The sequence below is a fragment of the Kitasatospora sp. NPDC101108 genome (genome assembly GCF_055584725.1).
Window position 1 is genome coordinate 1 of sequence record NZ_JBVJLM010000013.1, and the last position, 113241, is coordinate 113241.

A 113241-nucleotide genomic window follows, 5' to 3' on the forward strand; every position below is an offset into this window, starting at 1 on the left:
GTTGAGTTCTCAAGGAACGGACGCTTCCTTCGGACCGCCTTCCAGCGGGCCCTCCGGGCGCTTCGTTCTTTCGTGTTCCCAGCTTATCAGATGTTTTCCGCTCCGTTTTCCGGGGCTTCGTCATCCAACTCGCCGGTGTCTTCCGGTGCTTGACGCCCCGTCCGACGTTCCAAACTCTAGCCGATCCCCGCTCCGAAAAGCGAATCCGGCCGAGTCCAGCCGCAATCCGATAAAACGCCCACGCCGAATAAGCACCGAGCCGCAACGCGAAAAGCGAAACAGCCGGTGAGAACCGGAGGTGGTGTTTCAGAGGATTGGCCGCCCCGGGACCGTCCGCGCCGATGCGTGTCCGGTGCTCCCTGCCGAGCGACTAGTAAACACTACCCCTCTGCGGGGCCTGAGGCAAACCGGTTCCGGGGACCGTCCGGGTGCAGAGCGCCCGGCCCTGCTTCACGTACTCGCCGTTGGGGTGGTCGTTGGCGGTGACCCAGTGCAGGGCGGTGGCCTCGTCGCGGCCGCCGTCGCGGTGGCGGCGGAGCAGGCGTTCGTGGCGGACGGTGTCCTCGGTGTCGACGTACCAGAGTTCGCGCAGCAGCCGGCGGGCGTCCGGCCAGGGCGTCTCGGCGGAGGCGAGGTAGTTGCCCTCGGTGATGACCAGCCGGGTGTGCGGGCGGACGACGTGGCGCGCGGCGACCGGCTCGTCCAGGGTGCGGTCGAAGTCGGGGACGTAGATGTCCTGGAAGCGGTCGGCGGCGACGCGGCGCAGCAGGGCGACGTAGCCGTGGGCGTCGAAGGTGGCCGGGGCGCCCTTGCGGTGGGTCAGACCGAGACGGTCGAGCTGGGCGGCCGAGAGGTGGAAGCCGTCGAGCGGGAGGTAGGCGGCCGTGCCGGGGCCTTCGACGCGTTCGACCTCGGCGACGAGGTGGCGGGCCAGGGTGGACTTGCCGGCTCCGGGCGGGCCGGCAAGTCCGAGGATCGTACGGGCGTTGCTGCCCGGGCCACGGAGGAGTCCGAGGGCAAGGGCGGTGAGGCGGTCCTCGTTCATGGCGGCACCCTACTCACTCGCCCCGGCCCGACGGCCGGCTCAGACGACCCGAGGGGTCGGGGCGGGAGCGGGGACGAGGCCGGGCAGGTCCAGGGTCAGGGTGCCGGCGTCGGCGTCGAGCAAGGCCGGGACGCCGAGCGGAACGGTGAGGGTGGACGGGCAGTGGCCGAAGCCCAGCTCCCAGATCACAGGCACACCGAGCCCGCCGAGGCGGTCGAGCATCACGTCCCGGATCCGTTCCGGCCGGCCGCAGCCCTCCCAGGAGCCGAGGGCTATTCCGGCCACGCCGTCGAGGGCGCCGGAGCGCAGGAACTGGGTGAGCAGGCGGTCGAGCTGGTACGGGTGCTCGTTCACGTCTTCGAGGATCAGGATGCTGCCCGCGAAGGAGGGGCGGGCGGCGGGCGTGCCGCGCTCTGCAGCCAGGACGTGGACGCAGCCTCCGGCGGTGATCCCGTGGGCGCGGCCGGGGACGAGGGCGGTGGCGGTGTGCGAGGTGAGGACGGTGGTGGCGGCGGGCTCGAAGAGGGTCCGGCGCAGGTGTTCGGCGGTGGGGCCGTCGTCCACGAAGGACGAGCCGGAGGCGAGCGGGCCGTACAGGGTGGCGAGGCCGAGGCGCTGGGCGAAGGCCTCGTGCAGGGAGCTGACGTCGCTGAAGCCGATGAAGGGCTTGGGCCGGGCGGCGCGCATCGCGGTCCAGTCGAGCAGGTCGACGATGCGGTGGACGCCGTAGCCGCCACGGGCGCATATGACGGCGTCGACGGTGGGGTCGAGCCAGGCGCCCTGGAGGTCGGCGGCGCGGTCGGCGTCGGTGCCGGCCAGGTAGCCGAGGGTGGGGTGGGTGTCGAGGACGTGCGGGGCGACGGTGACGCGCAGGCCCCAGGAGCGAAGGATCGCGCAGCCGGCGGTGAGGCGCTCGGGGTCGATCGGGCCGCTGGGGGCGACGACGGCGATGTGGTCGCCGGGGCGCAGCTGCGGCGGGCGGGTCAGTCCCTGGCCGGGCGTGGTGGGTTGTTGTTCCATGGACCGGGCCTTTCGGGGGATGGGCGGGCGGCGGGCGGCCTCGGGCTGTGGTCGAGGCCGCCCGGTGACGATATGCCCGCGGGTCGACCGGCCGATGTCCCCGGGTGGGCGGACCCCAGGAGGGCCCGGGCGGGTTGAGCGCCCTTCAGATCGCTCCCATCACCTCCCGCACCTCGGCGAGGGTGGCGTCGGCGATGGCGTTGGCCCGCTCGGCGCCGGCGTGCAGCACCTGCCGCAGGTGGCCGCGGTCGGCGGCGAGTTCGGCGCGCCGTGCGCGCAGCGGGCGGAAGTACTCGTTGACGGACTCGGTGACGGTGCGCTTGAGGGCGGCCGCACCTCCGTCGCCGATCTCCTCGGCGATCGCCTCCGGGGCGCGGTCCTGGCAGAGCGCAGCGAGCAGGACGAGGCCGGAGACCTCGGGGCGGCCGGTCGGGTCGTAGGTGATGCGGCGGTCGGCGTCGGTCTTGGCGCCGCGGATGACCCGTGCGGTCTCGTCCTCGTCGGCTCCGAGGGCCACGGCGTTGCCGCGGCTCTTGCTCATCTTTCCGCCGTCGGTGCCGAGCAGCATCGGGGCGTCGGAGAGCAGCGCCCGGGGGCGGGGGAAGACACCGCTGCCGTCGGCGTGCGGGTAGCGCTCGTTGAAGCGGCGGGCGACGGTGCGGGCGACCTCCAGGTGGGGCAGCTGGTCCTGGCCGACCGGGACGAGGTCGGCCTTGCAGAAGAGGATGTCGGCGGCCTGGTGCACGGGGTAGGTGAACATCAGTCCGTTGACGGCAGCCTGGCTGGAGTGGGCGATCTCGTCCTTGACGGTGGGGTTGCGGCTCAGTTCGGCGACGCTCACCAGGCTGAGGAAGGGCAGCAGCAGTTGGTTGAGGGCGGGAACGGCACTGTGCGCGAAGACCGTGGCCCGCTCGGGGTCGAGGCCGGCCGCGAGGTAGTCGAGGACGAGGTTCTCGGTGTGTTCGGCGAGCCGGTCGGCGAGGTCGCGGTCGGTGATGACCTGGTAGTCGGCGACCAGGACGAACATCTCGACGCCCCGGTCCTGGAGCCGGACCCGGTTCTGCAGGGTGCCGAAGTAGTGGCCGAGGTGAAGCGGGCCGGTGGGGCGGTCCCCGGTGAGGACGCGGTGGGTGCCCGGGTCGGTGCTCAGATCGGCGGCCGTCAGGACGGCGGCGGTCGGTTCGTCGGTGGTGGTCGGTGTGACGATGGTGGTCGGTGTGACGGTGGCGTGGGCGGTGGCGGTCATCGGGTTTCTCCCTCGGTACGGCGGTGGTGGCGGCCGTCCGGGGCGCGGGCCCGTCCCGTGGGGAAACGCAACAGGGCCGTCCATCCCGGACGGCCCTGGTCAGGCAGGTGTGGTGGCCGTCCTAGGACGGCCACCAGCACAGGCCCACGAAGCGCTTCATGGCTCCAACCATAGCGTCAGTCCTCCATCACCAGGGCGGGGTTTCCCTGCGCAGCGTCTGTCCGCAGAAGAACTCCGGCCGTGCCGGGCCCCGGAAGGCCGGAAAGCAGGCGAGACAGGTTTGCCTCACCTAACCTTGACTTCCGGCGCCGATGCTCTCGGCCGTCGGTCCCGACTCGTGAAGGAGCGTCGCGTGGCCCCCGACTCCGACGGCCAGACCCCCACCGCCCGCGCTGCCGACCACGCCGACCATGCCGACCGCCGCCGCTTCCTCACGGCCGGCGTGGCCGGAGCCGCCGTGCTCGGGCTGGGCGGACTGCTCACCGCCTGCGGCAGCTCCGGCGGAGGCGGGAACGGGGGCGGTGGCGGTGCCGGGGGCGGAGGCGGTACGGGCGGCAGCGGCTCGAAGCCGGGTGGCGGCTCCTCCCCCGACCAGAAGTCGGTCAAGCCGGGCGGCGGCGACTACGCCACCGTGATCGAGAAGATGAAGGGCTTCGGCACCGACGCCGCCCCCGGTGTCTACCCGCGCACCGTCAGGCACGCCATGGGTGAGACCGTCATCCCCGCCCGGCCCACCCGGGTCGTGGTGCTGGACACCGGCGAGCTCGACAACGTCGTCTCGCTCGGCATCCAGCCGGTCGGCGTCGTCCACACCGACGCTTCCAAGTCCCTGCCCGCCTACCTCAAGGACAAGGCGGGCACCCCGGCCGCCGCCGGCACCATCAACAGCCTCAACCTGGAGGCGATCGCCGCGCTCAAGCCCGACCTGATCCTCGGCAGCCAACTGCGCGCCCAGGACCAGTACGCCCAGCTGTCGAAGATCGCGCCGACCGTCTTCTCACTGCGCCCCGGCTACCCCTGGAAGCAGAACTTCCTGCTCAACGCCAGCCCCTTCGGTCTGCAGGCCGAGGCCGAGGCGCAGCTCGACGCGTACCAGGCGGCCGCCGCCGCCATCGGCGCCGGGCTCGGCGACAGGCGGCCCACCATCACGCCGCTGCGCTTCATGCCCGGCCGGACCCGGCTGTACGCCGAGCTGTCCTTCATCGGCACCGTCCTCACCGACGTGCCGCTGTCGCAGCCGAAGGTCGAACAGGTCAAGGAACTCGCGGTGGAGGTCAGTCCGGAGCAGATCGACAAGGCGGACGCCGACTGGATCTTCTACGGCGTGTACGGCAGCCCCAGTTCGACCAACCAGGACGCGGTGCTCGGTGGCGCGCTCTGGAAAACGCTCGGTGCGGTCAAGTCCGGTCAGGCCCGGCCGGTTTCGGACGAGACCTGGTTCCTGGGGCTCGGCGTCACGGCGGCCAACGCGGTACTCACCGACCTCAAGGGCTTCGTGGCGCCCAGGGGTTGAGCCGACACGCCGGGCAGAGGGCTCCGTCGGCCTCCCGTAGCGGGCGTGGTGAACCGACCGTACTCGCGGGCACACGCCCGGGAATGGCGCTTGGAGCTGGTCGCGCGGTGCGGGAGGATCATCGGGACCGTCCCCCGAAGGGCCCGCCGATGACCTCGCTCCACCCCAGCTCCACCGACCCCGCCGTGCCCGGCCCGTCCGACCGGGTCGCGTCGGCCGGGTCGGCCTTGTCAGTTGACCCGACCGGCCCGTCCGACCCGGCGGCTCCAGGAAGGCCGGTCTGCTCGATCGCGGTGGTGGCCGAGGGCGGCCCGGCCGGACCGGCCGGCGCCCCCGCCCGCCAGGACACGGTGCCGCAGCCGCGCACCCCGGAGGACGTCGAGGCGCAGCTCCGCCGTGCTCCGGCGGACGGCGGTGCGGCCGTGCACGACGGTGCGACGGTGCACGACGGTGCGACCGTGCAGAGCAGTGCGGCGGTGGACCGGCTCCGGGCGGCGTTCGCCGACCGGCTGCGGGCCGCGCGCGCCGAAGGACGCTCGCTCGCCGAGCTGGCCGCGGCGTGCCGCCGGTCGGTGGAGGAGGTGCGGGCGCTGCTCGGCGAGGCCGGGGAGGAAGACGGGGACGACGCCGCCGGTGTCCTCTTCGACGGGGCCGGGCCGGGGTTCGTCCGGCTCCAGCAGCCGGCGGCGCCGTCCGAGGGCACCCGGCCTGCGCCGGTGCCGCGTTCGGCGAGCGAGCCGTCTCGTCAACCGCAGCGCGAATCGGCGCAATCGGTGCGTGAACCGCAGCGCGAATCTGCGCGCGAGGGGGTGCGGGGCCTGAGCTCGCGGCGCCCGTCCCCCTCCCGCCGACTGCGCCGGATGCACCCCCGGGCCGACCGGGCCGGGCAGGAGGCGACCGCACGGGAGACGGCCGCCGCCGACCCGACCGGGGTGGAGCCGCGCGGTGCGGGGCCGTCGGGTGAACCGGCCGGTGCAACGAGGGGGGTCGCCGACCAGGCGCTTCCCGCGGCCGGTGCGGAGGCCTGGCCCGGTGCGGAGGCCTGGGCCCTGGTGGTCGGCGGGGCCGATGAGGCCCGGGCCGTCCCGCCGCTCGGCATCCTGATCGGGGGGAGCCCGGTCCAGCCGGAGGCCGTCGGCCGCCCGGAGGAGCGGACGCCGGTCCGGGTGGCGGCGGAGCCGGTCCGGGTCGGGCGCGGGACCAGCCTGGTGGTGCTGCCGTCGTGGCGTCCCGCCATCGCCGTCTCGGTGTCGACCGAGCAGCTGGTCGAAGAGACCGGCCTCGCCGTCGAGCAGCTGACCGGCGCCCGGCTGACGGTGCGGATGAACCCCTGGGCGCTGCACGACCGGGAGTTGGACCTGCACGGCTGGGAACTTGGCCCGACCGGCCCGACCGGTCCGACCGGGCGGGCACGGCGCGGCGGACGAGGCTAGGCCCGTCCGGCGCCAGACCCGTCAGAGGGCGTTCGGTATGTAGCCGAGGTCGACGGGCACCGGCGGGCGTCCGTCGACCGCCCAGCCCATGCGGACCGTGTCCAGCAACTCCGGGAGACTGGGCGGCCAGAGCGCGTCGGCGTTCTCGTCGGCGAGTTCGGCCGGGGTCCACCAGCGCCAGTCGAGGATCCGGTCCTCGGCGTGCACCGCGCTGACGTCGCCGACCGGACCGCGGTGCGGTCCGGTGGTCAGGTAGATGTGCTCGTGCTGGCGGACCGGGGTGCCGTGCCAGGTGAAGTCGTGTTCCCAGGTGCACAGCAGCGGGCCGGGTTCGAGGTCGGTCCAGCCGGTCTCCTCCCACAGTTCGCGCCTGGCACCGAGCTGAGGGGTCTCGCCCGGTTCCAGCCCGCCACCGGGCATGGTCCAGTGGACGCCGACCTCGTCGTTGTCCGAACGGAGCAGGAACACCGAGCCGTTCCGGTCCAGGACCACCGTGCGGGCGGCCCGGCGGGGAACTCGTTTGCGCGGTCGCAGCAGTCTTCGCATCGGGACACTCTGGCAGCGCCCGACCGGGGCGTCGACCGGATTCCCGGGCCGGCCCCCGGATTGAGCCGCTTCCGGGCCCCCGGCCTGCGTCGATCCGCAGTCGCGGGCCGCCCGCTGGCCGTACCCTGACCGCCATGCCCGTACCCTCGATCCTCTTCCCCGTAGATCCGCTCAACCCCCGTCGACCCGATCCGCACTTCGCCTGGGAGGCCAGGCTGGTACGGGAGTTGGGCGGTGAACACCTCCTCGTCGACCACGACGCGCTGCTCGCCGGGCGCGCCGAGGAGGCGGTCCGGCGGGTGCCCCTGGGCACCGGACCGGTCTGGTACCGGGGCTGGATGCTCCCCTCCGCCCGGTACGCCGAGTTCGCCACCGCGCTCGCCGCCCGCGGCGGCAACCTGCTGACCAGCCCGCCCGGCTATGCTGCGGCGCACGAACTGCCCGGCTGGTACGGGGTGTTCGAGGGGGCCACCCCGGCCAGCGTCTGGATCCCGACCGCCGGGGCGGTGCCGCCCACGCGGGCGGAACTGGCGGAGGCCGTGATCCGGCTCGGCGGGAGCGGACCGGCGATCGTCAAGGACTACGTGAAGTCGCGCAAGCACGAGTGGCACGAGGCCTGCTACGTACCGGAGTTGGCTGACCTGGCGGCCGTCGGCCGGGTGGTCGGGCGGTTCGTCGAGCTGCAGGGCGATTTCCTGGCCGGCGGGGTGGTGCTGCGCCGGTACGAGGAGTTCGAGCGGGCGGACGGGCCTGACGGGCCTGGCAGGCCTGGCAGGCCGGACGGGCCTGCCGAGGAGCGCGGCGATGCCGTGGCCGGCGCGGCCGGCGCGGGCGGTGCGGACGGTGCGGACGGTGCGGGCGATGTGGGCGGCCCCGGTGTCGTGGGCGGCGAGCGACGGGCGGTGGAGGCACGGGTGTGGTGGCTGGACGGCCGGCCGGTCCTGGTCGGGCCGCACCCGGACGCCCCGCACGTCCACGTCGAGCCCGACCTCACCGACGTGTCCGCACTGGTACGAAGACTCGGCTGCCGCTTCGTCACCACCGACCTCGCCAGCCGGGCCGACGGGTCCGGCTGGCGGGTGGTGGAGGTCGGGGACGGCCAGGTGAGCGACCTGCCGCGCGGCATCGACGCCTCGGGGCTGCTGGCCTCGCTGATCGCCGCCTGACGGTCCGACCGGCGGGTCGGCCGGCGGGGCGGGGGGCGGTCCGTCGTTCGACGGTCCACCCGCCGACCCGGCGGACCCTGCCCGGAACCGGGCGGCTACCCCGCGGCGACCGTCTCGGCCGGTGCGGGGTGGCCGTCCGCGATGAACGCCTGCCAGAGCCGGGTGTACGTACCGCCCAGGGCGAGCAGTTCGGCGTGGGTGCCGTCCTCGACCACCCGGCCGTGGTCCAGCACGACCACCCGGTCGGCACGTTCGGCGGTGGTCAGGCGGTGGGCGATGACCAGGGTGGTGCGGCCGCCGCTCAGCCGGTCGGCGGCCTGGTTGACCGCGGCCTCGGTGGCCAGGTCGAGCGCCGCGGTGGCCTCGTCCAGCAGCAGGATGTCCGGGTCGACCAGTTCGGCCCGGGCCAGTGCGATCAACTGGCGCTGGCCCGCCGAAAGGTTTCTCCCGCGGCCCGCGACCTCGTGGTCGTAGCCGCCCGACAGCCGGACGATCATGTCGTGCGCCCCGACCGCCCGGGCCGCAGCCTCCACCTCGGCCGCCGAGGCGTCCGGCCGGCCGTACGCGATCGCCTCGCGGACCGTGCCCGCGAACAGGTACGCCTCCTGGGGCACCACACCGAGGCGGTGGCGGTACTGGGCCAGGTCGTAGCGGGTGAGGTCCACGCCGTCCACCCGGACGGTGCCCTCGGTGGCGTCGTAGAACCGGGCGACCAGCTTGACCAGCGTCGACTTGCCCGCGCCGGTCTCACCGACCAGCGCCACCGTCTGACCGGCGGGTATCCGCAGGTCGATGCCGCTCAGCACGTCCGGGGCACCGTCCGCACCGCCGTTGTAGGCGAAGCCGACGCCCTCGAAGCTGATCTCGCCGCGCAGCGCCCCGGTCACCGGGACCGGCTCGGCCGCCTCCGCGGTGGTGGTCGGGGTGCGCAGCAGTTCGCGGATGCGGCCGAGGCCGACCGAGGCCTGCTGGTAGCCGTCGAACACCTGGGAGAGCTGGTTCACCGGGGCGAAGAACAGATCGATGTAGAGCAGGTACGCGACCAGCGCGCCCACCGTCAGCGTCCCCGCGTCGACCCGGGAGGCGCCGACGATCAGCACCAGCGCGGCCGCCACGCTGGAGAGGAACTGGACGAACGGGAAGTACAGCGAGATGTAGAGCTGGGCGCGGACCCGGGCCTCGCGGTAGGCGATCCCGCGCGCCACGAAGCGGTCGGTGTTGGTGTCCAGACGGCGGAAGGCCTGGACGATCCGCATGCCGGCCACGTTCTCCTGCAGGTCGGCGTTGACCGTGCTGATCAGGTCCCGGGAGCGCTCGTACTGGTCCTTGGACTTCTTCCGGAACACCAGGGTCGCGATCACCAGCAGCGGCAGCACGGCGAAGACCACCAGCGCCAGGCCGGCGTCGATGATCAGCAGGGCCACGAAGATCCCGGCGAAGGTCAGCAGGCTGACCACGGCGGTGACCATGCCGGTCTGCAGGAAGGAGGTCAGCGAGTCCAGGTCGGTGGTCATCCGGGTCATGATCCGGCCGGTCAGCTCGCGCTCGTAGTAGTCCAGACCGAGCCGGTTGAGGTGGGCGAAGATCTTGAGCCGGAGGGTGTACAGCACGCGCTCACCGGTACGGCCGCTGACCCGGTTCTCGGCGCTCTGCACCAGCCAGTCCAGCAGGACGACGACCAGCGCGGCGATCGAAGCCACCGCGACGCCGGACATCAGGCCCTTGCGGACGCCCTCGTCGATGCCGTGCCGGATCAGTACCGGAAGCACCAGCCCGGCGCCCGCGTCCAGGGTGACCAGCAGGAGGGCGATCAGCAGTGGTCCGCGGAAGGGGCGCAGCAGGCGGCCGAGGCTGAAGTCGGGGTCACCGGCCTCGGCCTCGGCGCGGGGCACGGCGGGGGCGTCGGTGGCCGGCGGGAGGTCGGCGACCTTGGCCAGCAGGTCGGGGTCGGCGGTGCGGGCCGCCTTGGCGAGGGCGGGGGTGGGGAGCTCGGGGGTGCTCTGCCCGGGCTGTCCGTCTCGGGCGGGCTGTCCGTCTCGGGCGGGCTGTCCGTCTCGGGCGGGCTGGTCGCCTGACGCGGGCTGATCACCTTGCGCGGACTGTTGAGCAGATTGTGGCGCGGAGTGGGATGCGGATCGGGGCGCGGGCTGCGGCGCGGGCTGCTCGGCCGGCGGGCTCTGCGGCTCGGAGGTCCGGCCGGCCTCGGGGTCGGTGATCAGGGCCCGGTACTGGGGACATCGGGCTTCGAGTTCCTCGTGCGTGCCGAGGTCAAGCAGCCGGCCGCGGTCCAGGACGGCGATCCGGTCGGCGAGCTGGAGGGTCGAGCGGCGGTGGGCGATCAGCAGGGTGGTGCGGCCGGTCATCACGGAGCGCAGCGCGTCGTGGATCTCCGCCTCCACCTGCGGGTCGACGGCCGAGGTGGCGTCGTCCAGGAGCAGGATCCGGGGGTCGGTGAGGATCGCCCGCGCCAAGGCGATGCGCTGGCGCTGACCGCCGGACAGGGTCAGGCCCTGCTCGCCGACCTTCGTCTCGTAGCCGTCCGGCAGCGCGCGGACGAACTCGTCCGCCTGGGCGGCGCGCGCGGCGGCGACGATCTGCTCGTCGGTGGCGTCCGGGCGGCCGTAGGCGATGTTGGTGCGGACCGACTCGGAGAAGAGGAAGCTCTCCTCGGGAACGATGCCGACCGCCGCGCGGACCGAGTCCAGGGTGAGGTCGCGCAGGTCGTGACCGTAGAGGCGGACGGTGCCGGCCGCCGGGTCGTAGAAGCGTGGCACCAGCTGGGCCACCGTCGACTTGCCGGATCCGGACGCGCCGACGAGAGCGAGGGTCTCGCCCGGGGCCAGCTTCAGGCTGAGGCCGTGCAGGACCGGGGCGGGGTGCTCGGGGTCGTAGCGGAACTCGACCTGGTCGAACTCCAGGGCGACGTCGGGGGTGCGGGGACCGACCGAGCCGCCGCTCGGGGCGTCGGCGACGGTGCCACTCGGAGCATCGGCGACGGCGCCGCCGTCCTGGGTGAGGTCCAGGCTGAGGGCGTCCGGACGCTCCTGGACCAGCGGGCGCTCGTCGATCAGCTGCAGGACACGCTCGACGCCCGCCCGGGCCTGCTGGCCGACCGTGATCACCATGGTCAGCATCCGCACCGGACCGGTCATCTGGGCGACGTAGGTGGAGAAGGCGACGAAGGTCCCGAGCGAGACCCGCCCGTCGACGGCCAGCCAGCCGCCGAAGGCCAGCACGGCGACCTGGGCGAGGGCCGGGATCGCCTGCATCGCCGGGTTGTAGCGGGCGTTCAGGCGTATCGACCGGAGCCGGGCGGCGAACAGGTTGTGGGAGGCACGCTCCAGCTTGTCCTGCTCCTGCGCCTCCTGGCCGAAGCCCTTGACCACCCGGACGCCGCCGATCGCACCGTCCACCACGCCCGCGACGGCGGCGGCCTCCTGCTGGGCGGCCCAGGTGGCCGGGAACAGGCGCTTGCGGCTGAGCACGCTGACCCACCACAGCGCCGGGGCCATGACCAGGGCGATCAGGGTCAACGGCGCGGACAGCCAGACCATCACGCCGATCGACATCACGAACATCAGCAGGTAGCCGGTCATCATCGGCAGCATCGAGAGCAGGCCGTTGATCAGCTGGAGGTCGGAGGTCGCGCGCCCGACCACCTGCCCGGTGTCCAGGCGGTCCTGGCGGTGGCCGTCCAGTCGGCCGAGCGAGCGGAACAGGTCGCTGCGCATGTCGTGCTGGACGTCGAGGGCGAGCTGGCCGCCGTAGTAGCGACGGACCTGGGTGCTGCCGAAGACCACGACGGCGGCGAGTAGCAGCACCACGGCCCACGGGGTCAGCGAGCGGGTGTGGGCGACGATGACGTCGTCGATGATCAGCTTGGTGACCAGCGGCACCAGCGCGGTGACGGCCATGCCGAGCAGCGAGGCGCCGAAGGCGAGCAGCAGGCTGCGGCGTGACCGCCAGCTGTAGCCGATCAGGCGGCGCAGCCAGCCGTCGGCCTCGGCCTTCTCGGCCGGCGCCGCGGTCGTGGTCGGCGTCGCGGTCGCGGTCGGCGTCGCGGTCGCGGCCTGCTTCGCCTTCGCGGTCGGCTCCGCGCTTTCGGCCGGCTCCGCGTTCTCGGCCGGCTTCGCGTTCTCGTTCTGCTCGGGGCGCGCGTCAGTGGCCTGCGGGCTCTCGCCGAGGCCCTCCGGGTCGGGGCCGGGGGCCGGTGAGCCGCTCGGGGATTGCTCCACCATGGATCCGTGAGTCTCGGGCATATTTAGGGATGCTAACCATTTCGTCGGGTGGCCGCCATGGCTTTTCCGGCCGTGCGGGGCGGTCGGGCTGGTTCCGGGGCGGCCCGGATCGTCCGGTCCGGCGGATGGGGCAACAGCCCGCCGCCTGCGGTGATTCCCAGTCGAACACAGCTATGACTCGGCGGCCCGCCCCTCCAAGGGTCGCCGAACGCTTGCCGCATGCCCAACGGCCCGGGGGCGGGCCGACGCCGTCCTTTTGGCCTAGGGCCGACGACGGGCCGGGCCGGGCGCCCGAAGGAGTCCCCAGCGATCGAGGCACTGCCCGTGGTCGAGGCACTCCCCGCGATCGGGGCACTCCCAGCGCTGGGGGCCCCGGCGATTGGAGCGCTCGACACTCCCGGCGATCGACCTCAAGCGGAGTCCGCAGCAGCCGGGTCGGCGGCTGCGGGGTCGGTGGCTGCGGAGCCGGTGACCGCAGAGTCGGTGACCGCGGAGCCAGCGGCCGCGGAGTCGGCGGCGGCCGCGAAGGCGCCGTGGGCGAGGGTGTGCAGCAGCGCGGCCATGCCGTCGCGCTGAAGTCCGGCGCGCTCACCCTGAGCCGGGTTCGGGCCCAGGCTGTGCGGGGTCGAGTTGATCAGGCCGAAGACCGCGTGCACGGCGGCCCGGGCCATCGGCTCGGCCGCGGGGGCGGCGAGCGACGGGTGGGCCTGCCGGACCACGTCCACCCACAGCTCGACGTAGCCGCGCTGGAGCCGGCGGACCGTGCGCCGGTCCTCCTCCTTGAGGTTCAGCAGCTCGCGGTCGTGCAGGGTGATCAGGTCGCGGTCGTTCAGGGCGAAGTCGACGTGGCCGCTGATCAGCGCGTCCAGCGCGGCGGCCGGACCGTCACCGCCGCCCGCCCGGCGGCGCCCCTCCTCCAGCAGGCGCTCACTGATGCCGATCAGCAGGTCGGCCAGCATCGCGTCCTTGCCGGCGAAATGACGGTACAGACCGGGGCCGCTGATGCCGACGGCCTTGCCGATCTCGTCCACGCCCACACCGAGGAAGCCCCGGGCGGCGAACAGTCGCGCGGCCTCCCGGCGGATCTGGTCACGGCGTGGGAGCGCGGAGGCTGCGGGGACGTTCGGCATGCTGCCCATCGTAGACAGTCGGGTTATCGGCCGTTAACCTGGGCGCGTAAGTTAACGTTAATTAACGTGGGCACACGGGCGAACCGCACTCGGCCCCGCCCACCTGCTGCCGAGGGCAAGGGAGCTCTTGGGAATGGTCATCTCAACCACCGGCGCACCCACCGGTGCCCGGCTCAACGCAGTGACCGGCACGGCGACGGCATCCGGTGCCGCAGCGCCGGCAGCGGCCGCTCCGGCGCCCCGGCTCGGCACCTCCGCCGACCCGGGCTCCGCGGCCTACCGGGCCAACACCGAAGCCCACCAGGCGCTGGTCGCCGAACTGCGCGCCAAGCTCGACGCCGCCGCCCTCGGCGGGGGTGCCAAGGCTCGCGCCCGGCACACGTCGCGCGGCAAGCTCCTCCCCCGCGACCGGGTGGACACCCTGCTCGACCCGGCCTCGCCGTTCCTGGAGCTGGCCCCGCTGGCCGCCGACGGGATGTACGACGGGGCGGCGCCCGCGGCCGGGGTGATCGCCGGCATCGGCCGGGTCGCCGGACGCGAGGTGGTGGTGGTCGCCAACGACGCCACCGTCAAGGGCGGCACCTACTACCCCATGACGGTGAAGAAGCACCTGCGCGCCCAGGAGGTCGCGCTGGAGAACCGCCTCCCCTGCATCTACCTGGTGGACTCCGGCGGCGCCTTCCTCCCGATGCAGGACGAGGTCTTCCCGGACCGCGACCACTTCGGCCGGATCTTCTACAACCAGGCCCGGCTCTCGGCCGCGGGCATCCCGCAGATCGCCGCTGTGCTGGGCTCCTGCACGGCCGGCGGCGCGTACGTCCCCGCGATGAGCGACCAGGCGGTGATCGTCCGCAACCAGGGCACGATCTTCCTGGGCGGGCCGCCGCTGGTGAAGGCCGCCACCGGCGAGGTGGTCACCGCCGAGGAACTGGGCGGCGGTGAGCTGCACTCCCGCACCTCGGGCGTGACGGACCACCTGGCCGAGGACGACACCCACGCCCTCTCCATCGTCCGCACCATCGTGTCCGAGCTCGGCCCGCGTGCGGCCAAGCCGTGGCCGCTCACCCCGGTCGAGCCGCCGACCGTCGACCCGGCCGGCCTGTACGGCGCCGTCCCGGTCGACCCGCGCACGCCCTACGACGTGCGCGAGGTGATCGCCCGGCTGGTCGACGGCAGCCGCTTCGCCGAGTTCAAGGCCGAGTACGGCGCGACCCTGGTCACCGGCTTCGCCCGGATCCACGGCCACCCCGTCGGCATCGTCGCCAACAACGGCGTGCTGTTCTCCGAGTCGGCCGTCAAGGGCGCCCACTTCATCGAGTTGTGCGACCAGCGCGGCATCCCCCTCCTCTTCCTGCAGAACATCACCGGTTTCATGGTCGGTCGGCAGTACGAGGCGGGCGGCATCGCCAAGCACGGCGCCAAGATGGTCAACGCCGTCGCCTGCACCCGGGTCCCGAAGCTGACCGTGGTGATCGGCGGCTCGTACGGAGCCGGCAACTACTCGATGTGCGGCCGGGCCTACTCACCTCGCTTCCTGTGGATGTGGCCGGGCGCCAAGATCTCCGTCATGGGCGGCGAGCAGGCGGCCTCCGTGCTGGCCACCGTCCGCCGCGACCAGTTGGAGGCGCACGGCGAGGAGTGGCCGACCGAGGCGGAGGAGGAGTTCAAGCGCCCGGTCCGCGAGCAGTACGAGCGGCAGGGCAACGCCTACTACGCCACCGCACGGCTCTGGGACGACGGCGTGATCGACCCGATGGACACCCGCACCGTCGTCGGCCTCGCCCTCACCGCCTGCGCCAACGCCCCGCTGGCACCGCCCGCTCCGTACGGCGTCTTCCGCATGTGACGCCGCACGCCGGTCGTGCCGACCGTCACCGGCTCCACCCCGTGACAGCGCCGGCGGGGCTCGCTCCGTGACCCCTTTCTTCCGGGTGTGACTCCCGGGGTGCCGGTCCGAGGACCGGGCCGGCACCCCGACCGCCCACCGCCACCGCCTTCTTACGGCTCCCCTCTCTTACGGCTCCCCTCGACCCGGAGGAACGCCTCCCATGTTCGACACAGTTCTGGTCGCCAACCGCGGCGAGATCGCGCTGCGGGTGATCCGCACCCTGCGGCGGCTCGGTGTCCGCTCGGTCGCCGTGTTCAGCGACGCGGACGCCGACGCACCCCACGTCCGCGAGGCCGACGTCGCGGTCCGCCTCGGCCCGGCCGACCGCAGCGACAGCTCGGCCGCCGAGACCTACCTGCGCACCGACCAGATCCTGGCCGCCGCCCGCCGCACCGGCGCCCAGGCCGTCCACCCCGGCTACGGCTTCCTCGCCGAGAACCCCGGCTTCGCCCGCGCCTGCGCCGACGCGGGCCTCGTCTTCATCGGACCACCTCCCGGTGCCGTCGAGCTGATGGGTGACAAGATCAACGCCAAGGAGGCCGTACGGGCCGCCGGCGTCCCGGTGGTCCCCGGCAGCCAGGCCACCTCGCCCACCGACGAGGAACTCGTCGCCGCCGCCGACGAGATCGGCTACCCCGTTCTGCTCAAGCCCTCCGCCGGTGGCGGCGGCAAGGGCATGCGCCTGGTGCGGGACCCCGCCGACCTGCGCACCGAGATCGGCGCCGCCCGCCGCGTCGCCCGGACCGCCTTCGGCGACGACACCCTGCTGCTGGAGCGCTGGGTCGACCGGCCGCGCCACATCGAGGTGCAGGTGCTCGCCGACGCCCATGGCACCACCGTCCACCTCGGCGAGCGCGAGTGCAGCCTCCAACGCCGCCACCAGAAACTGATCGAAGAGGCTCCCTCCGTTCTCCTCAATGCCGAGACCCGCGCCGCGATGGGCGCCGCGGCCGTCCGCGCCGCGGAGTCCTGCGGCTACACCGGGGCCGGCACCGTGGAGTTCATCGTCCCCGGCATCGACCCGGACGCCCCCGCCTCCGCTTCCGAGGGCGTGCGGGACTTCTTCTTCATGGAGATGAACACCCGCCTCCAGGTCGAGCACCCCGTCACCGAACTCGCCGTCGCCGTCGGTCCGGAGGCGGCCCGTCTGGACCTGGTCGAGTGGCAGCTGCGCGTCGCCGCGGGCGAGCCGCTCTCCTTCACCCAGTCCGACATCTCCTTCCTGGGCCACGCCATCGAGGCCCGCATCTGTGCCGAGGACCCGGAACGGGACTTCCTCCCCACCGGCGGTCGCATCCTCACCCTGGACGAGCCCCGGGGCGAGGGCATCCGCGTCGACTCCGGGGTCGCCCCCGGAACCGTCGTCACCAGCGCCTACGACCCCATGCTCGCCAAGGTCATCGCGTACGGGCCCGACCGCCCGACCGCGCTGCGCCGGCTCCGCGCCGCGCTGGCGGACACCCGCATCCTGGGTGTCACCACCAACACCGGCTTCCTGCGCCGACTGCTCGCCCACCCCGACGTCGTCGCCGGCCGACTGGACACCGGCCTGGTGGAACAGACGGCCCAGCAGCAGCCGGCCCTGCTCGTCGCGCCCCACTCCCCGTCGAACGCGGCAGCATCGAACGCGGCGCCGTCGACGGCGCCCGCCACGGCCGGTGCCACGGACTACGCGACACCCGTTGACGGGACCGAAGCCCCGACGACGGAAGCCCCGACGACCGAACCCCCGTCACCGGCCCACCTCCTCTACTTCGCGGCCGCGTTGGCACGGCACCTGGAACTCACCCCGGCCGCCGAGCCCGGCGGCTGGACCGACCCGTTCTCCTCCCCCTCCGGCTGGCGCCTCGGCGGCACCCCCGCCTGGACCACCCACCGACTCCGTACCCCCGGCCAGGATCCGGTCTCGGTGCGCATTCGTCCGATCACTGCGGGCAACGTAACCGAGGCCACTGACAATTCCCCCGAACCCACCCGCGAGGTGGAGATCCGGCTGGATGCCGGGCCCGTGCACCGGGCCCGCGCGACCCTGGCGGCGGACCGGCTGCACCTGACCGTCGACGGCCTGCGGACCGCCTTCGCGCTGGCCACCGACGCCGCCCCCGGCCTCGCAGCCGGTCCGGTGACCTGGCTCGGCATCGAGGGCGACGCCTGGCCGATGCACTCCTACGACCCGGTGGTCGAGAGCGCTGCCGGCGCCGCGGCCCACCACGGCGCCCTGACCGCCCCGATGCCGGGAACGGTCACGGTCGTCAAGACCACGGCGGGCGAGACGGTCCGCAAGGGCCAGCCCCTGCTCGTGCTGGAGGCCATGAAGATGGAACACGTGATCGCCGCGCCGCACGATGGCGTGGTGGCCGAGCTGCGGGCCACCGCCGGCGCCGCTGTCGCGATGGAGGACCTGCTGGTCGTGGTCACCCCGGCCGAGGAGGCCGCCGAGCCCGCGGAGGTGCGGTCGTGACGCCCCAGGAGAGCACCGTCCGGACGACCGGCGCCGAGGAGGGTGCCGTCCGCGAGCCCGACGCCCTCGACCTCGGGCTGCCCGCCCCGGTCCGCGCCCCCGGCCTGCCCGAGGAGGTCCGGATCCACGAGGTCGGGCCGCGCGACGGCCTGCAGAACGAGGGCGCCCTGGTGCCCGTCGAGGTCAAGGCCGAGTTCATCGGCCGACTCGCCGCCGTCGGCCTGCGGACCGTCGAGGCGACCAGCTTCGTTCACCCGAAATGGGTACCCCAGCTCGCCGACGCCGAGGAGCTGATGCCCCGGCTCGCCGACCTGCCGGAACGCCACCCCGGACTGCGGCTGCCGGTGCTGGTGCCCAACGAGCGCGGCCTCGACCGCGCGCTCGCCCACCACGCCACCGACATCGCGGTGTTCGCCAGCGCCACCGAGACCTTCGCCCGGCGCAACCTCAACCGCTCGGCGGACGAGGCCATGGAGATGTTCCGCCCGGTCGTCACCCGGGCCGCCGAGGCCGGGGTCGCGGTGCGCGGCTACCTGTCGATGTGCTTCGGCGACCCCTGGGAGGGGCCCGTCCCGGTCGACCAGGTGGTCCGGTACGGCGTCCAGCTGCTGGAGATGGGCTGTGCCGAGCTGAGCCTCGGCGACACCGTCGGCGTGGCCACTCCCGGCCAGGTCGGCGACCTGCTGGCCGGCTTCGCCCGGGCCGGCGTGCCGGTCGGCAGGCTCGCCGTGCACTTCCACGACACCTACGGCCAGGCGCTCAGCAACACCCTGGCGGCGCTGCGCGAGGGCGTCACCACGGTGGACGCGTCGGCGGGCGGCCTGGGCGGCTGCCCGTACGCGAAGAGCGCCACCGGAAACCTGGCCACCGAGGACCTGGTGTGGATGCTGCACGGGCTCGGCATCCGGACCGGCGTGGACCTGCGCGCGCTGGTCGCGACCAGCGGCTGGATGGCCGAGCGCCTCGGCCGCCCCAGCCCCTCCCGCACCGTCCAGGCGCTGCTCGGCGCCCCCCGGGGCTGACCGGCTCCGCCCCGACCCACCGGCGTCGGCCGCCCGTTCGGTCCGGCCGGCGCCGCGCACCGCGTTCATCCGTCAACCACACCGTGCGACCGTCACACCCTCGGACGGACGCCGGTCATCCCGTTCATGCCCGCGGCCACCCCGGCCGGGCACCAGGAGGATCAGATGCTCGACCACCGGCTCAGCAGCGAGTACGAGGAACTGCGGCGCACCGTCGCCGAGTTCGCCCAGGACGTGGTGGCGCCGAAGATCGGCGAGTTCTACGAGCGGGAGGAGTTCCCGTACGAGATCGTCAGCGAGATGGGGCGGATGGGCCTGTTCGGCCTGCCCTTCCCGGAGGAGTACGGCGGCATGGGCGGCGACTACTTCGCCCTCGGCCTCGCCCTGGAGGAACTCGCCCGCGTGGACTCCTCGGTGGCGATCACCCTGGAGGCCGCCGTCTCGCTCGGCGCGATGCCGATCTACCGGTTCGGCACGGAGGAGCAGAAGCGGGAGTGGCTGCCCAGGCTGACCTCCGGCGAACTCCTCGGCGCCTTCGGTCTCACCGAGCCGGAGGGCGGCTCGGACGCCGGCGCCACCCGCACCACCGCGCGCTACGACGAGACCACCGACGAGTGGGTCATCAACGGGACGAAGTGCTTCATCACCAACTCCGGCACCGACATCACCGGACTGGTCACCGTCACCGCGCTCACCGAACCGATCGCTCGTTCGAGTGAAGAGGGCGAATTCCGCTCGCCCGTGCGGGAGATCTCGTCCATCATCGTGCCCACCGGGACCCCGGGGTTCCAGGTCTCGAAGAAGTACTCGAAGGTCGGGTGGAACGCATCCGACACCCGCGAACTGTCCTTTACCGACTGCCGCGTTCCCGCGGCCAACCTGCTGGGCGAGCGTGGCCGAGGCTACGCCCAGTTCCTGCGGATCCTCGACGAGGGCCGCATCGCGATCGCGGCCCTGGCCACCGGCCTGGCCCAGGGCTGCGTCGACGAGTCCGTCAAGTACGCCGGCACCCGGCGGGCCTTCGGCCGGCCGATCGGTGCCAACCAGGCCATCCAGTTCAAGCTTGCCGACATGGAGCTGCGCGCCCACACCTCCCGCCTGGCCTGGCGGGACGCCGCTTCCCGGCTGCTGCACGGCGAACCGTTCAAGAAGGAGGCCGCGATCGCGAAGCTGTACTCGTCCGAGGCCGCCGTCGACAACGCCCGCGAGGCGACCCAGATCCACGGCGGGTACGGATTCATGAACGAATTCCCGGTCGCCCGTTTCTGGCGCGACTGCAAGATTCTCGAAATCGGGGAGGGCACGTCCGAAGTCCAGCGCATGCTCATCGCCCGGGAACTCGGCGTCACGTCGTGACGGTCACTTCCTGACGGTCACCTCCTGAGCCGGGCCCACCGGGCCAACTCACCGATCCGCGGCCGAGGTTGCGGAGCGGAGACCTCAAGGGATCACGATCACCGGGCGGTTGGCCCGTCGCGCCAGCCGCCCGGAGACCGAGCCGAAGATCTTGCCGAGCAGGCCGTGGGTCGTGCCGACGACGATCGCGTCGGCGGCGTACTCGCGGCCGACCTCCTCGATCTCGTGGCAGATGTCACCGCCGCGCTCGATCAGGACCCACGGCACCCCCGCGAGGAAGTCCGCGCAGGCGAGTTCCAGTCCGAGGACCTCCGTCCGGTGGTCCGGGAGGTCGACGAAGACAGGAGGTTCACAGCCCGCCCAGACCGTGGCGGGGAGCCGGTTGGCGACGTGCACGATCACCAGGCCGCACTGCGACCGGCGGGCCATGCCCACCGCGTAGGCGAGGGCGCGCTCGCTCGACAGCGATCCGTCGAAGCCGACCACGACGCCGTGCTGGAACACCGGGTCGAGGGAGTGCCCGGGCGTCTCCTCCGCCGACGGCTCGGTGTGCCCGCCGACCGAGCCGGAGGCCGTGTCCGGACGCTCGGCGCCGGGGCCGGGACGGCCGCCCGTCACCGGAGGCTCCGCGGGGCCCGCCTGGTGCCCGTCACGCCGCTGGCGGGGCCCTGGGCGGTCGCGCCGGGAGAGGCTGCCGCGACGGAGGCCGCGCAGAGCACGCGCGAAGTCACCGGTTCTGGGGTTCGTGCGGGCGCCATCTCCTTCGGGCCGTGGGCCCGCGTTGCCGGACGCATCCGGTTCGACCGGTCGGGAGGACTCAAAACCAGCCATGGCTCACGGCTCTTCGAGGGAGAGGGGCCGACAGGAGAGGACAACGCTGCCCGGGCAGCAGGCCCGCCCACGGGATGACGTCGGTCTGCGCCGCGCAGCACCGTATGTGACCTGTTCCTTTCAGAGTACGACGGGCGCGGGGCCCAGCCCAGCGGCGAAGCCCCGGAGCGACGTTGTTCCCGCTAACGAGGGATGCGCACGCCGTGGCAGTGCGCCCTGTCCGCAGGCAGTCGCGCCCCCTCCAGAACGGAGGTTCTAAGGAGCTTGACTGAGCGCGCCGGGCGGCGCAACAGGCCCACGGGACACCGTGACCGGACTGTCATGGATCGGCGACGATCGTTTGCGGGACGTCGCGAACCGTCACGCCCCGCGAGCCCCGACCTGCACTTCCGTCCCTCCGGTCCCACGCCGCCGATCCTGCGTCGGGCCCTTTCAGCCACTTCCCACGGCTTCGCGACGCGCTCTGGCATTTGCCAGGTGCATAGGAGTGGCCGCTGGCACCATGCTCGGCATGCCCCTGCTCCTGTTCGACCTCGACAACACGTTGCTTCCCCGGGACGCCGCCTTCCGGGCCTGGGCGCAGGACTTCCTGTCCGAACACCACCTACCGCCCGGCGACCTCGACTGGTTCGTCACCCTCGACGGCGGCGGCTACGTGCCGCGCAGCACCGTACTGTCCGCCGTCCGGCGCCGCTACGGTCTGGACGCCTCGGTCGACTTCCTGCTGGCGCACTTCCGCCGCGGCATCAACGCGCACATCCACTGCCCACCCCGCCACATCGAGGCGCTGCGGACGGCCCGGGCGGCCGGGTGGACCCTCGGGATCGTCTCCAACGGCGGCACCCGACCACAGTTGGAGAAGATCCGGCGCACCGGACTGGGGCCACTGGTCGACGGCTGGGTGATCTCGGAAGAGGCCGACTGCGTCAAGCCGGACCCACTGATCTTCGAGATAGCCGCCCGACGGTGCGGCATCCGACCGGTCGGGGACTGGGCGGCGCACACCTGGATGGTCGGGGACCACGCGCCCGCCGACATCGCCGGGGCCGAACTGACCGGGCTGCGCAGCGTCTGGCTCCACCACGGCCGGCCGTGGGCGGAGAGCGGCTACCGGCCGACGCTGAAAGCTGCCGGCCTGCCGGAGGCCGTCGGCCTGGTGCTGGCCGCGCGCAACGCGCCCTCGGCCCGCCCCGGCGTCCGGCCGGGGGCCCTTCCGGCGGTGCTCCCGGGGGCCGTGACGGCGGTCCGGTCGGGGGCGCTCCCGGCAGTCAGCCCGGCGGTCCGCGCGGGCGCGACGGGTCGGCCGCAGGTGGCGGGAGCACCGGTGCGCGCGACGGCGCCGCTCGGCGTGCGGTCCGGCGTACGTCCGGCGGCGGCCGCCCCGGAGGGCCCGAATGCGCCCGTTGCCCTGACCGCCGGTGCGGTGGCCGCCTCGGCTTCCGGAGCGGGGTTCGGTGTCCGAAACCGATCAGGCGAGTTTGCCGCGATCGCCGACGGCCTCCCGGCCGCAGGGGCGCGCAGGGAAGCGGGGGCCAGGGCGGGCGGCGACCTGCGCCCGGGCGACGCGGCGGGCCCGGGCGTGGACAGCGAACCGGCGGTCGCGCCGGCGCCGCCAACGCCCCTGCACACAGCGGCCGGTGGGGCCGGTGGGGCCGCCGGTGTTGACGGGACCGACGGGACCGGACCTGCCAGGACCGTCTTCGTCACGGCACCGATTACCGCGACACCACTCGCCTCGACACCCCTCGCTGCGACACCCCTCGGCGGGACGCCACTCGCCGCGGCACCGCTCGCCGCAGCGGTCGCCCAGTAGCACCCGGGACCGCTGGCCGCCCCGGGCGACGGCCTGCGGCCCCGGGCACGCCTCCGCTGGTCAGCCGCCCAGTGCGGTGCGACTCCACCAGCAGGTGGGGCCCTGCCCGGTGAACCCGAGCTGGCGGTAGAGCGGTTCGCCGGCCGAGGTGGCGACCAGGGTGGCCGGGCGGTCCGGGTGGGCGTGGGCCAGAGCGGTCCGCAGCACGGCGCGGGCCACTCCCCGTCCGCGCTGGTCGGGCAGGGTGGCGACCCAGTACACCCCGGTGGCGACCCCGTCGTCGTAGGTGAGGCAGGCGCCCGCCGGTGCGCCGTCGACCCGGGCGGCCCAGGCCCGGCAGCCGGGTTGGCGCAGCAGTTGTTCGGGGAGGGCGTCGCCGCGGGTCCAGGGCTGCCGGGCGGGCAGCGGGAAGCCGTCCACGATGATCCGCTCGACCAGCGCGAAGGTGTCGCCGTCCGACGCCTCATCTACCGTCAGGGTGCCGCCACCGCGCGCCGGTGAGACGGCGGGAAGCTCGGCGGCGGGCCCGGCGGGGAGCCCGGCGGACACGCCCTCGACCGGTCCGGGCTCCCGGGCCATCACCGGCATGATCGGAATCCGGACGGCGCCGAAGCGGGTCAGGTCGAGCCCCCCGTACGGGTCCTCCAGGGCGAAGCTGATGGTCTCCCATGCGGTCATCAGCTCGGCCAACTGCTTTTCCACGTCGGCTGGTTCGGCGTAAGGCCGGGTGACCAGGAAGCGTTGGGAGTCGTCCGGTGTGCGGGCGCAGCGGACCGCGGTGAGGCCCGGTCGGACATCGGACTGCCAGCCGTGCGCGCGGGCTTGGGCGAGCCAGAAGGCGGCGGCGTTGTCGTTGGCCTGTTCGAGCCGGCTGTTGGTGTTCACAGCAGGACCGTAGCCCGGCCCCGGGGATGCCGGTCCGTGGGCCCCGACGCTGGCCGAATGAAGCCTGGGAGGCGCACGGCCGGCGCTCGTGCGCCCTCCCGTGCACCGCCGATTTTCGGTCAATTTCGCGCCGTTCCCTCCAGCTTGGGCAAATCCGCAGTCCAGACCCATAGGCCGGGCGCCCGGAAGCCGGACGCCCCAGGAGCCGTCCCGCGACAACCAGCCACCGTTGCACCGGCCCTCTTCCCAGAAGGGTCGACGGGTGCCACGCTTCGTGATCGAATGCATCACGCCAAATTGCCATGTCGACATAGCGTCGGATGGTGAACTTGTCACAACGGCAACGGTCCACCCGATAGATTTTGATCTTGGCCAGCAGTGCCGCACCACCCACACCACACCACCGAGGGGGCTTGAGCGCCTTGAGCAGGGTGAGCAGGAGCGACGCGGGTCCTGACAGCGGCCAGGCGCCGACCGGCACCGTCAGCCGGTCCGCGAGAAGCACCGGCACCTCCGCGATCGCCGCCACCACCCGCATCTCCGGCACCCCGAGCGCCTCGGGCCCCGCCCCGCACTCCTCCTATCCGGCCGCACCGTCCGCCGCCCCCGGCCATGCCCAGGGCGACCACGGCGGCCCCGTGCACGGCGGTCCGACGGCGTACGGCCCGACGGCCCACGGAGCGGCGCAGTCACCCCAGGGCGGGCACTCGAACCACCCCGGACAGCCCGTCAGCCGAGGCTCCGTCAGCCCGGCCCAGAGCCACGGCGGCGCGGTCCAGCCCTACGGCAGCGACCACCAGGGGCACCCGGGACAGCAGGGGCATCAGGGCTCCGCGGGCCACTCGGGACATCCGGGCTACCCCGGCTACCCCGCCGCCGGCACGGCCCCGGGGCTGAACGGCGCCGGCCCCGGCCCGCTCGGCGGCCTCGCCCTGGGCACCGCCCCCGGCCACGGCCCGCTGGGCCACGGCGGCCCGGGCGGCAGCGGCTCCCCGTCCGCCCTGTCGACGGCCGGTGCCCCGCGCAAGCTGTCCGGCCGGCGCCGCCGGGAGACGGTCGCGGTCCTGATCTTCGGCGGAGCGCCGATCTTCGAGAGCTCCATCCCGCTCTCGGTCTTCGGCGTGGACCGCCAGGACGCCGGGGTCCCCCGCTACCGGCTGCTGGTCTGCGCCGGCGAGGAGGGCCCGCTGGCCACCACCGGCGGCCTGACCCTCTCCGCGCCGTACGGCCTGGAGGCCCTCGCCCGGGCCGGCACGATCGTCGTACCGGCCTGGCGCTCGATCTCCCAGCCGCCGCCGGTCGAGGCGATCACCGCCCTGCGCAAGGCCCACCACGAGGGCGCGCGGATCATCGGACTGTGCACCGGCGCCTTCGTGCTCGCCGCGGCCGGCCTGCTGGACGGCCGCCCGGCGACCACCCACTGGATGTACGCGCCCACCCTGGCCAAGCGCTACCCCCGGGTCCACGTCGACCCGCGCGAGCTCTTCGTGGACGACGGCGACGTGCTCACCTCGGCCGGGACGGCCGCCGGGATCGACCTGTGCCTGCACGTGGTGCGCAGCGACCACGGCGCCGAGGCGGCCAACGCGCTGGCCCGCCGCCTGGTGGTGCCCAGCCGCCGCAGCGGTGGCGGACAGGCCCAGTACATCGATCAGTCTTTACCGGAGGAGATCGGCAACGACCCGCTGGCCGAGGTGGTCACCTGGGCGCTGGAGAACCTCAACCAGCAGTTCGACGTCGAGGTGCTGGCGGCGCGTGCCTACATGAGCCGGCGCACCTTCGACCGCCGCTTCCGCACGCTCACCGGCAGTGCCCCGCTGCAGTGGCTGATCACCCAGCGGGTGCTCCAGGCGCAGCGGCTGCTGGAGACCTCGGAGCTGTCGGTGGACGACGTGGCGCGCCGGTGCGGGTTCCGTTCGCCGGTCGCGCTGCGCGGGCACTTCCGCCGCCAGCTCGGGGTCTCCCCGGCCGCGTACCGGACCAGCTACCGGGCACGCCGCCCCGGGCAGCAGTCGCCGACCCCGGCCGGGGCGCACGGCGGCGAGCTCCGGCTGCCCGGCGCCCTGCCGCACCCGGCGGCCGCCGCGGCCGCCTCGGCGGCGGGTGGCGGGCCGTACGGCGGCGCGGGTCACGGCGGTCCGCAGGCGCACCCGTTCCCGGCCGGTCCGGGGGCGCAGGTGCCGGTCGGCCAGCCGGGCCACGGACAGCCGGTCGGGCACGGGCAGCCGGTGCCGCACGGGCAGGCCGGTCCGTACGGCCCGGGGCAGGCCGGGACGCCGGCCGCCCAGGGCTTCCACGCCCGCGCGGGCCAGCCGTACCCGCACCAGCAGGCCGCGCAGCAGCCGCACCCCGGGCAGCAGGGTGCGTCGCGCGGTCCGGTGCGGTCGCCACTGGTTCCGCCGCAGGGCGGTCCGGGTGCGGGGCGTCCGCCGCGCACCGCCGAGCACGCGGCGGCCGAGGACGGCCACCCCCAGCCGGGGGCGCGCGGTCAGGGCCAGGGGCACCGCAGCACGGTCGAGCGCCCCGGCGACGAGCCGGGTGCGGCCGGGCGGGCGCACGGCGCTCCGTCCGGCCGGGTGCCGTCCGGGGCCGCCGGGCAGTCGGCGGCCGGGACGGGTGAGCTCCGCGGCCGGCAGGCGCGGGCGCCGCAGGTCCGCGCGCCGGGTGCCAGGGCCGCCGCGGCGGACGGCGGACGGGCGGCGCGCGAGGTCCGTACCGGACGGGACGGCCACGCGGTCCGCACCGGCCGCGAGGGCGAGCATCCGGACGGCCACGGCGAGCACGACGGGGCGGAGGAGCACCAGGCCGAGGCCTGCGCTCCGGCACCCCGCTCGGCTCCACCGGTCCCCGCGGCGCGTGATCGCGCCGTAGGGTGAGTTGCGTGAATGACCGTTTGGTATGGATCGACTGTGAAATGACCGGCCTCGACCTCGACCGGGACGCCCTGGTCGAGGTCGCGGTGCTGGTGACGGACTCCGAGCTGAACATCCTCGGCGAGGGCGTGGACGTCATCATCCGCCCGCCCGTGGAGGCTCTGGCGAACATGCCGGAGGTGGTGCGCGCGATGCACACCTCCTCCGGCCTGCTGGAGGAGCTGGAGCAGGGCGTGACCCTGGCCGAGGCCGAGGAGCGGGTCCTCGCGTACGTACGCGAGCACGTGCCGGAGGCCGGGAAGACACCGCTGTGCGGCAACTCGGTGGCCACCGACCGCGGCTTCCTGGCCCGGGACATGCCGGCCCTGGAGAAGCACCTGCACTACCGGATCGTGGACGTCTCCTCGATCAAGGAGCTGGCCCGCCGCTGGTACCCGAAGGCGTACTACAACAGCCCGCCGAAGGGCGGGAACCACCGGGCGCTCGCCGACATCCGCGAGAGCATCGACGAACTGCGGTACTACCGCGAGGCGGTGTTCGTTCCGCAGCCCGGACCGGACGCCGACACCGCGCGTGCCATCGCCGAGAAGTACCGGGCTGTGGCCGACTGATCCGGGGGTCGCGGGTCCTCCGCGGGGTCGGAGGGGGTGCCCTCGTTCGCCGGAACGAAACCCTGGCGCGAGCACCCTCTCGGATCCTGTAGAGTTCTTCCTGTCGGAACGGGAACGCGAGAGCGGGAACGGACCGGACAGATGGTGGGTGTAGCTCAGTTGGTAGAGCACCTGGTTGTGGTCCAGGTGGTCGCGGGTTCGAGTCCCGTCACTCACCCCAGAGCCCGAGGGGCCGATCTCTTCAAGAGATCGGCCCCTCGGGCATTTTCGCGTTGCCTCAGTTGTGCGCGGCGGCCCGGGTTTTCCGGCCGGCCCCTGCCACAACAAGCTACCGGCTAGTAACATCGTCGCCATGACCACTCCTTCGATCGGCCAGATGCTCGACGCCACCGTGCCGATGGCGCACACCCTCAAGCTCGAGTACCTGGAGACCACCCCGGAGCGCGCCGTGCTCCGGCTGCCCGACCAGCCCGCGTACCACAACCACGTCGGCGGCCCGCACGCCGGCGCGATGTTCACCCTCGCCGAGTCCGCCAGCGGCTGCATCGTGCTCGCCGCCTTCGGGGAGCAGCTGTCCCGGGCCGTGCCGCTCGCCGTGAACGCCGAGATCGCCTACAAGAAGCTGGCCATGGGCGAGGTCACCGCCACCGCCGTGCTCGGCCGCCCGGCCGCCGAGGTCGTCGCCGAGCTGGACGCCGGCGGCCGCCCCGAGTTCCCGGTCACCGTCGAGATCACCCGCGCCGACGGCGCCGTCACCGGTGTGATGACGGTCACCTGGACCCTGCGTCCCAACTCCTGACCGCCGCACGGTCGGTGGCCCCGGGAGCACCGCCCCGGGGCCACTCGCGCGATGACTGTCCGTGACGGCGGGCGTGACCTCGGCGCCCTTGCGCTCGTTCTCAACTCACGTGCGAGCCAATCATGCGACCGAGCCCCAGGAACCCGTCCCCCGCGGCGTCGCCGGTGCCCGCCGGGCGGTCGCCCGATGGCTGCCCCGCACCCTCGCCTTCGGCGGGGCCCTGCTCGCACAGCTCTGGGGTGTCGGCGCCCCGAGTGCCCACGCGGCCCCCGCCGAACCGCCATCCAGGCAGCCCGGACCCGCCGTCCGCCGCGTCCTGCACGACGCACCCGCGCTCGACGGCCCGTCAGCCGCCCGCCCCGTCGTACCGGCGCAGCGGGGCGGCGCCGAGGACGGCCGCTCCCCCGGGCCCGCCGGGGAGCTGACCGCCGGCGGACCGGCCGACGGGACCACCGCCGCGGTCGGCGACGTCCTCCAGGAACGCATCCGGGTCGACGGGCTCCCGCTGCCCGGTCAGGGGTCGGCCGTCCCCGACGCCTTCGCCCTCGCCTCCGGCCTGCTCCGCACCGCCCCCGCCCAGGACCGCCCCACCGGGACCCGCGCCTCCCGCGAGGGCGAACCCGCCACGCTGCCGACCGCCCCCCGCCCGCGCTCCGGCTCGGTCGACCAGGCCCGGCCGGCCCCGCCCGAGGCGGCCGGGGCTCCCTCGGTCCGGGAAGCCGCGGCCCATGAGGGGGCCGGCCCGGCGGAAGCCGCGGGCGCCGCCGGGGCACCCCAAGGGGCCGTCGCCCCGGCCGTACCGGCCCGCGAGGGGACGCCCGAGGCACTCGCGCTCGCCGACGCGGCGTCCGTGACGGCCGAGGAGGACGACGCGGCCACCGTGACCGCGGTGCTCGCCCCCATCGCCGCCGGGCTGCTGCTCACCGGCGCGGCGATGTGCAAGCACCGGGGGCTGCCGCGCGGGCACTGAGCGGCCCGGATGCGGACCCGGGCGGGTCCCTGCCGTGCGGACACGAATTCGACGGGCGGGAGTCCCACCGACGGGAGTCCCGCGGTCGCGAGTTCGACGGTCGCGAGTCCCAAGTCCCCGACTCCCAAGTCCCCGAGCCCCAGTCCCCGAGTCCCACGGGCGGGAGCCCGGGGACGGCCTCAGGCGTCGGACGCCAGTTCCAGCACCAGTTGCGGGAGTTCCCGCCCCGGTACGGAGCCGGACGGAGTGCTGCCGATGCGGGTGGCGCCCATCGCCAGGTAGAAGGGCTCCGCGTTCGGGTCGGAGTCGATGGTGAAGCGGTGCAGGCCGGCGGCCCGGGCCTGCTCCCTGACATGCTCGAACAGCGCCCGGCCGATGCCGCCGCCGATCCGGTCGGGTTCGACGAAGAGCATGGCCAGCTCCCCGGACGGCGGGGCGACGGTCAACACGGCGAAGCCCAGCACTCGGCCGCCGTCCTCGGCCACCGACGTCGACGCCCGTTCGACGGCGGCGGCGTCCACCGTCAGCTCCTCACGGCAGGCGGCCATGAAGGCCTCGTCGTAGCCCCAGTACGCCTTGGCCCGCAAGGCGATGCCGGTGAGCAGTCCGGCCTCGTCCGGGCGGGCCGGTCGGATGTGCATGCCGTCCCCTCACGTCGACAGTCGGACGCCCGTGGGCCATTGTGTGCCAGAACTCGGTCGTCTGCCAACGGTTTTACGGCCGACGGGGCAGTGCGCACCGCGACGCGCCACCGTCAGCCGAAGGCACCCGCCGTCAGCCGAAGACACCCGCCGTCAGCGGAAGACTCCCGGCGGCGGCGCCGGGGAGGGGGCCGCCGTGGCGTCGGTGGCCGGGCCGGCGCCGGCGGTGAAGTCGCCGAGGGCGCGGCCGTGTTCGACCCGGCCGTGGGAGGAGTCGGAGGCGACCCGGCGGCTGAGCTCTGCGATCGGGAGCGGGGTGTGGGCGGCGGCCAGGACGAGGTTGCCGAAGCGCTTGCCGCGCAGCACGGCGGGGTCGGCGGTCAGGCACAGTTCGGGGAAGACCGCGCCGAGGGTGGCGACCTGGGAGCGGGCGAAGGGCAGGGCGCCGCCGTCGGCGATGTTGGCGGCGTACCAGCCGCCGGGCGCGAGGGCGCGGGCCGCGAGGGTGGTGAACTCGACCGTGGTGCAGTGGGCCGGGGTGCGGGCTCCGGAGAAGACGTCGGTGATGACCAGGTCGACGCTGCCCTCGGGGGTGCGTTCCAGCACGCTGCGGGCGTCCGCGCCGCGCACCTTGATCTGCCAGCCGCGCTCCAACGGGAGTTCGGTGCGGACGAGTTCGGTCAGCGCGGTGTCGATCTCGGCGACCTGCTGGCGGGAGCGCGGCCGGGTGGCGGCCACGTAGCGGGCCAGGGTGAGGGCGCCGCCGCCCAGGTGCAGGACGGTCAGCGGGCGCCCGGGCGGGGCGACCAGGTCGATCAGGTGGCCGAGCCGGCGCTGGTACTCGAAGCCCAGGTGGGTGGGGTCGGCGAGGTCGACCAGGGACTGCGGGGCGCCGTCGATCAGCAGCGACCAGGCATGCGGGCGGTCGCGGTCGGGGCGCAGTTCGGCCAGCCCGGAGCCGACCGGGCGGGTGAGCGGCCCCTGGGCGTGGCTGCGGCCGTCCGACCCGGTGGTGAGCGCCGGTTCAGGGCTGCGCGCCGCCCTGTTGCTTCGTCCCATGTCGGCCATTATCGCCGCCGGCGGGGCGCACCCCCAGGTCAGGGGCGTGCCACGGGGATCCGGCCGGGGGCTCGGGGGCCCGGCCGGGTCCGCGCGGCACGCCCGCTAGAACGGTCCGAGGCCGCCCGCGGTGAGCGTGCAGGCGGCCTCGCAGAGGGCGGAGCGGAGCACCCAGGCGTCGGTGGGGCGGGCGGCCCGGCCGGCGCCGGACGGCGGGATCACCCAGCGCGGGTCGGTGGCGGCGGGTACCAGGGCGCCGGCCGTACAGGAACTGCCGGGCAGGTGCCAGGTCTCCCAGGTGCCGGCCGGGACGAGGAAGGCGACGGTGCTGCCGTTGCGGCTCTGCAGCACGGCCCCGCAGGCGCGGCGCAGCCGCAGGATGTCGACGGCCTCCAGTCCGTGCCGCAGGGCGACCGTCACGGTGTCGCGGTCGGTGACGAGGGTGTCCTCGGCCGGGGCGGCGTACTTCCGGTGCGGGCCGCCGCAGGAGCCGCGGCCGCCCTCGGCCGGGCCCCGGCCGGGGAACCGCTCGTCGGCCGGATCGGGCAGCAGGGCCGGGGATGCGGCGGCCAACACGCTCCCGACGACGGGTCGGTGCTGCGGCAGTCCGGTGGCCATCACGGGCCCTCCTGTACCTCGTCGGGTCGGAAGCACTGCCGCCGGGGTGGGGGCCGCGGGGCGGGGGACGGGCCGGGGGGACGGCCTGGGCTTCCACGTATCAGGACAACGCCACGGGAACGCCGAAGGCCACGGGGCGCCTTACAGCAAGGCATGGCATTTCATGGCGGATATCCGGCAACAACGCCCGGTTCGCCCCGGATTGCCAGCCAATGTCCCACGAACCCAATGTGGCCGGTCGGTGACTCCGAGTACTCTCGGCGCCATGGCAGCCACCCCACCGGCCGAGCCGAACCGACCGTCCCCCAACACCGTGATGCGCGCACTGCGCGGCGACCGCTCACCCGGCGAGTTCGCCATGGCCGTCCGCCGGGCCGCCCGCGAGATCGGCGAGCACGTGTCCTGCGACGCCCGCTACATCGGACGGGTCGAGTCCGGTGAGATCCGCTGCCCCAACTACGCCTACGAGCGGGTCTTCCGGCACATGTGGCCGGACCGCACGCTCACCGACCTCGGCTTCGCCCCCCGCACCGCCGTCCGCCGCCGCTCGGCGGACGGCGCCGGGCCGGCCGCGGCCGGGGTTGCACCGCCCGCTCCCCCGCTCCACCCGCCGTTCCCGCCCCTGCCCGCCCCGCGCTCACCACTCTCCACCCAACTCCCGTACGCTGCCTCGCCGTACGCGGATCCAACCGTTCCGGACGGGCCGTCGTGGCCGATGGCCGGCGCGGTGCCCCGGGGGCCCGATGGATCGCCCTATCTCGACGAGGAGAACGACGACGTGCGTCGCCGTACGTTCCTGGCCGGCGGCTCGACCGCGCTGGCCACCGTGATCGGCATCGACCGGCCGGCGGTCGCCGCCCCGGTCGCCGGTGCCGGATTCGGACCGGCCCCCCGCCGATCCGCCCTTCCCGGTGCGGAGTTCACCGCGTCCCCGCTGCTCGGCGCCGGGCCGGTGGTGCCCGGTCGACCGGGGCCGGTTCCGCCACCGCGCAAGGTCGGTGCCGCCGAGGTGTTCGGCGTGGAACAGGCCGTCCGGGACATCAGACTGGCCGACGACGCACACGGCGCGGACGCCCTGTACGAACTCGCGGGGCAGTCACTGCGAAGCGCCTACCAGCTGCTCAACGAGGGCGAGTACAGCGCCGAGACGGAGCGCCGGCTGCAGGCCGGGGCCGGTGAACTGGCCATCTCCGTAGGATGGTTGGCACACGACTCGAACCGGCTCGGGGACGCCCGCTCGTTCTACGCGGAGGCGCTCGCCACCGCCCGGATGGCCGGGGACTCCGCGCTGGAGGCGCACGTCTTCTGCAACAGCGCCTTCCTCGCCCGGGACGCCGGGCGCCCGCGCGAGGCGCTGCGCGCCGCGCAGGCCGGGCAGTGCGCCGCCCGGGAGCTGGACTCCGCCAGGCTGCTCGCCCTGCTGGCCATGCGCGAGGCCGGCGCCTGGGCCGTGCTGCGGGACCGCTCCGCCTGCGAGCGCGCCATCGGCCGGGCGTACTCACTGTTCGACCGGGGTCCGTCCGAGACCGACCCGGAGTGGATGTCCTTCTTCGGCGAGGCCGAGATCGCCGGGCTGCAGTCGCAGTGCTGGTCCGCACTGGAGGACTGGGACCGCGCCAGCGACCAGGCCGCGCTGGCCATAGCGCTGCAGGAGCCGCACTTCGTGCGCAACCGGGTGCTGTACACCGCCGAGCTGGCCCACGACCGGCTCGGTCGGGGGGACCTGGCGGGCGCGGCGCACCACGGCTCGGCCGCCGTGGCGCTGTTCGGCGAGGTGCGCTCGGCCCGGATCCGCAGCATGCTGGCGGACACCGCGGCACGGTTGCGCCCGCACGCCGCGGTGCCCGAGGTCCGCCGGTTCCTGATCGGGTACGAGCGGGCCGCGGCCGCCTGAGCGGCCGACACCGCCCGGGTCAGTGGCCCGACTTGAGCCCGTCGAGGTGGGAGAGGTCGTTCCAGATCTCCACCGCCGGGGCGCCGTACTCCCAGGACAGCACGCACAGCGCCGCCGTGCCGAGCTTGAACCGCTGGGCGAACTCGGGCGGCAGGCCCAGCCAGCGGGCGGCCAGGATGCGCAGCAGGTGGCCGTGCGCGAACAGCACGACGTCCCGGTCGGCGCAGTGCATGACGGTGGTGTCCGTCTCCGGCACGCCGTGCTGCTCGTTGAGGTCGGCGAGGAGGGCGTCGACCCGGGCGGCCACCTCGGAGAGCTTCTCGCCACCGGGCACACCGTCGCGCCAGATCAGCCAGCCGGGGTGGTCGGTGGCCCGGATGTCGGCGCCGGTGCGACCCTCGTACCGGCCGTAGTCCCATTCCATGAGCTCCGGGCGCTCGACGGCGCGGTCGCCGAAGCCGGCCAGTGCGCAGGTCTCCTTGGCGCGGCCGAGCGGGCTGGTGTAGACGAGCGCGTCCGGCAGTCCGTTCCACGGCGCCTCGGCGAGCCGGGCGCCGAGCGCCCGGGCCATCGCGCGGCCGTCCTCGGTCAGCGGGATGTCGGTGCGGCCGGTGTGCTGGCCGGAGGCCGACCACTCGGTCTCGCCGTGGCGGACCAACACGATTCGGGCGGGCATGGAGAGCTCCTCGCAACAGGGCGGTCAACGGTCGGTCTCACCCTTGAGCACCGGGCCTCCATGATCCCCCACCGCAGCGGCGGCCACGACGCGGGCCCTGGTAGCGGTCGGAAGCGGGCGCTACCGGCCGCCGCCCGGGCCGGTCCGCACCGCGTTGTCGGACCCGGATGCGACACTGGGCCGCACCATGAACGTCTCGACGAACGTCCCGCCCGGCGGGTCCGCTGAGCCGCTCGCCCAGCGGCTCGCCGAGCTGCGCGGACCGGCCCCGCAGCGCAGTCTGAACGCCCGCTCGCTCGCCGCACTGGCCGCCAACCCGGGCTGCCACCGCCGCGCCGTGCTGGACGCGGCCGGGGTGGACAAGACCCTGCTGGCCGCCCGGCTCGGCCGCCCCGCCCCCTTCGGCCAGTCCCCGTTCGCGATCGCCCGCGGCCTGGTCTTCGAGTCCCGGCTGAAGGCGGACGGCTACGCCGCCCTGCTGGAACCCCTCCGCGCCCACCTCGGCGTGCCCGCGGACGAGCGCGCCCCACTGCTGGTGCCCGACCTGCTGCACCGCTCCGGCCCGGCCGTCCGCGCCGACCGGACGGCCGAGGCGCTGGCCCGCGCCGCCGCCGACCCGGACTCCTGGACGCTGCTGGACCACCCGATGCTGCGGCTCGCCGTGGCCGGCAGCACCGCCTTTCTGGAGCCGGACGCCCTGGTGGTGCACGGCGGGCGGTGCACGGTGGTCGAGATCAAGTCCTTCCCGGTGCTGGACGGCAGCGCGGACCCGGCCAAGGTCGGCGCCGCCGCCCGGCAGGCCGCGGTGTACGTGCTGGCGCTCCAGCACGCCGCCGCCACGGCCGCCGGACTGCCGCTCGCCGACGACCCGTACACCGAGCAGCAGCTGCCGGGCAGCCCCCGCACCAGCGTGCTGCTGGTCTGCCCGAAGGACTTCGGCAACCGGCCGACCGCCGTCGCCGTCGACGTCCGCCGCGAGCTGGCCACCACCCGCCGCCAGCTGAGCCGGATGACCGGCATCGGCCGGCTGCTGGCGGCGCTGCCGCCGGGCACCGACTTCGACCTGGCCGCCGACGAGGACGGCGCCCCGGCCCGCAGCACCGAGCAGCTGACCGCCTCGGTCGAGGCGGTGCCCGCCGCCTACAGCCCGGACTGCCTCTCCACCTGCGAACTCGGCTTCCACTGCCGCGCCCGAGCCCGCTGCGACGACCGGGTCGAGCAGCTCGGCCGCGGCATGCGCGGCGAGCTGGGCAGCATCCGCACCGTCGCCGAGGCACTGGCCGCCGCCTCCGGCACGAGCAGCCCGGGCCCGGACGACGCGGACGACGCCGACGGCATCGACGACGCGGACGGCACCGACGGCGCACAGGAGGCGGCCGAGCGCCTGGCCTACGCGGCGGCCCTGCGAGCGGAGGCGCTGGGTACGAAGCGGCTGGGTGCGGGCGCATGAGCGAGCGGAGCGAGCGAATCGTCGAGCGGTGCGCGTGGGCGAATGCCCCTGCCGAGCGAAGCGAGGCGGGCGCATGAGTTTGCTGACCACCCTCGCCCGGTTGGAGGCCGTCCGCAGCGGGCGGGCCGAGCCGCTGGCCACCGTCCGGCACCGGCACCTCTCCGAGCGCCCGATGGTGCTCGTCCCGCTGACCGCCGCCGGTGAGTCGGGCGCGCCGCTGGCCGTCATGCTGGGCACCGACCGGGACGCGCCCCGGCTGCACCTGGTGCCCCAGCCGCTCAACCGCACCCTGCGGTTCGACTTCCTGGCCGAGCTGGCCGCCGATCTGCTCCCCTACCTGGAGTCCTTCGGCACCGAGGTCGAGCAGATCGAGGGCTCCGAGAAGGACCCGGAGACCGGCGAGAAGACCCAGGTGTTCCGTGAGCTGTGCACCGACGCGCCGCAGCTGATCGTGCCCAACGGCGCGGGCGTGCACCACCTCGCCCTGATCGGCCGGTCGACCCGCTTCCGCCGCACCGTCGAGGACGCCGAGCCGGGCCCCCACCCGGCGCCGCTACGGGTACCGCTGCTCGGTCGCTGGCTGACCCACCTCACCGACCGCGCCCAGGTGCCCGGTTCCAGCCTGCTGCTGCCGATGACCGGCCTGCTCGCCCGGCACTGGGCCACCGGCCAGAGCCACCTGGAGGACCAGCACCTGGCGGCCCGGCTGGCCTGGCACGACCCGCCGCCGGGGCTGACCGGCGCCCGGGCCGCCGAGCTGGCCGAGTCCGAGCGCGACGAGCACGGGCAGCTGGTGCACCCGCCGGCCGGTCCGGCCACCGACCCGGCTTTCGACACGGGGGTGCTCGCCCCGGCGATCGCCCGCTACGACGCGGCCGTCAACGCCGTGCAGCACAGCACCGAACAGGGCGACGAGGCCGCCGCCGGGCGCGCCCGGGCCGCCGTCCGTTCGGCCGTCGAACATCTGGAGCAGGTGCTGCGGGCCGTCCTGCTGCCCACCTGGCGGGACGTCTGGCAGGGCCTGGACCTGCTGCGCGCTCTGCCCCCGGCCGGGCACCTGGAGGAGCGCTGGACCGGCGACCGCTGGTCCTACACCGGCCACCGGGACCGCCTGGCGGCCGGCGAGCCGCCGCAGCCCCGGCAGGACGACGCCGTCACCGCGGCCCGCAAGCTCGCCCAGCGCGAGCGCGAGCAGGCCCGGCTGGACGTCCAGGAGGCGCTGGACGACCCGCTGGCGATGGCCGAACACCGGTTGTCCGGCGAGGCGTTCAGCGGGGTGGTGACCGAGGTGGTGCTGGAGTACGACACCACCGGCCGCTCGCCCAAGCCCCGCCCGCTGGTCACCCTGCGCACCGCCGACCGCCCGCACGCCGACCTCGGCCGGGAAGCGCACCGGGTGCACGGGCCGTCCGCGCAGAAGGCGCGGATCGTGGCGGTCGACCCGGTCGAGGGCACCGTCACCCTGCGGGTGCTGTCCGGCATGGGCCGCAAGAAGGAGCCCGAGCCGGGCAGCCTGCCCGAGCCCGGCGAGCCGGTCACCTTCACCCTGTTCGAGTTGACGGTCCGCCAGTCCGCACCGCTGCCGGAACCGGACGACACCCCGTGGACCCACGGCGGCCCGCCCGGCACCGCGCCCGCCGCCGGCCCGTCCGCCACCGCCGCCGTTGCCACCGAGGATTGGGAATGATGAGCGAGCAGCCCCCGGGCGCGGCGGCCGACGCCGCCGTGGCCCGCATCCTGGCGGCCACCGTCCACCCGTCGGCCGGTGCGCCGCGCGGCGTGGTGGTGGACTCCCCGCCCGGTGCCGGGAAGTCGACCCTGGTGGTGCGGGCCGCCCGCGAGCTGGTGGCGGCCGGCGAGCGGCTGATGATCGTCGCCCAGACCAACGGCCAGGTCGACGACCTGGTCGGCCGACTGGCCGAGAAGGCACCGGAGCTGACGATCGGCCGCCTGCACGCGGCGGACTCCCGGCCCGGGCCGGAGGTGCTGCGGCACGCCAACGTCACACCCTCCGACAAGGTCGCCGACCTGGTCGAGCAGGATGTGGTGATCTCCACCTCCGCCAAGTGGCAGTGGGTCCGGACCGAGGCGCCGTGGCGGCACGCGATCGTCGACGAGGCGTACCAGATGCGCTCGGACGCCCTGCTCGCGGTGGCCCGGCTGTTCGAGCGGGCGCTGTTCGTCGGCGACCCGGGCCAGCTGGACCCGTTCACCGTGGTCGGCACCGAGCAGTGGGCGGGCCTGTCCTACGACCCGTCCAGCAGCGCCGTGGTCACCATGCTGGCGCACAACCCGCAGATCGAGCCGCACCGGCTGCCGGTCTCCTGGCGGCTGCCGGCCAGCGCGGCGCCGCTGATCTCGCGGGCGTTCTACCCGTACACGCCGTTCCGCTCCGGCACCGGCCCGGAGGACCGCCGGCTGACCCCGGCCGTCCGCCCGGACGGTTCGGCGCTGGACGCGGTGATCGACCGGGCGGCCGAGCACGGCTGGGCGCTGCTGGAGCTGCCCGCCCGGCACACCGTACGGACCGACCCGCAGGCGGTGGCGGCCGTCGCGGCCACCGTCCGGCGGCTGCTGGAGCGCGGGCTGACCGCCCGGTCCGAGCAGGGCGAGGCCCCGCTCACCGCGGACCGGATCGCGGTCGGAACGGCGCACCGGGACCAGGCGGCGGCCGTCCGGGCGGCCCTGCTCAAGGTGGGTGTACCGGTGGACGGCACGACCGGGCCGGCCGTCACGGTGGACACCGCCAACCGGCTGCAGGGCCGGGAGTACGACGTCACCGTGGTGCTGCACCCGCTCTCCGGGCGCCCCGACGCGACGGCCTTCCACCTGGAGACCGGCCGGCTGTGCGTGCTCGCCTCCCGGCACCGGCACGCCTGCATCGTGGTCGCCCGGGCCGGGATCGCCGAGCTGCTGGACGAACACCCCTCCACCGAGCCGGTGCAGTTGGGCGTCCCGGTGGCCTTCCCGGACGGCTGGGAGGCCAACCACCAGGTCCTCCAGCACCTGAGCGGCCACCGGGTGCACCTGCGCTAGCGGTCAGTCCTCGGTCTCGCACACCGCGAAGGCGACCACGGACCCGTGTTCGGCCTGGGCGCTCCAGCCGGTCGCGTCGGCGGTCGGCCCGCTGGCGCGCACCGGTCCGGTCGCGTCGGGCTGGAGCCGGTAGCCGCCGCCGGTCAGGTGGGTGCCGGCCGGGCAGGTCGCGGTCGAGACGCCGCCCGGGCCGCTCGGCGACCCGGTGACGACCTTGGCGGTCTCGGCGGCGGAGGCGGGCGCGGCCGCTGCCGTCGAGGTCAGGACGGCGGCGGCCAGCAGGAGGCCGGTGGACAGTGCGCGCATGGGGTGCTCCCGGTTCGGTGAGGACTGACGGACGACTGCTGCACCCGGCACAACCGGTTCGCATGCGACTCGGAAGCGCGGCGCCCGGAGCACTCCTCGGGCGCGCGCCGGGGAATAGCGCCCGCACGCGCACCGTTCCGCTACCGGCCGCCGCCGCGAGACAATGGACGACGGCCACAACCGGGCGGTGCGGCCCGGAGCAGCCCGCCCGCCTTCCCTCACCCGAGACCCCGGAGGTGTCCGTCCATGCCCGACTCCCCCGCCGAGACGCCCGAGCCCACCAGGCGCCAGCGCCCCGCGCAGCTCCTGTTCGAGCCGCAGGCCGCCGAACCGGAGCCGGAACGATTCTTCGACCTGGAGTCGATCGACGACCCCGCGGAGCTGCTGCGCCGCTCCACCGAACTGGCCCTGGCCTTCCGGGCCGCCGCCGAGCGGGCCACCGACTTCCAGGCCGTCGCCGCCGCCCAGCTCGCGGACCCGCGCCGGTTCGACGCGCTCTCGAACACCGAGATCGCCGAGCGGGCGGACTGGACCCCGGACTACGCCGCCAAGATGATCGAGTACGGCCGCGGCCTGCTCCAGCCGCGCCGGCACGAGGACTGACCGCGCCGCGGGGAGCGGCCTCTGGCATATGCCAGCGGCGGAGGGTACGCGATCGCCCACCGGCCTGTCCGGCGAACCCCGCTTTCCGCCCCACCGGGACGGCGCACGGCGCAGGCTGCTGCATGTGGACACCTGGACGCAACAGTCGGTGGAGTACGTCTCCGTGGCCGGAGAGGCCTGGCTCGCCTCTGCGAGCGAGTACCCGCGCAGCATGCGCGCCCTCTGGGAGGCCCGCCCGTGGGCACCCTCGGTGCTGCCCTGCGGGCGGGCCTTCGACGTGATCAGCATGCCGTCCCTGTTCGGCCGCCGGGTGCTGGACGAACTGTGGGCCTCCGGCCCCGGCTGCGGCCCGGTCGCGGGCTACCTGGGCCGCATCCTGCTGTTCGTCCAGCCCGGCGCGGCGCCCCGGCTGCGCCGGCTGCTGGCCTGGGAGGAGTGGGCCCGGGCCGTGCCGCCACTGCTCTGCCACGGCCGCGGCGACGCGGTGACGGTGCCGCCGCTGCAGCGGATGGTGCACGGCCCGGACTCCCCCGGCCGCGGCTCGGGCCGCTGGATCGTCGCCCCGGAGGAACGCGAGCCCTGGCTGCCCGGGGCCTCGGTGGTGCTCTGGGCCTGCGTGCGGGCGGCGCGCGAGCCCGGCGCGGGCGTCCCGGCCGAGCCGGTCGTCGTGACGGGCGGGTGAACGGGGGGCGACCGGTATTCGATTTTGGCTCGGCCGCGGGCCGCTGCTAGAGTCTTCTCTGTCAGCAGGCGCCGCTAGCTCAGTTGGTTAGAGCAGCTGACTCTTAATCAGCGGGTCCGGGGTTCGAGTCCCTGGCGGCGCACAGACAGCCGGAAGGCCCTTCGCGAGAGCGAAGGGCCTTCCGGCGTTTCCGCCCGACCGCGTTTCCGCCCGACCGCGTTTCCGCCCGACCGCGCTCGCGTCCGGAACGGACCGGGCCGCCCGCCGGAGCGAACGGCCCGGTCGGCGCTCAGCGGCCGCGCAGCGAGCGGTAGCGGGCGACCAGCTCGGCGGTGGAGCTGTCCAGCTGCTCGCCGCCCTCGCCGGTGAGCAGCACCGGCTCGATCCGCTTGGCGAGCACCTTGCCCAGCTCGACGCCCCACTGGTCGAAGGAGTCGATGTTCCAGACCGCGCCCTGGACGAACACCTTGTGCTCGTACAGCGCGACCAGCTGGCCCAGCACCGAGGGGGTGAGCTCGGCGGCAAGGATGGTGGTGGTCGGGTGGTTGCCCTTGAAGGTCTTGTGCGGGACGAGCTCGGCCGGCACGCCCTCGGCGGCGACCTCCTCCGGGGTCTTGCCGAAGGCCAGCGCCTGGGTCTGGGCGAAGAAGTTGGCCAGCAGCAGGTCGTGCTGGGCGACCAGGCCGGGGAGCAGGTCGGCGACCGGCTTGGCGAAGCCGATGAAGTCGGCCGGGATCACCTTGGTGCCCTGGTGCAGCAGCTGGTAGTAGGCGTGCTGGCCGTTGGTGCCGGGGGTGCCCCAGACCACCGGACCGGTCTGCCAGCCGACCGGCGTGCCGTCGCGGGTCACCGACTTGCCGTTGGACTCCATGTCCAGCTGCTGGAGGTAGGCGGTGAACTTGGACAGGTAGTGCGAGTAGGGCAGCACCGCGTGCGCCTGGGCGTCGAAGAACGCGCCGTACCAGACGCCCAGCAGGCCGAGCAGCAGCGGGACGTTCCGCTCCGGCGGGGCGGTGCGGAAGTGCTCGTCGACCAGGTGGAAGCCGTCCAGCATCTCGCGGAAGGCGTCCGGGCCGATGGCGATCATCAGCGAGAGGCCGATCGCCGAGTCGTAGGAGTAGCGGCCGCCGACCCAGTCCCAGAACTCGAACATGTTGGCGGTGTCGATCCCGAAGTCCTGCACGCCCTGGGCGTTGGTGGACAGCGCGACGAAGTGCTTGGCCACCGCCTCGGTGCCGGCGCCCAGGCCGTCGAGCAGCCAGGACCGCGCGGAGACCGCGTTGGTGATGGTCTCGATGGTGGTGAAGGTCTTCGAGGCGACGATGAACAGCGTCTCGGCCGGGTCGAGGTCGCGGACCGCCTCGTGCAGGTCTGCGCCGTCCACGTTGGACACGAAGCGGACGTCCAGGTCGCGCTTGCTGTACGGGCGGAGCACCTCGTAGGCCATCGCCGGGCCGAGGTCCGAGCCGCCGATGCCGATGTTGACCACGGTGCGGATCGGCTTGCCGGTGTGGCCCTTCCACTCTCCGCTGCGGACCCGGTCGGCGAAGGCGGCCATCTTGTCCAGGACGGCGTGCACGCCGGGGACGACGTTGACGCCGTCGACCTCGATCACGGCGTCGCGCGGGGCGCGCAGCGCGGTGTGCAGGACGGCGCGCCGCTCGGTGATGTTGATCTTCTCGCCGCGGAACATGGCGTCCCGCAGCTCGGCGACGCCGGTGGCGGCGGCGAGGTCGCGCAGCAGCTCCAGCGTCTCGTCGGTGACCAGGTGCTTGGCGTAGTCCACGTACAGGTCGCCGACCTGCAGGGTGTGGGTGCGGCCACGCTCGGGGTCGGCGGCGAACAGCTCGCGCAGGTGGGTCTCGCCCAGCTCCGCCCGGTGCTTGGCCAGGGCGGCCCACTGCGGGGTGCGGTCGAGCGGGGTGCGGGCGTCGGCGCGGGTCTCCGACATCGGTGGGTCCTCGATTCATCTGAGTGCAGAAACCGGCAGGGCCAGGCGTGAGGCCGGTCGTCATCGAGCGGCTTCGCGAGGTCGTGGCGGTACTGGTGGTGCGCCGACTCCGTTGACGGCCTGCCCGGGTTCAGCCTATGCAACCCCGGAGGGGGTCGCGCACATTCCGAGCGGCGCGCGCGGACTGCCCGTCACTTCCGCCTGCTCGTCACTGCGGCGTTTCCGCCGCTTCCGCCTGCTCGTCACTTCGGCGTTCCCGTCACTTCCGTTCCGAGCGCAGGTCCAGCCCGCGCAGCACGTGGTCGACCAGTTCCGGGTCGGCGCCGAGCTCGCTGCGGGCGATGAGCATCTCGCGCCGGGAGGCGGCGATCATCTCCTGCTCGACCTCCGCCGCGGTCCGCCACTGGGCGAGCCGCTGCTTCGCCTCGGCGGCCTCCTCCTCGGCGTAGTTCTCCGGGCAGAGCCGGGCCAGCCGGTCGTGCTGACGGTCCCGCAGGCGGTCGGCGACCTCGGCGGGCAGCCGGTCCTGCTCCTCCAGTTCGCCGAGCCGCTTGAGCCCGGCCTTGGCGGCCCGCCACCAGAGTTCGCGCACGGCCTGCTCGTGCCGGTCCTGGTCGATGTCCAGCTGGAGGCGCTTGGCCAGCCAGGGCAGGGTCAGGCCCTGGACCAGCAGGGTGAACAGCACCACGCTGAAGGCGATGAAGACCAGCCGGCCGCGCTCCGGGAAGTCCGCGCCGGAGTGCAGGGTGAGCGGGACGGCGAGGGCCAGGGCGACGGTGGCCACGCCGCGCATGCCGGACCACCAGAGGATCACGCTCTCCTTCCAGCTGAACGGGGTGTCCTCCTCGTCGTCCTTGCGCAGCTTCTTCGACAGCCAGCCGGCCGGCAGCAGCCAGAGCAGCCGGACCAGCACCACGACCGCGATGACCACGGCGGCGTCGCCGAGGAAGCCGGTCCAGCCGCGGCCGGCCTCCTTGAGCACGGTGGCCAGCTCCAGGCCGATCAGGCCGAAGGCGACGCCGGTGATCAGGATCTCGACCACCTCCCAGAAGGCGTTGCCGACCAGCCGGTAGGAGACGGCGTCGGCGTCGGCGGCCCGCTCGGCGAGGTACAGCGCGCAGATCACCACCGCGAGCACGCCGGAGCCGTGGATCTCCTCGGCGACGGTGTAGGCGGCGAAGGGCACCAGCAGGTTGAGCGCCACCTGCTGGGTCGGGTCGTCCAGGCGTTCGGCGAGCCGGGCGTTCATCCAGCCGAGCCCGACGCCGACGACCACGGCGACCACCGCGGACAGCACGAAGCGCAGGGCGGCGTGGCCGACCGAGAAGTCGCCGCTGAACATCGCCTCGATGGCCAGCGAGTAGATGACGATCGCGGTGACGTCGTTGAACAGGCCCTCGCTCTCCAGGATCGCCACCAGCCGCCGGGGCAGCCCGATACTGCCGGCCACCGCGACGGCGGCCACCGGGTCGGGCGGGGAGACCAGCGCGCCGACCGCGATCGCGGCAGCCAGCGGCAGGGCGGGCAGCAGCCAGTGCACGGTGCCGGCCACGGCGATCGTGGTGACCACCACCAGGGCGACGGCCAGCAGCAGGATCGAGCGGGCGTTGGCCTTGAAGTAGCGGACGGAGGAACGCCGGGCGACGGCGAAGATCAGCGGCGGCAGGACCAGCGGGAGGATCAGCTGGGGCTCGATCTTGACGTCCGGGATCAGCGGGACGAGCGCCATGACGATGCCGAGCAAGGTCATCAGGACCGGTTGCGGCACGCCGGTCCTGCGGGCGAGTGGCATGGTCACCACGGAGGCGAGCAGCACCAGGAAGAACAGGGGCAGCTGGCCCACGGGGAGATTCCTCTCGACGGCGGATCGACGGCGGAGCCGATGGTGGAGCCGGCGGTGGGGCCGGCGACGGTCGGCTGAGCGCCGCCCAGGATAAATCTGACAATGCGCCCATAAGTGAAGACGCGCCGAACGGGCACTTGACCTCAAGCGCACTTCAGGTTCGAGGATCGGGAGCGTTCTAACGGCGAAGCAGCCGCACGGCCGGGAGCGGCCGGGCGGCGGGAGGAGCACCCCATGAAGGCGGTCACCGTACCGAGGCCCGGCGGTCCGGAGGTCCTGCGGGTCACCGAGGTGCCGGACCCCGAGCCCGGCCCGGGCGAGGTCCGGGTGCGGGTGTACGCCGCCGGGGTGCAGCCGGTGGACCTCGCGATCCGGGAGGGCTTCCGTCCGCCGGGGGTGACGGCCGAGCCGCCGTTCGTCCTCGGCAACGAGTTCGCCGGGGTGGTGGACCGGCTCGGGCCGGGTGTCGACGCGTGGCGGGTCGGCGACGAGGTGCTGGGCTTCCGGGTGCTGGGGTGCCAGGCCGAGCTGGTCACGGTGGACGCCGCCCAGCTGGTGGCCAAGCCCGCCGGGATGCCCTGGGAGCAGGCCGGCGCGCTCTCCGCCTCCGGCCAGACCGCCCACGTGGCGCTCACCCTGCTCGGGGTCGGCCCCGGCGACACCGTGCTGGTGCACGGCGCCGCCGGCGGGGTCGGCACCGTCGCCGTCCAGCTCGCCCGGGCCCGGGGCGCCACCGTGATCGGCACCGCGAGCGAGCGCAACCACGGCTACCTGCGGGAGCTGGGCGCCGTCCCGGTCACGTACGGCGAGGGCCTGGTCGAGCGGGTCCGGGCGGTCGCCCCGCAGGGGGTGGACGCGGCCTTCGACGCGGCCGGGCGGGGCGCACTGGCGGCCTCCGTCGAACTGGTCGCCGACCGGGACCGGATCGGCACCGTGGTCGACTACCCGGAGGCCGAGCGGCTGGGCGTCCGGGGGCTGCGGGGGCCGCGCACGGCCCAGCGGCTGGCCGAGCTGGTGCGACTGTGGGAGGCGGGCGGCCTGCGGCTGGAGGTCGCCGAGGCGCTGCCGCTGGAGAAGGCCGAGGAGGCGCACCGGCTGGTCGGGACCGGCCACGTCCGGGGCAAGGTGGTGCTCACCGCCTGAGCCCGCCGGGGCCGCCCGGGCCGATTGGGTGTTTCGGCCGCTGACCAGGTAATGTTCTCCACGTCAGCAGGCGCCGCTAGCTCAGTTGGTTAGAGCAGCTGACTCTTAATCAGCGGGTCCGGGGTTCGAGTCCCTGGCGGCGCACAGACAGCCGAGAGGCCCTTCGCGAGAGCGAGGGGCCTCTCGGCGTTCCGGCGTTCCGGCGTTCCGGCGTTCCCCGGTCACGCGGTGGCAGAAAAGGTGGGAAACAGGTCATTGCTGCCACCCGGGCCCGCTGACAGGCTGGCCGCATGAGAGCGCGCAGCGTGGTCGTCGTCCTCTACGACGGCGTGCAGAGCCTGGACGTCACCGGCCCGATGGAGGTGTTCGCGGGGGCGGGCGCGGCCGCCCGGCAGCCGGGTGCGTACGAGGTGACCACGGCCTCGCCCGGCGGCCGGCCGGTGCGCAGCTGCAGCGGGCTGCGGCTGCTGCCGGACGCGGACCTGGCCGGGGTCGGCCCGGTGCACACCCTGCTGGTTCCCGGCGGAGTCCCGTCGGAGGACCGGGAGGGCGTCCTGGTCGGACGGATCCGGGAGCTGGCCGAGCGGGCCGAGCGGGTGGTGTCGGTGTGCACCGGGGCCTTCCTGCTCGCCGAGGCCGGGCTGCTGTCCGGCCGTCGGGTGACCACCCACTGGGCGTTCTGCGAGGAGCTGGCCCGGCGGTTCCCGGACGTGACCGTCGACCCGGATCCGATCCACGTGCGGGACGGGAACGTCGCCACCTCGGCCGGGGTCACCGCCGGGATCGACCTGGCGCTGGCCCTGGTCGAGGAGGACTTCGGCCGGGAGGCCGCGCTGCTGATCGCCCGTCACCTGGTGGTCTTCCTGCGCCGGCCGGGCAACCAGGCCCAGTTCAGCACCCAGCTGGCCGCCCAGGTGGCGGCCCGGCAGCCGCTGCGCGAGGTCCAGCGGTGGATCGCCGAGCACCCGGAGGCCGACCTGTCGGTCGAGGCGCTGGCCCACCGGTCGGCGCTGTCGCCGCGGCACTTCGCCCGGGCCTTCGCCGCCGAGGTGGGGGTGCCCCCGGGCCGGTACGTGGACGGGGTCCGGCTGGAGGCCGCCCGGCGGCTGCTGGAGGACACCGACGACGGCATCGAGGAGATCGCCCGCTCCTGCGGCTACGGCACCCCGGAGGCGATGCGGCGCGCCTTCGTCCGGTCCCTGGCCGCCCCGCCCGCCGAGTACCGACGCCGCTTCCGTTCCGTACCCGCTGGAGGTCACTGATGCTCATCGCCGTCCTGCTCTACCCCGACTTCACCACCCTGGACGCGGTCGGCCCGTACGAGGTGCTGTCCCGGATCCCGGGTGCCGAGGTGGTGTTCACCGCCGCCGGGCGCGGGCCGGTCCGCAACGACCTGACCAGCCTGGCGATCACCGCGGACGCCGCCTTGGACGAGGTGGACTCGGCCGATCTGCTGCTGGTGCCTGGCGGGCCCGGCACCGAGGCGCAGCTGACCGACGCGGCGGTGCTCGACTGGGTGCGCCGGATCGACGCGACCACCACCTGGACCACCTCGGTCTGCTCCGGCTCGCTGCTGCTGGGCGCCGCCGGGCTGCTCCAGGGCCGCCGGGCCACCAGCCACTGGGGCGTGCTGGACCAACTGCCCCGGTTCGGCGCCGAGCCGACCGGCACCGAGCGGATCGTGGTCGACGGCAAGTACGCCACCGCGGCCGGGGTCTCGGCCGGGATCGACCTCGCGCTGACGCTGACCGGCCTGATCGCCGGGGACGAGACCGCGCAGGCGATCCAGCTGCTCATCGAGTACGACCCCCAGCCGCCGTACGCCGCCGGTTCGCTGACGAAGGCCTCCCCCGAGGTGGTCGCGGGCGCGCACCGGCTGCTTCAGGGCTGACGGCGCACCGCCGGGAAGCCGTGGCGGCGGGCGGCGAGGGCCACCGCGAGGACGGGCAGCAACAGGGCGAGCACCGTCCACGGCAGGGCGCCGGTGCCGAGGCGGCCGAGCACCAGGCCGCCGACCAGCCCACCGCCGGCCATCGCGGCGTTCCACAGGGTGACCAGCATCGCCTGGGCGGCGTCCGCCCGTTCGCCGCCCGCGTCGCCGACGGCGGTCTGCAACAGGGTGGGCACGCCGCCCCAGCCCAGGCCCCAGAGCAGGGCGGCGGGGTACACCAGCGGCGCGCCGTGCGACCCGAGGCCGAGCAGGGCCGCGGTCACCGCGACCAGCAGTGCGCCGCCGATCGTCAACTGCCGCAGGCGGCGGTGGATGTGGGCGCCGACGAACCAGATGCCCGCGAGCGAGGCCAGTCCGAAGACGAGCAGCACGGAGTCGGCGGAGCCGCCGAGGCCCGCCCGGTCGAGGAAGGGCGTGACGTAGGTGAACAGGATGGTGTGGGCGAGCACGAACAGCACCGTCACGGCGAGCACCGGCAGCACCCCGGGGACGCCGAGCGCGCCGCGCACCGGGGCGCGCCGGCCCTCCGGCCGTCCCGGTTGCTCGGGAAGCAGGGCCGCGATCCAGCCGATCACTCCGAGCGCCAGTGCCGTCATGGCCAGGAAGGGCACCCACCAGGCGAGCACCCGGCCGAGGAAGGTGCCGATCGGCACTCCCAGGGACAGCGCCACCGGCACGCCCGCCATCGCCACCGCCATGGCCCGGCCCTGCTGCTCGGCCGGCACCAACCGGCGCGCGTACCCGGCCAGCAGCGCCCAGCCCAGGCCGGCCGCGACGCCCGCGAGGAAGCGGGCGGCCAGGGTGAGCGGGTAGCTGGTGGAGGCCGCGGTGACGGTGTTGGCCAGTGCGAAGCCGGCCATCGCGGTGAGCAGCAGCCGCTTGCGGCCCCAGCCCACGGTGGCGGCGGTGAGCGGGATCGCGGTGGCGGCGGTGCCGATCGCGTAGACGGTGACGGTCTGCCCGGTGGCGGACTCGCCGACGCCGAGGGCGCCGCTCATCCCGGTCAGGACGCCGGCCGGCAGCGTCTCGGTGAGCGCGGTGACGAAGACGGCGGTGGCCAGGGCGAGCAGGGCCGGGAGCGGAAGGGGCTTGCGGGGTACCGGGGTCGTGAGCTGTGTGGTCGCCATGGGGACCATGCTTGGACCTCACACGGGTGTCAGGTTCAAGCACGGCCCCCGGCGGCCGGGTCAGCGGCGGAAGTAGCCGTCGAAGTTCTTGGAGAACTCCCGCCCGCCGAACCGGTCCCAGTTGATGGACCAGGTCATCAGCCCGGCCAGGTTCGGCTGGGCCCCCGAACGCGGCACGTACGTCCCGCAGTTGGCCAGCTTGGTGAGGCAGTCCAGCGCCTTGTCCACCTCGGCCGGGGCGACGTAGCCGTTGCCCGCGTTGGTGGTGGCCGGCATGCCGATGGCGACCTTCGAGGCGGGCAGCGGCGGGAACACGTTGTTGGCGTTGCCCGCCACCGGGAAGCCCTTGAGCAGCAGGTCGGTCATCGCGACGTGGAAGTCGGCGCCTCCCATCGAGTGGTACTGGTTGTCCAGGCCCATGACGGAGCCGGAGTTGTAGTCCTGGACGTGCAGCAGGGTGAGGTCGTCGCGCAGCGCGTGGATGACCGGCAGGTACGCCCCGGCGCGCGGGTCCTGGCCGCCCCAGGGGCCGGATCCGTAGTACTGGTAGCCGAGTTGGACGAAGAAGGTCTCGGGCGCCATGGTCAGCACGAAGCCCGGGCCGTACTTGGTCTTGAGCGTCTTCAGTGCCGAGATCAGGTTGACGACGACCGCGCTCTTCGGGTTCTTGAAGTCGGTGTCACCGGTGTCGAGGGACAGCGAGTGGCCCTCGAAGTCGATGTCCAGGCCGTCCAGGCCCCACTTGTCGATGATCGCCGAGACCGAGCTGACGAAGGTGTCCCGGGCGGCGGTGGTGGTCAGCTGCACCTGGCCGTTCTGACCGCCGATCGAGATCAGCACCTTCTTGCCCTGGGCGCGCTTGGCGGCGATGGCGGCCTTGAAGTCGGCGTCGGACTCGACGGTCGGGCAGTCGGTGGCCGAGCAGCGGTTGAAGCGGATGTCGCCGGAGGTCGGGGAGGTGGGCTCGCCGAAGGAGAGGTCGATGATGTCCCAGGAGTCGGGGACGTCGGCCATCCGGGTGTATCCGGCGCCGTTGGCGAAGCTGGCGTGGAGGTAGCCGACCAGGGTGTGGCTGCCGGAGGGGGTGCCGGTCGGGGTCCCCGTGGGGGTCCCCGCCGGGGTGCCGGTGGGCGTGGACGTCGGGGTGCCGGTCGGGCTGCCGGTCGGTGCCGGCGTGGACGTCGGGGTCGGGGTCGGGGTCGGACTGGGGCCGCCCGGGCCGTCCAGCGAGACGTCGTCCGCGTAGTACGTGCCCTGCCCGTACCAGCCGTGGGTGTAGACGGTCGCGCTGGTCTGGGTGGCGCCGGTGGTGAAGCTGACGCTGAGCTTCTGGTAGGCGCCGCCGGTGCCGGGGGTCCAGGTGCTCGGGCCGCCGCCGTCGACGCCCAGGTAGACGTACGAGCCGTTGACCCAGGCGCTGAGGGTGTAGGTGGTGCCGGGGGCGACGGCGACGGTCTGGGCGCACTGGGCGGTGTCGCCCGCGGTGGCCGCGGCGGCGAGCGCGTAGCCGCCGCCGTGCACCGGGCCGGTGACGACGCTGCCGGAGCCGCCGGAGCAGTTCCAGGGGCCGAGCGAGCCGGACTCGAAGCCGCCGTTGAGCAGGAACTCCCCGGCCGAGGCGGCCGGCGCCAGGCCCAGGGTGACGCCGACCAGGGTGGCGGCGGCGACGGCGGAGGCGGTGCCGGCGGCGAGCGCGGCACGGCGGCGGGGCCGGGGCCGGAGCGCCCGGAGGCGAGGGGGCGGGTAACCGGTTCTGGGCATATGGGTGCTCCTGCGGTGGCGCGGTCGTGGGGGACGTCCGAGGGCACGCCGGAGCACGCGCCAGTGGGGGGAACGGCCCGGCCTGGCACCCAAGTTGGACTAGACCACTGAAGTGGATCGGCCAGTGCGCTGTCAATGGTCCAGACCGGTTCCCGGCTTCTCCGGTTGCCAGGGGTGACACCCCGTCGAAGGATGGAGGGGTGACCCCGCCCGGCTACCTCCGCCACCCCCACCTGCACGGCGGCCTGCTCACCTTCACCGCCGAGGACGACGTCTGGCTCGCCCCGCTGGACCCCGACGACGCCACCACCGGCCGGGCCTGGCGGGTCGGCTGCGACCGTACCCGGGTGAGCCACCCCCGGTTCTCCCCCGACGGCACCACCCTCGCCTGGACCAGCTGGCTCGGCCTGAACCCCGAGGTGTGGACCGCCCCGGTCGAGGGCGGCGAGGCCCGCCGGCTCAGCTACTGGGGCAGCCAGGACACCCGGGTACGCGGCTGGCTGCCGGACGGCGAGGTGCTGGCCGTCACCTCCTACCACGAGCCCTTCGGCCACTACACCTGGGCGCACGCCCTGCCCCCCGACGGCTCCCCCGGCCGCCGGATGCCCTGGGGCCCGGTCGGCGACGCCCAGATGAGCCGGCAGCGGACCGTCCTGCTCACCGGCTCCGCCCCGCACGAGCCCGCCGCCTGGAAGCGCTACCGCGGCGGTGCGATCGGCCGGCTCTGGGTGGACGGCGAACTGGTCCTGCCCGAGCACACCGGCCACCTCGCCTCGCCCATGCCGGTCGGCGACCGGGTCGCCTTCCTCTCGGACCACGAGGGCATCGGCAACGTCTACTCCTGCCGCCCCGACGGCACCGACCTGCGCCGGCACACCGACCACGCGTCCTACTACGCCCGCGAAGCCGCCACCGACGGCACCCGGATCGTCTACCAGCACGCCGGCGACCTCTGGCTGCTCGACGACCTGGACGCCCCCGCCCCCCGCCGGCTGCACGTCCCGCTCGGCGGCGCCCGGGCCGGCCGCCGCCCGTTCCAGGTCAGCGCCGCCTCCCAGGTCAAGGACCTCGCCTGCGACCGGACCGGCCGGACCGGGGTGATCACCGTGCGCGGCAGCCAGTACTGGCTCACCCACAAGGACGGCCCGGCCCGCGTGCTCGCCGACACCCCCGGCGTGCGGACCCGGCTGCCGGTGGTGCTCGGGCACACCGGCGAGGCGGCCTGGATCACCGACGCCCGGGGCGCCGACGCGATCGAGGTGATGCCGCTGCCGGGGCACGACGCCCCCTCCGAGGTCACCGGCGGCACCCGGCACCGGCACCGGGTGCTCGCCGCCGGGGAACTCGGCCGGGTCCTGGAGCTCACCGCCTCCCCCGACGGCACCCGGCTCGCCGCCGCCACCTCGGACGGCCGGCTGCTGCTGGTCTCCGCCGACGACGGCGAGGTCCGCGAGCTCGCCGCCTCCGAGCACGGGCCAGTCGCCAGCGCCCGGTTCTCCCCGGACTCGCACTGGATCGCCTGGTCCCAGCCGGCCGCCGGCCGGTCCCTGCGCCGGATCCGGCTCACCCGCACCGACGCACCCGCACCGATCACCGACGTCACCGACGGCCGCTTCGAGGACGAGCAGCCGGTGTTCACCCGGGACGGCCGCTACCTGGCCTTCCTGTCCTGGCGCGGCTTCGACCCGGTCCACGACGTGCACACCGGCGACCTCTCCTTCCCGGTCGGCTGCCGTCCGTACCTCGTCCCGCTCACCGCCGACACGCCCTCCCCGTTCGCCGCGCCCGCCGAGGACGGCGCCCCGCGCGGGGACGGCGGCGGCGACGGCACCGTCCGGGTCGATCCCCAGGGCATCGGCGACCGGCTGCTGCAGTTCCCGGTGATCGCCTCCAAGTACTCGGCCACCGACGCGGTGCGCGGCGGGCTGCTCTGGCTGCGCTGGCCGATCTCCGGCACCCTCGGGCAGACCTTCGCCAGCCCCGAGGACACCTCCGGCCGCCCCTCGCTGGAGTACTTCGACCTGGCCCGGGGCAGCCGCACCACGCTGGTGGACAAGCTGGACGGCTACGCGGTCTCCGGGGACGGCGGCTCGATCGCGGTCTACTCGGCCGGCACCCTGCGGGTGATCCCGGTCGGCGCCCCCTCCGCCGGGACCGCCGTCGACCTGCGCCGGATCACCCACACCGTGCACCCGGCCGCCGAGTGGCGGCAGGCGTACCACGAGGCGGCCCGGATCGTCCGGGACCAGTTCTGGGACGAGCGGATGTCCGGCCTGGACTGGCCCGCGCTGGTCGCCCAGTACGAACCGCTGCTGGAACGGATCTGCTCACCCGACGACTTCGCCGACCTGCTGCGCGAACTCCTCGGCGAGCTCGGCACCTCGCACGCCTACGTCACCCCGTCCCGGCGCGCCGAGGGCCCCACCCTCGCCCAGCAGCCGCTCGGCCTGCTCGCCGCCAACGCCCACCGCTCCCCCGACGGCCGCTGGCTGGTCGACCGGATCCTGCCCGGCGAGTCCTCCGACCCGCGAGCCCGCGCCCCGCTCGCCGCCCAGGGCGTCCGGGACGGCGACGAACTGCTGGAGGTCGGCGGCCGCCCGGTGGACCCGGTGCGCGGACCGCTGCCACTGCTGGCCGGCACCGGCGGCACGACCGTCGAACTGGCCCTGCGCAGCGGCCCGGACGGCCCGGTGCGGCGGATCACCGTGACCCCGCTGACCGACGAACGGGCCGTCCGCTACCAGGACTGGGTGACCAAACGCCGTTCCCTGGTCCGGGAGTTCAGCGACGGCCGGTGCGGCTACCTGCACATCCCGGACCTCGGCGGCTCCGGCTGGGCGCAGTTCAACCGGGACCTGCGGCGCGAGCTCGACAAGCCCGCGCTGGTGCTGGACGTGCGCGGCAACGCCGGCGGCAACGTCTCCGAACTGGTCCTGGAGAAGCTCACCCGGCACGTCCTCGCCTGGGACTTCACCCGTGACCGCCGGCCCGTCCGCTGGCCCCGGCACGCGCTGCGCGGCCCGCTGGTGGCACTCGCCGACGAGGCCACCAGCTCGGACGGCGACGTGATCATCGCGGCGATCAAGCTGCTCGGCCTCGGCCCGGTGATCGGCAACCGCACCTGGGGCGGCGTGGTCGGCATGACCGGGCGGCACACCCTGGGCGACGGCACCCAGATCTCGGTGCCGAAGAACGCCTCCTGGTTCAGCGGCGGGCTCGGCTGGTCGGTGGAGAACCGGGGTGTCGAGCCGGACGTGCACGTGCTGCGCACCCCGCAGGACTGGGCCCGGGGGCGCCACCCGGAGCTGGTCACCGCCGTCCAGCTGGCCCTGGAGCTGCTGGAGGACGTGCCCGCGGCGGCGCCCCCGCCGGAGTCCACACCCCGGCCGGACCTGCGGCGCCCGCCGCTGCCGCCGCGGGCACGGTGACGCGCGGGGGGCGCACGGCGGGCGCCGGCCCCGGACATCGGTCCCGGAGACCGGTCCCGGACGTCAGTCCCAGGGGTCGCCCTCGGCGGTCATGTTCTCGGCGGCGCGCCGGTCGGCCTCCTCCTGGGCGCGCCGCTCCTCGGTCTGCCGGGAGCGCTCGACGTCGTCACCGAACGCGTCGGCCGCCTCGTCGTGGGCGAGGGCGGCGCGCTGGGCGGCACCGTCCCCCGTGACCCCGTGCTGCGGCGGCCGGTGGAACAACCTGTCCAAGATGCCCATAGCTCCTCCTTGTACGAACGGAATGCCCTTGCGGACGGACCGACGGATTTTCCGGGCTGCCCCCACTCTCACACCGGCCGCGGACGGCTGCACCTTGAGCCTTTGGTCCCGGTGGATGGCGTCGAAGGGCCGTGGCCCGGCGCGCCCCGCGGGCGCAAGGTGGGCGGTGAAGGGAACGCGTCGGAGGACCTGGTCGGGTCGCCCGACCGGCGGAAGGTGGGCGGTGTGAGGAACTCGACCGAGGAACTGCACGACGGGCCGCGCCGACGGGTCGGCCCGCTGGCCGCACTGGACGGGCGGCTGCCCCGCGCCCATGACCTGCTGCTGATGCAGTGCCCCGGCTCGCTGCGCCCGCTGACCGGTGGCGCGCTGCCGGACTGGGCCCGGACGGTCCTGCGGGCGCACCCGTGGGTGACGGTCGGCCGGGCGCCCTCGGCGGACGGCACCCCGGTGGACGTTCCCCGGCCCCGGCGCTGCACCCGCGACCCGGAGGCGGCGCCCGAGCACTGGATCCCGGTGACCGTCCGCGGCCCGCGCCCCGGGCAGCGGCTGGACGCCCTGGCCCCGTGGGCGGCGGTGGCCCGCACCCTGCGGCCCGAGCAGCTGGCCGAACGGCGGGCGCGGCTGGCCCCCGACCGGATCACCGGCATCCCGGCGCTGGCCCTGCTCCCCGAGGCCGGCCGGCTGGTCGCGGACCACCGCCTCGCCTGGGGCCCGATCGGCGCGGTCGGCTACGAACTCGGCACCGGGATCCCGGTCGCCGGGCCGCTCAGCCCGCTGCGGCTGGTGCTGCGCGCCCCGCACCCGGTCAGCCGGCGCGACGCGCTGCAGCTGCGCCGGGCACTGAGCAAGCTGCCGGTGCCGGTGCAGGCCGAGCTGGAGACCCGCTACGGCGCGGTCCAGCTGGCCGAGTACGCGGCGGGGGTGCACACCTTCACCCTGCTGACGCCGTACGGGCCCCGCGAGGTCCACGATCCGTGGTTCCCGGGGGGCCCGTACGGCTGAGCGGGGCCGGCCGCCGCCGTCGACGGGCGCGGGTGAGCGGGCTCAGCCGCTGACGCTGGGTGCGCCCGTCTCCAGGTGGCCGGTGAAGCGCTGGGTCCAGCTGCTGTCGACGTCCACCGTGACGGTGAAGTCGTACCAGCCGTTGTTGTACGCGACCGCGTTGAAGAAGTCGCTGGTGCTGCCGCCGGCAGGCACCCGGTAGGTCCAGGGGCCGTCCGTCCGGTAGTTGTTGGAGGTGATGGTGAAGGTGATCGGGGTGGTGCCGGAGTTGGCCATCCTGAAGTAGACCGCCAGCTTGCCGCTGCCCGGCTCGACCGCGTAGGAGGCGGTGACGGCGGCGTTCTTCCCCGGCTGGGTGAGGTCGCCGGTGAAGCGGCGCAGGAAGCGGTTCGGGCTGACCACGGTCAGGTCGTACTTGCCGTTGCCGAAGCCGTTGGTCCCGCAGTTGAAGAAGTCGGTGACCGGGCTGCCGGAAGGGACGGTGTACTGCCAGGGGCCGCCGCTGCGGTAGGCGTTGGCGTAGGCGGCGAAGTGCGCGGCCCGGGCGGCGCCGTCGTTGGACATCTTCACCCAGACGTGCATGACGCCGCCGGCGTCGGCGTCCCAGTGGTCCAGGTTGGCGTTGGGCTGGTACGGCAGGGCGCGGGCCGGCCGGGTGCCGGGCTCCTGGGCGGGGAGCGCGTTGTCGGCCGGCGAGGGGTTGGGCAGCGGGCCGCAGGTGGACAGGCCGATGGTCCGGGAGGTGTCGGGCAGCGCGGGCATGCCGTACACCGGGTTGGCGAAGTCGAAGACCGAGGTGAGGTCGCCGCAGACCTGGCGGCGCCAGGCGCTGATGTTGGGACTGGTGGCCGGCTTGCCGAGGGCGGCGGTCCACACCTCCAGGAAGCGCAGCACCGAGGTGTGGTCGAAGGTCTCGGAGTTGACCCAGCCGCCGCGGCTCCACGGGGAGACGGCGATCAGCGGGACGCGGAAGCCGAGGCCGATGTTGGTCGAGTTGTAGAACTCGCCGGCGGTGCCGGCGGGCGCGGCCGGCGGCGGGACGTGGTCGAAGAAGCCGTCGTTCTCGTCGTAGTTGATCAGCAGGACGCTGGAGTTGAACACGTTGGGGTCCGCGTTCAGGGCGTCCATCACCAGGTGGACGAAGTGCGCGCCGTCCTCGGGGGTGGCGTAGGGGTGCTCGGAGGACTGCTGGTCGGCGACGATCCAGGAGACCTGCGGCAGGGTGCCGTTCAGCACGTCGGCCCTGATCGCGGCGGCGATGTCGTCCGGGGTGCGGCCGGTGACGGCGGGGACGGAGCCCATGCCCTTGACGGCGAGCGGGCTGCCGGCCGCGGCGCCGGTGAACTGGCTGAAGTAGGCGAGGGCGTTGTCGCCGAAGTTGTCGTTGGCGTTCTGGTAGACCTTCCAGCTGACGCCGGCCTTCTCCAGCGCCTCGGCGTAGGTCTGCCAGCGCAGGTTGGACTCGGAGCCGCCGTCGTAGGCCGGGCCGCCCGCGGTGCCGGCGGGGTCGATCGTCCCGCTCCAGTGGTAGGTGCGGTTGGGACCGGTCGCGCTCAGCACCGAGCAGTGGTAGGCGTCGCAGACGGTCCAGTTGTCGGCCAGCGCGTAGTGGAACGGGATGTCGGCGCGCTGCAGGTAGCCGAGGGTGCGGACGGTGCCCTTGGCGGACACCCAGGAGTCCATTTTGCCGCCGTTCCAGGCCTTGTGCTGGTCGGACCAGGCGTGCGAGAGGTCGCCGTTGCACTGCGCCTGGGTCTCCGCGGAGCCGCTCGCGCCCGAGGGGTTGAAGGCCCAGGGGTACTGCCGGGCGAACAGGCCGTTCGGCTGGTTGAAGACGCTGTAGCCGCCGGAGAGCTGGATGGTGGCCCTGTCGGCGAAGCCGCGCACGCCCTTGAGGGTGCCGAAGTAGTGGTCGAAGCTGCGGTTCTCCTGCATCAGGATCACCACGTGCTGCACGTCGGTAATGGTGCCGGTGGTGCTGAGCGCGGTGGTGGAGGCGGTCGCGGCGGCCGCGGACCCCGCGGCGCCGGTGCCGGCCGCCGCGAGACCGGCCGCGGCCGCTCCGGACAGCGTGACGAACTTCCTTCGACTCAACTCGGCCATCAGCCCGGCCCGTCCCTTCGCTGGCGATGTTGTGTACACAAGTCGGAGCTCATCGATCGCGGAGCAGTCTCCACCTCGGCCGGAGCGGGCCACCAGACGTGTGCAGCAGGATTGTCGGACTGTTCGGCCGGGTGTCACCGAGCGACACGGGGCTGAACACCCGACGGATCCGCCGGGGAGGGACGGTGCAGGCTCAGCGGTCCTTCACCTCGATACCCAGCGCATGGGCGAACTGCGGTGCCAGTTCCAGCAGTTGGGTCGAGCTGATGACGGCTCCGCGCAGGCCCTGGTGGCCGTCCGCCAGGCCGAGCCGGGTGGCTCCGCGCAGGTCGGTCGCGCTCAGCACGGCCCCGCGCAGCCGGACCTCCTCCAGCGTCGAGCCGGGGAAGGACACCCCGGTCAGCTTGGCCTCGCCGAAGTCCACGTCGCGCAGCAGGCAGTCCTCGAACACGACGTCCCGCAGCACGGCCGCCCGCAGGTTGACGGCCTCCAGCTTGCAGCCGCGGAACACCACCCGGCGCAGCGCGGAGCCGTACCCGGCGACCCCGGCCAGCACGCCGCCGACGAAGGCGCTGTCCTGCCACTCGGTGTCGCTCAGGTCGCAGGCCACCCAGCGGCCGGCCTGCACCCAGACCTCGTTGAACCGGGCCTGGCGCAGCTTGACCCCGCTGAGCGCGACCCCGGTGAAGGCGCACTCCAGGAAGACCGCGCCGGCGCCCGACTCGTCGGTGTGCCCGTCGCCGTCGAAGTGCGCGGTGTCGTACCGGGCGTCGCTGCGCAGCGAGCCCGTGTGGGGGCGCAGCAGTTCGGCGTACGGGAGGTCGGCGAGCTGTTCGGGGACGGGGCGGGGCATGGCGGCGGCACCTCACGGGTCGGGGGCGAGCGGGTCGGGGCGAGCGGGTCGGGCTGACGGGTCTCGTCCGCATGCTCGCACGTACCACCGACAGGGCCCCGGCCCGGCGCGCCCCGGCCCGGCCGCTGCGGACGCGGCCGGGCCGGGGCGTTCGGCGGTGGCGGGTGGCGGGTCAGCCGCGCGCCCAGAGCGAGTTGACCCGGCTGCGCTCGGTGGCGTTCGGGTACGGGTTGGTGCAGGACGTGCCGGGTCCGCCGCCCGACATCAGCTCGCTGCACGGGCCGGAGTAGTGGTCCGGGAGGCCGAGCACGTGCCCGGTCTCGTGGGCCGTCACCCGGACCGAGTTGTACTGCCGGTTCTGCTGGTAGTCGAGGAAGACGTAGCCGTGCCCGTGCCCGTCGGTGCTGGCGTAGGAGCCGCGGCTGTCGTTGCCCTCGTAGTAGCGGAAGTCGGCGGCCGAGCCGGACCGGAGCTGGACGTTGCTGACCGAACTGTTCCAGATCCGGGCGGCGTTGGCGATCTGGGTGCGGAAGGACGGGGCGGAGCTGGCGTCGTAGGTGACCACGACGGTGGCCAGGCCCGGGTTGGCGGCCTGCTTGGCCTTGGCCGAGGCCATCACGGCCTGGAAGAACGCCTGGTTGTCCGCGGCCTCCTGCGCCGAACCGGCGTACGTCGAGGCGGTGTAGCCCTGCACGGCCGGGGCCGCCGGGGCGGCGGCCGCCGCGGTGGTGGGCAGCACGGCGAGGCCGGCCGCGAGGGCGAGACCGAGGGTCGCGGACAGCACGGATCGCTTCATGTGGGGGCTCCTGAAGGGGTCCTGGAAGTGGGGGCTTCCGGTCCCTGGCGCCATGGCCGGGTTGGGGGCCGGCCTCGGGGGGACACCTGGTGACCGGGTGTCCCCAGAGCTTCGGGCAGCCCGGCGGCGGTGCGGATGATGTCAACCCGCGATAGCCCGGTGCAATGCCCCCCGGAACCCCCGGATTTGAGCCGTCTTTTACTCGTCTTGACTCGAACATGCCCCTGGCATTCCGTTCCGGGGGCGGCTAGGCTCCCCGTCGGGGAAGTACCCGAGCGGCGTCCCGCCCGTTTCCGGCCGGGCGGGCCGCCGCACCCGATCCGCCCTACGGGCAGGTCAGTTAGCCGCCGCCACGCCGTTCGCCCAGAGCGCGTCGACCTGTGCGCTCTCGTTGGCGTCGGGGTGCGCGTTGGTGCAGGACGGGCCGGGGCCGTGGCCCGACATCAGTTCGCTGCACGGGCCGGAGTAGTCGTCGGGCAGGCCGAGCACGTGCCCGGTCTCATGGGCGACGATCCGGAGCGAGGAGTACTCCTGGGCCTGCTGGTGGTCGATGACGATGTAGCCGTGCCCGTGTCCGTCGGTGCTGGCGTACGAGCCGCCGCCGTCGCCCTCGGTGTACGAGAAGTCGCCGGTGCCGCTGGTCTCCCGGAGCTGGACGTTGTGCACCGAGCTGTTCCAGATCTGCGCGGCGTCGGCGATGTCGCCGCTGAAGGAGGGCGCGTTGGTGGTGTCGTAGGTGACGGTGACGGTCCGCAGCCAGGGGTCGGCGGCCTGCCTGGCCCTGACCGAGGCCGTCACGGCCCGGAAGAAGGCCTGGTCGTTCGCGGCCTCCTCCTGCGAACCGGCGTACGCCGGGCCGGCGTCGGCCCGGACGGCGTGGGTCTGCGCGGAGGGCACCGCCGGGGCGGCGGGCGCGGCGACGGCGGTGGCGGGCAGGGCCATGAGGACGGCGGCGAGACCCAGGCCCAGGGTCGCGGACAGCACGGATCGCTTCATGCGGGGCTCCGATTCGCGGTGCGCCGGCCGGCCGGGACCGGTGGGGGCCGGCTCCGGCGGCGGTGGCGCGCGTGGGGGCCGCCCCGGCCAGGCCGGGGCGGTGTGGTGCCCCCGAGCTTCGACCCGCCCGGGCCCGTCGCGGATGATGTCAACCGGCGATAGCCCGGCCGCATACGGCGGCGGTCCCCCGGCCGCGTGCCCGCCGCGACCGCCCGGGCGTGCCGTCGGCGTGCCCGCGATCTTCTGTCATGTCCTTGGCGAGGCGGTGCGCCGACGTCTATGCTCCCGTCGTGGAGCTCGACGTGAGACACCTCCGGGTGCTGTGCGCGATCGCCGACACGGGCAGCCTCCGCAAGGCCGCGCTCCAGCTCGGCATGACCCAGCCCTCCCTCACCACCCAGCTGCACCGCATCGAACGGGCCATCGGCGGAACCCTGTTCACCCGCGAGCAGACCGGCAGCCGGCCCACCGCGCTCGGCCACTCCGTGCTGTCCCGGGCCCGGCCGGTGATCAGCGAGATGGCCGCCCTGGTCGCGGCCGCCCGCCAGGAGGCCCGGGACACCACCGGGCCCGGCCGCCAGCGCCGGCTGCGGATCGGCAGCGTCGGCAGCCGGGCGGTCGCCGCCTGGCTGCGCCGGGTGCACGAGCGGCTGCCGGACACCGACACCACCATCCACGTCGACATCTCCGCCAACGCGCTGCTGCGGATGGTCGCCGCCGACCAGCTGGACGTGGCCTTCGTGCACGAGTGCGAGGGCTTCCCGCTGCGGGTGCCCCCGGACGCCGAACACCGGGTGCTGATGGCCCGCGAGCCGCAGTTCGTCGCGCTCGCCGCCGGCCACCCGGCCGCCGCCCGGCCGGTCGTCCACCTGGCCGACCTCGCCGAGGACACCTGGATGGTCGATCCGACCGCCGACCACGAGTACGCCGCGATGCGCCGGGTGTTCAGCGAGGCCGGGCTCAACCCCCGGGTGGTGCAGGTGCGGGACAACGCCACCGCCGCCGAGCTGGTCGCCTCCGGCGAGGCCGTCCGCCCCTGCCAGCCGACCTCACTGCCCGGGCCCGGCACGGTGGTCCGCCCGGTGCACGGGGACCCGCTGACCGTCCGGCTGCTGTTCACCTGGCGCCCCCGGGTGCTCAGCCAGCCCGCCCTGGACGCGCTGTACGGCGAACTGCGCGCCGCCTACCTGGATCTGGCCAAGGTCAACCCGGCCTACCTGGACTGGTTGGCCCGGCACGAACCGGTGCTGCTGGAGCGGGTTCAGGCCTGCTGAGCCCCGGCGTCCCGGCTGTCCCGGCCGTCCCGGCCCGCCCGGCCCGCCCGGCTCTCCCGGCCGTGGATCACCACCCCCACCGCGACCATCAGCGCGCAGACCAGGCCCGCCGCGAGCACCCCGGAGCCGCCCAGCGCGGTGCAGGCCAGCACCAGCACCGCCCCGGTCGGGGCCACCGACTGGGCGGCCGGGCCGCGCTTGGTGTGCCGGGAGTGCAGGTACCAGACGGTGAAAAGGTAGACCGCGGTCGGCACGGTGACCGTCGCGGTGGCGGCCGTCCCGGAGATCCCCGCCTTGTGCACGGCCGACTCCACCGCCACCTCCATCCCGGCGCCGATCGCCGCCGCCGAGCCGAACACCAGGTAGTGCCCGTAGCCCCAGGCGAAGGCCTGCCGGTTGGAGCGCAGGTGCTCGTGGACGGGCCGGGCGAAGTAGATCCACCAGGCCGCGAAGCAGATCAGCAGCCCGCCGGCCGCCACCGGCACCAGCCGGCCCAGCTCCTCGTGCTCGTCCACCGCCGACTGCACCGCGACCGTCGCGGCGGCCACCGTCTCACCGAGCACGATCAGGGTGAACAGCCCGTACCGCTCGGCGATGTGGTGCGGGTGCCAGGCGGTCTGCATCCGCAGTTCGGCGACCACCGGGACGGCCAGCTCGCACAGCACGCCGATCGGGACGACCACCGGCCGGGCGGCGTCCGGCACCAGCAGTACCAGTACCCAGCCGACCTGGCAGAGCGTGATCCCCACCGCGTAGCGCAGCGCGACCCGGCGCGCCCCGCCCTGTTCGGCGGCCGCCGCGCGCAGCCACTGGGTGACCATCGCCAGGCGCATCACCACGTAGCCGGTGATCGTCAGCGTCAGGTCCTGGGTGGCGAACAGCCGCGGCACCCCGGCGGCGAGGATCAGCACGCCGGCGATCTGCACCAGCGTGGTCACCCGGTACGGCACGTCGTCGCAGTCGTACGCGGAGGCGAACCAGGTGAAGTTCATCCAGGCCCACCAGATGGCGAAGAAGGCGATCGCGTAACCGCGCAGGCCCTCCCCGTAGTGCCCGGCCGCGAGGGAGTGGGCGAGTTCCCGGCCGGCCTGGCCGACCGCGACCACGAAGCAGAGGTCGAAGAAGAGTTCCAGCGGGGTGGCGACCCGGTGCGGTTCGTGGCGGTCGCGCGGGACCATCCGGCGCACCGGGGGCGGGTCGACGTGCTGCGCTCGGGACGCGGCCGCGGCGGCGGGGTCGCTGGTCATCGGTGCTGCTCCGGGGATCGGGGAGGGGACGGAGGCGAGGACGGGGCCCGGGAAGGGGCTCGCCGTCCCGCATCCTGGCAGCGGTCCGGTCCCGGCGCACGCACCGGCGCGAGGCGTGCGCCGCGCGGACACCGGTGCGCGCACCGGTGCGGCAACTCCGTTCGATCCCGGGCCCGATGCCCCCCTATGTCCCCTTTTCTCCTTGCCGTCAGCGAGAGTTGACGCTCCGGTGCGCGAAGTGGGTGACAGCGCGGCGGGTTTCCGGGCGCGCCCCGCGCGCTGCACCACGGCCGACCGCGACGCCCCGCTAGATTCTTCCCCGGTTGGAAGCGAGCGCGGGCCCCTGGGGCCCCACGACACGGGCGGCCTGCGGGCAACGCGGAAGGTCAAGGCCGGTGGCAGGACAGCGGGGGCGGCGTAGTCGGCCCACCCGTGTCCGCACCACCGGCCTCGTGATCACCGCGCTGCTCGCCAGCGCCTGCCGTGCGGTCGCCCTCGCCGCCTCGGCGGCCCGGGTTACTTCTCCCAGCCGATCTTGGCGTAGTCCGTGCTCCCCAGGCCGAACGCGCCCTCGTTGGCCAGGCCCTTGCGGGTCGCCACCACGACCGGCCGCTGGTAGAGCTCGACGGTGTGGCCGAGCTCCCAGATCTTCGCGTCCGCCTGGTTGTAGAGCTTCGCGGCCTCCACCGGGTCGAGCGTGCCGGCCGCCTTCTTCAGCAGCGCGTCGATCTCGGGCGTGCCGAGCTTCGAGTAGTTGCCGAAGACGTTGTCACCGACCGGCAGACGGAAGTTGCTGAGCGAGGTCGACAGCGGGAACGAGTCGGTGTTCCGCCAACTGGCGATCTCGAACTTGCCCGGGTTCACGTACTTGGTGAAGAAGTCGTTGGCGGGGACCTTGTCCAGGTCGACCTTCACCCCGGCGGCCAGCCACATCGCCGCCGCGGCCGTCGCCAGGTCCAACTGCGCCTGCGGGGTGGCGTCGTTGATCACCCAGTGCAGCTCCAGCTGCTGCCCGTCCTTGGTGCGCGGCTGACCGCTCCCCGCGTCCTTCCATCCCGCGTCGTCGAGCAGCTTCTTGGCCGCGGCCAGGTCGAACTTCGCCCACTCACCGGAGTTGTCCTGGTAGCCGGTCTGGTTGGGCATGAAGATGTGGTTGCCGAGCGGCTTGAACTCCACCGGCACGCCGTTGTTCGCGATCTTGATCAACGAGGACCGGTCGAGCGCCTTCCCCAGCGCCTGGCGGACCTTCTGGTCCGCCAGGGCCCCGCCCTGGCCGAACGAGATGTGCACGTCGTCCCACGGACTGGCGGCCCGGATGACGGCCTCCTTGGCGCCCTTGAGCTGCCCGTACGCGGCGGCGGTGCCCGCCGTGGCGAGGTCGATCTCGTTGTTGAGGAACGCCTGCGTCGTCGCCGACTGGGACATCACCCGGAAGGTGATCCGGTCGAGTTTGGCCTTCGTCCCCCACCATGCCGGGTCCGGGACCAGGGTCAGGGTCTGCGCGGTCTTGTCCGCCGTCCCGATCTTCAGCGCCCCCGCCGTGATCGGGATCTTCTCCACCCAGCCCTGGTTGAAGTCCTGGGCCGTAGCGATGCCGGCCGCCGGGATCAGCGGGCGGAACAGGTTCTGCCAGTCCGCGTACGGCTCGGAGAAGGTCACCTTGACCTCGGTCGGGTCCGCGCCCTGCTCGACGGAGGAGATCAGCTCGTAGCCGGAGGAGTCGGCGATGTTGTAGCCGTCCTTCTTGCCGTTGCTGGCCTCCCAGTCCGCCTTGAAGTCCAGGTAGCTCAGCGGCTTGCCGTCCGACCACTTCGCCTTGGGGTTGAGCTTGTAGGTGACCACCTGCGGGGAGGTCGAGGTGATCTTCGCCTCCTGGAGGTAGTCGGCGACGGGCTGGAAGTTCCCGGAGGCGTCGGTGGTGAAGAGGGCGGGCTCCAGCGCGCGCATGATCTCGACCGCGTCGCCGTACCGGCCGTCCACCTGGAACGGGTTCCACTGGGTGATCCACTGGTACAGCGGCAGGCGCACCTCCCCGCCGTCCTTGACCTGGTCCAGCGGCTTGGCGTTGATGTCCTGGGAGTCCTGTCTCGGCGGCTCGCTCTTGGCCACGTCACCCGCCGAACCGCCCCCGCCCGAGGTGCACGCGGTGACCGCGAGCGCGACGGCGACGGCGAGGGCGGTCGCCCGGCCGAGACGGCGGGCCGTGGTGGAAGCGTCCATGAGGGTCCCCCTGGTGAGGTCTGGCGAACGGGAGTTGGGGCGCAGCAGGCATGACTTGGCTTGAGCATGGGCACTCAATCCGGCACCGAGCCAGAGGAACGTAACAGCGGATCAGATCCGCCACCAGGGGGAGGAGCGCACACCTGATCCAAAAGTCACGGGCCGCAACGCTGCCGCAACACCCCTGCCGTGACCGGGTGCTTCACTCTGACCTGCGCTTTCCCTAACTCGCCCGTTCCGCCCGCCGATTGACGCCCCCGACCGGGCCCCGACCGAAGGCCACCACCCGATGCCCACCAGACGCGTCGGCCCCGCCCCCACCCCGGGCGGCCGTTGATGCTCCGCTACCTCACCAAGCGGCTCGGCTACTACGCGGTGCTGCTGATCGCCGCCGTCTTCCTGGCGTACGCGATCTCTGCGACCGCCCTCCAGCCCCGCACCTACTTCGACGCCAAGGTCCCGCGCCCGTCGGCCGAGTCGGTCGAGCACCAGCTCACCGCACTCAACCTGAACGACCGGACCCCGGTGCTGGTGCGCTTCGGCCACTGGACCGGCGGGCTGCTCCACGGCGACCTCGGGCGGACCATCCACGACACCCCGGTCTCCGACGACTTCGGCCGCCGGGTCTGGGTCTCGCTGCGGCTGATGCTGCTGGGCAGCCTGCTGGGCATGGTCCTCGGTGTCGCCGGCGGGGCGTGGAGCGCGGTGCGCCAGTACCGGATCTCCGACCGGCTGCTCACCGTGCTGTCCTTCGTGCTGCTCTCCACCCCGGTCTTCCTCGTCGCGCTGTTCCTCAAGAACGGCGCGATCGCCGCGAAGGACGCGGCCGGCCACGAGGTCGTCCCGTTCACCGGCTACGAGACCCCCGGACTGACCGGCGGCCTCGGCACCCACCTCGCCGACTGGGCGCTGCACCTGCTGCTGCCCACCGTCTCGCTGGCCCTCGGCGGCCTCGCCACCTACAGCCGCTACCAGCGCGGCACCATGCTCGACGTGCTCGGCTCCGACTACCTGCGCACCGCCGAGGCCAAGGGCCTCACCCGCCGCCGGGCCCTGCTCAAGCACGGGCTGCGCACCGCCGTGATCCCGATGTCGACCATGTTCGCGTACAGCTTCCTGGCCATCTTCACCGGCGCGATCTTCACGGAGACGATCTTCGGCTGGCACGGCATGGGCGAGTGGCTGATCCAGTCGATCAACGAACAGGACGTCAACTCGGTGGTGGCGATCAACCTGTTCACCGCCGTCGTCGTGCTCGCCTCCGGCTTCCTGGCCGACACCCTGCACGCCGCCCTCGACCCGCGCGTGCGGTCCTGACCGGAGGAGACCGAGATGACCGCCCTCTCCGTGGAACCCGCCGAACCCTCCGGACCCGTCGGACCCTCCGGTCCCGCCGGTCCCGCCGAGTCGCCCGGGTCCGTCCCCGCCCGGGCGACCGGCCGCGGACGCCTCGTCCTCGCCCGGCTGCTCGCCGCCCGCGGCGCCCTGGTCGGCGCGGTCGTCGTCCTGCTGCTGTTCGCGCTCGCCTTCGGAGGCCCGTATCTGACGCCCTGGGACTACGCCGCCCCCGACTTCACCGCGCTGCACCAGCCACCCTCCGCCGAGCACTGGTTCGGCACCAACGGAATCGGCCAGGACGTGTTCGCGCAGACCGTCCGCGGCCTGCAGAAGTCCCTGGTCATCGGCCTGCTGGTGGCACTGTTCTCCACCGTGCTGGCCTCCGTGGTGGGAGCCTGCGCCGGCTACTTCGGCGGCTGGGCCGACCGGGCGCTAATGTTCCTGGTCGACCTGCTGCTGGTCTTCCCCAGCTTCCTGATCATCACCATCGTCTCGTCGCGGCTGAAGAGCGCCGGCTGGATCGCCTTCGTGCTGCTGCTCGCCCTGTTCAACTGGATGATCACCGCGCGGGTGGTCCGCTCGATGACCCTCTCCCTCCGCGAGCGCGAATTCGTGCGCGCCGCACAGTTCATGGGGGTGCGGCCGCTGCGGATCATCAGCCGGCACATCCTTCCGAACGTCGCCTCCTTCCTCATCATCGACGCCACCATCGCGGTCGGCGGCGCGGTGATGAGCGAGACCGCGCTCTCCTACTTCGGCTTCGGGGTCAAGGCGCCGGACGTCTCGCTCGGCACCCTGCTCGCCGCCGGGACCAGCGAGGCCCCGGTGTTCCCGTGGATGTTCTACTTCGCGGCCGGCCTGCTGGTGCTGTTCGTGCTCGCCGTCAACCTGGTCGGGGACGGGCTGCGCGACGCCCTCGACCCGACCGCCGGGGACGCTCCCCGTCGGTCCTCCCGCTCTCGCCGTCCGTGGAGGATGCAGAAGTGACCACCGCCGTCGAGACCCCGCTGCTCGCCGTCCGGGACCTGCGGGTGGACTTCGCCGGCCCGCACGGCCCGGTGCCCGCCGTGCGCGGGGTGGACCTCACCCTGCGGCGCGGCGAGACCCTCGGCATCGTCGGCGAGTCCGGCTCCGGAAAGTCCGTCACCGCGCTGTCCGTGCTCGGGCTGCTGCCGGGCACCGCCCGGGTCGGCGGCTCGGTGCGGCTCGACGGCCGGGAGCTGGTCGGCCTGCCCGGCAAGGAGCTCGCCGCGATCCGCGGCCGCAGGGTCGCCATGGTCTTCCAGGACCCGCTGTCCGCCTTCACCCCGGTCTACCGGATCGGCGACCAGATCGCCGAGGCGGTCCGGGTCCACCAGCCGGTCGACCGGGCCACCGCCCGCCGACGGGCCGCCGAACTGCTCGACCTGGTCGGCATTCCGGCCCCCGACCGGGCGCTGGACAGCTTCCCGCACGAGTTCTCCGGCGGCATGCGCCAGCGCGCGATGATCGCCATGGCCATCGCCAACGAGCCCGACATCCTGCTCGCCGACGAGCCCACGACCGCCCTGGACGTCACCATCCAGGCCCAGGTACTCGACGTGCTGCGCACCGCCCGGGAGGAGACCGGCGCCGCCCTCGTCCTGGTCAGCCACGACCTCGGGGTGATCGCCGGGGCGGCCGACCGGGTCGCCGTGATGTACGCGGGCCGGGTGGTCGAGACCGCCGGGGTGGACGAGCTGTTCGCGGCCCCGCGCCACCCGTACACGCTCGGCCTGATCGGCGCGCTCCCCCGGCTTGACGGGCGCGGCGGGCCGCTCGTACCCGTCCCCGGCGCCCCGGCGCCGATGGCCGAACTGCCGCCCGGCTGCCCGTTCGCCGCGCGCTGCCCGCTGGCGGAGGAGCGCTGCTCGGCGGCGGAGCCCGCGTTGAACGGGGACGACGGGCACCGGGCCGCCTGCGTGCGCTCGGCGGAGCTGGCCGAACGGCGGCCCGCGCCGAGCGAGGTGTACCCCGTTCCGGGGCTGCCGCCCGGGCCGTCCGTCGGGGACCGCGCCGAGCGGAGGCCGGTGCTGTCGGTGAGCGGGCTCGGAAAAACGTTTCCGCTGCTCAAGGGCACGGTGTTCAAGCGCAAGGTCGGCGAGGTCTACGCGGTGGACGGCGTCGAGCTGGACCTGCGGGAGGGCGAGACCCTCGGCCTGGTCGGGGAGTCCGGCTCGGGCAAGTCCACCACCCTGTTCGAACTGCTGAAGCTGGGAGCCCCCGAGACCGGCCGGATCGAACTGCTCGGCCACGACACCGCCCGGCTCACCCGCGCCGAGGCCCAGCGGCTCCGGGCCGAGCTGCAGATCGTGTTCCAGGACCCGATGGCCAGCCTCGACCCGCGGATGCCGGTGGGCGACATCGTCGCCGAACCCCTGCGCGCCCAGCGCGCCCCGCGCGAGGAGATCGCCCGCCGGGTGCCTGAACTGCTGCGGCAGGTCGGCCTCGACCCGGAGCACGCCGCCCGCTACCCGCACCAGTTCTCCGGCGGGCAGCGCCAGCGCATCTCCATCGCCCGGGCGCTCGCCGTCCGCCCGAAGCTGCTGGTCCTGGACGAACCGGTCTCCGCCCTGGACGTCTCGATCCAGGCCGGCGTGCTCAACCTGCTGCAACGGCTCAAGGCCGAACTCGGCCTGTCCTACCTGTTCGTCTCCCACGACCTCTCGGTGATCCGGCACCTCGCCGACCGGGTCAGCGTGATGTACCTCGGCCGGACGGTCGAGCAGGGCGAGGTCTCCGCCGTCTTCGACCACCCCCGCCACCCCTACACCCGGGCCCTGCTCTCCGCCGTCCCGCTGCCCGACCCGGCCGCGGAGCGCGCCCGCGACCGCATCCTGCTGGCCGGGGACCCGCCCTCCCCCACCGAGCGCCGCACCGGCTGCGCCTTCCGCACCCGCTGCCCGCTCTACGCCGGGCTCCGGGACGCGACGGCCCTGGAGCGGTGCGAGCGGGAGCGTCCGACACTCGACGGCTCCGACGCGGTGGACCAGCAGGCGGCCTGCCACCACGCGCAGTGACCACGGTGGGTGTTCGGCCGAATACGATTCGGCGGATCGGGCCGGTGGCGTGTACTGTCTTCCACGTCAGCAAGCGCCGCTAGCTCAGTTGGTTAGAGCAGCTGACTCTTAATCAGCGGGTCCGGGGTTCGAGTCCCTGGCGGCGCACATGGCAAGGCCTCAGGCCGTCCACTCCGGTGGGCGGCCTGAGGCGTTTCCGGAGCGGGCAGGCTTTCCCGCCATGACCTTCTCCGACACCCGCCCACCGGCCGAGGAACTGCTGCCGCTCTGCGCCGACCCGGCATGTCCCCCCGGCCGTGAACCGGGCCGCGGCCCGGCGCAGAGGGGCGATGAGCGGTTGAGGGCCGGGCCGAGCCGGGCCGGGGGTCGCACCCGCTGCGGGCCTCAGGCGTTCCGGGCCTCATCCGTCCCGGGCCTCAGCCGGTGTCGAGGACGGCGGAGGCCACCGCGTCCGGACGGTCGAACATCACCAGGTGCCCGGCCGGGGCCGTGGTCCGGTAGTCGGCCCCGAGCAGCACCGCCAGTTCCCGCTGCCGGGCCAGCCAGGACTCGGTGCGGCCGGTCCGGCAGCCGTCGTCGGCGGCCAGCACGGTGACCGGCAGTCCCTCGGGCAGCGGCCGGGTGCGCCGCAGCTCGTCCAGCTCGGCGGCCACGTCCAGGTAGCGGCCGTTCTCCCGCAGCAGGGCGCGCAGAGCCCGGCCGGTGCGGTAGCAGTGCCGGACCAGTGGCGCCGGGGCGAGGTCCTCGCGGCGGACGGTGGACAGCCGGGCGGTCACCCGGCGGGCGGTCGGGCCGAGCAGGTACGGCACGGCGAGGGCGGTCGCGGCGCCCGCCAGGGCCCGGGCGGCCACGTCCCGCGCGGCCGGCGCGGGATACGGGCGGGGCTCCGGTTCGACACTGCCGTCGACCAGGACCAGCCCGGCGGCCCGCTCGGGGTGCAGCCGGGCGAAGGCCTCCACGTGGAAACCGGCGAGCGAGTGGCCGACCAGGGTGCAGGGCCCGGCCAGCCCGAGGCCGTCCAGCACCGCGCGGATCCGCTCGGCCTCCCCGGCCGCCGTCGGGGCGGGGCGCCCGGTAGCGGGCTCGGCGGCGCTCAGCCCGTAACCGGGCCGGTCGAAGCGGACGACGGTGCGGTAGGGGGTGAGGAAGGGGACGACGAGGTCCCAGTCGAACCAGCTGGTGCCCAGACCGCCGGTGAGCAGGCAGACCGGGCCGCTGCCCTCGGTGCGGACGTGCAGCGGGACGCCGTCGATGCGCAGGAAGTGCGCCCGGGGGGTGCGGTGCGGAGGACCGGCGGAGTCTTCGGGGCCTGTCGGGCCTCTGGGGCCCATGGGGCTGGTGGGGCCGGTGGGGCCGGTGGGGCCCTGGGGGTCGTTCGGGCCGGTCGGGCCGGTCGGGCCGGTGGGGGTGGTCATGTCAGCCTCCGGTCGACGGTCGGCTCACCCGGGACGCCCGCTTCGCCCTGCCCGTACCCACCGTCCGGGCTGCGGGCTGGGCACTTTTCCACCCTAGCCGTCGGCCGAAATCGTCCCCAATCGGGAGGAAACGGGCGCACGGGGCATCGGGCGGGCGGGAGCGGTTCGAGGCACCCTCCGGAACCGTGTATTGTTTTCCAGGTCAGCAGGCGCCGCTAGCTCAGTTGGTTAGAGCAGCTGACTCTTAATCAGCGGGTCCGGGGTTCGAGTCCCTGGCGGCGCACAGACAGTTGGGGAGCCTCTCGCAGCAGCGAGGGGCTCCCCGATTTTTTGGCCTTCGATGTCCGTTTTATGTGTGATGTCGGTCTCGATTGCCGTTCCGGTGGAGTCATTGAGCCCGCCCGGCTCGTCCAGGGCAGTGAACCGGAATCGGGACAAAGGTCCCTAACCGCCGATGTCCCCGTCTGTGCAGGCTGGCTCGGTCCGCCCGCAGGAAAGGCCGCGCCTTGTTCCGAAACGCCCAGAGCGGCCGATCGCCGATCGGTCTCCGGCCGGTCAAGCGGCTCAAGCGCTCCACCACCACGGCGCCCGGCGGCAAGAAACCGCGCCGCCCCCGGCGCACCGGCTGGCGCCGGCTGATACCCACCTGGCGGATGACCCTGCTGGGCTTCGCCGCGGCACTGCTGCTCGGCGTCGGCCTGTTCGCGCTGGGCGTCGCGCTGGTGAAGGTCCCGGACGCGCACGCCGCCGCGACGGCCCAGAGCAACACCTGGCTCTACGCCGACGGCTCGGTGATCACCCGCACCGGCCAGACCAACCGGCAGAACGTCGGCCTGGACAAGGTCTCCCCCGCCGCCCAGCACGCCGCGCTGGCCGCCGAGGACCGCAACTTCTACAACGAGGGCGCCGTCAACGTGCAGGGCCTGGTCCGGGCCGCCCTCAACACCGCCAAGGGCGAGGGCACCCAGGGCGGCTCCACCATCACCCAGCAGTACGTGAAGAACACGTACCTGGACCAGAAGCAGTCGATCACCCGCAAGGTGAAGGAACTCTTCATCGCGATCAAGGTGGACGCCACCGAGAGCAAGGACGAGGTCCTCTCCGGCTACCTCAACACCTCCTACTACGGTCGCGGCGCGTACGGCATCCAGGCCGCCGCCCAGGCGTACTTCGGCGTCGACGCCTCCGCGCTCAACGCGGCCCAGGGCGCCTACCTGGCCACCCTGCTGAACGCCCCGAGCGCCTACGACGTCGCCACCGCGACCCCGGCTGGCAAGCAGAACGCCGTCAACCGCTGGAACTACGTCATGGACGGCATGGTCAAGAAGGGCTGGCTCTCCGCCGACGAGCGGGCCAAGACCACCTTCCCGGACGTCAAGGACCCGCAGCCCAACCCGGGTCTGTCCGGCCAGTCCGGCTACCTGGTGGACGCCGCCACCCAGTACCTCACCTCGAACAACGTCATCAGCGAGACCGAGCTGGCCAAGGGCGGCTACACGATCAAGCTGAGCATCGACCCGCACCGCCAGCAGGCCCTGCAGGACTCCGTCCAGGCCCAGCTGCACGACACCCTGAACCCGGACAAGCGGAAGAAGGACGCGGCCGCCCAGGCCGGCGCCGTCTCGGTGGACCCGAAGACCGGTGCGGTCGTCGCCCTGTACGGCGGCGTCGACTACGTGAAGCACTACGTCGACAACGCCACCCGGCGCGACTACCAGGCCGGTTCGACCTTCAAGGCGATCGCGCTGGCCGCCGCCTTCGAGAACAACGCCAAGACCCAGGACGGCCGGACCGTCACCCCGCGCACGATCTACGACGGCACCAGCGGCCGCAAGGTCCGCGGCGGCAAGGGCACCCCGTACGCGCCGCCGAACGAGGGCGACCGGAGCTACGGCCAGATCAGCCTCCAGCAGGCCATCGACTGGTCGGTCAACTCGGCCTTCGCCCAGCTCGCCCAGGACACCGGGCTGCAGAAGGTCAAGGACACCGGCGTCGCGCTGGGCCTGCCGGCCAACACCCCCGGCCTGGACCCGGTGCCGTCCATCCCGCTGGGCGCGGCCACCCCGAGCGTGTTCGACATGGCCGGGGTGTACGCCACCCTGGACAACGGCGGCAAGCAGATCACCCCGTGGCTGGTGCAGTCGGTGGACCGCGGCGGCGAGTCCGTGGCCCTGCCCCCGCACAAGACCACCCAGGCCATCAGCGCGGACACCGCCAACCAGGTCACCTCGATGCTCCAGGGCGTGGTGAGCGACCCCGGCGGCACCGGCTGGCGAGCGAAGGCGCTGGGCCGTCCGGTGGCCGGCAAGACCGGCACCACGGACGACCAGAAGTCCGTCTGGTTCGTCGGCTACACCCCCGAGCTGGTCACCTCGGTCGCCCTGTTCGGCCAGGACCCGGGCACCGGCGCGCAGGTCAGCCTCAGCGGCGTCGGCGGGATCGACGGCGCGGCGGGCGGCCAGTACCCGGCGCAGATCTGGACCAGCTACATGAAGGCCGCGCTCAAGGGCCAGCCGGTGAGCGACTTCCCGACCCCGGCGGAGGGCGACGACTCCTCGGGCGCCACCGACCTGCCGACCGTCCCGAGCACGCCGAGCAGCACCCCGTCGGCCGGCAGCGCCACGCCGAGCACCGGCGCCGGCAACCAGCAGGGCGACGGTTCCGGCGCGAACTCCTCGGGCGGCTCGGGCTCGGGTTCCGGCTCGGGTTCGGGTTCCGGCTCGGGTTCGGGTTCGGGCTCCGGCTCCGGCTCCGGCTCCGGCTCCGGCTCCGGTGGGAACGGCACCGGGACGGGCACCGACCCGGGCGGTCAGCCCACCAGCCAGCCCACCTCGCGGCCCACCGGCCGGCCGACCTCCCGGCCGACGCCGACCACCCAGCCGACGACCGCACCGACCGGGCAGCCGACCACCCAGCCCACCGGCGGGACCAACGCGCTCACGGGGGCCGGGGCCGGGGGCTGATCGTCCCTCCGGGCGACATCGTTCCGCGCGGGCCGGAACACCGACAGGGGTCGGTGTTCCGGCCCGTCGGCCATCACGCCGTTGCGGACAGTTGAGACCAGGACCAAATGACGAAATGGCGCCTTACCGAAGCGTCGGTAGGACTGCCACAATGCGCCAGTGCACAGATCAACGGCCTCGCCCACCCACCCTTCGGGCAGAACCCTCGGCCTCGGCCTCGCTCTGGTCTCCGCGATCGCGTTCGGCGGTTCAGGTACCGCGGCCAAGCCGCTGATCGAGGCCGGGCTCTCCCCACTGCACGTGGTCTGGCTCCGGGCGACCGGGGCGGCCGTGGCCCTGCTCCCGATCGCCTACCGGCACCGTGACGCCGTCCTGCGCCGCCCCGGCCTGCTGCTCGGCTTCGGCCTGCTCGCCGTGGCCGGCGTCCAGGCCTGCTACTTCGCCGCGATCTCCCGCATCCCGGTCGGGGTCGCCCTGCTCATCGAGTACCTCGGACCGCCGCTGCTGATCGGCTACGTCCGGTTCGTGCAGCGCAAGCCGATCTCCCGGGGCGCGGCCATCGGCGCCGGCGTCGCGGTGGCCGGACTGGCCTGCGTGGTGGAGGTCTGGAACGGCCTCAGCTTCGACGCGCTGGGCGTGCTGTTCGCCCTCGGCGCGGCCTTCTGCCAGGTCGGCTACTTCCTGCTCGCCGACGCCGGCCGCCGCGGTGACCGGCCGGTCGACCCGCTGGCCGTCAGCGCGTACGGGCTGCTGATCGGCGCCGTCCTGCTCACCGTGTTCACCCGGCCCTGGCAGGCCGACTGGGGTCTGCTCGGCGGGTCCGTGGTGATGAACGGGCACAGCCTGCCCGCCCTGATCCCGGCCGCCTGGATGGTGCTCATCGCGACCGTGCTCGCCTACCTGACCGGGGTCGTCTCCGTCGGGTACCTCTCGCCCCCGGTGGCCGGGGTGGTCGCCAACCTGGAGGCCGTGGTCGCCACCGTGCTGGCCTGGGTCCTGCTCGGCGAGCACCTGGGGCTGCCGCAGGTCACGGGCGGTCTGCTGGTGCTGGCGGGCGCGTTCGCGGCACAGACGAGCAAGCCGCCGGTGGTGGAGGTCGTGGCCGGGGATGGGGCCGGGGCCGGGACCGTGGCCGTGGCCGTGGCCAGCGCCGGGACGGGTTCCGACGCGGGTGGTGCTGGTGGTTCCGCCCCTGCCGGGGCCACCGCTTCCCGGGCCACCGCGGCTGCCCGGGGTGCCCGGGAGCGGGTGGCAGCCGCCGACCGCGGGGTCAGCGGCCGGTCCAGCCGAACCAGTCGAGGTGACTGACCGGCCACACCACGGCCGCCACCGGGCCGACCACGTTGTCCACCGGCACGGCGCCGCCACCCGGGCCCTGCCGGTGCCAGCGGGAGTCCGCCGAGTCGCTGCGGTGGTCGCCCTCGACCCAGATGTAGCCCGAGGGGACCTTCACCGGACCGAAGTCCATGCCCGCGCAGGAATCGTCGCCGGGGTGCAGGTACGGCTCGTCGACCTTCTTCCCGTCGACGGTCAGCGTGGTTCCCGCGCACTGGACGGTCTGGCCGCCGGTCGCGATCACCCGCTTGACCAGGTAGTTGTCGTCCTTCGGCGGCACCAGCCCGGCGAAGCTCAGTACCGAGCTCACGGCGTTGGTGATCGGGTTCGAGTCGACCGGCTGCGGCGGCAGCCAGTTCCCCGGGTCCTTGAACACCACCGGCTGCCCCTGCTGCGGCGTCCAGCCGGTCAGCGGCGCGAGCTTGTTCACGCCGACCCGGTCACCGACCCGCAGGGTGTTCTCCATCGACCCGGACGGGATGGTGAAGACCTGGAACAGGCAGGTCTTGATCAACAGCGCGACCGCCAGCCCGACCACCACCATCACTGGCAGCTCGATCCACCACGGCCGGGGACGGCGCGCCGGCCGGCGGGCCTTGCGTCCGCGCGATCCGCCGACCCGACCCCGGGCCTCGGCCCCGGGCTCGGCCCCGGCCCCAACCCCGGCCCTGAGCTCGTCCTCCGCCGCAGGCCGGTCGTACGGGCCCTGCCGGTCGCGCTCGCCCTGCTGGGCGTACGGGTCGTACGCGGCCTGCCGGCCGTATGGGCCCTGCTGGGCGTAGTGGGCGTCCCGGGCGGCTGGTTCGCCGGGCTCGGCGGGTTCGCTGGGAGCTCCGCCGGGCGTTTCGGGCAGGTTCACCGCCATCGTCGCTGCTCCACCTCTCCGGCTGGGGAAAGTTGCACGCTACGCCAACCGGGGGGCCTCACGAAATCCGGCGTTTAGCCGCGCCCGACATCGCGGCCCGCAGGTCCCGATGCCGGGCGCCGCCCTCAGCGCCCTCAGCGCCTTCAGGCGCGGGCGATGGCCTCGTGGTGGCGGATCACCTCGGCGATGATGAAGTTCAGGAACTTCTCCGCGAAGACCGGGTCGAGCTTGGCACCGGCGGCCAGTTCCCGCAGCCGCTTGATCTGGTCCCGCTCCCGTGCCGGGTCGGCCGGCGGCAGCTTGTGCTCGGCCTTGAGCCGACCGACCCGCTGGGTCGCCTTGAAACGCTCGGCCAGCATGTGGACCACCGCGGCATCGATGTTGTCGATGCTCTCGCGCAGGCTGGTCAGCTCCGCCCTTACCGCGTCGTCGATGCCCTCGGTCACGCCGGCGTCGGGGGTCGTGGGCTGGTCCGTCATCGGGTCGGCTCCCGGTGTCTGGGGTGGGCGCCCGGCAGTACGACGGCCGGGCTCGGGCCCGGGCAAATCTAACAGGGCACCCGGTCCGGACCGGCACCGTTCGGAGGAACCGTCCAGCATCCGGACAGCCCGGCGGACCGTCCGGTGCCCGGCTCCGGGGCGGCCCTGCCCGTAGGCTGGTGCGTGCATGACCGGAAGTGACGACTCAGCAGTCCCTCAGCACTGGAGGAACCGATCGTGGCAACCACCCGCACCGCCCGCACCGCCTGGGAGGGAGACCTCCTCCACGGCAAGGGGCAGGTGACCTTCGCCTCCTCCGGGATCGGCGAGTACCCCGTCTCCTGGCCGGCCCGCGCCGAGGAGCCCAACGGCAAGACCAGCCCCGAGGAACTCATCGCGGCCGCCCACTCCGCCTGCTTCTCGATGGCTCTCAGCAACGGCCTCGCCAAGGCCGGCAACCCGCCCACCAAGCTGGACACCCGGGCCGACGTCACCTTCCAGCCCGGCACCGGCATCACCGGCATCCACCTGACCGTCACCGGTGTGGTCCCCGGGCTGGACGAGGCCGGCTTCGTGAAGGCCGCCGAGGACGCCAAGGCCAACTGCCCGGTCAGTCAGGCCCTGACCGGCACCACCATCACCCTCACGGCCGAACTCGCCTGACCGCCCGGCCCGTCCGCCCTCGGCCCGTCCGCCCCCGGCCCCTCCGCCCCCGGCCCCTCCGGGGGGGCGCACCACGGTCCTGGCCCCGCCCCCGGCGCGCAACCAGCGCCCGGGGGCGCGGCTTCGGCGCACGCGCTCCTGGCGCACCTCATGTGGTGCGCACCGAAGGCAGCCGAACGTTCCGCCATGCATGATCCCAAACAGGGCGAATCACCCTGGCGGCGGTCACCGCCCGTTGTCACCGCGGCCTATGATCGGCCGAAGCGCCCTGTTCTTCACCCGGGTCCCCGCGCGACAGCGCCCCACGGCGGACGCCCCGCAGCGGACCGACTCCGAGGACCCCGACAGAGTGCGGAGCCGGCCGCCGGAAGCCCGACCGGCCAGGCAGACCATCGTCAAGCGTCAGCAGCGGACGGGAGCATGCCGTGCCGGGCCAGAACGAGGGGGCCGACGCACACCACTCAGGCGTGCGGCACAAGGAATCGTCACACCACCGCCACCTCGCCGCGCCGTTCCTCGATCCGGCGGGCCCGGCCGGGCCGGCCGCCCCGGCGGCCTGCGGCACGCTGGAGGATCCGGGGGTGCTGCTCTGCCCCACCTGCTCGGCCCCGTTGACCCGCGGTGCGCATCCGGGCGCCGGTGGGGGCCCGGACCGGGAGGGCGACGACGACCGGTTGCTGGCGGCGCTCCGGGCCAGCGAGTCCCGCTTCCGGGCCGCCTTCTGCGACGCCGTCATCGGAATGGCCCTGATCGACCCCGAGGACCGGATCATCGAGGTCAACCCCGCCTTCGCCGCCCTGATCGGCCGCGGCGTCGGCGAACTGGTCCGCACCCACCTGCACGAGATCATCGACCCGGAGGGCATGCCGCCCCGGCTGTTCACCGCGCTCGTCCGCGGCGAGCGGGAACGGTTCCGCGTGGAGAAGCAGCTCAAGCACCGTGAGGGCCACACGGTCTGGAGCAAGGTGACCGTCTCGCTCATCCGGGACCCCGCCGGGCAGCCGCTCTACACCCTCGCGCTGGTCGAGGACATCACCGAGCAGCGCCGGCTCGGCGACCGCCTGGAGTACCAGGCCCTGCACGATCCGCTGACCCGGCTGCCCAACCGGACCTTCTTCTTCGAACGGCTCGACGCCGCCTGCCTCCCGGGCGCCGACGACCGCGGGGACCGCGGGGGCTCTGGTCGGCCGGTGGCGGTCGCGGCGGAACGGCGGGTGGGCGTCTGCTACATCGACCTCGACGGTTTCGCGGCGATCAACGAGACCCTCGGCCACCACATCGGTGACGAACTGCTGATCGCCGTCGCCGCCCGGCTGCGGCGCGGACTCTCCGAACGGGACGCCCACCTGGTCGCCCGGATGGGCGGCGACGAGTTCGCCGTCCTGGTCACAGACAGCGCCGGCAGCGAGCAGCTGACCGCGCTGGCCGGGCGGATCCTGGAGGTGCTGGAACGTCCCTTCGACGTCGCGGGGCACCGGCTGGTGGTCACGGCCAGCGTCGGCGTCGTCGAGCGGTCGGTACACGAGACCACCCCCACGGACCTGGTCAAGGACGCCGACGCCACCCTCTACTGGTCCAAGGCCGACGGCCGGGCCCGCTGGACCCTCTACGACCCCGACCGGGGCGCCCACCAGCTCACCCGCCAGCTGCTCGCGACCGCGCTGCGGCCGGCCCTGGAACGTGGCGAGTTCACCATCGAGTACCAGCCCCTGGTCGGCCTGGCCGACGGCGCGGTGCACGGCGCCGAGGCCCTGATCCGCTGGCGGCACCCCCGCTACGGGACGCTCTCCCCCGACCGCTTCATCCCGCTCGCCGAGGAGTCCGGCGCCATCGTGCCGCTCGGCAAGTGGGTGCTGGAGGAGTCCTGCCGTCAGGCCCGGCGGTGGCTCACCGAATTCCCGGACACCGAGACCTTCGTGAGCGTCAATCTGGCGGCCCGCCAGATCTGGGACTCCGACGTGGTGGCCGATGTCGCCCGGGCCCTCGAAAGCACCGGTCTGCCCGCCCGGCTGCTGCAGCTGGAGATCACCGAGAGCGCCCTGCTCGGCCCCGGCGGCCGCCCGTTGCAGGCCCTCCAGGCGCTCGCCGACATGGGCGTGCGGATCGCCATCGACGACTTCGGCACCGGCTACTCCAACCTGGCCTACCTCTCCCGGCTGCCGGTGCACGTGCTGAAGCTCGACGGGACGTTCATCGAGGGCTTCCGCGACCCGGCACCGGCGACGGCCGGCCACTCCGCCGCGGGATCCGGAACGGCGTCGGCGTCGGCATCGGCATCGGCATCGGCATCGGCATCGGCGGAGCGTCCGGGTCTCCCGGCACTCCAATCCCGCCGACGGGATGCGGACGAGCAGATCGTGGGCGCGATGGTCCAGCTGGCCCACACCCTCGGACTGACCGTCACCGCCGAGGGCATCGAGAGCGCCGCCCAGGCCGAGCGGCTCCGTCTGACCGGCTGCGACACCGCCCAGGGCTGGTACTTCGCCCGCCCCGGCGAGGCCGAGCTGGTCGCGGCGATACTCCGGGAGGGCCGCCCCGCCCCGAGCGGCCGCTAGGCCGACGGGGCGGGGCCGGCACCCGGGGTGCCACCGGGCGGCCGGCGTCAGGCGTTTGTCGTCAGGTGTTTGTCGTCAGGCCGTCGCGGTCAGGCCGTACGCCTCGGCGATCAGGCCGTAGGAGCGGAATCGGGCCTCGTGGCCGTGGATGTGCGAGGTGACCATCAGCTCGTCCACCCCGGTCCGCTTGCGCAGGGCCTCCAGCCCGTCCGCGACCTGGCCCGGGGCGCCCAGCACCACGTTGTCGAGCCAGCTGTCGATGAAGTCCGCCTCGGCCGGGCTGTACGGGTACTCCTCGGCCTCCTCCGGGGTCGGGATCGGTCCGGGGTTGCCGCGCCGGAGGCGGAGCATGCCCAGCGCCGCGGAGCGGGCGAGGCGGCGGGCAACGGTCTCGTCGTCGGCGGCGACGGCACTCACGCCGATCAACGAGTAGGGCTCGCTGAGCACGGCGGAGGGGCGGAAGGACGTCCGGTACAGGTCCAGCGCCGGGATGGTGTTGGCGCTGCTGAAGTGGTGGGCGAAGGCGAACGGGAGGCCCAGCCGGCCGGCCAGCTGGGCGCTGAAGCCGGAGGACCCGAGCAACCAGACCGGGGGACGGCTCTCGCCCTTGGGGACGGCGGTCAGCCGCTCGTACGGGTGGCCGGAGGGGAAGTCACCGTCGAGGAAGTGGGTCAGCTCGGAGAGCTGCAGCGGGAAGTCGTCCGCGCCCTCGGCGAGTCCGCGGCGCAGGGCGCGGGCGGTGGCCGGGTCGGTGCCGGGGGCGCGGCCGAGCCCGAGGTCGATCCGGCCGGGGTGCAGGGCCTCCAGCAGACCGAACTGCTCGGCGATGGCCAGCGGCGCGTGGTTGGGGAGCATGACGCCGCCGGAGCCGAGCCGCAGCGTGGTGGTGTTGGCCCCGAGGTGGGCGAGCAGGACGGCCGGGGTCGAGCTGGCCACGCCGGGCATGCCGTGGTGCTCGGCCACCCAGAAGCGGTGGTACCCCCACTGCTCGGCCCGGCGGGCCAGCTCGGTGGTGGCGGCCAGGGCCTGGCCGGGCGTGTAGCCGACGCCGACGGTGGCCAGATCGAGGATCGAGAGCGGAGCGGGTGCCGTGCCGCGCGCGGTGCCCCGGATCGCCTCACCGGTCCCCGGTCCGGTTCGGTGCTCCTGCTGGTCCTCGGTGGTCATGCCGTCCGCCCTCCTGGCTGTCCTTGTCCGGCTCTCCTCCGAGCCGGCCGTCGTGGGCGGCCGCGCGGGTCTCGGACGACCCGGCGGTCGCTGCTGCCGAGGGAGGTCAACCACGACCGCGGGCTCACTGTTCCCGGGTGAGCCACTCGATCCGAGCCGTGACCGGAGTGGCCGGGACTGGCCGGGGGCCGGGGGCAGGCGTGGCCAGGGGCGGGCGGCCGGGGGCGAGCGGGCGGCCGGGCGGTGTGCGGTCCGGGGCCCAGCCCCCGGTGCTGCCGAGCGGTTCGGCGCGACCGCGCCGACCGGCCGTGCGGATGACGGAGAGCCAGCAGGCCGACACGATTGGCGACTTCACGCCAGGATCGGAAGTCGCCAGCCGCAGCGCTCGCGACCGACAGGCGGCTTCGGGCAGGCTGGTGATCAGGAACGGGGCACCGAGCGGGTCCGCGTTCCGACGGCAAGATCTTCGGGCTGGACCAGCGCCGAACGATCCCTGCGAGCCCTCGGCGCGGCACCCCGCCCCGGGGGCTCGTCCCATTTCCGAGGGCCTTCTCCCGCCCGCTCCGGCCACCTTCCCTCGGGCCACATCACCGGGGCCGCGAGCTGCGGCCGGCTGCCGTGATCCCCGCCATACCGGGGTGCTTCATGGCATGAAAAGTCGGGACGCTAGCGTTGACCCAGCAGCCACCTGCTCCCCCAGGGCGGCGTGGAGGGAGTAAGGCCTTGAATTTCGTGGCGGCGACCGGATCCTCGTGGATCTGCGCCCTTGCGCTCTTCGCCGTACTCGGCGACGCCCTGCTCCCCTTCATCCCGAGCGGAACGCTGGTCATCCTGGCCGTGCTCAAGACGGCGCAGATCAACGGCGCCCCGGTGCTGCTCGGCCTGGGCGTGGCGGTGGCCTCCTTCCTGGGTGACCTCCTGCTGCTCCATCTCGCCCGGCGCGGGGCCCCGCTGTTGCAGCGTCGGCTCGCCCGGCGCCCGAAACTGGCGGCCAGCGTGGCCCGGGTCCAGCAGTCGCTGGTCGAGCGCCCGCACGGCGGGGCGGCCGCGATGGTGGTGATCGCGCGGTTCGTACCGGCGGGGCGGACCGTCCTGGACCTGGCCATCGGCCACTCCCCCGCCCACCCGCACCGCTTCCTGCACTGGTCGGCGCTGGCGGCGCTGCTCTGGGCCGCCTACATCGTGACGCTGGGCTGGCTGAACAGCCACTGGTTCAACACCGCCTGGCTGAGTCTGGCGGTCTCCTGCGCGGCGGCCACCGCCGTCAGCACTGCGATCGCCCGAATAGTGCGCCGTAACCGGCGGCTGGCCACGCTCTGACCCCGGAGCGGCCGGCGACTTTCGGCCGTGGACCGCTGTCAGGAGCACAATTGTCCCTTACGGGCGACGGTCCGGACCGAGCGCTGACGAACTCTGACCGGGCCTGGCGGGGCGGCGGTACCGTACTCCCTTGACGTCGCGCAGTGAGAAGCGTCACAGGACCGCAACAGACGACGGATCCCTGCAGCCCAGCCGGGCATCCCCGACGTATTCACTGTCGTCGGCGCCCGGGGGGCCTTGGTAGCCGCTGCGGCGACATGACATGCTAACGGCGGAATATTCATCAATTGCCCGATTTGACCGGAGCGGCCCAGGGCCGCCCCCACCACCGGCGATCGGCACCCAGGGGAGACCATGACCAGCATCTCGCGCAGGACGGTGCTCAGTGCGACCGCCGCGACCGCGGCCCTCGGCGCGGTCGCCGCTTGTTCCAGCAGCGGATCCGGTTCGGGGCAGGACTCCACCTCACATTCCTCCGGCGGCAGTACGAAGGCCGAGCAGAGCGGCGCCGCCGACCCGACCCAGATCACCGTGCCCAAGGGCACCCCGATCGGCGACGGCTCCAACGCGGACACCGGTCCGCAGCCGAACCAGCCCAAGCCGGAGAAGCTCAAGCCGGGCGAGCGCCCGCCGCAGTTCGTGGTGTTCTCCTGGGACGGCGCGGGCGGCACCGACGACGGCCAGTTCCCCCGCTTCCTCAAGCTGGCGGAGCAGTACAAGGCCACGATGACCTTCTTCCTCTCCGGCATCTACGCCCTGCCCAAGAGCAAGTCCGAGCTGTACCACCCGCCGAAGCACTCGGTCGGCGCCTCGGACATCCCGTACCTCTCGGACGGCGCGGTCAAGAGCACCCTCAAGCTCGTCAGCCAGGCCTGGCTCGCCGGGCACGAGATCGGCACCCACTTCAACGGGCACTTCTGCTCCAGCCGCCCGGACAAGAACGGGGTCAACATGTGGACCCCGGACGACTGGCAGAGCGAGATCGACCAGGCCATCGCCTTCGTCACCCAGTGGCGGACCAACACCGGCTTCACCGACGTCGACCCGCTGCCCTTCGACTACAAGAAGGAGCTCATAGGCGGCCGCACCCCGTGCCTGGAAGGCCAGAAGGCGCTGCTGCCGACCATCGCCAAACTGGGCTGGAAGTACGACGCCAGTTCCTCCGGCGGCCTCCAGATATGGCCGCAGAAGGTGCAGGACGGCAAGATATGGGACTTCCCGCTGCAGTCCATCCCGTTCCCCGGGCACACCTTCCAGGTCCTGTCGATGGACTACAACATCCTGGCCAACCAGTCCAACGGCAGCACCAAGGGTGACCCGTCCAAGTACGGCGACTGGCGGACCCAGGCCACCAACTCCTACCTGGCCGGCTTCGAGCGCGCCTACAACAGCAACCGGGCCCCGTTCTTCATCGGCAACCACTTCGAGCAGTGGAACGGCGGCATCTACATGGACGCCGTCGAGGAGACCCTCAAGGCCATCGCGGGCAAGCCCGAGGTCCGGCTGGTCTCGTTCCGGCAGCTGGTCGAATGGCTTGAGGTGCAGGACCAGTCGACCCTGCGCAAACTGCGCACGCTCAACGTCGGCCAGGCACCGTCCGGCGGCTGGGAGAGCTTCCTCGGCGCGGCGGGCTGACCCCGGCCGGCCCGGTCGGCAGAGCGATCACGCCCCCGCCGGCCGGGCCGGTCATCCGGCCGCGTGGACGTCCGTGAGCAGCGCGCCGACGATGCGGTCGGCTCCGGCCTCGCCCCAGAGGATCGAGTAGTGGTTGCTGCCCGGCACGGGGGAGGCGGGCACCCGGTCCAGGTCCAGCCCGGACAGCCCGATCCGTTGGTGGTCGTAGAGGCCCTGCGGCTCGTCGAGCAGGCCGCGCTCCGCCCAGAGCAGCTCGGCCGGGCAGGGCAGTTGGTGCACGGCCCCGGCCGCCTCCCGGTCCAGCAGGACCTCGGCACCATCGGCCTGCACGGCCTCCAGCGCGCAGGAGGAGCGCAGTTCGGGCTCGGCTCCGACAAGGTCGCGTTGGGTGTAGGCGTCGATCCCGTCGGACCAGTTGCCGACGAAGGCCGGGTGGCGCTGCCAGAACTCCCGGTAGGCCGCCCGGTCCGGGAATGTCATCGACAGTCGGGCCAGTGCGGGACCGAGCACTGCGGCCAGGGCGTCCTCCTCCCGGACACCCGCCGGGAGCGGGAAGCTGAGCGCACCGTCCACCAGCAGGACCCGACGGACGAGTTCGGGGTGTCGGACGGCGGTCAGGGCGGTGACCCAGGCCCCCATCGAATGGCCGACGACCGTCACGGGCGCCGCGCCCAGGAAGGCGATCAGCGCGGCCACGTCGTCGGCGTGCCGGGCCAGCCCGAACGGTCCGGCGACCGAACGGCTGGCACCGCGGCCCCTCAGGTCGGGCGCGAGCAGAGTGACCCGCCCGGCGAGCCGACGGGCGATCTCGTACCAGGCGAGGCCGTTGGCGGTGATGCCGTGCACCGCCACGACCGTCGGGGCCCCGGGCCGGTCGGCGGGCCACCGCAGGACGGCGAGGTCTCCCCCGGGCACGGGGACGGTCAACTCCTCTGGCTCCAGGGGCGACTGGCTCACGCGGCGGTACCTCCGGTGGGACGGGCGGCGGGCACGCCGGCCGGCGTGCGCACCACCGAGCGGGCGGATCGGGCGGCGCGGATGCGGGCGGGCAGTCCGGCCAGGCCGCCGGGGAGCAGGTAGACCACGGCGACGAACAGGGCGCCCAGCAGGAACAGGGGTTGGGAGAGCGGCACGCGCAGCACCGCGGGCAGGTCCGCGACGGCTTTCGAGTTGGCGAGGTCGCCGAGCCGGTGGCCGGCCCAGGTGTAGAGCACCCCACCGAGCAACGGCCCCCAGCGGGTGCCGGAGCCGCCGAGGACCACCATGACCAGCAGCGCGAGCGTGGCGTCCGAACCGGCGGCCTGCGGGGCGGCCCCGCCGGTGAGCAGGAGGTAGACCACCCCGCCCAGTCCGGCGAGCGCGCCGGACAGCACGAAGGCGACCAACTTGTAGCCGTAGGGCCGCAGTCCGAGCACCTCGACCCGGCGCTCGTTCTCCTTGATGCCCTCCCAGACCCGGCCGGCCGGGGAGTTGACGGCCCAGTGGACCGTGGCGACCGTCAGCACCAGGTAGCCGACGGCGATCCAGTAGAGGTTGGCGGTGTTCTCGATCCCGAGCAGGCCGGACGGCAGCAGGTCGGCCGGGGCGGACCGGCCCTCCTCGCCACCGGTGACACCACCGGGGTTGCGCTGGACGAGGATGGCGCCGGCCTGGGCGAAGGCGAGGGTGACCATGGAGAAGCCGATGCCGGTGACCCGCAGGCTCACCGAGCCGAGCAGCAGGGCCAGCAGCACGGTGCAGGCGACGCCGAACACCGCGGCGGCGGCGAAGGGCAGTCGCAGTTCGAGCATGCCGAGGTCGGTGGCGTAGAGGCCGGTCGCGAAGTAGAGCGCGTGGCCGAAGGAGAGCAGTCCGGTGCGACCGAGCAGGAGGTCGTAGCCGGTGGCGAGGGCCCCGTAGAGCAGGCACAGGGCGATGAGTTGGAGACTTCCCGGGCTGCCGAGCGGGCCGTCGAGCAGCCCCGGGACGGGAAGCGCACTGTATGGGGCGACAAGGAGCGTGATCAGCAGGGCGATCGGCCACCAGCGTAGCGCTGCGTGCATCCGTGTCCAGCGACTAGTGACTGAATCACCTGTTCGAGGGATAATGCCGGGCCCGTCCGTTTGTTCACCATGGTTCCCGGCAAGACTGGTGTCAGTCCCCCTTGCCACAGTGGGGGCGTCGGCGGAGCTGGTGTCAGTCCCCTCTGCCGACAAGGCGGTCACGGCAGGGCTGGTGTCAGTCCCCCCTGCCGAGGTGGCGGCGCTGCGGGCGGCCGCGGGGCCACCGGTGCTCGTGATCGGGGTTTCGGCGCTCACGCGAGCCTCCCGGTGAGTCCACGGGGTCGGACCAGAAGCAGCACGGCGAGCAGGACGACGACCGAGAGGTCGCCGAGCCCGGCGCCGGTGTAGTAGTTGGCGAACTGCTGGACGAGGCCGACGCCCACCGAGGCGGCGGCAGCGCCCGTCACGGAGCCCATGCCGCCCATCACCACGACGACGAAGGCGAAGATGAGCAGGCTGGTCCCCTGACCGGGATTGACCGAACCGAAGTAGAGGCCGCCGAGGGCGCCGCCCAGCGCGGCGGCCGCCCCGCCGATGGCGAAGACGAGGGTGAACGCCCTCCGGACGTCGATGCCGAGCGCTGTGACCATCGCCCGGTCCTCGACGCCGGCCCGGACGATCAGCCCGTAGCGGGTACGGGCGAGGAACAACCGAAGAGTGAGCAGCAACAGCGCGGCGGCGGCCACGAGCACGAAACGGTTGACCGGGACGGTCGCACCGAACACGTGCCAGGTGCCGGCCAGCAGGGCCGGCTGGGGGAAGGGGCGGGCGTCCGCGCCCCAGATCCCCATGAGCAGGGCGGGTACGGCGAGCCCGACCCCGACGGTGGCCAGGATCTGGTCGCGCGGGCGGCTGTAGAGCGGCCGGATCAGGAAGAGCTCCAGCAGGACGGCGGCGGCCGTGCCGACCAGGGTGCCGAACGGCACCGCGAGCCAGAAGGAGAAGCCGGCCTGTGTGCCGGCCCACCAGGTCGCATAGGCGCCGATGGAGAGCAGGGCGCCGTGCGCGAAGTTGAGCACGTCCATCAGACCGAAGATCAACGACAGACCGGAGGCGACCAGGAAGTACAGCGCGCCGAGACCGAGACCGGTAAAGGAAAGGAGGACGACGGTGTCCATCAGGGCTTCACCTCCGTGGTGACGACAGCGGTGCCAGTCGGGGAGCCGACCGTGGAGGCGGCGGGCGGCCGGGGCCCACCGAGGAGCGGGTGACGGGAGCCGACGCCGAGCAGGCGGCGGGCGGCCTCCTCGTCGGCCAGCAGCTCGGCGGTGTCGCCCCGGTGGGCCGTCCGGCCGTCGGCCAGGACGGCGCAGGTGCCGGCCAGTCGGCGGACGAGCGCGAGGTTCTGCTCGACCAGGAGAACGGGCACGGCCTCGGCCGCGCGCGCCAACACCTCGGCCACCTCGGAGACGATCTTCGGCGCCAGGCCTTTGGTGGGCTCGTCGGCGATGATCAGCCGGTTCCGGTTGAGCAGCGTCCGGCCGATGGCCACCATCTGCTGTTGGCCGCCGGAGAGTGTCCCCGCCAACTGACCGGACCGCTGGTTGAGTTCGGGGAAGAGCTCGTGGACGAGCGCGTAATCCGGCTCGCCTGCCTCGGCTCCTCCAAGGGCTCCACGCTCGGCGAGGCGAAGGTTCTCGGCGACCGTCAGGCCGGCGAAGATCCCCCGGTCCTCGGGCGCGTAACCGATACCGCGGCGAACCACCAAATGAGTTGGGAGGGAGGAGACTTCCGCACCGGCCAGTCGAATGCTTCCGGTGCGAGGCACCAGGCCCATGACGGCCTTCACGGTGGTGGTCTTGCCGGCGCCATTGCGGCCCAGTAGCGCGGTGACTCCGGCGGAAGCCACGTCGAAGTCGACGCCGTGCAGGATGTGCAGTCCGTCGATGACCACCCGCAGATCGCGGACGAAGAGGAGAGGTTCGACGGCGGACGAAGGCGAGGAGGGCGCGGGCGAGGAGGACGGATGCATGGGGTACGACGGAGAGGGGGTCACAACGCCTCACCCAGGTAGGCCTGGTGCACGGTCGGGTCGGCCATCACGGCTTCTGGGGTGTCCAGGGCGAGCAGGGTGCCGTGGTGCATCACCGCCAGGCGGTCGGCCAGGTCGAGCAGGACGTCCATGTGGTGCTCGACCATCAGGACGGTCCGGCCGAGCTCGCGGTGCACGGAACGGATCAGTTCGGTCAGTGCCGGCACCTCTTCCGCACTGACGCCGGCCATCGGCTCGTCCAGCAGGATCAGCCTCGGATCGGAGACGAGCAGGACGGCGAGCTCCAGTTTGCGCTTCTCACCGTGGGAGAGCGCTCCGGCCATGGTGTCCGCGCGGTGGGCGAGTTCGGTGCGGTACAGGGTGTCGACCACCTGCTCCGAGTAGCGGTCGGCGCGGCGCCAGAGGCGGTACGAAGCTCCTGGTCCGGCTGCCGCCTGGGCGGCCAGCCGCACGTGGTCGGCGACGGTCATCCCCGGCCAGAGGGAGGAGGTCTGGAAGGTGCGGCCGAGCCCACGGCGCGCCCGGGCGTGCACGGCCTCGGTGGTGATGTCCCTGCCGTCGAGGTGAAGGCTGCCGTGGGTCGCCGGACAGATGCCGGAGATCAGATTGAAGAGGGAGGTCTTGCCGGCCCCGTTGGGCCCGATGAAGGCGATGAACTCGCCTTCGCCGACCGAGAAGGAGACGTCCTCGACGATCGGCACGCCGCGGACGGACCAGCCGAGGCCGTCCAGTCGCAGCACCGGAGTGGAGGAAGGCGGAGGACTGGGACGCGGAGAGGAGAAACGCGCCACGGACGAGTGTCGGGCAGAGCCTGGAGAAGCGGCGCCTTGGGGAGTGGAAGCCGGAGGCGTGGAGGCGGCGGGAGCGGGCATCGGGATCAGCCCGCCATCGGGGTGACCGGGGGCGCCACCTCGTCGGCGGTCAGGGTCTTCTCCACCGAGGGTTTGGCGGCGGCCCCGGTACCGGTCAGCCGGACCTGGAACATCGGCTGGAGGAGGGCGTGGTCCTCGGCGCGGACCGTGGTCCGGCCCTTGACCCCGTCGAAGCTCCAGCCCTCCAGCGCCTTGGCCAGGGCAGAAGTGTCGTCGGCGGAGCCGTGGTTGGCCTCGACGGCGTGCACGATCATCTGGGCGGCGGTGAAGCCGTCCGGGGTGAAGATGTCGGGCTTGCCGCCCCCGGCCGTGACGGCCTCGGTCATGGCCTTCTCCACCGGGGTGCCGGCGGCGCCGTCGAAGTAGTGGTTCAGGAAGGAGATCTTCTCGCCGGCCGGACCGAACAACGGATAGGAAGCGGCCAGGTCAAGGCCGGTGACGACCTTGGTGTCGGTGAAGACGTCCTGCTGGCTGAGCGCCGTCCACAGGGCCGGCGCGGAGTCGCCGGCCCAGGCGACGAACAGCAGGTCGGGTTTGGCGCTCTTGGCCTGGGTCGCGAAGGGGGTGAGGTCGGTGGCGCTCGGCGGGGCGAGCACCTGCTCCACCACCGCGCCCTGGGCGCCGAGTACGGCCTTCACGGCGGCCACGTTGGCCTGCCCGAAGGCGTTGTCCTGAGCGAGCACGGTGACCTTCTTGCCCTTGGCGTCACCGATGAACGAGGCCGCCGTCCTGATGTCCTGGTAGGACTGGCGGCCGGAACGGAAGGTGTACTTGTTCAAGCCGGTGACCTTGTCGGCGGCGGCCGGACCGCTGATGAAGAGCACCTTGTTCTGGGAGGCGATCGGGCCGACCTGGAGGGCGACACCGGAGGCGGTGGAACCCGCCAGGACCTTGTAGCCCTTGCCGATCAGGTCCTTGGCGGCGGACACCGCCTTCGCCGGGTCGCCCGCGTCGTCCTGCTCCTCGAACTCGATCTTGTGCCCGTCGACCTCGCCGGTGCCCTTCGTCGCGTAGTTCAGACCGGCCTTGAAGCCGTCCAGGTACTGCTTTCCGTAGGCGGCGAGCGGACCGGTCTTGGAGTAGACCAAGCCCACCTTGACCGGGGCCTTCGCACCACCACCGCCCGCCGAGGCGGTGCCGGCGGTGCCGGCCTTGGCGCAGCCTGCGGCGAGCAGGACGCACGCGGCGACTGCGGCGAGCTTCCGGGCCGGGCCGCCGGTCAGGGCCTCGCCCGGGCGGGCGCCGGAGGCGGTCCTGCTGGGGACTGTGGTGCTGCGCATGTGACCGACTCCTGAGGGTGCGGCGGGGTGGATGCCGGAACCGTAGGTGTGCGGTGGGACCGACGACATGTGCCCGGTCGACGTAGCAGCCCGCCGCGATGTGGCTCCGGTCGACATACCGCCCGCCCGACGCCGCGCTCCGGACGTCCGGATGTGGCCCGCCGACACGGGCCGGCGTCCACCCATGGCGGTGACCGCCATGGCTGCGGTGCCGGGCGTCCGGCGACGGTGGAAAGGGTGCGGTGCCCGGGGTACGGCTCCCGGCGGGTACTGCCCCCGACCGCCGGCCCGCTTCGGCCAACCCCGCTTCGACCGGCCCGCTGCGAGCGGCCCCGCTGCAGCCCGCCGCAGCGGGGCTACAGCGCCCCGCGCCCTCTCCTCTCCCTCCCACATCCCCATGAGGTGATCCCTTGGACAAGGTCCTCGACTCCCCCGCCGCCGCCGTCGGCGACATCCCCGACGGCGCGGTGCTGGCCGTCGGTGGCTTCGGTCTCTGCGGCATCCCGAGCACCCTGATCGATGCCCTGGTGACCGCCGGCACCACCGGCCTGCGCGTGGTGTCCAACAACTGCGGGGTGGACGGCTGGGGGCTCGGCCTGTTGCTGCGGGCGGGCCGGATCGCCCGGATGACCTCCTCGTACGTCGGCGAGAACAAGGAGTTCGCCCGGCAGTACCTCACCGGGGAACTGGAGGTGGAGCTGACCCCGCAGGGCACGCTGGCCGAGCGGCTGCGGGCCGGCGGTGCCGGCATCCCGGCGTTCTTCACCCCGGCCGGGGTCGGCACCCAGGTCGAGGAGGGCGGGCTGCCCTGGCGCTACGCGGCGGACGGTTCGGTGGCGCTGGCCTCACCGCCCAAGGAAGTGAGGGAGTTCGGCGGGCGCCGGTACCTGCTGGAGGAGGCGATCACTGCGGATTTCGCGCTGGTCCGGGCGGAGATGGCGGACCGGCACGGCAACTGCGTGTTCCACGCGGCCGCGCGGAACTTCAACCCGCTCTGCGCGGCGGCGGGCCGGGTCACCGTGGTGGAGGCGGACCGGATCGTCGAACCGGGCGAGCTGCCCCCGGACGCGGTGCACCTGCCCGGGGTGTACGTCGACCGGGTCGTGGCCGCCGACCCCGAGGACCGCCGCATCGAGCGCCGGACCGTCCGCCCCGCCCTCCAGGAGGTCTGAACCGATGCCCGCCCCCAGCGACACCACCCTCGCAGGCACCGTCGCCGGCACCGTCTCCGGTAGCTCCGCCGGCACCCCGGTTCCCGCCCGGACGAGCGCCCCACCCCGAACGAGCGCCCCACCCCGAACGAGCGCCGCACCCCGAACGAACACCCCCGCCCCGCTCGGCCCCCGCAACGCCCTGGCCGCCCGCGCCGCCCGGGAGTTGTCCGACGGGCAGTACGTGAACCTGGGCATCGGCCTGCCCACCCTGATCCCCAACCACCTCCCGCCGGGCGTCCAGGTGGTGCTGCACTCGGAGAACGGCATCCTCGGCGTGGGTGCGTACCCCGTGGAGGGCACCGAGCACCCCGACCTGATCAACGCGGGCAAGGAGACGGTGACGGTCGAGCCCGGGGCGTCGTACTTCGACTCCGCCTTCTCCTTCGGCATGGTCCGGTCCGGTCGGATCGACGTCTCGGTGCTCGGTGCGATGCAGGTCTCCGCCTCCGGGGACCTCGCGAACTGGATGATCCCCGGCCGGATGGTCAAGGGCATGGGCGGCGCGATGGACCTGGTGCACGGCGCCCGGCGGCTGATCGTGGTCATGGAACACACCGCCCGGGACGGCTCGCCGAAGATCGTCCGGGAGCTCTCGCTCCCCGCCACCGGCAGGCGGGTCGTGGACCGGATCGTCACCGACCTTGCCGTCGTCGACGTGACCCCGGAGGGGCTGCGCCTGGTGGAGACGGCCCCGGGCGTCAGTCCCGCCGAGGTGCGGGCGGCCACGGAAGCCACCCTCCTGCCACCGCTCTGACCGTCCGCCGCAGCCCGTTCCCGGAATTCCGCCGCATTAGCACCATCACGAGCCATGGTGGCGGAAACGGTGCCATCTTCACGCTTGAGCGGTGATCGTGGCGCGGAGCTGTTGCCATCGGCGTTACGCTCCGGGAGAGTTGAGCAAGCCATGGATCCCACCGCATCCGGAGGGGAAGCTGGACAGTGCACCGGGATCCCGCATTCGAAGCCGCCGCGCAGGCCCACAACTGAACCGGTCGCACACACTCCACGTGCCGGGCTCCGCTCAGCGGATTCCCGGCACCGGAGTGCGTGTCGGACAGCCCGGAAACTGCGGGACGAACCGCAGTTCACCGGGCCGTTTCTGGACCGGGCCGTCTTTCTGGCCCGGGCAGTGTTCTGCCCGGGCCGTGTCCCGTCCGGGCGGCTCCGGAGCGAGGCGGGCAACGCCGAGCACAGCACCACGCAACACTCCGGGGGGAGCACGCCATGACCAAGCCGTCCTCGCGCCGAAGGGACGCCGCACCGGATCACCGGAGCCAGGGCCACGAGGCGGTGCTTCGCGACGAGCCGGTGCCCGAAGCCCCGTACGACTACGGCCACTTCAGCCGCCTGGCCGGCCCGGCGGTCGATCCGGACGAGGACCGCGACCTTGGCGGCGGTGTCTACGTCCTCCATCGACCAAGCACTGCCTCGGCCACTGCCACTGCCACTGCCACTGCCACGGATCCGGCCCCTGCCAGGGACCCGGCCGCGGCCCCGGCCAGGGAGCCGGCCGCGCCGTACCGCGTCCAGTACCGCAGCCTGCTGCGCCACGAGCCGCACCGGATCCGGGCCGCCCTGCTGCTGGTGGCCGCCCCGCTGGTGGAGGTGATCCTGCTGGTCTGGCTGCTGTTACCGGAGCACTGGCCGGAGCGCCCCGACGAGGCCGACGTCCTGGTGCTGCTCGGCGACAAGGTGATGATCGGGATCATCGCGCTGGTCGAGGTGTTCCGGCTGGTCAACGTCGTCTCCAACACCCATGCCACCCTGGTGGCCCGCGATCCGATACCGGTGACGCCGGAACGCGGCACCCGGGTCGCGTTCCTCACCACCTGTGTGCCGGGCAAGGAGCCGCCGGAGATGGTCCGGGCCACGCTGGTGGCGGCCCGTGCCGTTCGCCACGAGGGCCCGTACGACGTCTGGCTGTTGGACGAGGGAAACGATCCTGCAATGCGGGCCCTGTGCACCGAGCTGGGAGTCCGCCACTTCAGCCGCTCCGGCCGCCCGCACTGGAACCGGCCGAAGGGACGGTTCCGCGCCGGGACCAAGCACGGCAACTACAACGCCTGGCTCCAGGCCCACGGCGACGACTACGACTTCTGGGTGTCCGTCGACACCGACCACGCCCCGCTGCCCGACTTCTGCGAGCGCATGCTCGGCTACTTCCGCGATCCGGACGTGGCATTCGTGGTCGGCCCCCAGGTGTACGGGAACTACCGCAGCTCCGGATCGGCCGTCACCAAATTCTCCGAGAGCCAGCAGTACCTCTTCCACGCCCTCATCCAACGCGCCGGAAACCGTTACGGGGCACCGATGTTCGTCGGGACCAACAACGCCGTCAGAATCCGCGCCCTGCAGTCGATCGGCGGGTTGTACGACTCCATCACCGAGGACATGGCCACCGGTCTGGAGTTCCACCGGAGCCGGAACCCGGAGACCGGAGAACGCTGGAAGTCCGTGTACACCCCGGACGTGCTCGCGGTGGGCGAAGGCCCGTCCTCCTGGACCGACTTCTTCTCCCAGCAACTGCGCTGGAGCCGCGGCACCTACGAGACCCTGTTCACCCAGTACTGGCGGGTGCTCTGGCGGCTGTCGCCCGGCCGCCTGCTCAACTACTCGCTGATGGTGGGCTTCTATCCGATGGCGGCGCTCACCTGGCTGCTCGGCGGCCTGTCCAGTGTGCTCTACCTGGGCTTCGGCGCCTCCGGCGTGCACGTCTCCTCGGAGATCTGGATGATGCTCTACAGCGACGCGGCCGCGCTCCAACTCCTGCTCTACACCTGGAACCGCAAGCACAACGTGAGCCCGCACGAACCGGCCGGCTCGTCCGGGGTCGCGGGCATGGTGATGTCGGCGATCTGCGGCCCGGTCTACGCGGCCTCGCTGCTCCAGGCGCTGTTCCGGGCGCGCAGCCGCTTCGTGGTGACGCCCAAGGGCCGCTCCGCCAGCACGGACCGGATCGGCACCTTCCGCTACCACCTGTTCTGGGCGCTGGTGTTCGGCGGCGCCGTCGCCGCGTCCTTCCACACCGGCTACGACCACGTCGCGATGCGCACCTGGGCCTGCATCGCCCTGGCCCTGACCGTGCTACCGCTGCTGATCTCGGCCGGCGACGCCGTCCGCCGCCTCCGCGCCCGGCCCACCGCCACCCTCACCGTGACCGGCGGCCCGTCGGCCACCCCGAGCGTCGTCCTGGAGAAGCGCCGCCCGCGCCACGCCCGCCCCGCACCCACAACCGGCACCAGCGCCAACTCCGGTGCCAGCACCGGAGTTGGCACCGGCACCACGACGAACAGCGACGCCCCAGCGCTCAGCACCCACGCACCCGGCACCCCCACCGCCGACGCCCCCGCACCCGGCACCCCCGCACCGGACACCCCCACGTTCGACGACAGTCCCACCCTCCAGCTCCGCCTGACACCCGCCCCGCCCGACCACGCCGGGAGCGGCACGCCCACGCCCTGAGCCACTCCCGCCCGCCTCCCGAGGGGAGCACCACCGTGAAGATCCACAAGGTCGGCCGCGCCAGGCGCCTCGCCCTCGGCAGCACCGTCGCGCTGACCGTCGCCGGGATGAACGCCCCGGCCGTGCTCGGCTTCGCCGGCGCCCGGTACCACCAGTACGTGATCAACCGCCCCGAGTACAAGGCGCAGTACGGCCACTGGCAGACCCTGACGCTGCCCGCCGAGTTCCGGGTCAACGCCGTCCACGCGACCCTGCTGCGCACCGGCAAGGTCCTGATCGTCGCCGGTTCCGGCAACGACGAGAAGCAGTTCAACGCGGGCACCTTCAAGAGCCTGCTCTGGGACCCGGCGAAGAACACCTACAAGCTGATACCCACCCCGGCCGACATGTTCTGCGGCGGCCACACCTCCCTCCCGGACGGCCGGGTGCTGGTGGCCGGCGGCACCCAGCGGTACGAGAAGCTGGACGGCGCGGTGAGGAAGGCGGCCGGCGTGATGCGGGTGCGCAACGAGAGCCCGGAGCGCGCCCGCACCTTCCCCAAGGGCACCGTCTTCGTCGCCCCCAACGGCCGCGAGTACGCCAGCACCGTCGAGGTGACCGTGCCCGCCGCGACCAAGACCGGCGCCGGGAAGCAGACCGTGGTCACCGCCGGCGAGCAACACGTGTTCGTCGAGGCGCTCGGCGAGGGCCGGGACTACGTGTCCAACTCCTCCGCGCAGTACCGGATCAAGGGCCTGACCGGCGCCGACGCCCACAACCTGTACGGGCAGAGCCAGAAGCTGACCCTGGACAAGCAGGACTACCAGGGCATCCGCTCCGCCTTCGAGTTCAACCCGGACACCGAGCTCTACGAGCAGGTCACCGACATGGCGCACGCCCGCTGGTACCCGACCCTGACCGGGCTGGGCGACGGCCGGGTGGTCACCGTCTCCGGGCTGGACGACACCGGGCAGATCCTCGACGGCAACGACAACGAGGTCTACGACCCCAGGTCGAAGACCTGGGCCAAGGCCCCCGACCGCTACTTCCCGACCTACCCGTCGATCTTCCTGACGGCCACCGGCAAGCTCTTCTACTCCGGTTCCAACGCGGGCTACGGCCCCGCCGACAAGGGCCGCGAGCCCGGCGTCTGGGACCTGTCCAACAACTCCTTCCGGCCCGTCCCCGGACTGCGCGATCCTGGCCTGACCGAAACCTCCTCCTCGGTGCTGCTGCCGCCCGCGCAGGCGCAGCGGGTCATGGTGCTCGGCGGCGGTGGGGTAGGCGAGTCCCCGCTCTCCACGGCCCGCACCGACATCGTCGACCTGTCCGCCCCCGAACCCGCCTTCACCCCGGGCCCGGACCTGCCGGCCGGCGGCACCCGCTACCTCAACAGCGTGATCCTCCCGGACGACACCGTGTTCACCACCGGCGGCTCCAGCGGGTACCGCGGCCGGGGCGACAGCGACCTGCTCAAGGCGCAGGTGTACCACCCGGATTCCAACACCTTCAGCACCGCCGCCGAGCCCGCCGTCGGCCGCGACTACCATTCGGAGGCGCTGCTGCTGCCGGACGGCCGGGTCGCCGTGCTCGGTTCGAACCCGCTGTTCGCCGACAAGGCCGAGACCCAGCCCGGCGGCTTCGAGCAGCGCATCGAGATCTACACCCCGCCGTACCTGTACCACGGCGACCGCCCGGAGGTGACCGCCGCGCCGCAGTCGGCGAAGCTGGGCGCCACCCTGCGGGTCGGCACCGCCCGGCCGGACACGGTGACCACCGCCAAGCTGATCCGGCCGAGCTCGGTGACCCATGTGACCGATGTCGAGCAGCGCTCGGTCGCCCTGGACGTCACCGGGCGCACCGCCGACGGCGTCTCGCTCACCCTCCCGGGCAACCCCGACCTGCTGCCGCCCGGCTGGTACATGCTGTTCCTGACGGACGCCGCCGGCACCCCGTCGGTCGCCCGCTGGGTCCAGGTCACCGGTTGAGCCCGCGACCGCTCAGGGCGCCGACACCGCTCACAACGCCACCGCACACGACACCGCGGCTCAGTGTGCCGCCGCCTGCACCAGCCCGAGCGCGTACGGCAGCCAGAACTGGCCCGCCGGGGGCTCGCCACGGCCGCACTGGCCGTCCGACTCCCCCGGATTCTTGATCCACAGGTAGGCGTCGACCCCGGGCCGCCCCGTCTCGGTGGTCGGCGCCTCGCCGAGCGCCCGGCCCGGCGGGTTGCACCAGGAGTCCGCGCCCGCCGAGCCGTTGCCGCTGCGGCTGGTGTCGATGACGAAGTGCTTCCCGCCCAGGGCGGCGGAGAGCCGGTTGCCGTACTCGACGTTCCGGTCGGTCGGGTAGAAGTTGGCGACGTTCACCGCGAATCCGTCGGCCGCGGCGATGCCCGACCTGCGCAGCGCGGCGGCCAGGCCGTCCGGGTTCTGGGCCCAGCCGGGGTTGCCCGCGTCCAGGTAGACCCGGACGTTCGGACGCCTCTTCAACTCCTGCACGGCGAAGGCCAGCAGGCCGTACCGCTCGGCCGCCAGGTCGCCCTTGACCCCGCAGCCGTCCAGGGTGTGGGCGACGGCGTCCGGCTCCAGCACCACCCAGGCCTTGCGGTCGCCGAGGGCCTCGGCGACGCCGGTGATCCAGGAACGGTAGGAGGCGGCGTCCGGGGCGCCGCCGGCCGAGTACTGGCCGCAGTCACGGTGCGGGATGTCGTACGCGACGAAGACCGCCGTCCGGCCCGCCTCGGTGGCCCGTCGGCTCACCTGGTCGGCGATCTCCCGGGCGCCCTGCTCGCCGAGCCACTGGGAGGACGGCTGGGCGGCGATCCGCAACAGGGTGTCCGCCTCGGCCGACCGGCCCTGGCTGCGCAGCACGCCGACCTGCTGGGCGGCATTGGTCCGGTCGGAGACGTAGAAGGCCTGCCCGGGGAGCTGGTCGAGGACCACCGGGCCGACCGGCTGGCTGCCCGCAGGGGTGGTACCGGCACTCGTCCCGCCACCGCTCGAACCGGCACCGCTCGGGCCGCCACCGCCCGTTCCCCCGGCGCGACCCGAACCGTCCGAGCCGCTGCAGCCGGACACCGCCAGCACCACCGCCGCAGCGACCAGCGCGGCCCCTCGGAAAGCCCCGACGCTCCGAAACGTTCCTGCCCGCCCCACGCCGCGCACGTACCGCCCCTCCGAAGCCCGAAGCCGCCCCCGCCCCAGGACCGGTCCGGGGACCGGTCGGCACCAGCTAAGCACACCCGCCCGCGCCCGACGGCAGCCATCGGTGAACGACAAGTGGCTGTGGGCGAACGGGAATCCGACCCCGTCCGCCCACGGCCACCTCAGGCCCCGAGGCCGAACCCCGGCCCGGCTCCCCCTTCGGCCCGGCTCCCCTTCCGGACCGGCTCCCCTTCCGGACCGGCTCCCCCTCCGGCCCGGCGCCGGACCGGCGTCAGCCCTGCTTCAGGTCCGGCACCCGCCAGTCGATCGGCTCGCCGCCGAAGTCGTCCAGCGCCGTGTTGATCTGCGAGAACGGGCGGCTGCCGAAGAACAGCTTGGCGGACAGCGGCGACGGGTGCGCGCCCTGCACGACCACGTGCTTCTCGGTGTCGATCAGCGGCAGCTTCTTCTTGGCGTAGTTGCCCCACAGCACGAAGACCACCGGCTCCTCGCGCGCGCTCACCGCCTTGATCACCGCGTCGGTGAACTTCTCCCAGCCCTTCGCCTTGTGCGAGTTGGCCTCGTGGGCGCGGACCGTGAGCACGGCGTTGAGCAGCAGCACGCCCTGCTCGGCCCAGTGCATCAGGTAGCCGTTGTCGGGGGCGGGGATGCCCAGGTCGGCGTTCAGCTCCTTGAAGATGTTGCGCAGCGACGGCGGTGTCTTCGTCCCGGGCAGCACCGAGAAGCTCATGCCGTGGGCCTGGCCGTTGTCGTGGTACGGGTCCTGCCCGAGGACGAGCACCCGGACCTTCTCGTACGGGGTGGCCTCCAGCGCCGCGAACTCCTGGCCGCTCGGCGGGAACACCTCGTGCTGCGCGCGCTCGGCCGCCACGAAGGCCGCCAGCTCGGCGAAGTACGGCTTCTCCGTCTCGGCGCCCAGCACCTCGCGCCAGGACTCGGGCAGCTCCAGCCCGCCGCCCGCGCCGGCCTCGACCACGCCCGCCTCGACCGTGTCCGTCACGACATCTACCTCCCACACCGCGGCTGCTGCGCCGCCCGCCCTCTTACACCCCGAACGCTACACAGCCCCACCGACAACTCATTCCACGGGAGCCTGCGCGGCAGGACCAGGACCGGGTGCCCGCTCCGCCCGCACCACCCGCTGGTACTCCACCCCGTTGAGCACCACCAGCAGGACCGCCAGCACCCCCAGCACCACCAGCGCCGGCAGCCGCACCATCGCGGGCAGCAACCCCAGCACCACCGCCGCCGCCGCGATCCGGGTCGTCGACACCCGGCGGAACATCATCCAGCGGGTGTACCCGAAGGTCAGCAGGTACAGCCCGCACCCGCCGTACAGCAACGCCACCGATCCGGCGCCGAGCGCCCGCCACGGGTCCGCGACCGTCTCCTCGAAGCCGACCGCCACCCCGATCACCCCGGCGGCCAGCGCCAGGTGCCCGTACTGGAAGATCCGGCGGACCACGTCCCGCCGCGAGTCGGCGACCTCCACGGCGTGCCGCATGGCGTCCGCCGCGAACACGAAGTACTGCCACCACAGGCCGGCCGAGATGGTGAACGCGGCCGCCACGGCGATCAGTTCGGGCACGTCCAGCCGGGCGGCGGCGGCCGAGCCGCCGATCCCGACGATCGACTCGCCGATCGCCACCAGCAGGAACAGCGCGAACCGTTCGGGCATGTGCGACGGGTGGTAGGACACGTTCGCGAGCCGCCGCCGGAACACCAGCGGCGCGGACAGGTCGCAGAGCGCGGCCGCCGCCCACAGCGCCAGCCGGGGCCCGTCCGGCAGCAGCCCGCCGACCAGCAGCAACGGCCCGCTGACCAGCACGCCCGCCCCGTACGGGCCGCGCCAGACGCCGGGGACGCGCACCAGCAGGAGCAGCAGCACCACCCGGGCCAGCCAGTACGCGGCGCCGAGCAGCACGCCCCGGCGGCCGTACGCGCCGGGGATCGCGAGCGCCATGAACAGGCCGGTCAGTCCGACCAGCAGGATGCCGAGGCGGTCGCGCAGGTTGTCCACGTCCCGGATGTTGGCCTGCACGGTGGTGCCGACCCAGCACCAGTAGACCGGCACGAACACCACCAGCGCCCGGGCCAGTCCGGTGAGGTCGTGCTGGTGGTGGAGCAGCCCGGAGACCTGGGTGATCGCGAAGACGAAGACCAGATCGAAGTAGAGCTCCGCCCAGGTGACCCGCTTCTCCCCGGTGCCCGCCGCCTCCCCCGCCCCTGCCGCTTCGCCCTCCCCCGCCCCTGCCGCTTCGCCCGCGACTGCCCCCGTCGCACTCATCCGCGCCCTGCCTCCCCGCCCTGCGGCACACCCACGAGAGGAGCCCCGCCCCGGCGCTCGGCCGGAACGGGGCTCACGACTGCACCGCAGAGGCTAGACCAGCTCGACCAGGTCCGCGATCGACTTGGCCACCCGGGTCGGCCGGTACGGGAAGCGCTCCACGTCGGCGGCGGAGGTCAGGCCGGTGAGCACCAGGATGGTCTCCATGCCTGCCTCCATGCCCGCGACGATGTCGGTGTCCATCCGGTCGCCGATCATCACGGCGGTCTCCGAGTGGGCACCGGCGGTGTTCAGCGCCTCGCGCATCATCAGCGGGTTGGGCTTGCCGACGAAGTACGGCTCGACGCCGGTGGCCTTGGTGATCAGGGCCGCGACCGAGCCGGTGGCCGGCAGCACGCCCTCGGTGGACGGCCCGGTCTCGTCCGGGTTGGTGCAGATGAACCGGGCGCCCTGGTTGATCAGGCGGATCGCCTTGGTGAGCGCCTCGAAGGAGTAGGTGCGGGTCTCGCCGAGGACCACGTAGTCCGGGTTGTTGTCGGTCAGGACGTACCCGGCCTGGTACAGCGCGGTGGTCAGGCCGGCCTCGCCGATCACGTACGCGGTGCCGTTCGGCCGCTGGCTCGCCAGGAACTTGGCGGTGGCCAGGGCGGAGGTCCAGATGCACTCCTCGGGCACCTCCAGGCCCATCCCGGCCAGTCGGGCGCTGAGGTCGCGCGGGGTGTAGATGGAGTTGTTGGTGAGGACGAGGAAGGGCTTGCCGGACTCCCGCAGCCTGCGCAGGAACTCCTTCGCGCCGGGGATCGGCGTGCCCTCGTGGATGAGGACACCGTCCATGTCGGTCAGCCAGGACTCGATGGGCTTGCGGTCTGCCACGTGCGTGTCTCCCGAAGTGTTGCAGCGTCTTGCGTGGGGCCCTGACCCCGCACAGCCTAATCCGCGCAGCTGACCGGGGACAGGACGTCCCGCTGGGCGGGATACGACGCCCCGCCGACGCCCCGCCGACGATCCGGCGGCGCCCCGGCGACGACCCGGCCACGCCCCGGCAACGGCCCGGGGGGTGGCCCGGCGGCGCCCCGCCAATGGCCGTGGAGCCGCCGGACAGCGGCCGCCCGACCGAAACCGGGAGCAAGCGGACGCCTCGTGATTGAGTAGGCGGCATGAATCCGCAGACCCCCCGCGCCCCGCACGACCGCCCGCTGCGCGTCGGCCTGATCGGCTACGGCCTGGCCGGCTCCGCCTTCCACGCCCCGCTCATCGCCACCACCCCGGGGCTGCGGCTGGACGCCGTGGTCACCGCCAACCCGGAGCGCCGCGAGCAGCTGCGGCAGGAGCACCCCGGTGCCCGCGCGGTCGACAGCCCCGAGCAGCTGCTCGCCGACCCGGACGCGCTGGACCTGGTCGTCATCGCCTCGCCCAACCGCACCCACGCCCCGCTGGCCAGCGCCGCCCTGCGGGCGGGCCTGGCCACCGTCGTGGACAAGCCGCTGGCCGGCACCGCCGCCGAAGCGCTGGAGCTGTGCCGGCTCGCCGAGGAGCGGGGCCTCCTGCTCTCGGTGTTCCAGAACCGGCGCTGGGACGGCGACTTCCTCACCGCGAGCCGGCTGGTGCGCGGCGGGGCGCTCGGCCGGGTGCACCGCTTCGAGTCCCGCTTCGAGCGCTTCCGCCCCAAGCCCAAGCCGGGCTGGCGCGAACTGGCCGACCCGGCCGAGGTCGGCGGCACCCTGTACGACCTGGGCAGCCACCTGGTCGACCAGGCGCTCACCCTGTTCGGGCCGGTCGAGACGGTGTACGCGGAGATCGACGTGCGCCGCGACGGCGCGGTGGTGGACGACGACGCCTTCCTCGCCCTGACCCACACCTCCGGCACCCGCTCGCACCTGTGGACCAGCGCCATCACCCCGCTGATCGGCCCCCGGCTGCGGGTGCTCGGCGACACCGCCGGGTACGTCAAGCACGGCATGGACCCGCAGGAGGCCGAGCTGCGGTCGGGCCACCGCCCGGACGGCAGCCACCCGTGGGGCGCCGACCTGCCCGAGCACTACGGCACCCTGGGCACCGACGAGTCCGCGATCTCCCTGCCCACCGACCCGGGCGACTACCCGGCCTACTACGCCGGCATCGCCGCCGCCCTGGCCGTCCCCGGCACCCCTCCCCCGGTCGACCCGCGCGACGCGGTGGCCACCCTCACCGTCCTGGAGGCGGCCCGCACCTCGGCGGCCACCGGGACGGCGGTCCGGCTGGACTGACGGCCGGCGAGCCCGGGGGGCTCACAAACCGATGACCTCCACCGCCGACCCCAGGCCCCGGAAGTCCGCCACGTTGCGGGTGTACAGCGGAAGCCCGTGGGCGGAGGCGACGGCGGCGATCATCAGGTCGATCCGGCGGGGGCGGGGCTGCCGTCCGGCGGCGATCGTCAGGGTGACGAGGGTCCCGTACCGGGCGGCGGCGGCCGCGTCGAAGGGCAGCGGGTCGAAGTCGGCCATCGCCGCGCCCAGCACCTCCAGCCGGGCCGCCCGGCTGACCGGGTCGCGGGCCATCGAGACGCCCTGCTGGAGTTCGGCGAAGGTGATCGCGGTCAGCTCCGGCACGGCGGGCAGGTCGGCGGGGTTCAGCAGTGCCAGGTCGATGTAGACGCAGGTGTCCAGCACCCCGGCGGGCCGCCGCCGGGGTGCTCTCCGGCGCTCAGCCACGCCGCCGCTCGAACGGGTCGTCGCCCTCGTCCCCCACCAGTTCCTCGGGGCCGAAGTACTCCTCGGCCTCCTTGCGCATCTGCTGGTAGTCCACCCGCGGCAGCTTCACGTGCCGCGCCACCAGCTCCTCCGCCGTGAGCCTCCGGCGCCCGGACACCGGCCGCAGCTCCGCGACCTCGACCCCGTTCCTGGTGATGTGGAAGGTCTCTCCGGCCTCCACCGCGTCCATCACCGCGGCGGAGTTGTTCCGGAACTCCCGCTGGGTAATCGTCTTCATGGATCCACGGTAGCCCCGCGTAGCACCGGTGGCTACGGGGCGGGGTGAGCGCACCCGCCCGGCCGCTCCGGCCGCTCCGCCGGGAACCCGACGCACCGTACGATCGTCCTGCTGTACGACCGGAAGCCTGGAGACATCGAGAGGGGCGTGTGCCGTGGGCATCGTGGCGTTCCTGCTCGGCCTGCTCCGGATGGTGACCGGACAGCTGGTGACCGACGGCGGCACGCTCACGTCCGTGGCCGCCGTGGCAGCCGTGGCCCTGGTGGCCGGTGCGGTCGCGGGCGCCCTGGCCGGGGCGCGGCTGCTGGGGGCACGGGCCCCGGCGGCGGTGCGCAGCGGAGTGCTGCGGCGCCGGGCGTTCCGTACGGCGTTCCTTCCGCAGCGCGATCCGGACGCCCGGGGCAGGCGACGCCCCAGGGCACCGGGAGCGGCCCCGGCGGCCGCGTAACCCCTCCACCACCTCACCGGCCTCCCTGGCCGCAGCGCCGTGGGTCCTTCGCGGCCGTCCTCCGCCGATCACTCATGTCCTGAGACCCCGGAGGGCTCGCTCCACCATGTCCGTTCTGTCTGTTCTCGACCCGGCCGTCACCGTCGCCCACGCCGTGGTCTCCGCCATCGCCCACCTCCTGCCGGCGGCGCTGGCGATCGTCCTGTTCGTCCTCGCCGTACGGCTGTGCCTGCACCCGCTGGCGCGGGCGGCGGCGCGCGGCGAGAAGGCCCGTTCGAAGCTGGCGCCGCAGGTCGCCGAGCTGAACAGGAAGCACCGGAACAACCCGGAGAAGGCACGTGAGGCGCTCGCGGAGCTGTACCGGAAGGAGCAGGTCTCGCCGTTCGCGGGCTGCCTGCCGATGCTGGTCCAGATCCCGTTCTTCTCGGTGATGTACCGGCTGTTCACCACGCCGAACGACCTGCTGGACCACACCCTGTTCGGGGTGCCGCTGGGACTGCACGTCGGGAACGCGCACGGCGCCGGGCAGTTCGCGGTGTTCGGCCTGCTGTACGCCGGGCTGGCGGCGGTCGGGTACGTCAACTACCGCCGGGCCCGGCGGGCGGCGGCGGCGCAGACCACCCCTCAGCCGGGAGCGGCGCTGCTGCCGTACCTGTCCTTCGTCTCGGTGCTGTTCGCGATGCTGGTGCCGGTGGCCGCCGGGCTCTACCTGCTGACCACGAGCGTGTGGTCGGCCTCCGAGCGGGCCTGGCTGTACCGGGGCACGCACCAGGCCCCGGCGGCGGCGCTGGCGCTGTGAGGCGCGGGGCGGGTCCGACGATTCCCGCCGGGCGCGAACCGTCGGCCCCGCCCCGGATCTCAGAAGTGGCGCAGCAGCTCCGGGAAGGCCGTGAGCTGCAGCGTCGCCTCGTCCGGGCCGAGGTCCGCGTGCTCCAGCACCCAGGTGTGCTCGTGCGGGATGAACACGGTGCGCAGGCCGGCCCGGCGGGCGGGGGCGATGTCGGACTTCGGCGAGTTGCCGATCATCCAGGTCCGGTCCGGGTCGAGGCCGAGCTCGGCGGTCAGCTCCCGGTAGGTGTCGACGGACTTCTCGGCCACGATGTGGATGCCGCGGAAGTGGTGGTCGATGGTGGAGGCCGTCACCTTGGCCTGCTGCTCCTCCTGGTCGCCCTTGGTGAGCAGGAGAAGGTGGTGGCGGTCGGCGAGGGCGGTGAGGGTGTCGGCGACGCCCGTGATCAGCTCGACCTCACCCCGCCGGGTGAGCGGGGCCAGCAACTCGTCGATCCGGGCCAGCTCGGCCGCGGTGGGGGTGCGGTCGCCGTTCAGCTGCCGCAGGCAGTCCGCGAGGCTCTGCCGGAAGACGGTGGCGCCGTAGCCGAGGGCGGCGGCGTTGGCGGCCTCGATCCGGTCGAGCAAGCTGCGAGTGGCCTCCCGCTCGGCCGGGGCGGCGACCCAGTCCAGGAAGCCGTCGATGACCCGCTCGAAGAGGACGTTGTTCTCCCAGAGGGTGTCGTCGGCGTCGAAGATCAGGATCTGGTCGGTGTGCATCAGGGGTCCTCGGGGTCCTCGGGGTCCTTGGGCGGGGGGTGGTTCAGCCGAGCAGGCGGGCGGCGCGGTCGAGGGTCTCGCGGAGGTTCTCCTCGGTGGTCCGCCGCCTGGCCTCCTCGACGGTGAGCCACTCCAGCGGGGAGGCGGGGTTCTCCGGCCGGGCGTCGTCGGGCGTGCCGGTGGCCAGCAGGAAGCGCAGGTCGGCGTGTTCGTGGGCGGGTTCGACGGGCGAGGCGGGGACGGGCACCACGGCGAGGTGGACGAGGGCGGCGTCGGGCCAGGGGGTGAGGTCGGTCAGGCCGGTCTCCTCCAGGCCCTCGCGCAGGGCGATGTCCAGCGGCAGGGTCTCCCCCGGGTCGCCGTGGCCGCCGACCTGCAGCCAGGCCTGCTGGCGGACGTGCCAGCGCAGCAGCACCCGGCGGGTCGGCGGGTGCACGATCAGCGCGGAGGCGGTGAAGTGCAGCGGGGTGCCGCGGTCCCAGGCGTCGGGGGCGTCGGCCAGGGCGCGGGCCCGGGCGTGGTCGGCCGTCTCGACCGGGCCCTGCGGCCGGTGGTCGGCCAGGAGCCGGGCCAGGTCGGGGCTCTGCGGTGCGGTGCCCGTGGTCACCATGGTGTGTGCTCTCCTCGTTCCGCCCCGGGCTGTGCCGCGCCGTCTCCACCGGGCCGCGTCACGGCGGGGAACGCCAACGGGCTTGCGGGAACAGGCGATCGGGGCCGGGGGCTCCGGTTCCGGTGAACCCGGGAAGCCTAGCCCGGGGCGGGCGGGCGGCCCACCGGTTTTCCCGGGCCCCTGGCCGTACCTGCCGGTCAGGGGGCCTTCCCGGAGGCCGTAGCCTGTGGTGATCGTTTCGGGACAGGTGGAGGGATGTCGTCATGGTGGCTGCTCCGGCGCTCGCCGAGCTGCGCGAGGTGTGCCAGCCGCAGGCCAAGCTGCAGAGCCGCAACGGTGAGCACTGGGCGGGTCGGATGTACATGCGGGCGATCTCGCTGCGCACCACCCGGCAGCTGGTGCGCACCTCGGTCTCGCCGAACACCCTGACCTGGGTGATGGTGGTGTGCGGGGTCGGCGGCGGCGCGGCCCTGCTGATCCCCGGCCCGACCGGCGCGGTGCTCGCGGCGGTGCTGTTCCAGCTGTTCCTGCTGTTCGACTGCGTGGACGGCGAAGTGGCGCGCTGGAAGCGCCAGTTCAGCATGGCCGGGGTGTACGTGGACCGGCTCGGCGCCTATCTGGCGGACGCCGCGCTGATGATCGGCGCGGGCGTACGGGCGGCGCGCGGCGGCTCGGAGCTGTGGGTGTCGGCGGGCCTGGCGGCCGCGCTGGGTGTGGTGCTGCTCAAGGCCTCGACGGACCTGGTGGACGTGGCCCGGGCGCGCAGCGGGCAGCCGCCGGCGGACGAGGAGTCGACCCAGCCGCGTTCCCAGGGCATCGCGACGGCCCGCCGGTTCGCCTCGATCTTCAAGATCCACCGGGTGACGAACGGCATCGAGGCCTCGCTGGTGCTGCTGGCGGCGGCCGCCGTGGACGCCGGGCTGCACAACCTGGACGCGACCCGGTGGACGCTCGCCGGGATCACGGTGATCACCTGGGGGATGGTGGTGGCGCACCTGGCGTCGATCCTGTCCTCCTCCCGGCTGCGGTGACGCCCGGCTGCCGTAGCGCCCGGGCACGGTGACGCGCGGCTGCGGTGGCGCCCGACCACAGTGATGTCCGGCCGCGGTGACGCCCGGCCGCCGCCGACCGGCCCGCGACGCGGGGCCGAGAAGCCCCTCCCCCGCCGGGGGGAGGGGTCCGGCGGAAACCCGTCGCCGGGCGGACGCCGGGGCGGCGGCCCGCACAGGAGGGTGGACGCATGACGACGCCCCGGCCCGCCACCGCCGCACTTCCCCCGAGCGTTCCCGCCCCGCCGCGCTGGGCGGTGCACGCCGCCCACGCGGCCGCGGTCACCGCGCTGCCGGCCGGGCTGTGGCGGCTCGGGCTGGTCCTGGGCCGGCACGGCGGCTACACCGACGCGGGCTACCACGCGGTGGGCTTCACCGGCTGGAACGCCGTCTGGCCGCTCACGCTGAGCGTGCTCACCGAGGCGCTGGCCCTGCTCACCCTCGGCCTGGTCCGGCCCTGGGGCACCGTGCCGCCGCGCTGGATCCCGTTCCTCGGCGGGCGCCCGGTCGCCCCGCGCCGCGTCGTCCTGGCCGCCTCGCTGGGCGCCGCCGGACTGACGGCGCTCTGGACGCCGTTCCTGGCCTGGTGGGCGGTGCCGCACCCGAACATGACCCCGCTCGGACACCTGCTGGTCGGCTTCCTCTACCTGCCCGCGGTCGCCTGGGGCCCGCTGCTGGCGGCGGTCACCGTCTCGTACCACCGGCGGCACCGCGCGGTCGGCGCCTGACTGGGGCCGGGCGCTAGCCGTGCTAGCCGTGCCAGGCCTTCTCGGAGACGGGTTCGTCGTCGGGTGCCCCGCCCTCCGGCCCGCTTCCGGGCTCGTTGCGGGCGAGCGCGGCCAGGACGGTGTCGAGCAGCCCGGGGAAGCGCCGTTCCAGGTCCACCGTCCGCAGCGCGGAGAACCGGCGGTTGGCCTCCTCGCGCTGGCTGATCACGCCGGACTCGCGCAGCACCTTGAAGTGGTGGCTGAGAGTGGAGGGCGCGACGTCCACCGGGAAGGTGCCGCAGGCCCGTTCGGGCTCGGCCCGGAGCACGCGCACGATGGTCATCCGGGTCGGGTCGGAGAGCGCGTGCAGGACGTCGTACAGGTCGATCTCCTCGGTCGCCGGGTGTGCGGGCGCCGGACGGCGGCGGGTGCTGCGGGGCACGAGCGGACCTCCTCTGATCTGCGATGTTCGACAAACGACGAAACTAGCTGGTACCACTGTGCCGACGGCAGTTTCGCCGTTCGTCGAACATCGTAGCCGAGGGGGCCCGACATGCGCGCACTGGTGATGACCGCACCCGGTGGAGCCGAGAACTCCGAGATCCGGCGGATCGGGGCGCCGCGCCCCGGCCCCGGCCAGGTGGCGATCGACGTCGCCTGGGCCGGACTGAACTTCGTGGACGTGATGGCCCGTCGGGGCGACGCCGGCTACACCGCCGAGTGGCCGTACCTGCCCGGCAAGGAGGTGTCCGGTACGGTCCGGGAACTCGGCGAGGGCGTCACCGGGCTGGCCGTGGGCGACCGGGTGGTCGCCGCACCCGTCGGCGGCGGACTGGCCGAGGTCGTGGTCGCCGACGCCGTACTGACCCTGCCCGTCCCGGACGGGCTGGAGCTCGGCGCCGCCGCGGCCGCCCCGCTCGGCCTCGCCACCGCCGTCCTGCTGCTCACCGACGCGGGCCGGCTGTCCGCCGGGGACAACGTCCTGGTCCACTCCGCCGGCGGCGGCGTCGGCAGCGCGGTCGCCCAGCTCGTCCCGCTGCTCGGCGGCGGGGGCACGCTGATCGGCACGGTCGGCCGCCCGGAGAAGGCCGCGGCCGCCGTCGACCTCGGCTACCACCACGCGTTCGCCCGCGACGAGAAGCTCGCCGACGCCGTCCGCACCGCCACCGGTGGCCGGGGCGTCGACCTGGTGCTCGACCCGCTGGGCACCGCCGCGCTGGAACTCGACCTGACGGTCGCCGCGCCCGGCGCCCGGATCGTCCTGTTCGGCAACGCGGGCGGTGGCGAGGTCGACGCCCTGCCCCCGCTCGGCCGCCTGATGGGCGGAAACCTGTCCGTCACCGGCTTCAGCCACCGCGCCCTCGCCGCCACCGCCCCCGAGCGCCTCGCCCGGGCCATCCGCACCACCCTCGACCTGCAGGCCACCAGCGGCCTCGGCATCCCGCTCACCGAACTGCCGGGCCTGGAGGCCGTACCGGCGGCGCACGACGCGATGCAGGAGGGACGGGCCACCGGCAAGTACGTGGTGCGGGTGACCGGCTGAGCCGCCCGGCGGCACCGGCCGGTCCGCCCGCCCGGACAGGCGGGGAGCGCCTACTCGACCCTCCCCGACGGAAACCGGCTCACGGTCGTGGAGCTGCCGACGGGCCGGCGGAGGAGGGGCCGGCGGCGGGCATAGGCCGGGCCGGGGCAGCGTTGGCCCGGCATGACGAAGATTCTGGTGATCGGCGCGAACGGCAGTGTGGGCAGGCACGTCGTGGCCTCGCTGGCCGAAGGCGGCCACGAGGTAAGGGCGTTGGTGCGCGACGCGGCAGGTGCCGCACTGCCCGTGGGGGTGGCGGCCGTCGAGGGTGATCTGGCGGCGCCCGAGAGCCTGGCGGCCGCGCTGAGCGGCGGGGTGAAGGCCGTCTACCTGATGTGGCCCGGGATTCCGGTGCGGCCACGGGTGGTCGAGCTGATCGCCGAGCACGCCGAGCGGGTCGTCTACCTCTCGACGGACGTGCCGGACCTCGCCGACGACGAACCGCCCGTGATCTTCCACCAGGAGATCGAGCGACTGATCCGCAGGTCCGGCCTGGCCTGGACCTTCGTCCGGGCGATCGACTTCGCCGGGAACGTGCTCGGCTGGGCCGACCAGGTCCGCGCGGGCGTCGTCCGCTGGCCGTACGGGCGGGCACGCCGCTCACTGGTCCACGAGCGCGACATCGCGGACGTGGCCGTCCGGGCGCTCACCGAGGACGGGCACGACGGCGCCAAGTACCTGGTCACCGGCCCCGAATCGATCGCCCACGCCGACCTGGTACGGATCATCGGCGAGGAGCTCGGCACCGAGGTGCGCTGGGAGGAACTGGCGCCGGAGACGGCCCGCGAACAGCTGACGGCGGCCTGGGGGAACGCCGCGTTCGTGGAGTCCCGGCTGCGCGCCTGGGAGTCGTTCACCCGTGAGCCGGAACGGGTGACGGGCACCGTGGAGCAGGTGCTCGGCCGACCGGCCCGCGACTTCCGCTCATGGGTGCGGGAGCACGCGGAGGACTTCCGGTAGTCCGCCGCGCGGCCCGCCCGCCCGGGGCCCGTACAGCACACCGGGGCCCTGCCGGGGGCGGCGGAAGTCGGGACTCAGGCATCGAAGGTCAGCACCGCCTTGCCGCGGAGCCGCCCGGCGAGCAGGGCCTCGACGGCCTGCGCCGCGCCGTCCCAGCCGCCGCGCCAGGTGATGCCCGGGTCCAACTCCCCTGCGGCGACCCGGTGGGCGAGCCAGCCGAGGTCCCGGCCGAGACCGGTGCAGCCGAGCAGGAAGAAGGTCACCAGGCTGCGGTCGTGCCGCTGCTGGTCGCCGAACAGGGCGCCGAACGGGAAGTCCTCCCCCTTCCCCGCGATGTGCCCGGCGGCGACCAGCGTGCCGCCCTCGCCCAAGGCGCCGTAGGCCTCCACCAGTTGGGGCCCGCCGACCAGCTCGACCACGCCGTCGACCGGGCGCGAGGCCCGGCCCGGAGCACCGACCACCTCGTGGGCGCCCAGCCGCTCCAGCAGCTCCCCGTTCCGCTCCGGTGCGCCGGTGGACGCGATCACGTACGCCCCTGCGGCGCGGGCGAGTTGGACGGCGTACCGGCCGACGCCGCCGGTGGCCGCCGTCACCAGCACGGTGCGGCCGAGCAGCGGCCCGAGGCGGTGCAGGGCGCGCAGGGCGGTGGCACCGGCGACCGGGACGGTGGCGAGCGCCGCCGGGTCGGCCCCGGCCGGCGCGACGCCGATCAACCCGGTGTCGACGGCCAGCAGTTCGGCCCAGGCACCGGCGGGCGTCAGAGCAACCACCGGGGTCCCGGCCGGGGGGCCGGAGCCGTCGGCGGCCGCGCGCTCCACGATGCCGGCGGCGTCCCAGCCGAAGACCGTCCCGTCGGCGGTCGCGTCGAGGCCGAAGGCGATCTCACCGTAGTTGAGCGAGGTCGCGGCGACCCGGACCAGGGCCTGGTGCGGCGCCGGTTCGGGGTCGGGAGCGGTGCCGAGGCGCAGGCGGCCGGGAGCCGAGCGGTCGACCAGAAGTGCACGCATGGAGGATCCTCCCGTGAATTCTGCCACTGAGTGGCACAAGCCTACAGATGGCAATCGCTGCCCGGATACACTGCCGCGATGACTCCCGAGAACCCGGTACTCCCGCTGCGCGAGCGCAAGAAGCTGCGCACCCGTCAGGCGCTGATCGACACCGCGCTGGAACTGTTCGGCGAGCGCGGATTCGACCGGGTGACGCTGGACCAGTTGTGCGAGGCGGTCGAGGTCTCCAAGCGGACGTTCTTCCGCGCGTTCAGCAGCAAGGAGGACGTCGCGGCCGCACCCACCCAGGACCTCTGGACGGCGTTCCTGGAACTGCTGGAGGACCACCCGCCGCAGGGCCGTCCGCTGGTCTCGCTCTACGAGGAGGTGCTGGTCGAGGCGATCGACCGGATGCCGAGCGGAATATGGGCCCAACGCGTCCTGGCGAGCCGGAGATTGGCCGCCAGGACACCGTCGATGGACGCCCACGGGCTGGCCTTCTGCAACCGCGTCAGCCGGGAGGCGGCGGCGCTCACCGCGCGGCGGTTCACCCTGGACACCGCCCAGAGGGGTACGGCCGCGCAGGACACCCGCGGAGGGGGCACGGCCGCGCAGGACACCCCCGAAGGGGGCACGGCCGCGCAGGACACCCCCGAAGGGGGCACGGCCGACGAGGGCGCCGCCGAGGAGAGCATCGCCGCCCTGCGCGTCCGGCTCGCGCTGGACATGCTGGTCTCCGCCTTCCACCAGGCCCTCGCCGCCTGGGTGGCCCAGCCCGCCGGACACACCCGAGAGGACCTCACCCGCCGCCTCCGGGCGGCCTGCGCCGAACTCCCGGGTGCCCTCGCCGCCACGGTGGAGCCGCGCGACGGGGACGCCGCGCGTTAGCGGGCCGCTTTCAGTCCCGCTCGACCGCGAGCTCGATCTCCCGGGCCGTCCCGTCGCCCGGCACCGGCACCGACACGCCGGAGTGCTTGAAACCGGCCCGCACGTACATCGCCTCGGCGCGCGAGTTGCCCTCGTGGACGTACAGCCGGACACGCTGGAGCCGGGGCTCGGTGAGCGACCAGGCCCACTCCTGGGCGGCCCCGATCAGTTCGTGCGCGAGGCCGGTGCCGCGTGCCTCGGGGCGGACGTAGACGCCGACCACATGGGCCTGCGGGACGGTGACGACGTCGCCGGCGAGGGCGCCTTCCGCGCCGGGCCGCTCGACCAGCACGGTCATGGTGCCGAGCCAACGCCCGTCGGCGGCCTCGGCGACCGCCTGCCACACGGACTCGCCCTCGGCGGCCCCGGCGGTGCGCTCCTGCCAGAACTCGTCGGGCCTGGCGGAGGCGCTCTCGTAGGTGTCCAGGAAGGCGAGGTGCGCGATCGGGTCCTGCAGCGCGGCGAGGCGGATCTCCTTGACCCGCTCCCATTCCCCGGCCCGTACCCGTCTGATGATGGTGCTCATCGCACGATCATCACGAGCGCCCGACCGGTCCGGCAACCCCCTTTCCGGGCCACCGGGCTGACGCGGAACGACGTCCGGCCGGACGATCCGGTGGCCGCGGGCCTCGAACAGCGGCCGCCGAGCCCTCCCGGCCGGCGCCCGGCCTTCACGACGTCGTTCTGCGCACAGGAAGTCGGGCCGGCCGACTTCCTGTGCGAGGCCCCGGGTCGCGCGGGGCGGAGGTCGCAGCGAGGCCCCGGCCGGCGGTCGGGGCCTCGGCGGACCAAGGAGCCTGGCGGCTCTAGAAGTTCGGCTTGAGGAAGCTGCCGTAGGTGTAGAGGCCCCCGGCAATCCAGCGCGACGCGTGCAGCGTCGCCGGAGCGGAGGAGCTGCCGTTGAGCTTGAGCGACGAGTCCACGTAGTAGTAGTCCACGCTCTCCGTCAGGCAGTCGGTCCAGGTGTAGCTACCCGCGGCGAGCTTGACCGTGCTGCTCACGTACGGGGTCGCGCTGTAGAAGCCCCAGCCATAAGAACCGGCGGCCAGGTCGACGGTGCGCGACGTGCACTTGTGCGACAGGCCCCCACCGACTGTCGTCGTCGCCGTGTTGTAGAGGGTGGCAGTGGCGGAGGCGGACGTGGCGGTGGCGAGGACGCCCGCGGCGGCCACGGCGACCGCTGCGGCGGCGATCTTCTTGGTGAGCATGAGAAACCTACCCCGTTTCGATGGAAGTGCCTCGAACTCCGTTTATTGGAACTGGAGTTCGCACGATCGCCGACTCTTCCAAGCAACTGATTCAACGTCAAGTCTCTTGCGATTCAGGGGCGATGTCGTGCCACTTCGGCCACAGGAGGCCCATAACCCCTTCTCCCCCGCACCGGCCAGCGCTCCCGTCGGCCGGTGCTTCATGCGGCACCATGCACTTCGCCGACAGCCTCAGCCGCCAGATCCACGCCCGAAGACCGCCCTCGCCCGTTCCCGCGCCTCGGATTCCCCCGACGCCACCGACGCACAGTTCGCCGGCCTCCGCCGCGGCCGGGCGATCCGCGCCGAGTCCCCACACGTCCCGACCCGGCTGCTCCTCGATTCGGAGCACGGCCGCTGACCTGCTAATGTTCTTCTCGTCGCGAGGGAGATGATCTCTCGTCAGGCGTCAGTGGTGCTACCAGAGCACGTCCTACTTTCAGTAGGAAGAGTCCGTGCAACCCGGGCCTGGCGCTCCACAGTCGGACGGGCCCGGCACCTCACCCAGGTGCCGGGCCCGTCCGCGTTGCGCCTTCTCCTTCTGCGCTGTTCCGTCGGATTCCCGTGACCGTCCGTTCGGCCACGACCGACGAGCCAACCACCCACCCCGAGGCCCCATAAGAGCGTGCAGTCCGGCTGGAGTCCGTGCGCGAACCGGATGGCCCCGAACCGCCCAACGGGCCGCGCCGCCCAGTCGCGGTTCGGCGCACGGCCGTTGACCTGCTAATGTTCTTCTCGTCGCGAGGGAGATGATCTCTCGTCAGGCGTCAGTGGTGCTACCAGAGCACGTCCTACTTTCAGTAGGAAGAGTCCGTGCAACCCGGGCCTGGCGCTCCACGGTCGGACGGGTCCGGCACCTCACCCAGGTGCCGGGCCCGTTCGCATTGCCACCGAACCGCTCAGGGCCGCGTCATGGTCCACAGCTGACGGGGACCGTCGTCGCGCAACCAGGTCATCACGGGGCTGCCGTTCGCCTGGGCCTCGATGACCCGGTTCCCGTCCACCGCCTCGGCGATGACGTACTTGTCGCCCACCGCGCCGAACACCCACAGCTGGGTCGGGACGTTGGCGTTGCACGCCGGCATCGGGATCTGGTCCCCCGGGTTCGGCATTGCCTGGAGGCAGTGGCCGGGCCTCGCCCTGCTCTCGATCTGGAACCTCCGGCCGACGGAGCGCAGGACCCAGTCCCGGGAGGCCGCGCTGTCGAGCGCGTAGGTGATGGCGGTGTCGCCCCCGAGGCCGTTGGCATCCAGTGCCCCGCCCGTGGCCTTGTTGAGGAACCGGACGTTCTCGGCCGCCTGGCGGACGGTCCCGGCCGAGGCGGGTTCCGAGGCGATCACCGTGCCGGTGACG

At 73.6% G+C, this 113241-nt stretch carries 90 protein-coding genes, 5 tRNA genes and 2 pseudogenes (1 of these 97 only partly in view); 50 read left to right on the plus strand and 47 right to left on the minus strand.

The window, feature by feature from the left end:
* Positions 1 to 370 precede the first annotated feature (370 nt).
* The 3 genes from ACZ6Z8_RS25740 to trpS all read right to left on the minus strand — a co-directional run bounded on the left by ACZ6Z8_RS25740 (position 371) and on the right by trpS (position 3311).
* A complete protein-coding gene (locus ACZ6Z8_RS25740) occupies positions 371 to 1045 on the minus strand; it encodes a nucleoside/nucleotide kinase family protein (protein ID WP_465612420.1) in 675 nt (224 codons plus the stop codon).
* Between the two features lie 39 nt (positions 1046 to 1084).
* Positions 1085 to 2065, minus strand: a complete 981-nt coding sequence (locus ACZ6Z8_RS25745) for a S66 peptidase family protein (RefSeq protein WP_465612421.1) — start codon at positions 2063 to 2065, stop codon at positions 1085 to 1087.
* A gap of 145 nt (positions 2066 to 2210) precedes the next feature.
* Entirely contained in the window at positions 2211 to 3311 is a 1101-nt protein-coding gene (trpS, locus tag ACZ6Z8_RS25750; RefSeq protein WP_465612422.1) for a tryptophan--tRNA ligase, read from the minus strand.
* A 352-nt stretch (positions 3312 to 3663) separates the two neighbouring features.
* Here trpS and ACZ6Z8_RS25755 point away from each other — a divergent pair, with 352 nt between their 5' ends.
* Positions 3664 to 4824 carry an ABC transporter substrate-binding protein gene (locus ACZ6Z8_RS25755; protein ID WP_465612423.1) on the plus strand — a complete coding sequence of 387 codons (1161 nt, stop codon included), beginning with the start codon at positions 3664 to 3666 and terminating at the stop codon, positions 4822 to 4824.
* Positions 4825 to 4973: 149 nt separating this feature from the next.
* Positions 4974 to 6257, plus strand: coding sequence for a hypothetical protein (locus ACZ6Z8_RS25760; protein WP_465612424.1), 1284 nt, complete (start codon positions 4974 to 4976; stop codon positions 6255 to 6257).
* Positions 6258 to 6278: 21 nt separating this feature from the next.
* On the opposite strand, the gene ACZ6Z8_RS25765 is transcribed toward ACZ6Z8_RS25760, so the two are convergent.
* Positions 6279 to 6803, minus strand: a complete 525-nt coding sequence (locus tag ACZ6Z8_RS25765; RefSeq protein ID WP_465612425.1) for an NUDIX hydrolase — start codon at positions 6801 to 6803, stop codon at positions 6279 to 6281.
* Positions 6804 to 6937: 134 nt separating this feature from the next.
* Here ACZ6Z8_RS25765 and ACZ6Z8_RS25770 point away from each other — a divergent pair, with 134 nt between their 5' ends.
* Positions 6938 to 7969 carry an ATP-grasp domain-containing protein gene (locus ACZ6Z8_RS25770; protein WP_465612426.1) on the plus strand — a complete coding sequence of 344 codons (1032 nt, stop codon included), beginning with the start codon at positions 6938 to 6940 and terminating at the stop codon, positions 7967 to 7969.
* A gap of 95 nt (positions 7970 to 8064) precedes the next feature.
* Here the strand turns inward: ACZ6Z8_RS25770 and ACZ6Z8_RS25775 are convergent, their stop codons facing one another.
* Both ACZ6Z8_RS25775 and ACZ6Z8_RS25780 read right to left on the minus strand, forming a co-directional pair.
* Positions 8065 to 12228: an ABC transporter ATP-binding protein gene (locus tag ACZ6Z8_RS25775; protein ID WP_465612427.1), complete on the minus strand. Its 4164-nt coding sequence runs from the start codon at positions 12226 to 12228 to the stop codon at positions 8065 to 8067.
* Positions 12229 to 12617: 389 nt separating this feature from the next.
* Positions 12618 to 13337 (minus strand): SACE_7040 family transcriptional regulator, encoded by a 720-nt coding sequence (locus ACZ6Z8_RS25780; protein WP_465612428.1) that lies wholly within the window; start codon positions 13335 to 13337, stop codon positions 12618 to 12620.
* 133 nt (positions 13338 to 13470) lie between these two features.
* Between ACZ6Z8_RS25780 and ACZ6Z8_RS25785 the strand changes: the two genes are divergently transcribed.
* The 4 genes from ACZ6Z8_RS25785 to ACZ6Z8_RS25800 all read left to right on the plus strand — a co-directional run bounded on the left by ACZ6Z8_RS25785 (position 13471) and on the right by ACZ6Z8_RS25800 (position 20064).
* On the plus strand, positions 13471 to 15183 hold the full coding sequence (locus ACZ6Z8_RS25785) for a carboxyl transferase domain-containing protein (RefSeq protein ID WP_465612429.1): 1713 nt from the start codon (positions 13471 to 13473) through the stop codon (positions 15181 to 15183).
* A gap of 202 nt (positions 15184 to 15385) precedes the next feature.
* Positions 15386 to 17686 (plus strand): acetyl/propionyl/methylcrotonyl-CoA carboxylase subunit alpha, encoded by a 2301-nt coding sequence (locus ACZ6Z8_RS25790; RefSeq protein WP_465612430.1) that lies wholly within the window; start codon positions 15386 to 15388, stop codon positions 17684 to 17686.
* A 77-nt stretch (positions 17687 to 17763) separates the two neighbouring features.
* Positions 17764 to 18708 carry a hydroxymethylglutaryl-CoA lyase gene (locus ACZ6Z8_RS25795; RefSeq protein WP_465612586.1) on the plus strand — a complete coding sequence of 315 codons (945 nt, stop codon included), beginning with the start codon at positions 17764 to 17766 and terminating at the stop codon, positions 18706 to 18708.
* A gap of 165 nt (positions 18709 to 18873) precedes the next feature.
* Entirely contained in the window at positions 18874 to 20064 is a 1191-nt protein-coding gene (locus tag ACZ6Z8_RS25800; RefSeq protein WP_380420718.1) for an acyl-CoA dehydrogenase family protein, read from the plus strand.
* A gap of 84 nt (positions 20065 to 20148) precedes the next feature.
* Here the strand turns inward: ACZ6Z8_RS25800 and ACZ6Z8_RS25805 are convergent.
* Positions 20149 to 20574: pseudogene (locus tag ACZ6Z8_RS25805) on the minus strand (universal stress protein); the annotation flags it as partial.
* Between the two features lie 832 nt (positions 20575 to 21406).
* On the opposite strand from ACZ6Z8_RS25805, the gene ACZ6Z8_RS25810 reads away from it, so the two are divergent.
* The gene (locus tag ACZ6Z8_RS25810; RefSeq protein ID WP_465612431.1) at positions 21407 to 22708 is read left to right on the plus strand and encodes an HAD family hydrolase; all 1302 of its coding nucleotides are present in this window, start codon (positions 21407 to 21409) and stop codon (positions 22706 to 22708) included.
* A gap of 60 nt (positions 22709 to 22768) precedes the next feature.
* Here ACZ6Z8_RS25810 and ACZ6Z8_RS25815 read toward each other — a convergent pair whose 3' ends face one another.
* Positions 22769 to 23593: a GNAT family N-acetyltransferase gene (locus ACZ6Z8_RS25815; RefSeq protein WP_465612432.1), complete on the minus strand. Its 825-nt coding sequence runs from the start codon at positions 23591 to 23593 to the stop codon at positions 22769 to 22771.
* 1001 nt (positions 23594 to 24594) lie between these two features.
* Here ACZ6Z8_RS25815 and ACZ6Z8_RS25820 point away from each other — a divergent pair.
* The 5 genes and pseudogenes from ACZ6Z8_RS25820 to ACZ6Z8_RS25840 form a co-directional block, all read left to right on the plus strand.
* A pseudogene (locus ACZ6Z8_RS25820) lies at positions 24595 to 25600 on the plus strand (helix-turn-helix domain-containing protein); the annotation flags it as partial.
* An 874-nt stretch (positions 25601 to 26474) separates the two neighbouring features.
* Complete coding sequence (orn, locus tag ACZ6Z8_RS25825) at positions 26475 to 27077, plus strand: oligoribonuclease (protein ID WP_465612433.1); 603 nt, start codon at positions 26475 to 26477, stop codon at positions 27075 to 27077.
* A gap of 144 nt (positions 27078 to 27221) precedes the next feature.
* Positions 27222 to 27297 (plus strand) — tRNA-His (locus tag ACZ6Z8_RS25830).
* Positions 27298 to 27429: 132 nt separating this feature from the next.
* Complete coding sequence (locus tag ACZ6Z8_RS25835) at positions 27430 to 27876, plus strand: DUF4442 domain-containing protein (RefSeq protein WP_363438051.1); 447 nt, start codon at positions 27430 to 27432, stop codon at positions 27874 to 27876.
* 109 nt (positions 27877 to 27985) lie between these two features.
* Positions 27986 to 28846: a hypothetical protein gene (locus ACZ6Z8_RS25840; protein WP_465612434.1), complete on the plus strand. Its 861-nt coding sequence runs from the start codon at positions 27986 to 27988 to the stop codon at positions 28844 to 28846.
* Positions 28847 to 29025: 179 nt separating this feature from the next.
* Here the strand turns inward: ACZ6Z8_RS25840 and ACZ6Z8_RS25845 are convergent, their stop codons facing one another.
* The 3 genes from ACZ6Z8_RS25845 to ACZ6Z8_RS25855 form a co-directional block, all read right to left on the minus strand.
* Entirely contained in the window at positions 29026 to 29487 is a 462-nt protein-coding gene (locus ACZ6Z8_RS25845) for a GNAT family N-acetyltransferase (RefSeq protein WP_465612435.1), read from the minus strand.
* Between the two features lie 153 nt (positions 29488 to 29640).
* Positions 29641 to 30546: a spermidine synthase gene (locus ACZ6Z8_RS25850; RefSeq protein ID WP_465612436.1), complete on the minus strand. Its 906-nt coding sequence runs from the start codon at positions 30544 to 30546 to the stop codon at positions 29641 to 29643.
* Between the two features lie 105 nt (positions 30547 to 30651).
* Complete coding sequence (locus ACZ6Z8_RS25855) at positions 30652 to 31164, minus strand: hypothetical protein (protein ID WP_465612437.1); 513 nt, start codon at positions 31162 to 31164, stop codon at positions 30652 to 30654.
* Between the two features lie 265 nt (positions 31165 to 31429).
* Between ACZ6Z8_RS25855 and ACZ6Z8_RS25860 the strand changes: the two genes are divergently transcribed.
* Positions 31430 to 33058, plus strand: a complete 1629-nt coding sequence (locus ACZ6Z8_RS25860; protein ID WP_465612438.1) for a tetratricopeptide repeat protein — start codon at positions 31430 to 31432, stop codon at positions 33056 to 33058.
* A gap of 19 nt (positions 33059 to 33077) precedes the next feature.
* Here the strand turns inward: ACZ6Z8_RS25860 and ACZ6Z8_RS25865 are convergent, their stop codons facing one another.
* A complete protein-coding gene (locus ACZ6Z8_RS25865; protein WP_465612439.1) occupies positions 33078 to 33734 on the minus strand; it encodes a histidine phosphatase family protein in 657 nt (218 codons plus the stop codon).
* 187 nt (positions 33735 to 33921) lie between these two features.
* Between ACZ6Z8_RS25865 and ACZ6Z8_RS25870 the strand changes: the two genes are divergently transcribed.
* The 3 genes from ACZ6Z8_RS25870 (at position 33922) to ACZ6Z8_RS25880 (ending at position 38220) form a co-directional block, all read left to right on the plus strand.
* A complete protein-coding gene (locus ACZ6Z8_RS25870) occupies positions 33922 to 35184 on the plus strand; it encodes a hypothetical protein (protein WP_465612440.1) in 1263 nt (420 codons plus the stop codon).
* Positions 35185 to 35257: 73 nt separating this feature from the next.
* A complete protein-coding gene (locus tag ACZ6Z8_RS25875; protein ID WP_465612441.1) occupies positions 35258 to 36871 on the plus strand; it encodes a hypothetical protein in 1614 nt (537 codons plus the stop codon).
* Positions 36868 to 38220 (plus strand): AAA family ATPase, encoded by a 1353-nt coding sequence (locus ACZ6Z8_RS25880; RefSeq protein WP_465612442.1) that lies wholly within the window; start codon positions 36868 to 36870, stop codon positions 38218 to 38220. Before ACZ6Z8_RS25875 ends, ACZ6Z8_RS25880 begins: the two co-directional genes overlap by 4 nt.
* 3 nt (positions 38221 to 38223) lie before the next feature.
* Here the strand turns inward: ACZ6Z8_RS25880 and ACZ6Z8_RS25885 are convergent, their stop codons facing one another.
* Complete coding sequence (locus ACZ6Z8_RS25885; RefSeq protein ID WP_465612443.1) at positions 38224 to 38526, minus strand: hypothetical protein; 303 nt, start codon at positions 38524 to 38526, stop codon at positions 38224 to 38226.
* Positions 38527 to 38772: 246 nt separating this feature from the next.
* Between ACZ6Z8_RS25885 and ACZ6Z8_RS25890 the strand changes: the two genes are divergently transcribed.
* The 3 genes from ACZ6Z8_RS25890 to ACZ6Z8_RS25900 all read left to right on the plus strand — a co-directional run bounded on the left by ACZ6Z8_RS25890 (position 38773) and on the right by ACZ6Z8_RS25900 (position 39953).
* On the plus strand, positions 38773 to 39129 hold the full coding sequence (locus ACZ6Z8_RS25890; protein WP_396533081.1) for a hypothetical protein: 357 nt from the start codon (positions 38773 to 38775) through the stop codon (positions 39127 to 39129).
* A 28-nt stretch (positions 39130 to 39157) separates the two neighbouring features.
* Positions 39158 to 39811: a bifunctional DNA primase/polymerase gene (locus tag ACZ6Z8_RS25895; RefSeq protein ID WP_465612444.1), complete on the plus strand. Its 654-nt coding sequence runs from the start codon at positions 39158 to 39160 to the stop codon at positions 39809 to 39811.
* Between the two features lie 68 nt (positions 39812 to 39879).
* Positions 39880 to 39953 (plus strand) — tRNA-Lys (locus ACZ6Z8_RS25900).
* A 147-nt stretch (positions 39954 to 40100) separates the two neighbouring features.
* Here the strand turns inward: ACZ6Z8_RS25900 and pgi are convergent.
* Positions 40101 to 41762, minus strand: a complete 1662-nt coding sequence (gene pgi, locus ACZ6Z8_RS25905; protein ID WP_465612445.1) for a glucose-6-phosphate isomerase — start codon at positions 41760 to 41762, stop codon at positions 40101 to 40103.
* 259 nt (positions 41763 to 42021) lie between these two features.
* The gene (locus ACZ6Z8_RS25910; RefSeq protein ID WP_465612446.1) at positions 42022 to 43605 is read right to left on the minus strand and encodes a Na+/H+ antiporter; all 1584 of its coding nucleotides are present in this window, start codon (positions 43603 to 43605) and stop codon (positions 42022 to 42024) included.
* 234 nt (positions 43606 to 43839) lie between these two features.
* Between ACZ6Z8_RS25910 and ACZ6Z8_RS25915 the strand changes: the two genes are divergently transcribed.
* The 4 genes from ACZ6Z8_RS25915 to ACZ6Z8_RS25930 all read left to right on the plus strand — a co-directional run bounded on the left by ACZ6Z8_RS25915 (position 43840) and on the right by ACZ6Z8_RS25930 (position 46639).
* Entirely contained in the window at positions 43840 to 44748 is a 909-nt protein-coding gene (locus tag ACZ6Z8_RS25915) for an NADP-dependent oxidoreductase (protein ID WP_465612447.1), read from the plus strand.
* A gap of 70 nt (positions 44749 to 44818) precedes the next feature.
* Positions 44819 to 44892, plus strand: a tRNA-Lys gene (locus ACZ6Z8_RS25920).
* A 146-nt stretch (positions 44893 to 45038) separates the two neighbouring features.
* Positions 45039 to 46010, plus strand: a complete 972-nt coding sequence (locus tag ACZ6Z8_RS25925; RefSeq protein WP_465612448.1) for a GlxA family transcriptional regulator — start codon at positions 45039 to 45041, stop codon at positions 46008 to 46010.
* Positions 46010 to 46639 carry a DJ-1/PfpI family protein gene (locus ACZ6Z8_RS25930; RefSeq protein WP_465612449.1) on the plus strand — a complete coding sequence of 210 codons (630 nt, stop codon included), beginning with the start codon at positions 46010 to 46012 and terminating at the stop codon, positions 46637 to 46639. The genes ACZ6Z8_RS25925 and ACZ6Z8_RS25930 overlap by 1 nt, the downstream gene beginning before the upstream one ends.
* Here the strand turns inward: ACZ6Z8_RS25930 and ACZ6Z8_RS25935 are convergent.
* Both ACZ6Z8_RS25935 and ACZ6Z8_RS25940 read right to left on the minus strand, forming a co-directional pair.
* Positions 46630 to 47826 (minus strand): MFS transporter, encoded by a 1197-nt coding sequence (locus tag ACZ6Z8_RS25935; protein ID WP_465612450.1) that lies wholly within the window; start codon positions 47824 to 47826, stop codon positions 46630 to 46632. The two genes, ACZ6Z8_RS25930 and ACZ6Z8_RS25935, sit on opposite strands and share 10 nt — an antisense overlap.
* Positions 47827 to 47886: 60 nt before the next feature.
* The gene (locus tag ACZ6Z8_RS25940) at positions 47887 to 49587 is read right to left on the minus strand and encodes a chitinase (RefSeq protein WP_465612451.1); all 1701 of its coding nucleotides are present in this window, start codon (positions 49585 to 49587) and stop codon (positions 47887 to 47889) included.
* A gap of 200 nt (positions 49588 to 49787) precedes the next feature.
* Between ACZ6Z8_RS25940 and ACZ6Z8_RS25945 the strand changes: the two genes are divergently transcribed.
* Positions 49788 to 53015, plus strand: a complete 3228-nt coding sequence (locus ACZ6Z8_RS25945) for a S41 family peptidase (protein WP_465612452.1) — start codon at positions 49788 to 49790, stop codon at positions 53013 to 53015.
* A 63-nt stretch (positions 53016 to 53078) separates the two neighbouring features.
* Here ACZ6Z8_RS25945 and ACZ6Z8_RS25950 read toward each other — a convergent pair whose 3' ends face one another.
* A complete protein-coding gene (locus ACZ6Z8_RS25950; protein ID WP_465612453.1) occupies positions 53079 to 53294 on the minus strand; it encodes a hypothetical protein in 216 nt (71 codons plus the stop codon).
* A 225-nt stretch (positions 53295 to 53519) separates the two neighbouring features.
* On the opposite strand from ACZ6Z8_RS25950, the gene ACZ6Z8_RS25955 reads away from it, so the two are divergent.
* Positions 53520 to 54299, plus strand: coding sequence for a phosphoribosyl-dephospho-CoA transferase MdcG domain-containing protein (locus ACZ6Z8_RS25955; RefSeq protein ID WP_465612454.1), 780 nt, complete (start codon positions 53520 to 53522; stop codon positions 54297 to 54299).
* 42 nt (positions 54300 to 54341) lie between these two features.
* Here ACZ6Z8_RS25955 and ACZ6Z8_RS25960 read toward each other — a convergent pair whose 3' ends face one another.
* The 4 genes from ACZ6Z8_RS25960 to ACZ6Z8_RS25975 form a co-directional block, all read right to left on the minus strand.
* The gene (locus ACZ6Z8_RS25960; RefSeq protein ID WP_465612455.1) at positions 54342 to 56402 is read right to left on the minus strand and encodes a phosphocholine-specific phospholipase C; all 2061 of its coding nucleotides are present in this window, start codon (positions 56400 to 56402) and stop codon (positions 54342 to 54344) included.
* Positions 56403 to 56595: 193 nt separating this feature from the next.
* Positions 56596 to 57255 (minus strand): pentapeptide repeat-containing protein, encoded by a 660-nt coding sequence (locus ACZ6Z8_RS25965; protein WP_465612456.1) that lies wholly within the window; start codon positions 57253 to 57255, stop codon positions 56596 to 56598.
* Positions 57256 to 57427: 172 nt separating this feature from the next.
* Positions 57428 to 58051, minus strand: coding sequence for a snapalysin (snpA, locus tag ACZ6Z8_RS25970; protein WP_465612457.1), 624 nt, complete (start codon positions 58049 to 58051; stop codon positions 57428 to 57430).
* 336 nt (positions 58052 to 58387) lie between these two features.
* Positions 58388 to 59047 carry a snapalysin family zinc-dependent metalloprotease gene (locus tag ACZ6Z8_RS25975; protein WP_465612458.1) on the minus strand — a complete coding sequence of 220 codons (660 nt, stop codon included), beginning with the start codon at positions 59045 to 59047 and terminating at the stop codon, positions 58388 to 58390.
* Between the two features lie 248 nt (positions 59048 to 59295).
* Here ACZ6Z8_RS25975 and ACZ6Z8_RS25980 point away from each other — a divergent pair, with 248 nt between their 5' ends.
* Positions 59296 to 60321 (plus strand): LysR family transcriptional regulator, encoded by a 1026-nt coding sequence (locus tag ACZ6Z8_RS25980; protein WP_465612459.1) that lies wholly within the window; start codon positions 59296 to 59298, stop codon positions 60319 to 60321.
* On the opposite strand, the gene ACZ6Z8_RS25985 is transcribed toward ACZ6Z8_RS25980, so the two are convergent.
* Together ACZ6Z8_RS25985 and ACZ6Z8_RS25990 are read right to left on the minus strand one after the other, a co-directional pair.
* Positions 60309 to 61568, minus strand: coding sequence for a low temperature requirement protein A (locus ACZ6Z8_RS25985; RefSeq protein ID WP_465612460.1), 1260 nt, complete (start codon positions 61566 to 61568; stop codon positions 60309 to 60311). The two genes, ACZ6Z8_RS25980 and ACZ6Z8_RS25985, sit on opposite strands and share 13 nt — an antisense overlap.
* A 516-nt stretch (positions 61569 to 62084) precedes the next feature.
* On the minus strand, positions 62085 to 63788 hold the full coding sequence (locus tag ACZ6Z8_RS25990; RefSeq protein WP_465612461.1) for an ABC transporter family substrate-binding protein: 1704 nt from the start codon (positions 63786 to 63788) through the stop codon (positions 62085 to 62087).
* A 336-nt stretch (positions 63789 to 64124) separates the two neighbouring features.
* Here ACZ6Z8_RS25990 and ACZ6Z8_RS25995 point away from each other — a divergent pair, with 336 nt between their 5' ends.
* From ACZ6Z8_RS25995 to ACZ6Z8_RS26010, 4 genes are all read left to right on the plus strand, one after another.
* Entirely contained in the window at positions 64125 to 65105 is a 981-nt protein-coding gene (locus ACZ6Z8_RS25995; RefSeq protein ID WP_465612462.1) for an ABC transporter permease, read from the plus strand.
* 15 nt (positions 65106 to 65120) lie between these two features.
* Positions 65121 to 66113 (plus strand): ABC transporter permease, encoded by a 993-nt coding sequence (locus ACZ6Z8_RS26000; protein ID WP_465612463.1) that lies wholly within the window; start codon positions 65121 to 65123, stop codon positions 66111 to 66113.
* Positions 66110 to 68164, plus strand: coding sequence for an ABC transporter ATP-binding protein (locus ACZ6Z8_RS26005; protein WP_465612464.1), 2055 nt, complete (start codon positions 66110 to 66112; stop codon positions 68162 to 68164). The genes ACZ6Z8_RS26000 and ACZ6Z8_RS26005 overlap by 4 nt, the downstream gene beginning before the upstream one ends.
* A gap of 73 nt (positions 68165 to 68237) precedes the next feature.
* Positions 68238 to 68311 (plus strand) — tRNA-Lys (locus tag ACZ6Z8_RS26010).
* Between the two features lie 269 nt (positions 68312 to 68580).
* Here ACZ6Z8_RS26010 and ACZ6Z8_RS26015 read toward each other — a convergent pair.
* Positions 68581 to 69579 carry an alpha/beta fold hydrolase gene (locus ACZ6Z8_RS26015; protein ID WP_465612465.1) on the minus strand — a complete coding sequence of 333 codons (999 nt, stop codon included), beginning with the start codon at positions 69577 to 69579 and terminating at the stop codon, positions 68581 to 68583.
* Between the two features lie 209 nt (positions 69580 to 69788).
* Between ACZ6Z8_RS26015 and ACZ6Z8_RS26020 the strand changes: the two genes are divergently transcribed.
* The 3 genes from ACZ6Z8_RS26020 (at position 69789) to ACZ6Z8_RS26030 (ending at position 73850) form a co-directional block, all read left to right on the plus strand.
* Positions 69789 to 69862, plus strand: a tRNA-Lys gene (locus ACZ6Z8_RS26020).
* A gap of 223 nt (positions 69863 to 70085) precedes the next feature.
* On the plus strand, positions 70086 to 72542 hold the full coding sequence (locus tag ACZ6Z8_RS26025; RefSeq protein ID WP_465612466.1) for a transglycosylase domain-containing protein: 2457 nt from the start codon (positions 70086 to 70088) through the stop codon (positions 72540 to 72542).
* A gap of 159 nt (positions 72543 to 72701) precedes the next feature.
* Positions 72702 to 73850, plus strand: coding sequence for an EamA family transporter (locus ACZ6Z8_RS26030; protein WP_465612467.1), 1149 nt, complete (start codon positions 72702 to 72704; stop codon positions 73848 to 73850).
* Here the strand turns inward: ACZ6Z8_RS26030 and lepB are convergent.
* Together lepB and ACZ6Z8_RS26040 are read right to left on the minus strand one after the other, a co-directional pair.
* Entirely contained in the window at positions 73813 to 74742 is a 930-nt protein-coding gene (lepB, locus tag ACZ6Z8_RS26035; RefSeq protein ID WP_465612468.1) for a signal peptidase I, read from the minus strand. The genes ACZ6Z8_RS26030 and lepB overlap by 38 nt on opposite strands.
* A gap of 143 nt (positions 74743 to 74885) precedes the next feature.
* Positions 74886 to 75221 carry a chorismate mutase gene (locus ACZ6Z8_RS26040; protein ID WP_465612469.1) on the minus strand — a complete coding sequence of 112 codons (336 nt, stop codon included), beginning with the start codon at positions 75219 to 75221 and terminating at the stop codon, positions 74886 to 74888.
* A gap of 237 nt (positions 75222 to 75458) precedes the next feature.
* Here ACZ6Z8_RS26040 and ACZ6Z8_RS26045 point away from each other — a divergent pair, with 237 nt between their 5' ends.
* Positions 75459 to 75884, plus strand: a complete 426-nt coding sequence (locus ACZ6Z8_RS26045) for an OsmC family protein (RefSeq protein ID WP_465612470.1) — start codon at positions 75459 to 75461, stop codon at positions 75882 to 75884.
* 467 nt (positions 75885 to 76351) lie between these two features.
* Positions 76352 to 78439, plus strand: a complete 2088-nt coding sequence (locus ACZ6Z8_RS26050; RefSeq protein WP_465612471.1) for a putative bifunctional diguanylate cyclase/phosphodiesterase — start codon at positions 76352 to 76354, stop codon at positions 78437 to 78439.
* A 75-nt stretch (positions 78440 to 78514) separates the two neighbouring features.
* Here the strand turns inward: ACZ6Z8_RS26050 and ACZ6Z8_RS26055 are convergent, their stop codons facing one another.
* Positions 78515 to 79606 (minus strand): LLM class flavin-dependent oxidoreductase, encoded by a 1092-nt coding sequence (locus ACZ6Z8_RS26055; RefSeq protein ID WP_465612472.1) that lies wholly within the window; start codon positions 79604 to 79606, stop codon positions 78515 to 78517.
* A 732-nt stretch (positions 79607 to 80338) separates the two neighbouring features.
* Between ACZ6Z8_RS26055 and ACZ6Z8_RS26060 the strand changes: the two genes are divergently transcribed.
* Together ACZ6Z8_RS26060 and ACZ6Z8_RS26065 are read left to right on the plus strand one after the other, a co-directional pair.
* Positions 80339 to 80926 (plus strand): DedA family protein, encoded by a 588-nt coding sequence (locus ACZ6Z8_RS26060; RefSeq protein ID WP_465612587.1) that lies wholly within the window; start codon positions 80339 to 80341, stop codon positions 80924 to 80926.
* 354 nt (positions 80927 to 81280) lie between these two features.
* On the plus strand, positions 81281 to 82561 hold the full coding sequence (locus ACZ6Z8_RS26065; RefSeq protein WP_402820003.1) for a polysaccharide deacetylase family protein: 1281 nt from the start codon (positions 81281 to 81283) through the stop codon (positions 82559 to 82561).
* A 51-nt stretch (positions 82562 to 82612) separates the two neighbouring features.
* On the opposite strand, the gene ACZ6Z8_RS26070 is transcribed toward ACZ6Z8_RS26065, so the two are convergent.
* The 6 genes from ACZ6Z8_RS26070 to ACZ6Z8_RS26095 form a co-directional block, all read right to left on the minus strand.
* On the minus strand, positions 82613 to 83518 hold the full coding sequence (locus ACZ6Z8_RS26070; RefSeq protein ID WP_465612473.1) for an alpha/beta fold hydrolase: 906 nt from the start codon (positions 83516 to 83518) through the stop codon (positions 82613 to 82615).
* The gene (locus ACZ6Z8_RS26075) at positions 83515 to 84603 is read right to left on the minus strand and encodes a branched-chain amino acid ABC transporter permease (protein ID WP_465612474.1); all 1089 of its coding nucleotides are present in this window, start codon (positions 84601 to 84603) and stop codon (positions 83515 to 83517) included. Before ACZ6Z8_RS26075 ends, ACZ6Z8_RS26070 begins: the two co-directional genes overlap by 4 nt.
* Positions 84604 to 84854: 251 nt before the next feature.
* Entirely contained in the window at positions 84855 to 85721 is an 867-nt protein-coding gene (locus ACZ6Z8_RS26080; RefSeq protein WP_465612475.1) for a branched-chain amino acid ABC transporter permease, read from the minus strand.
* Positions 85721 to 86575 (minus strand): ABC transporter ATP-binding protein, encoded by an 855-nt coding sequence (locus ACZ6Z8_RS26085; RefSeq protein ID WP_465612476.1) that lies wholly within the window; start codon positions 86573 to 86575, stop codon positions 85721 to 85723. The genes ACZ6Z8_RS26080 and ACZ6Z8_RS26085 overlap by 1 nt, the downstream gene beginning before the upstream one ends.
* Before the next feature lie 20 nt (positions 86576 to 86595).
* A complete protein-coding gene (locus ACZ6Z8_RS26090) occupies positions 86596 to 87336 on the minus strand; it encodes an ABC transporter ATP-binding protein (protein WP_465612477.1) in 741 nt (246 codons plus the stop codon).
* Positions 87337 to 87473: 137 nt separating this feature from the next.
* Positions 87474 to 88748 (minus strand): substrate-binding domain-containing protein, encoded by a 1275-nt coding sequence (locus ACZ6Z8_RS26095; RefSeq protein ID WP_465612478.1) that lies wholly within the window; start codon positions 88746 to 88748, stop codon positions 87474 to 87476.
* Between the two features lie 410 nt (positions 88749 to 89158).
* Here ACZ6Z8_RS26095 and ACZ6Z8_RS26100 point away from each other — a divergent pair, with 410 nt between their 5' ends.
* The 4 genes from ACZ6Z8_RS26100 (at position 89159) to glxA (ending at position 95391) form a co-directional block, all read left to right on the plus strand.
* The gene (locus ACZ6Z8_RS26100) at positions 89159 to 89920 is read left to right on the plus strand and encodes a CoA transferase subunit A (RefSeq protein WP_465612479.1); all 762 of its coding nucleotides are present in this window, start codon (positions 89159 to 89161) and stop codon (positions 89918 to 89920) included.
* Between the two features lie 4 nt (positions 89921 to 89924).
* On the plus strand, positions 89925 to 90716 hold the full coding sequence (locus ACZ6Z8_RS26105) for a 3-oxoacid CoA-transferase subunit B (RefSeq protein WP_465612480.1): 792 nt from the start codon (positions 89925 to 89927) through the stop codon (positions 90714 to 90716).
* Positions 90717 to 91186: 470 nt separating this feature from the next.
* Positions 91187 to 93424 (plus strand): glycosyltransferase family 2 protein, encoded by a 2238-nt coding sequence (locus tag ACZ6Z8_RS26110; RefSeq protein ID WP_465612481.1) that lies wholly within the window; start codon positions 91187 to 91189, stop codon positions 93422 to 93424.
* 35 nt (positions 93425 to 93459) lie between these two features.
* The gene (gene glxA, locus ACZ6Z8_RS26115) at positions 93460 to 95391 is read left to right on the plus strand and encodes a radical copper oxidase GlxA (protein WP_465612482.1); all 1932 of its coding nucleotides are present in this window, start codon (positions 93460 to 93462) and stop codon (positions 95389 to 95391) included.
* Positions 95392 to 95451: 60 nt separating this feature from the next.
* Here glxA and ACZ6Z8_RS26120 read toward each other — a convergent pair whose 3' ends face one another.
* The 4 genes from ACZ6Z8_RS26120 to ACZ6Z8_RS26135 form a co-directional block, all read right to left on the minus strand.
* Positions 95452 to 96483, minus strand: coding sequence for a glycoside hydrolase family 6 protein (locus ACZ6Z8_RS26120; protein WP_465612483.1), 1032 nt, complete (start codon positions 96481 to 96483; stop codon positions 95452 to 95454).
* A 358-nt stretch (positions 96484 to 96841) separates the two neighbouring features.
* Positions 96842 to 97519: a uracil-DNA glycosylase gene (locus ACZ6Z8_RS26125; protein ID WP_465612588.1), complete on the minus strand. Its 678-nt coding sequence runs from the start codon at positions 97517 to 97519 to the stop codon at positions 96842 to 96844.
* 129 nt (positions 97520 to 97648) lie between these two features.
* A complete protein-coding gene (locus ACZ6Z8_RS26130; RefSeq protein WP_465612484.1) occupies positions 97649 to 98857 on the minus strand; it encodes a low temperature requirement protein A in 1209 nt (402 codons plus the stop codon).
* Positions 98858 to 98950: 93 nt separating this feature from the next.
* Positions 98951 to 99730: an HAD-IIA family hydrolase gene (locus ACZ6Z8_RS26135; RefSeq protein ID WP_465612485.1), complete on the minus strand. Its 780-nt coding sequence runs from the start codon at positions 99728 to 99730 to the stop codon at positions 98951 to 98953.
* Positions 99731 to 100014: 284 nt separating this feature from the next.
* Between ACZ6Z8_RS26135 and ACZ6Z8_RS26140 the strand changes: the two genes are divergently transcribed.
* Complete coding sequence (locus ACZ6Z8_RS26140; RefSeq protein ID WP_465612486.1) at positions 100015 to 101103, plus strand: Gfo/Idh/MocA family oxidoreductase; 1089 nt, start codon at positions 100015 to 100017, stop codon at positions 101101 to 101103.
* 21 nt (positions 101104 to 101124) lie between these two features.
* On the opposite strand, the gene ACZ6Z8_RS26145 is transcribed toward ACZ6Z8_RS26140, so the two are convergent.
* Positions 101125 to 101547, minus strand: a complete 423-nt coding sequence (locus tag ACZ6Z8_RS26145) for a type II toxin-antitoxin system VapC family toxin (protein WP_033355086.1) — start codon at positions 101545 to 101547, stop codon at positions 101125 to 101127.
* A complete protein-coding gene (locus ACZ6Z8_RS26150) occupies positions 101540 to 101824 on the minus strand; it encodes a type II toxin-antitoxin system Phd/YefM family antitoxin (protein WP_063349249.1) in 285 nt (94 codons plus the stop codon). The genes ACZ6Z8_RS26145 and ACZ6Z8_RS26150 overlap by 8 nt, the downstream gene beginning before the upstream one ends.
* Before the next feature lie 154 nt (positions 101825 to 101978).
* On the opposite strand from ACZ6Z8_RS26150, the gene ACZ6Z8_RS26155 reads away from it, so the two are divergent.
* Both ACZ6Z8_RS26155 and ACZ6Z8_RS26160 read left to right on the plus strand, forming a co-directional pair.
* A complete protein-coding gene (locus ACZ6Z8_RS26155) occupies positions 101979 to 102272 on the plus strand; it encodes a DUF6412 domain-containing protein (RefSeq protein WP_465612487.1) in 294 nt (97 codons plus the stop codon).
* Between the two features lie 106 nt (positions 102273 to 102378).
* Positions 102379 to 103071, plus strand: coding sequence for a YidC/Oxa1 family membrane protein insertase (locus tag ACZ6Z8_RS26160; protein ID WP_465612488.1), 693 nt, complete (start codon positions 102379 to 102381; stop codon positions 103069 to 103071).
* A gap of 59 nt (positions 103072 to 103130) precedes the next feature.
* Here ACZ6Z8_RS26160 and ACZ6Z8_RS26165 read toward each other — a convergent pair whose 3' ends face one another.
* Together ACZ6Z8_RS26165 and ACZ6Z8_RS26170 are read right to left on the minus strand one after the other, a co-directional pair.
* The gene (locus ACZ6Z8_RS26165; protein ID WP_465612489.1) at positions 103131 to 103820 is read right to left on the minus strand and encodes an HAD family hydrolase; all 690 of its coding nucleotides are present in this window, start codon (positions 103818 to 103820) and stop codon (positions 103131 to 103133) included.
* Between the two features lie 43 nt (positions 103821 to 103863).
* Positions 103864 to 104430: an NUDIX hydrolase gene (locus ACZ6Z8_RS26170; protein WP_465612490.1), complete on the minus strand. Its 567-nt coding sequence runs from the start codon at positions 104428 to 104430 to the stop codon at positions 103864 to 103866.
* A 263-nt stretch (positions 104431 to 104693) separates the two neighbouring features.
* On the opposite strand from ACZ6Z8_RS26170, the gene ACZ6Z8_RS26175 reads away from it, so the two are divergent.
* Together ACZ6Z8_RS26175 and ACZ6Z8_RS26180 are read left to right on the plus strand one after the other, a co-directional pair.
* Positions 104694 to 105461, plus strand: a complete 768-nt coding sequence (locus ACZ6Z8_RS26175; RefSeq protein ID WP_465612491.1) for a CDP-alcohol phosphatidyltransferase family protein — start codon at positions 104694 to 104696, stop codon at positions 105459 to 105461.
* A 209-nt stretch (positions 105462 to 105670) separates the two neighbouring features.
* Positions 105671 to 106207 carry a hypothetical protein gene (locus tag ACZ6Z8_RS26180; RefSeq protein WP_465612492.1) on the plus strand — a complete coding sequence of 179 codons (537 nt, stop codon included), beginning with the start codon at positions 105671 to 105673 and terminating at the stop codon, positions 106205 to 106207.
* 22 nt (positions 106208 to 106229) lie between these two features.
* Here the strand turns inward: ACZ6Z8_RS26180 and ACZ6Z8_RS26185 are convergent, their stop codons facing one another.
* Positions 106230 to 106628, minus strand: a complete 399-nt coding sequence (locus ACZ6Z8_RS26185) for an ArsR/SmtB family transcription factor (RefSeq protein ID WP_465612493.1) — start codon at positions 106626 to 106628, stop codon at positions 106230 to 106232.
* 111 nt (positions 106629 to 106739) lie between these two features.
* Here ACZ6Z8_RS26185 and ACZ6Z8_RS26190 point away from each other — a divergent pair, with 111 nt between their 5' ends.
* Positions 106740 to 107729: a quinone oxidoreductase family protein gene (locus tag ACZ6Z8_RS26190; RefSeq protein WP_465612494.1), complete on the plus strand. Its 990-nt coding sequence runs from the start codon at positions 106740 to 106742 to the stop codon at positions 107727 to 107729.
* Between the two features lie 162 nt (positions 107730 to 107891).
* A complete protein-coding gene (locus ACZ6Z8_RS26195) occupies positions 107892 to 108728 on the plus strand; it encodes an NmrA family NAD(P)-binding protein (RefSeq protein ID WP_465612495.1) in 837 nt (278 codons plus the stop codon).
* 74 nt (positions 108729 to 108802) lie between these two features.
* On the opposite strand, the gene ACZ6Z8_RS26200 is transcribed toward ACZ6Z8_RS26195, so the two are convergent.
* Positions 108803 to 109735 (minus strand): zinc-binding dehydrogenase, encoded by a 933-nt coding sequence (locus ACZ6Z8_RS26200; protein WP_465612496.1) that lies wholly within the window; start codon positions 109733 to 109735, stop codon positions 108803 to 108805.
* A gap of 78 nt (positions 109736 to 109813) precedes the next feature.
* On the opposite strand from ACZ6Z8_RS26200, the gene ACZ6Z8_RS26205 reads away from it, so the two are divergent.
* On the plus strand, positions 109814 to 110602 hold the full coding sequence (locus ACZ6Z8_RS26205; protein WP_465612497.1) for a TetR/AcrR family transcriptional regulator: 789 nt from the start codon (positions 109814 to 109816) through the stop codon (positions 110600 to 110602).
* A 10-nt stretch (positions 110603 to 110612) separates the two neighbouring features.
* Here the strand turns inward: ACZ6Z8_RS26205 and ACZ6Z8_RS26210 are convergent, their stop codons facing one another.
* The 3 genes from ACZ6Z8_RS26210 to ACZ6Z8_RS26220 all read right to left on the minus strand — a co-directional run.
* Entirely contained in the window at positions 110613 to 111167 is a 555-nt protein-coding gene (locus ACZ6Z8_RS26210) for a GNAT family N-acetyltransferase (protein WP_465612498.1), read from the minus strand.
* Positions 111168 to 111447: 280 nt separating this feature from the next.
* Positions 111448 to 111849, minus strand: coding sequence for a hypothetical protein (locus ACZ6Z8_RS26215; protein ID WP_465612499.1), 402 nt, complete (start codon positions 111847 to 111849; stop codon positions 111448 to 111450).
* 938 nt (positions 111850 to 112787) lie between these two features.
* Positions 112788 to 113241: the 3' portion of an RICIN domain-containing protein gene (locus ACZ6Z8_RS26220; RefSeq protein WP_465612500.1), read on the minus strand. It continues 47 nt past the right edge of the window; only the last 454 of its 501 coding nucleotides appear in the window; the start codon falls outside the window, past its right edge; its stop codon occupies positions 112788 to 112790.

What these genes read in the sequence shown, in the direction of transcription:
- ACZ6Z8_RS25740 (WP_465612420.1), bottom strand. Translation starts at nt 1,045, where the DNA reads ATGAACGAGGACCGCCTCACCGCCCTTGCCCTCGGACTCCTCCGTGGC.
- ACZ6Z8_RS25745 (WP_465612421.1), bottom strand. Translation starts at nt 2,065, where the DNA reads ATGGAACAACAACCCACCACGCCCGGCCAGGGACTGACCCGCCCGCCG.
- trpS (WP_465612422.1), bottom strand. Translation starts at nt 3,311, where the DNA reads ATGACCGCCACCGCCCACGCCACCGTCACACCGACCACCATCGTCACA.
- ACZ6Z8_RS25760 (WP_465612424.1), top strand. Translation starts at nt 4,974, where the DNA reads ATGACCTCGCTCCACCCCAGCTCCACCGACCCCGCCGTGCCCGGCCCG.
- ACZ6Z8_RS25765 (WP_465612425.1), bottom strand. Translation starts at nt 6,803, where the DNA reads ATGCGAAGACTGCTGCGACCGCGCAAACGAGTTCCCCGCCGGGCCGCC.
- ACZ6Z8_RS25770 (WP_465612426.1), top strand. Translation starts at nt 6,938, where the DNA reads ATGCCCGTACCCTCGATCCTCTTCCCCGTAGATCCGCTCAACCCCCGT.
- ACZ6Z8_RS25775 (WP_465612427.1), bottom strand. Translation starts at nt 12,228, where the DNA reads ATGCCCGAGACTCACGGATCCATGGTGGAGCAATCCCCGAGCGGCTCA.
- ACZ6Z8_RS25780 (WP_465612428.1), bottom strand. Translation starts at nt 13,337, where the DNA reads ATGCCGAACGTCCCCGCAGCCTCCGCGCTCCCACGCCGTGACCAGATC.
- ACZ6Z8_RS25785 (WP_465612429.1), top strand. Translation starts at nt 13,471, where the DNA reads ATGGTCATCTCAACCACCGGCGCACCCACCGGTGCCCGGCTCAACGCA.
- ACZ6Z8_RS25790 (WP_465612430.1), top strand. Translation starts at nt 15,386, where the DNA reads ATGTTCGACACAGTTCTGGTCGCCAACCGCGGCGAGATCGCGCTGCGG.
- ACZ6Z8_RS25800 (WP_380420718.1), top strand. Translation starts at nt 18,874, where the DNA reads ATGCTCGACCACCGGCTCAGCAGCGAGTACGAGGAACTGCGGCGCACC.
- ACZ6Z8_RS25810 (WP_465612431.1), top strand. Translation starts at nt 21,407, where the DNA reads ATGCCCCTGCTCCTGTTCGACCTCGACAACACGTTGCTTCCCCGGGAC.
- ACZ6Z8_RS25835 (WP_363438051.1), top strand. Translation starts at nt 27,430, where the DNA reads ATGACCACTCCTTCGATCGGCCAGATGCTCGACGCCACCGTGCCGATG.
- ACZ6Z8_RS25845 (WP_465612435.1), bottom strand. Translation starts at nt 29,487, where the DNA reads ATGCACATCCGACCGGCCCGCCCGGACGAGGCCGGACTGCTCACCGGC.
- ACZ6Z8_RS25850 (WP_465612436.1), bottom strand. Translation starts at nt 30,546, where the DNA reads ATGGGACGAAGCAACAGGGCGGCGCGCAGCCCTGAACCGGCGCTCACC.
- ACZ6Z8_RS25855 (WP_465612437.1), bottom strand. Translation starts at nt 31,164, where the DNA reads ATGGCCACCGGACTGCCGCAGCACCGACCCGTCGTCGGGAGCGTGTTG.
- ACZ6Z8_RS25860 (WP_465612438.1), top strand. Translation starts at nt 31,430, where the DNA reads ATGGCAGCCACCCCACCGGCCGAGCCGAACCGACCGTCCCCCAACACC.
- ACZ6Z8_RS25865 (WP_465612439.1), bottom strand. Translation starts at nt 33,734, where the DNA reads ATGCCCGCCCGAATCGTGTTGGTCCGCCACGGCGAGACCGAGTGGTCG.
- ACZ6Z8_RS25870 (WP_465612440.1), top strand. Translation starts at nt 33,922, where the DNA reads ATGAACGTCTCGACGAACGTCCCGCCCGGCGGGTCCGCTGAGCCGCTC.
- ACZ6Z8_RS25875 (WP_465612441.1), top strand. Translation starts at nt 35,258, where the DNA reads ATGAGTTTGCTGACCACCCTCGCCCGGTTGGAGGCCGTCCGCAGCGGG.
- ACZ6Z8_RS25880 (WP_465612442.1), top strand. Translation starts at nt 36,868, where the DNA reads ATGATGAGCGAGCAGCCCCCGGGCGCGGCGGCCGACGCCGCCGTGGCC.
- ACZ6Z8_RS25885 (WP_465612443.1), bottom strand. Translation starts at nt 38,526, where the DNA reads ATGCGCGCACTGTCCACCGGCCTCCTGCTGGCCGCCGCCGTCCTGACC.
- ACZ6Z8_RS25890 (WP_396533081.1), top strand. Translation starts at nt 38,773, where the DNA reads ATGCCCGACTCCCCCGCCGAGACGCCCGAGCCCACCAGGCGCCAGCGC.
- ACZ6Z8_RS25895 (WP_465612444.1), top strand. Translation starts at nt 39,158, where the DNA reads ATGCCAGCGGCGGAGGGTACGCGATCGCCCACCGGCCTGTCCGGCGAA.
- pgi (WP_465612445.1), bottom strand. Translation starts at nt 41,762, where the DNA reads ATGTCGGAGACCCGCGCCGACGCCCGCACCCCGCTCGACCGCACCCCG.
- ACZ6Z8_RS25915 (WP_465612447.1), top strand. Translation starts at nt 43,840, where the DNA reads ATGAAGGCGGTCACCGTACCGAGGCCCGGCGGTCCGGAGGTCCTGCGG.
- ACZ6Z8_RS25925 (WP_465612448.1), top strand. Translation starts at nt 45,039, where the DNA reads ATGAGAGCGCGCAGCGTGGTCGTCGTCCTCTACGACGGCGTGCAGAGC.
- ACZ6Z8_RS25930 (WP_465612449.1), top strand. Translation starts at nt 46,010, where the DNA reads ATGCTCATCGCCGTCCTGCTCTACCCCGACTTCACCACCCTGGACGCG.
- ACZ6Z8_RS25935 (WP_465612450.1), bottom strand. Translation starts at nt 47,826, where the DNA reads ATGGCGACCACACAGCTCACGACCCCGGTACCCCGCAAGCCCCTTCCG.
- ACZ6Z8_RS25940 (WP_465612451.1), bottom strand. Translation starts at nt 49,587, where the DNA reads ATGCCCAGAACCGGTTACCCGCCCCCTCGCCTCCGGGCGCTCCGGCCC.
- ACZ6Z8_RS25950 (WP_465612453.1), bottom strand. Translation starts at nt 53,294, where the DNA reads ATGGGCATCTTGGACAGGTTGTTCCACCGGCCGCCGCAGCACGGGGTC.
- ACZ6Z8_RS25960 (WP_465612455.1), bottom strand. Translation starts at nt 56,402, where the DNA reads ATGGCCGAGTTGAGTCGAAGGAAGTTCGTCACGCTGTCCGGAGCGGCC.
- ACZ6Z8_RS25965 (WP_465612456.1), bottom strand. Translation starts at nt 57,255, where the DNA reads ATGCCCCGCCCCGTCCCCGAACAGCTCGCCGACCTCCCGTACGCCGAA.
- snpA (WP_465612457.1), bottom strand. Translation starts at nt 58,051, where the DNA reads ATGAAGCGATCCGTGCTGTCCGCGACCCTCGGTCTCGCCCTCGCGGCC.
- ACZ6Z8_RS25975 (WP_465612458.1), bottom strand. Translation starts at nt 59,047, where the DNA reads ATGAAGCGATCCGTGCTGTCCGCGACCCTGGGCCTGGGTCTCGCCGCC.
- ACZ6Z8_RS25980 (WP_465612459.1), top strand. Translation starts at nt 59,296, where the DNA reads ATGTCCTTGGCGAGGCGGTGCGCCGACGTCTATGCTCCCGTCGTGGAG.
- ACZ6Z8_RS25985 (WP_465612460.1), bottom strand. Translation starts at nt 61,568, where the DNA reads ATGACCAGCGACCCCGCCGCCGCGGCCGCGTCCCGAGCGCAGCACGTC.
- ACZ6Z8_RS25990 (WP_465612461.1), bottom strand. Translation starts at nt 63,788, where the DNA reads ATGGACGCTTCCACCACGGCCCGCCGTCTCGGCCGGGCGACCGCCCTC.
- ACZ6Z8_RS25995 (WP_465612462.1), top strand. Translation starts at nt 64,125, where the DNA reads ATGCTCCGCTACCTCACCAAGCGGCTCGGCTACTACGCGGTGCTGCTG.
- ACZ6Z8_RS26000 (WP_465612463.1), top strand. Translation starts at nt 65,121, where the DNA reads ATGACCGCCCTCTCCGTGGAACCCGCCGAACCCTCCGGACCCGTCGGA.
- ACZ6Z8_RS26015 (WP_465612465.1), bottom strand. Translation starts at nt 69,579, where the DNA reads ATGACCACCCCCACCGGCCCGACCGGCCCGACCGGCCCGAACGACCCC.
- lepB (WP_465612468.1), bottom strand. Translation starts at nt 74,742, where the DNA reads ATGGCGGTGAACCTGCCCGAAACGCCCGGCGGAGCTCCCAGCGAACCC.
- ACZ6Z8_RS26040 (WP_465612469.1), bottom strand. Translation starts at nt 75,221, where the DNA reads ATGACGGACCAGCCCACGACCCCCGACGCCGGCGTGACCGAGGGCATC.
- ACZ6Z8_RS26055 (WP_465612472.1), bottom strand. Translation starts at nt 79,606, where the DNA reads ATGACCACCGAGGACCAGCAGGAGCACCGAACCGGACCGGGGACCGGT.
- ACZ6Z8_RS26065 (WP_402820003.1), top strand. Translation starts at nt 81,281, where the DNA reads ATGACCAGCATCTCGCGCAGGACGGTGCTCAGTGCGACCGCCGCGACC.
- ACZ6Z8_RS26075 (WP_465612474.1), bottom strand. Translation starts at nt 84,603, where the DNA reads ATGCACGCAGCGCTACGCTGGTGGCCGATCGCCCTGCTGATCACGCTC.
- ACZ6Z8_RS26080 (WP_465612475.1), bottom strand. Translation starts at nt 85,721, where the DNA reads ATGGACACCGTCGTCCTCCTTTCCTTTACCGGTCTCGGTCTCGGCGCG.
- ACZ6Z8_RS26085 (WP_465612476.1), bottom strand. Translation starts at nt 86,575, where the DNA reads ATGCATCCGTCCTCCTCGCCCGCGCCCTCCTCGCCTTCGTCCGCCGTC.
- ACZ6Z8_RS26095 (WP_465612478.1), bottom strand. Translation starts at nt 88,748, where the DNA reads ATGCGCAGCACCACAGTCCCCAGCAGGACCGCCTCCGGCGCCCGCCCG.
- ACZ6Z8_RS26105 (WP_465612480.1), top strand. Translation starts at nt 89,925, where the DNA reads ATGCCCGCCCCCAGCGACACCACCCTCGCAGGCACCGTCGCCGGCACC.
- ACZ6Z8_RS26110 (WP_465612481.1), top strand. Translation starts at nt 91,187, where the DNA reads ATGACCAAGCCGTCCTCGCGCCGAAGGGACGCCGCACCGGATCACCGG.
- ACZ6Z8_RS26130 (WP_465612484.1), bottom strand. Translation starts at nt 98,857, where the DNA reads ATGAGTGCGACGGGGGCAGTCGCGGGCGAAGCGGCAGGGGCGGGGGAG.
- ACZ6Z8_RS26140 (WP_465612486.1), top strand. Translation starts at nt 100,015, where the DNA reads ATGAATCCGCAGACCCCCCGCGCCCCGCACGACCGCCCGCTGCGCGTC.
- ACZ6Z8_RS26150 (WP_063349249.1), bottom strand. Translation starts at nt 101,824, where the DNA reads ATGAAGACGATTACCCAGCGGGAGTTCCGGAACAACTCCGCCGCGGTG.
- ACZ6Z8_RS26160 (WP_465612488.1), top strand. Translation starts at nt 102,379, where the DNA reads ATGTCCGTTCTGTCTGTTCTCGACCCGGCCGTCACCGTCGCCCACGCC.
- ACZ6Z8_RS26165 (WP_465612489.1), bottom strand. Translation starts at nt 103,820, where the DNA reads ATGCACACCGACCAGATCCTGATCTTCGACGCCGACGACACCCTCTGG.
- ACZ6Z8_RS26170 (WP_465612490.1), bottom strand. Translation starts at nt 104,430, where the DNA reads ATGGTGACCACGGGCACCGCACCGCAGAGCCCCGACCTGGCCCGGCTC.
- ACZ6Z8_RS26175 (WP_465612491.1), top strand. Translation starts at nt 104,694, where the DNA reads ATGGTGGCTGCTCCGGCGCTCGCCGAGCTGCGCGAGGTGTGCCAGCCG.
- ACZ6Z8_RS26180 (WP_465612492.1), top strand. Translation starts at nt 105,671, where the DNA reads ATGACGACGCCCCGGCCCGCCACCGCCGCACTTCCCCCGAGCGTTCCC.
- ACZ6Z8_RS26190 (WP_465612494.1), top strand. Translation starts at nt 106,740, where the DNA reads ATGCGCGCACTGGTGATGACCGCACCCGGTGGAGCCGAGAACTCCGAG.
- ACZ6Z8_RS26195 (WP_465612495.1), top strand. Translation starts at nt 107,892, where the DNA reads ATGACGAAGATTCTGGTGATCGGCGCGAACGGCAGTGTGGGCAGGCAC.
- ACZ6Z8_RS26200 (WP_465612496.1), bottom strand. Translation starts at nt 109,735, where the DNA reads ATGCGTGCACTTCTGGTCGACCGCTCGGCTCCCGGCCGCCTGCGCCTC.
- ACZ6Z8_RS26205 (WP_465612497.1), top strand. Translation starts at nt 109,814, where the DNA reads ATGACTCCCGAGAACCCGGTACTCCCGCTGCGCGAGCGCAAGAAGCTG.
- ACZ6Z8_RS26210 (WP_465612498.1), bottom strand. Translation starts at nt 111,167, where the DNA reads ATGAGCACCATCATCAGACGGGTACGGGCCGGGGAATGGGAGCGGGTC.
- ACZ6Z8_RS26215 (WP_465612499.1), bottom strand. Translation starts at nt 111,849, where the DNA reads ATGCTCACCAAGAAGATCGCCGCCGCAGCGGTCGCCGTGGCCGCCGCG.